General features: G+C 62.3%; 94 protein-coding genes, 2 tRNA genes and 1 pseudogene (2 of these 97 cut by a window edge). 49 read left to right on the top strand and 48 right to left on the bottom strand.

Features of this window, described 5'->3' with window-relative positions; translation table 11 throughout:
* The 3 genes from rcsF to cydD form a co-directional block, all read right to left on the bottom strand.
* A protein-coding gene (rcsF, locus tag ACPW75_RS13235) for an Rcs stress response system protein RcsF (RefSeq protein ID WP_010633326.1) crosses the window boundary here: on the bottom strand, positions 1-142 show its beginning. 230 nt of this gene lie to the left of the window's left edge; the window shows 142 of its 372 coding nt (coding positions 1-142); it begins with the start codon at positions 140-142; its stop codon lies beyond the left edge, outside the window.
* A gap of 253 nt (positions 143-395) precedes the next feature.
* Positions 396-2,141 carry a heme ABC transporter ATP-binding protein/permease CydC gene (cydC, locus tag ACPW75_RS13230; protein WP_077096374.1) on the bottom strand — a complete coding sequence of 582 codons (1,746 nt, stop codon included), beginning with the start codon at positions 2,139-2,141 and terminating at the stop codon, positions 396-398.
* A complete protein-coding gene (gene cydD / locus ACPW75_RS13225) occupies positions 2,134-3,903 on the bottom strand; it encodes a heme ABC transporter permease/ATP-binding protein CydD (protein WP_077096373.1) in 1,770 nt (589 codons plus the stop codon). The genes cydC and cydD overlap by 8 nt, the downstream gene beginning before the upstream one ends.
* A gap of 201 nt (positions 3,904-4,104) precedes the next feature.
* Here cydD and ACPW75_RS13220 point away from each other — a divergent pair.
* Positions 4,105-4,178: transfer RNA gene (locus ACPW75_RS13220), tRNA-Gly, on the top strand.
* A gap of 95 nt (positions 4,179-4,273) precedes the next feature.
* A tRNA-Gly gene (locus ACPW75_RS13215) sits at positions 4,274-4,348 on the top strand.
* A gap of 146 nt (positions 4,349-4,494) precedes the next feature.
* Here the strand turns inward: ACPW75_RS13215 and arcA are convergent.
* The gene (arcA, locus tag ACPW75_RS13210; protein WP_011706824.1) at positions 4,495-5,214 is read right to left on the bottom strand and encodes a two-component system response regulator ArcA; all 720 of its coding nucleotides are present in this window, start codon (positions 5,212-5,214) and stop codon (positions 4,495-4,497) included.
* Positions 5,215-5,590: 376 nt separating this feature from the next.
* On the opposite strand from arcA, the gene ACPW75_RS13205 reads away from it, so the two are divergent.
* Positions 5,591-6,007, top strand: a complete 417-nt coding sequence (locus tag ACPW75_RS13205; protein ID WP_077096372.1) for a DUF3293 domain-containing protein — start codon at positions 5,591-5,593, stop codon at positions 6,005-6,007.
* Positions 6,008-6,049: 42 nt separating this feature from the next.
* Positions 6,050-6,529: a putative 4-hydroxy-4-methyl-2-oxoglutarate aldolase gene (locus ACPW75_RS13200; RefSeq protein WP_011706822.1), complete on the top strand. Its 480-nt coding sequence runs from the start codon at positions 6,050-6,052 to the stop codon at positions 6,527-6,529.
* A gap of 5 nt (positions 6,530-6,534) precedes the next feature.
* On the opposite strand, the gene ACPW75_RS13195 is transcribed toward ACPW75_RS13200, so the two are convergent.
* Positions 6,535-7,011: a hypothetical protein gene (locus tag ACPW75_RS13195; protein WP_076360198.1), complete on the bottom strand. Its 477-nt coding sequence runs from the start codon at positions 7,009-7,011 to the stop codon at positions 6,535-6,537.
* 104 nt (positions 7,012-7,115) lie between these two features.
* Between ACPW75_RS13195 and ACPW75_RS13190 the strand changes: the two genes are divergently transcribed.
* A complete protein-coding gene (locus ACPW75_RS13190) occupies positions 7,116-8,318 on the top strand; it encodes an ISL3-like element ISAeme19 family transposase (protein ID WP_084865641.1) in 1,203 nt (400 codons plus the stop codon).
* A gap of 177 nt (positions 8,319-8,495) precedes the next feature.
* Positions 8,496-8,894: an META domain-containing protein gene (locus ACPW75_RS13185; RefSeq protein ID WP_024943684.1), complete on the top strand. Its 399-nt coding sequence runs from the start codon at positions 8,496-8,498 to the stop codon at positions 8,892-8,894.
* Positions 8,895-9,009: 115 nt separating this feature from the next.
* Here the strand turns inward: ACPW75_RS13185 and aceK are convergent, their stop codons facing one another.
* Entirely contained in the window at positions 9,010-10,737 is a 1,728-nt protein-coding gene (gene aceK / locus ACPW75_RS13180; RefSeq protein ID WP_024943685.1) for a bifunctional isocitrate dehydrogenase kinase/phosphatase, read from the bottom strand.
* Between the two features lie 195 nt (positions 10,738-10,932).
* Between aceK and ACPW75_RS13175 the strand changes: the two genes are divergently transcribed.
* The 7 genes and pseudogenes from ACPW75_RS13175 to ACPW75_RS13145 form a co-directional block, all read left to right on the top strand.
* A complete protein-coding gene (locus ACPW75_RS13175) occupies positions 10,933-11,625 on the top strand; it encodes a tRNA/rRNA methyltransferase (RefSeq protein ID WP_029304108.1) in 693 nt (230 codons plus the stop codon).
* Between the two features lie 260 nt (positions 11,626-11,885).
* Positions 11,886-14,345, top strand: coding sequence for a bifunctional aspartate kinase/homoserine dehydrogenase I (thrA, locus tag ACPW75_RS13170; RefSeq protein ID WP_077096371.1), 2,460 nt, complete (start codon positions 11,886-11,888; stop codon positions 14,343-14,345).
* Positions 14,346-14,347: 2 nt separating this feature from the next.
* Positions 14,348-15,328, top strand: a complete 981-nt coding sequence (gene thrB, locus ACPW75_RS13165; RefSeq protein ID WP_077096370.1) for a homoserine kinase — start codon at positions 14,348-14,350, stop codon at positions 15,326-15,328.
* A complete protein-coding gene (gene thrC, locus ACPW75_RS13160; protein WP_077096369.1) occupies positions 15,325-16,599 on the top strand; it encodes a threonine synthase in 1,275 nt (424 codons plus the stop codon). Before thrB ends, thrC begins: the two co-directional genes overlap by 4 nt.
* A gap of 92 nt (positions 16,600-16,691) precedes the next feature.
* Positions 16,692-17,117 (top strand): YybH family protein, encoded by a 426-nt coding sequence (locus ACPW75_RS13155; protein WP_077096368.1) that lies wholly within the window; start codon positions 16,692-16,694, stop codon positions 17,115-17,117.
* Positions 17,118-17,486: 369 nt separating this feature from the next.
* Positions 17,487-19,103, top strand: coding sequence for an ATP-binding cassette domain-containing protein (locus tag ACPW75_RS13150; RefSeq protein ID WP_077096367.1), 1,617 nt, complete (start codon positions 17,487-17,489; stop codon positions 19,101-19,103).
* Positions 19,104-19,340 (top strand): annotated as a pseudogene (locus ACPW75_RS13145) (threonine synthase); the annotation flags it as partial.
* A 259-nt stretch (positions 19,341-19,599) separates the two neighbouring features.
* Here ACPW75_RS13145 and ACPW75_RS13140 read toward each other — a convergent pair.
* Both ACPW75_RS13140 and ACPW75_RS13135 read right to left on the bottom strand, forming a co-directional pair.
* Entirely contained in the window at positions 19,600-20,568 is a 969-nt protein-coding gene (locus tag ACPW75_RS13140) for a hypothetical protein (protein WP_143238991.1), read from the bottom strand.
* Between the two features lie 2 nt (positions 20,569-20,570).
* The gene (locus tag ACPW75_RS13135; RefSeq protein WP_077096365.1) at positions 20,571-21,944 is read right to left on the bottom strand and encodes a DUF3696 domain-containing protein; all 1,374 of its coding nucleotides are present in this window, start codon (positions 21,942-21,944) and stop codon (positions 20,571-20,573) included.
* Between the two features lie 615 nt (positions 21,945-22,559).
* On the opposite strand from ACPW75_RS13135, the gene ACPW75_RS13130 reads away from it, so the two are divergent.
* The 3 genes from ACPW75_RS13130 (at position 22,560) to tsgA (ending at position 25,139) form a co-directional block, all read left to right on the top strand.
* Entirely contained in the window at positions 22,560-22,937 is a 378-nt protein-coding gene (locus ACPW75_RS13130; RefSeq protein ID WP_005350251.1) for a hypothetical protein, read from the top strand.
* A gap of 283 nt (positions 22,938-23,220) precedes the next feature.
* The gene (gene deoD, locus ACPW75_RS13125; protein WP_005303072.1) at positions 23,221-23,922 is read left to right on the top strand and encodes a purine-nucleoside phosphorylase; all 702 of its coding nucleotides are present in this window, start codon (positions 23,221-23,223) and stop codon (positions 23,920-23,922) included.
* Between the two features lie 53 nt (positions 23,923-23,975).
* Positions 23,976-25,139 (top strand): MFS transporter TsgA, encoded by a 1,164-nt coding sequence (gene tsgA / locus ACPW75_RS13120; protein ID WP_017786352.1) that lies wholly within the window; start codon positions 23,976-23,978, stop codon positions 25,137-25,139.
* Positions 25,140-25,217: 78 nt separating this feature from the next.
* On the opposite strand, the gene ACPW75_RS13115 is transcribed toward tsgA, so the two are convergent.
* The 5 genes from ACPW75_RS13115 to ACPW75_RS13095 all read right to left on the bottom strand — a co-directional run bounded on the left by ACPW75_RS13115 (position 25,218) and on the right by ACPW75_RS13095 (position 32,345).
* Complete coding sequence (locus tag ACPW75_RS13115) at positions 25,218-25,895, bottom strand: Crp/Fnr family transcriptional regulator (protein WP_077096364.1); 678 nt, start codon at positions 25,893-25,895, stop codon at positions 25,218-25,220.
* A 204-nt stretch (positions 25,896-26,099) separates the two neighbouring features.
* The gene (locus ACPW75_RS13110) at positions 26,100-29,381 is read right to left on the bottom strand and encodes a response regulator (RefSeq protein WP_077096363.1); all 3,282 of its coding nucleotides are present in this window, start codon (positions 29,379-29,381) and stop codon (positions 26,100-26,102) included.
* Between the two features lie 163 nt (positions 29,382-29,544).
* Positions 29,545-30,312 carry a DODA-type extradiol aromatic ring-opening family dioxygenase gene (locus tag ACPW75_RS13105; protein WP_077096362.1) on the bottom strand — a complete coding sequence of 256 codons (768 nt, stop codon included), beginning with the start codon at positions 30,310-30,312 and terminating at the stop codon, positions 29,545-29,547.
* Between the two features lie 244 nt (positions 30,313-30,556).
* Entirely contained in the window at positions 30,557-31,027 is a 471-nt protein-coding gene (locus ACPW75_RS13100) for an FKBP-type peptidyl-prolyl cis-trans isomerase (protein WP_044800446.1), read from the bottom strand.
* Between the two features lie 163 nt (positions 31,028-31,190).
* Entirely contained in the window at positions 31,191-32,345 is a 1,155-nt protein-coding gene (locus ACPW75_RS13095) for a sodium:phosphate symporter (protein ID WP_077096361.1), read from the bottom strand.
* A gap of 248 nt (positions 32,346-32,593) precedes the next feature.
* Between ACPW75_RS13095 and ACPW75_RS13090 the strand changes: the two genes are divergently transcribed.
* Positions 32,594-32,974 carry a hypothetical protein gene (locus ACPW75_RS13090; protein WP_179101427.1) on the top strand — a complete coding sequence of 127 codons (381 nt, stop codon included), beginning with the start codon at positions 32,594-32,596 and terminating at the stop codon, positions 32,972-32,974.
* A 98-nt stretch (positions 32,975-33,072) separates the two neighbouring features.
* Here the strand turns inward: ACPW75_RS13090 and ACPW75_RS13085 are convergent, their stop codons facing one another.
* The 6 genes from ACPW75_RS13085 to ACPW75_RS13060 all read right to left on the bottom strand — a co-directional run bounded on the left by ACPW75_RS13085 (position 33,073) and on the right by ACPW75_RS13060 (position 39,526).
* Positions 33,073-34,416, bottom strand: a complete 1,344-nt coding sequence (locus ACPW75_RS13085; RefSeq protein WP_077096359.1) for an APC family permease — start codon at positions 34,414-34,416, stop codon at positions 33,073-33,075.
* Positions 34,416-34,565: a hypothetical protein gene (locus tag ACPW75_RS13080; RefSeq protein ID WP_162847489.1), complete on the bottom strand. Its 150-nt coding sequence runs from the start codon at positions 34,563-34,565 to the stop codon at positions 34,416-34,418. Before ACPW75_RS13080 ends, ACPW75_RS13085 begins: the two co-directional genes overlap by 1 nt.
* A gap of 358 nt (positions 34,566-34,923) precedes the next feature.
* Positions 34,924-36,267, bottom strand: coding sequence for an APC family permease (locus ACPW75_RS13075; RefSeq protein WP_011706801.1), 1,344 nt, complete (start codon positions 36,265-36,267; stop codon positions 34,924-34,926).
* Positions 36,264-36,389, bottom strand: a complete 126-nt coding sequence (locus ACPW75_RS13070) for a hypothetical protein (RefSeq protein ID WP_254902341.1) — start codon at positions 36,387-36,389, stop codon at positions 36,264-36,266. Before ACPW75_RS13070 ends, ACPW75_RS13075 begins: the two co-directional genes overlap by 4 nt.
* A 235-nt stretch (positions 36,390-36,624) precedes the next feature.
* Complete coding sequence (gene gabT, locus ACPW75_RS13065) at positions 36,625-37,914, bottom strand: 4-aminobutyrate--2-oxoglutarate transaminase (protein ID WP_077096357.1); 1,290 nt, start codon at positions 37,912-37,914, stop codon at positions 36,625-36,627.
* A gap of 148 nt (positions 37,915-38,062) precedes the next feature.
* Entirely contained in the window at positions 38,063-39,526 is a 1,464-nt protein-coding gene (locus ACPW75_RS13060) for an NAD-dependent succinate-semialdehyde dehydrogenase (protein ID WP_077096356.1), read from the bottom strand.
* A 310-nt stretch (positions 39,527-39,836) separates the two neighbouring features.
* Here ACPW75_RS13060 and puuR point away from each other — a divergent pair, with 310 nt between their 5' ends.
* Positions 39,837-40,448, top strand: coding sequence for an HTH-type transcriptional regulator PuuR (gene puuR, locus ACPW75_RS13055; protein WP_011706798.1), 612 nt, complete (start codon positions 39,837-39,839; stop codon positions 40,446-40,448).
* A 51-nt stretch (positions 40,449-40,499) separates the two neighbouring features.
* Positions 40,500-41,777 (top strand): NAD(P)/FAD-dependent oxidoreductase, encoded by a 1,278-nt coding sequence (locus ACPW75_RS13050; protein WP_024945092.1) that lies wholly within the window; start codon positions 40,500-40,502, stop codon positions 41,775-41,777.
* 92 nt (positions 41,778-41,869) lie between these two features.
* Here ACPW75_RS13050 and ACPW75_RS13045 read toward each other — a convergent pair whose 3' ends face one another.
* Complete coding sequence (locus ACPW75_RS13045; protein ID WP_045789332.1) at positions 41,870-42,349, bottom strand: hypothetical protein; 480 nt, start codon at positions 42,347-42,349, stop codon at positions 41,870-41,872.
* Entirely contained in the window at positions 42,346-43,050 is a 705-nt protein-coding gene (locus ACPW75_RS13040; protein ID WP_425904314.1) for a winged helix-turn-helix domain-containing protein, read from the bottom strand. The genes ACPW75_RS13045 and ACPW75_RS13040 overlap by 4 nt, the downstream gene beginning before the upstream one ends.
* A 956-nt stretch (positions 43,051-44,006) precedes the next feature.
* On the opposite strand from ACPW75_RS13040, the gene ACPW75_RS13035 reads away from it, so the two are divergent.
* Positions 44,007-44,348, top strand: a complete 342-nt coding sequence (locus ACPW75_RS13035; RefSeq protein ID WP_011706795.1) for a DUF805 domain-containing protein — start codon at positions 44,007-44,009, stop codon at positions 44,346-44,348.
* 69 nt (positions 44,349-44,417) lie between these two features.
* Here the strand turns inward: ACPW75_RS13035 and ACPW75_RS13030 are convergent, their stop codons facing one another.
* Positions 44,418-44,918 (bottom strand): SRPBCC family protein, encoded by a 501-nt coding sequence (locus ACPW75_RS13030; RefSeq protein WP_011706794.1) that lies wholly within the window; start codon positions 44,916-44,918, stop codon positions 44,418-44,420.
* A 186-nt stretch (positions 44,919-45,104) separates the two neighbouring features.
* Between ACPW75_RS13030 and ACPW75_RS13025 the strand changes: the two genes are divergently transcribed.
* Both ACPW75_RS13025 and ACPW75_RS13020 read left to right on the top strand, forming a co-directional pair.
* Complete coding sequence (locus tag ACPW75_RS13025) at positions 45,105-45,527, top strand: GNAT family N-acetyltransferase (RefSeq protein ID WP_179101504.1); 423 nt, start codon at positions 45,105-45,107, stop codon at positions 45,525-45,527.
* 415 nt (positions 45,528-45,942) lie between these two features.
* Positions 45,943-46,353 (top strand): H-NS family nucleoid-associated regulatory protein, encoded by a 411-nt coding sequence (locus tag ACPW75_RS13020; protein ID WP_017410727.1) that lies wholly within the window; start codon positions 45,943-45,945, stop codon positions 46,351-46,353.
* A gap of 583 nt (positions 46,354-46,936) precedes the next feature.
* Here the strand turns inward: ACPW75_RS13020 and ACPW75_RS13015 are convergent.
* The 9 genes from ACPW75_RS13015 to nadK form a co-directional block, all read right to left on the bottom strand.
* Positions 46,937-48,043, bottom strand: coding sequence for a 3-deoxy-7-phosphoheptulonate synthase (locus ACPW75_RS13015; protein WP_179101505.1), 1,107 nt, complete (start codon positions 48,041-48,043; stop codon positions 46,937-46,939).
* A gap of 259 nt (positions 48,044-48,302) precedes the next feature.
* A complete protein-coding gene (locus tag ACPW75_RS13010) occupies positions 48,303-49,109 on the bottom strand; it encodes a siderophore-interacting protein (RefSeq protein WP_011706790.1) in 807 nt (268 codons plus the stop codon).
* Positions 49,110-49,279: 170 nt separating this feature from the next.
* Complete coding sequence (locus tag ACPW75_RS13005) at positions 49,280-50,653, bottom strand: efflux transporter outer membrane subunit (protein ID WP_077097627.1); 1,374 nt, start codon at positions 50,651-50,653, stop codon at positions 49,280-49,282.
* Positions 50,650-52,593: a MacB family efflux pump subunit gene (locus tag ACPW75_RS13000; protein ID WP_043159667.1), complete on the bottom strand. Its 1,944-nt coding sequence runs from the start codon at positions 52,591-52,593 to the stop codon at positions 50,650-50,652. Before ACPW75_RS13000 ends, ACPW75_RS13005 begins: the two co-directional genes overlap by 4 nt.
* Entirely contained in the window at positions 52,590-53,753 is a 1,164-nt protein-coding gene (macA, locus tag ACPW75_RS12995) for a macrolide transporter subunit MacA (protein ID WP_029304088.1), read from the bottom strand. Before macA ends, ACPW75_RS13000 begins: the two co-directional genes overlap by 4 nt.
* Before the next feature lie 215 nt (positions 53,754-53,968).
* Positions 53,969-54,409, bottom strand: coding sequence for a universal stress protein (locus tag ACPW75_RS12990; protein WP_011706786.1), 441 nt, complete (start codon positions 54,407-54,409; stop codon positions 53,969-53,971).
* Positions 54,410-54,769: 360 nt separating this feature from the next.
* Complete coding sequence (locus ACPW75_RS12985; RefSeq protein ID WP_077097629.1) at positions 54,770-55,663, bottom strand: DHHA2 domain-containing protein; 894 nt, start codon at positions 55,661-55,663, stop codon at positions 54,770-54,772.
* A 591-nt stretch (positions 55,664-56,254) separates the two neighbouring features.
* Positions 56,255-57,919, bottom strand: a complete 1,665-nt coding sequence (gene recN / locus ACPW75_RS12980) for a DNA repair protein RecN (protein ID WP_011706784.1) — start codon at positions 57,917-57,919, stop codon at positions 56,255-56,257.
* Positions 57,920-58,030: 111 nt separating this feature from the next.
* A complete protein-coding gene (nadK, locus tag ACPW75_RS12975; RefSeq protein WP_005303013.1) occupies positions 58,031-58,915 on the bottom strand; it encodes an NAD(+) kinase in 885 nt (294 codons plus the stop codon).
* A 269-nt stretch (positions 58,916-59,184) separates the two neighbouring features.
* Between nadK and grpE the strand changes: the two genes are divergently transcribed.
* The 8 genes from grpE (at position 59,185) to ACPW75_RS12935 (ending at position 69,990) form a co-directional block, all read left to right on the top strand.
* The gene (gene grpE, locus ACPW75_RS12970; RefSeq protein WP_011706782.1) at positions 59,185-59,760 is read left to right on the top strand and encodes a nucleotide exchange factor GrpE; all 576 of its coding nucleotides are present in this window, start codon (positions 59,185-59,187) and stop codon (positions 59,758-59,760) included.
* Between the two features lie 303 nt (positions 59,761-60,063).
* Positions 60,064-61,992, top strand: coding sequence for a molecular chaperone DnaK (gene dnaK / locus ACPW75_RS12965; RefSeq protein WP_077097633.1), 1,929 nt, complete (start codon positions 60,064-60,066; stop codon positions 61,990-61,992).
* 113 nt (positions 61,993-62,105) lie between these two features.
* Positions 62,106-63,248 carry a molecular chaperone DnaJ gene (gene dnaJ / locus ACPW75_RS12960; RefSeq protein WP_011706780.1) on the top strand — a complete coding sequence of 381 codons (1,143 nt, stop codon included), beginning with the start codon at positions 62,106-62,108 and terminating at the stop codon, positions 63,246-63,248.
* 263 nt (positions 63,249-63,511) lie between these two features.
* Positions 63,512-65,002 (top strand): carbohydrate porin, encoded by a 1,491-nt coding sequence (locus ACPW75_RS12955; RefSeq protein ID WP_077097635.1) that lies wholly within the window; start codon positions 63,512-63,514, stop codon positions 65,000-65,002.
* A gap of 115 nt (positions 65,003-65,117) precedes the next feature.
* The gene (locus ACPW75_RS12950; protein ID WP_270697379.1) at positions 65,118-66,074 is read left to right on the top strand and encodes an aminoimidazole riboside kinase; all 957 of its coding nucleotides are present in this window, start codon (positions 65,118-65,120) and stop codon (positions 66,072-66,074) included.
* 83 nt (positions 66,075-66,157) lie between these two features.
* A complete protein-coding gene (locus ACPW75_RS12945; RefSeq protein WP_077097174.1) occupies positions 66,158-67,522 on the top strand; it encodes a sucrose-specific PTS transporter subunit IIBC in 1,365 nt (454 codons plus the stop codon).
* Entirely contained in the window at positions 67,522-68,937 is a 1,416-nt protein-coding gene (locus ACPW75_RS12940; RefSeq protein ID WP_077097176.1) for a glycoside hydrolase family 32 protein, read from the top strand. The genes ACPW75_RS12945 and ACPW75_RS12940 overlap by 1 nt, the downstream gene beginning before the upstream one ends.
* A 27-nt stretch (positions 68,938-68,964) precedes the next feature.
* Positions 68,965-69,990: a substrate-binding domain-containing protein gene (locus tag ACPW75_RS12935; RefSeq protein WP_077097177.1), complete on the top strand. Its 1,026-nt coding sequence runs from the start codon at positions 68,965-68,967 to the stop codon at positions 69,988-69,990.
* Between the two features lie 76 nt (positions 69,991-70,066).
* Here ACPW75_RS12935 and ACPW75_RS12930 read toward each other — a convergent pair whose 3' ends face one another.
* The 3 genes from ACPW75_RS12930 to ACPW75_RS12920 form a co-directional block, all read right to left on the bottom strand.
* Positions 70,067-70,795, bottom strand: a complete 729-nt coding sequence (locus tag ACPW75_RS12930; RefSeq protein ID WP_024945078.1) for an MgtC/SapB family protein — start codon at positions 70,793-70,795, stop codon at positions 70,067-70,069.
* Between the two features lie 203 nt (positions 70,796-70,998).
* Positions 70,999-71,373: a hypothetical protein gene (locus tag ACPW75_RS12925; protein WP_270697373.1), complete on the bottom strand. Its 375-nt coding sequence runs from the start codon at positions 71,371-71,373 to the stop codon at positions 70,999-71,001.
* 416 nt (positions 71,374-71,789) lie between these two features.
* Complete coding sequence (locus tag ACPW75_RS12920; protein WP_039213421.1) at positions 71,790-71,975, bottom strand: YgaP family membrane protein; 186 nt, start codon at positions 71,973-71,975, stop codon at positions 71,790-71,792.
* Between the two features lie 88 nt (positions 71,976-72,063).
* Between ACPW75_RS12920 and ACPW75_RS12915 the strand changes: the two genes are divergently transcribed.
* The 5 genes from ACPW75_RS12915 to ACPW75_RS12895 are packed head-to-tail and all read left to right on the top strand — an operon-like array spanning position 72,064 to position 77,515.
* Positions 72,064-72,381: an ArsR/SmtB family transcription factor gene (locus ACPW75_RS12915; protein ID WP_077097182.1), complete on the top strand. Its 318-nt coding sequence runs from the start codon at positions 72,064-72,066 to the stop codon at positions 72,379-72,381.
* Positions 72,378-72,791, top strand: a complete 414-nt coding sequence (locus ACPW75_RS12910; RefSeq protein ID WP_162517969.1) for a YeeE/YedE family protein — start codon at positions 72,378-72,380, stop codon at positions 72,789-72,791. Before ACPW75_RS12915 ends, ACPW75_RS12910 begins: the two co-directional genes overlap by 4 nt.
* A 13-nt stretch (positions 72,792-72,804) precedes the next feature.
* On the top strand, positions 72,805-73,251 hold the full coding sequence (locus ACPW75_RS12905) for a YeeE/YedE family protein (protein WP_045789350.1): 447 nt from the start codon (positions 72,805-72,807) through the stop codon (positions 73,249-73,251).
* Between the two features lie 36 nt (positions 73,252-73,287).
* Positions 73,288-74,325: an efflux RND transporter periplasmic adaptor subunit gene (locus ACPW75_RS12900; protein ID WP_077097184.1), complete on the top strand. Its 1,038-nt coding sequence runs from the start codon at positions 73,288-73,290 to the stop codon at positions 74,323-74,325.
* A complete protein-coding gene (locus ACPW75_RS12895) occupies positions 74,318-77,515 on the top strand; it encodes an efflux RND transporter permease subunit (RefSeq protein WP_077097186.1) in 3,198 nt (1,065 codons plus the stop codon). The genes ACPW75_RS12900 and ACPW75_RS12895 overlap by 8 nt, the downstream gene beginning before the upstream one ends.
* 60 nt (positions 77,516-77,575) lie before the next feature.
* Here the strand turns inward: ACPW75_RS12895 and ACPW75_RS12890 are convergent, their stop codons facing one another.
* Positions 77,576-80,005 (bottom strand): diguanylate cyclase domain-containing protein, encoded by a 2,430-nt coding sequence (locus tag ACPW75_RS12890; protein ID WP_077097188.1) that lies wholly within the window; start codon positions 80,003-80,005, stop codon positions 77,576-77,578.
* A gap of 445 nt (positions 80,006-80,450) precedes the next feature.
* Here ACPW75_RS12890 and ACPW75_RS12885 point away from each other — a divergent pair, with 445 nt between their 5' ends.
* The 3 genes from ACPW75_RS12885 to ACPW75_RS12875 all read left to right on the top strand — a co-directional run bounded on the left by ACPW75_RS12885 (position 80,451) and on the right by ACPW75_RS12875 (position 84,367).
* Positions 80,451-81,467: a lipoate--protein ligase A gene (locus ACPW75_RS12885; RefSeq protein WP_077097190.1), complete on the top strand. Its 1,017-nt coding sequence runs from the start codon at positions 80,451-80,453 to the stop codon at positions 81,465-81,467.
* 188 nt (positions 81,468-81,655) lie between these two features.
* Entirely contained in the window at positions 81,656-83,350 is a 1,695-nt protein-coding gene (locus ACPW75_RS12880) for a pyridoxal phosphate-dependent decarboxylase family protein (RefSeq protein WP_425904313.1), read from the top strand.
* Between the two features lie 228 nt (positions 83,351-83,578).
* On the top strand, positions 83,579-84,367 hold the full coding sequence (locus ACPW75_RS12875; RefSeq protein ID WP_077097192.1) for a hypothetical protein: 789 nt from the start codon (positions 83,579-83,581) through the stop codon (positions 84,365-84,367).
* A 130-nt stretch (positions 84,368-84,497) separates the two neighbouring features.
* Here ACPW75_RS12875 and ACPW75_RS12870 read toward each other — a convergent pair whose 3' ends face one another.
* The 9 genes from ACPW75_RS12870 to ACPW75_RS12830 all read right to left on the bottom strand — a co-directional run bounded on the left by ACPW75_RS12870 (position 84,498) and on the right by ACPW75_RS12830 (position 98,808).
* A complete protein-coding gene (locus ACPW75_RS12870; RefSeq protein WP_179101476.1) occupies positions 84,498-84,860 on the bottom strand; it encodes a copper-binding protein in 363 nt (120 codons plus the stop codon).
* 58 nt (positions 84,861-84,918) lie between these two features.
* Entirely contained in the window at positions 84,919-88,047 is a 3,129-nt protein-coding gene (locus ACPW75_RS12865; protein WP_077097196.1) for an efflux RND transporter permease subunit, read from the bottom strand.
* A 73-nt stretch (positions 88,048-88,120) separates the two neighbouring features.
* Positions 88,121-89,638, bottom strand: a complete 1,518-nt coding sequence (locus tag ACPW75_RS12860; protein WP_179101477.1) for an efflux RND transporter periplasmic adaptor subunit — start codon at positions 89,636-89,638, stop codon at positions 88,121-88,123.
* Between the two features lie 283 nt (positions 89,639-89,921).
* Positions 89,922-90,359 carry a hypothetical protein gene (locus ACPW75_RS12855; RefSeq protein WP_024945065.1) on the bottom strand — a complete coding sequence of 146 codons (438 nt, stop codon included), beginning with the start codon at positions 90,357-90,359 and terminating at the stop codon, positions 89,922-89,924.
* A gap of 182 nt (positions 90,360-90,541) precedes the next feature.
* A complete protein-coding gene (locus tag ACPW75_RS12850; RefSeq protein ID WP_077097198.1) occupies positions 90,542-93,670 on the bottom strand; it encodes an efflux RND transporter permease subunit in 3,129 nt (1,042 codons plus the stop codon).
* A 9-nt stretch (positions 93,671-93,679) separates the two neighbouring features.
* Positions 93,680-94,879: an efflux RND transporter periplasmic adaptor subunit gene (locus ACPW75_RS12845; RefSeq protein WP_425904469.1), complete on the bottom strand. Its 1,200-nt coding sequence runs from the start codon at positions 94,877-94,879 to the stop codon at positions 93,680-93,682.
* Positions 94,880-95,217: 338 nt separating this feature from the next.
* On the bottom strand, positions 95,218-96,024 hold the full coding sequence (gene xthA, locus ACPW75_RS12840) for an exodeoxyribonuclease III (protein WP_044800416.1): 807 nt from the start codon (positions 96,022-96,024) through the stop codon (positions 95,218-95,220).
* Positions 96,025-96,144: 120 nt separating this feature from the next.
* Positions 96,145-97,107, bottom strand: coding sequence for an ion channel (locus ACPW75_RS12835; protein ID WP_113994562.1), 963 nt, complete (start codon positions 97,105-97,107; stop codon positions 96,145-96,147).
* Positions 97,108-97,161: 54 nt separating this feature from the next.
* A complete protein-coding gene (locus ACPW75_RS12830; RefSeq protein WP_024945060.1) occupies positions 97,162-98,808 on the bottom strand; it encodes a tetratricopeptide repeat-containing response regulator in 1,647 nt (548 codons plus the stop codon).
* A 324-nt stretch (positions 98,809-99,132) separates the two neighbouring features.
* On the opposite strand from ACPW75_RS12830, the gene ACPW75_RS12825 reads away from it, so the two are divergent.
* Entirely contained in the window at positions 99,133-100,338 is a 1,206-nt protein-coding gene (locus ACPW75_RS12825; RefSeq protein WP_113994563.1) for an MDR family MFS transporter, read from the top strand.
* Between the two features lie 146 nt (positions 100,339-100,484).
* Here ACPW75_RS12825 and ACPW75_RS12820 read toward each other — a convergent pair whose 3' ends face one another.
* Positions 100,485-101,525, bottom strand: a complete 1,041-nt coding sequence (locus tag ACPW75_RS12820; RefSeq protein ID WP_077097601.1) for an FAD:protein FMN transferase — start codon at positions 101,523-101,525, stop codon at positions 100,485-100,487.
* Between the two features lie 329 nt (positions 101,526-101,854).
* Between ACPW75_RS12820 and azu the strand changes: the two genes are divergently transcribed.
* Both azu and ACPW75_RS12810 read left to right on the top strand, forming a co-directional pair.
* Complete coding sequence (gene azu, locus ACPW75_RS12815) at positions 101,855-102,295, top strand: azurin (RefSeq protein ID WP_016351438.1); 441 nt, start codon at positions 101,855-101,857, stop codon at positions 102,293-102,295.
* 191 nt (positions 102,296-102,486) lie between these two features.
* Positions 102,487-102,690 (top strand): hypothetical protein, encoded by a 204-nt coding sequence (locus tag ACPW75_RS12810; protein WP_011706750.1) that lies wholly within the window; start codon positions 102,487-102,489, stop codon positions 102,688-102,690.
* Between the two features lie 25 nt (positions 102,691-102,715).
* Here the strand turns inward: ACPW75_RS12810 and ACPW75_RS12805 are convergent, their stop codons facing one another.
* Positions 102,716-103,273: a HutD family protein gene (locus ACPW75_RS12805; RefSeq protein WP_162498627.1), complete on the bottom strand. Its 558-nt coding sequence runs from the start codon at positions 103,271-103,273 to the stop codon at positions 102,716-102,718.
* A gap of 283 nt (positions 103,274-103,556) precedes the next feature.
* On the opposite strand from ACPW75_RS12805, the gene ACPW75_RS12800 reads away from it, so the two are divergent.
* Positions 103,557-104,525 (top strand): nucleoside hydrolase, encoded by a 969-nt coding sequence (locus ACPW75_RS12800; protein WP_077097605.1) that lies wholly within the window; start codon positions 103,557-103,559, stop codon positions 104,523-104,525.
* A gap of 121 nt (positions 104,526-104,646) precedes the next feature.
* Positions 104,647-104,982 (top strand): DUF3634 family protein, encoded by a 336-nt coding sequence (locus ACPW75_RS12795; protein WP_017410690.1) that lies wholly within the window; start codon positions 104,647-104,649, stop codon positions 104,980-104,982.
* A 62-nt stretch (positions 104,983-105,044) separates the two neighbouring features.
* On the opposite strand, the gene ACPW75_RS12790 is transcribed toward ACPW75_RS12795, so the two are convergent.
* Entirely contained in the window at positions 105,045-106,244 is a 1,200-nt protein-coding gene (locus tag ACPW75_RS12790) for a c-type cytochrome (RefSeq protein ID WP_077097607.1), read from the bottom strand.
* Entirely contained in the window at positions 106,241-108,166 is a 1,926-nt protein-coding gene (locus ACPW75_RS12785) for an NAD(P)-binding protein (protein WP_077097609.1), read from the bottom strand. The genes ACPW75_RS12790 and ACPW75_RS12785 overlap by 4 nt, the downstream gene beginning before the upstream one ends.
* Positions 108,167-108,775: 609 nt before the next feature.
* On the opposite strand from ACPW75_RS12785, the gene cyoA reads away from it, so the two are divergent.
* From cyoA to ACPW75_RS12755, 6 genes are all read left to right on the top strand, one after another.
* Positions 108,776-109,846: a cytochrome o ubiquinol oxidase subunit II gene (gene cyoA, locus ACPW75_RS12780; protein ID WP_081398611.1), complete on the top strand. Its 1,071-nt coding sequence runs from the start codon at positions 108,776-108,778 to the stop codon at positions 109,844-109,846.
* The gene (gene cyoB / locus ACPW75_RS12775; RefSeq protein ID WP_041217880.1) at positions 109,846-111,822 is read left to right on the top strand and encodes a cytochrome o ubiquinol oxidase subunit I; all 1,977 of its coding nucleotides are present in this window, start codon (positions 109,846-109,848) and stop codon (positions 111,820-111,822) included. The genes cyoA and cyoB overlap by 1 nt, the downstream gene beginning before the upstream one ends.
* A 4-nt stretch (positions 111,823-111,826) precedes the next feature.
* Positions 111,827-112,438, top strand: a complete 612-nt coding sequence (locus tag ACPW75_RS12770) for a cytochrome o ubiquinol oxidase subunit III (RefSeq protein WP_077097612.1) — start codon at positions 111,827-111,829, stop codon at positions 112,436-112,438.
* A complete protein-coding gene (locus tag ACPW75_RS12765; protein ID WP_005302933.1) occupies positions 112,438-112,767 on the top strand; it encodes a cytochrome o ubiquinol oxidase subunit IV in 330 nt (109 codons plus the stop codon). Before ACPW75_RS12770 ends, ACPW75_RS12765 begins: the two co-directional genes overlap by 1 nt.
* Before the next feature lie 11 nt (positions 112,768-112,778).
* A complete protein-coding gene (gene cyoE, locus ACPW75_RS12760) occupies positions 112,779-113,675 on the top strand; it encodes a heme o synthase (RefSeq protein WP_005302932.1) in 897 nt (298 codons plus the stop codon).
* Between the two features lie 166 nt (positions 113,676-113,841).
* Positions 113,842-114,591: the 5' portion of an MFS transporter gene (locus tag ACPW75_RS12755; RefSeq protein WP_113994564.1), read on the top strand. Its footprint extends 612 nt past the window's final position; the window shows 750 of its 1,362 coding nt (coding positions 1-750); it begins with the start codon at positions 113,842-113,844; its stop codon lies beyond the right edge, outside the window.

Here is a 114,591-nt window from a genome sequence, read left to right as displayed (position 1 = left end):
CGGCCAGCTGGCCCTGTTCATAGATCTGAACGCTGCCCGGCTTGAAGTACTCGTCGAAGTTCTCTTTGTCCAGATTGCTGTTGAAGGCAAAGTCGGCGCAGCCGGAGGCAATCAGGGGCATCATCAGGATCAGGCGTTTCATCGTCTCGTATCTTGTGTCGGTGATGAGGACAGTAGCAAGGCGCAGGCGCTCCATGTCGGCATCTTGTGGAATAACGAAGGAGCCATTATAGGGGCCAGTCGACGGTGTCGACCAGCCCCATTTTTAGCCGTATGGGCGGGGTGTGACCAGGATCCGGCCGTGTGTTGCCCGTGCAGCTGCACGCTGCCGGCAAAGATGACTGGCCCGGTGTCATGAGAGAGGGGCGCACCGGGCGCCCCTCTCTCGTTGCTCATCAGGCCGGTGCTAGCCGCTGATGCAGGCTGCGGTAGTAGTCGTCCGCCAGCAGCGTCTGATGGGGGGCGCAGAGGCGGATCTGCCCCTCTTCCATCAGGGCGATCCGGTCCATCTGCTCCAGCCCCAGCAAACGGTGGGAGATCAGCAGCAGGGTGCGATCCGCCCCCAGCTTGAACAGCAGATCCATGATCTCCCGCTCGGTCTGGCTGTCGAGCCCCTCGGTCGGCTCATCCAGCAGCCAGAGCGGCGCGTCGTGCAGCAAGGCGCGGGCGATGCCGATGCGGCGGCGCTCGCCACCGGAGAGCGGCCGACCGCCATCCCCCAGCCAGGCATCGAGCCCGCTGTCGCTGTGGCCGTTGTCATCTTCCAGCAGATTGGCAAGGCCGACCTGGGTCAGCACCTGCACCAGCTGCTCGTCACTGGCATGGGGGGCGGCCAGCTTGAGGTTGCCGCGCAGGGTATCAGCAAACAGGTGCACCCGCTGGCTCACCACCGAGAGGGAGGCGCGCAGCGCCCCTTCGCTGTAGTCGGTGAGCGGCTTGCCATCGAGCAGGATCTTGCCGGCCTGCGGGTTCCATTCGCGGGTCAGCAGTCCCATCAGGGTCGATTTGCCGCAGCCGGTCTGGCCCAGCAGCGCCAGTTTTTCACCGGCCTGCAACTGCAGGGTGCAGCCGCGCAGCACCGGCTGCGGGTTGCCTGGGTAGCTGAAGTAGAGGTCGCTTATCTGCAACGCCCCCTGTGGCGCGTGGCGCTGTTCGTGGCCCCACTCGGGGGCCTTGGCCTCCTGCAGGATCTCGTTGAGGCGGCGGGCCGAGGTGAGGCTGGTGGAGAGGTGCTGGAAGGCACCGGCCAGCGGCATCAGCGCCTCGAAGCTGGCCAGGGTGGCGAACACCATCAGCGCCGTGATGGGATCCGGCGCGGCGCCTGCTACCCCGTGACCGGCCAGCCACAGCATCAGGGTGAGGGTCCAGCCACTCAGCAGTTGCACCGAGCAGTTGGCCAGCCCGCTCACCCGGGCCATGCGGGCCTGGGCCTGGATCAGCGCCTGTTCGGCCTGCTGCAGCTCGTCACGCGCCCGGGGGGCGGCGGCAAACATCTGCAGCTCGGCCTGGCCATCCAGATAGTCCACCAGACGGGTACGCAGGTTGGACTTCTCGGCGATCAGCTGGCGACCGGGGTGGCGGCCGAGGAAGTAGAACACCAGCGGCAGGGCCAGCATGCCGAACAGCAGGATGGCGCCCAGTATCAGGGCCAGGTCGGCATCGAACAGCGAGAGGAAGAACACCAGACCGGCGCTGCTGAGCAGGGCCGCACCGATGGGAGTGACCAGCCGCAGGTAGACGTGGTCCATGGCGTCGATGTCGGCCACCAGCCGGTTGAGCAGATCCGCCTGGCGAAAGCCTGCCAGGGCGCCGGTGGAGAGTGGCGAGAGCTTTTGCCAGAACCAGACCCGCAACCGGGTCAGCACCCGGAAGGTGGCGTCGTGGCTCACCACCCGCTCACCCCAGCGGCCGGCGGTGCGGATGATGGAGAAGAAGCGTACCCCGCCAGCCGGCGTCATGTAGTTGAAGGTGTCGCGACTGGCGACCGCCATCCCCGCAACGGCGGCGGCGGAGAGGAACCAGCCGGAGAGCGACAGCAGTCCCATCCCGGCCACCAGGGTCACCAGGGCCAGCAGCAGGCCGAGGGAGAGGCTCAGCCAGTGCTGGCGATAGAGGCGCAGAAACGGCAAGAGATCAGTCATCGAGAGAACCCTCGTTACGTTGGGAGAGCAGGCGGGCGAACGGCCCCTGCGCGGTACTCAGTTGCTGGAAGCTGCCCTGCTCCACCAGCTTGCCACGCTCCAGCACCAGGATCTGGTCCATCTTGGTGAGCTGGTCGATGCGGTGGGTGATCATCAGCAGGGTTTGGCCTGCCGCGGCCTGTTCGAGCGTGGTCATGATGGCCCGCTCGGAGTGGCGATCCAGGCTGGCGGTCGGCTCGTCCAGCACCATCAGCTGGGTGGACTTGAGCAGGGTACGGGCCAGGGCGAGGCGCTGGGCCTGGCCGACCGAGAGGCCACCGGCCTGATCCCCCACCGCATAGTCGAGCCCTTTCTCCATGGCAAACTCCCACGCCTGAGCCCGTTTCAGGGCCTCCTCCAGTTCGCTGTCACTGGCGGAGGGGTTAGCCAGCAACAGGTTGTCGCGCAGCGAGGCGTGGAACAGCTGCGGGTTCTGGGAGAGCCAGCCCAGCTGGCGGCGCCACTGGCTCATGTCGAGGCTGGCCAGCTCCTGGCCGTTGACCTTGAGCTCGCCGCGATAGGGGGCAAAGCCGAGCAGGGCATTGACCAGCGAGCTCTTGCCGGCGCCGCTGATGCCGATGAGGGCGGTGCGCGAGCCGGACGCCAGGGTGAAGTCGATGGGGCCGACCAGCACCTTGCCCTCGGCGCTCAGCACTTCAAGGCTTTTGGCTTCTACCTTGATGGGGGCGTCGGCATGGAAGGGCGCATGGCCTGAGGCGGGTTCCGCCACCTCGGCTTCGAGAAACTCCAGCAGCTGTTCGGCGGCGCCGATGGCCTGCGCCTTGGCGTGGTAGTGGGCGCCGAGTTCGCGCAGCGGGGCATAGAACTCGGGGGCCAGAAACAGCACGAACAGGCCGGTAAACAGGGTAACTTTGCTGCCATAGTGGCCGAAGTTCAGGTGATCGATATAGGAGAAACCGAAGTAGACGGCCACCAGCGCCACCGAGAGGGCGGCGAAGAACTCCAGCACGGCGGTGCTGAGGAAGGCAAGGCGCAGCACCTCCATGGTGCGTTCGCGAAAATCTTCCGACGCATCGCGAATGGCATCCCCTTCCGCCTGGGTGCGCATGAAGAGCTGCAGGGTGCGCAGCCCCTTTAGGCGATCGAGGAAGTGGCCAGAGAGACGGGCCAACGCCTGGAAGTTGCGGCGGTTGGCATCGGCGGCGCCGACCCCCACCAGGATCATGAACAGCGGAATGAGCGGCGCCGTGCCCAGCAGGATCAGGCCGGCTGCCCAGTTGACCGGGAACACGGCGACCAGGATCACCACCGGAATAAACACGGCAATCGCCATCTGCGGCAGATAGCGGGAGAAGAAATCCTGCATGTTTTCAATCTGTTCCAGCAGCAGGCTGGCCCAGCTGCCGGCCGGTCGACGCTGGATGTAGGCCGGTCCCAAGCGGCCGAGGCGGGTGAGCACCAGCTCGCGGATGGCCTGGCGCACCGCGCTGCCGGCCTTGAAGCTGGCCACCTCGCGACCATAAGCCAGTGCGGCCTTGGTCAGGGTCACCAACAGCAGGGCGATGAAGAGGGGAATGGATTGCGCCGGCGTGGTGCCTTCGATGATGAAACCGTGCAGCAGGGTGGCCAGCAGCCAGGCCTGCGCCACCATCAGGATACCCTGACCCAGGCCAAAGCCGATGGAGAGGCCGATCCAGCGCCGGCCGTGGCTCGATTGATTGCGCAACCAGCCATAGAGTCGTTTTTGCGTTTTTTTATCCATTACCACCATCCTCGCGTCGAGTGGCGCAAGACTATCCTCGCCCCCCAGGCTTGGCAACCTTGTAAATTCCGGCTTGTGAAAACGGTTGATTGAAAAAGCGGCGCGCTGCTCATTAGTTGGTCGAACAGATTGATTTACGGTAAAAAACCGTATCGAGGTGATTGCGCTCGGCGGCAAAATGCATATAGTAGAGGCCCTGACGCGGGTGTAGTTCAATGGTAGAACGGTAGCTTCCCAAGCTGCATACGTGGGTTCGATTCCCATCACCCGCTCCAAATTCCAGATAATGGTCAAGGCCGTTGTCACCCCAGCCGAAACGGCTGTCTGTTGTGGGGTTTCCCCATCACACCAAGCAAGTTTTTGATGCCAGGCGGGCATCGTATAATGGCTATTACCTCAGCCTTCCAAGCTGATGATGCGGGTTCGATTCCCGCTGCCCGCTCCAGCCTTCATGCAAAAAGCCCACTCCTGCGAGTGGGCTTTTTGTTGTCTGTTTTTTGATGCCGGCGATAGTGTCAGCTCGGCCACCCTGAAAGGCACAGAAATGGAAAAGGCGCCAACGGCGCCTTTTCAACTCGGGAGGAGGGAGGATTACTCCTGCTCCAGCTCGCCGCAGAAGCGATAGCCTTCGCCGTGGATGGTGGCGATGATCTCCGGAGTGTCGTTGACGCTCTCGAAGTGCTTGCGGATACGGCGGATGGTGACATCCACGGTGCGGTCGTGGGGCTTGAGCTCACGGCCGGTCATCTTCTTGAGCAGCTCGGCACGGGTCTGGATCTGGCCCGGGTTTTCACAGAAGTGCAGCATGGCGCGGAACTCGGAGCGCGGCAGCTTGAACATGTCGCCAGCCGGGCTGACCAGGGCGCGGCTGTTGATGTCCAGTGCCCAGCCGTTGAACAGGTAACGCTCCACCAGCTTCTTCTCTTCGCCACCGGCGGCCACGTTCATGGTGCGGCTCAGCAGGTTGCGGGCACGGATGGTCAGCTCACGGGGGTTGAACGGCTTGGTGATGTAATCGTCGGCACCGATCTCCAGACCCAGGATCTTGTCCACTTCGTTGTCGCGACCGGTCAGGAACATCAGGGCGATGTTGTCGTCCTCACGCAGCTCGCGTGCCAGCAGCAGGCCATTCTTGCCCGGCAGGTTGATGTCCATGATCACCAGATTGATGGTGTGGGAAGTCAGAGCCTGATGCATCTCGTCGCCATTGTTGGCTTCGAGCACGATATAGCCCTCTGCCTCGAAGATGCTTTTCAGAGTATTGCGAGTGACCAGTTCGTCTTCGACGATCAGAATGTGTGGTGTTTGCATGAGTATTCCCAGATTCTTATCAGTTAGTTATCTAAATTTTAACACTCTTTGGCGTTACCCGACCGGTCCTGAAAATTTATTACGTCATCCTGGGTATGAATGTCAGGTCGGATTATCGCGAATTTGGCATCAGCGTTGGCAAACATCCCTGTGCCACACATAGGCTCTCAATAAGTCTGATCGAGAGAAGCCTGGAAAGGTAGTCCATTACAAAAGTGGCTGCATTTTATCAGTTAACAGGCGCATAACAACACTCTTTGCCGTCAGATAGCAACTTTTTAACTCTGGTTTGATATAGGTCAAACCCTGAGTTCACAGCATGATACTTGGGGTTGCCCCCATTTTCGCCCCTATAAAATGTAATGGAATGTAACATGTGGTTGACATGAATTTGTGGGAAAACTACAGAAAAATCTGCTTTATTGCACCCTTTTCGGCGCCGAAATGGCCTGCCTACGCCATTGTGACGGCCTGGAATCCTGCCAGTCGCCAGCTGGGAATGCGTCGCAATACCCGCCGTCAGTGGGCCCTGTGGCGGGCCATTGCGGCGGTTCCTCGCTGGCAGGTGATGGGGCCTTGTCGGGGCAGTTCGCTGGATGAAAGCTGGCAGGAGTCGTCGCTGCTGCTGGCCTCCACGCGCAGCGAGGCCATCCGGCTGGCGGCCCGCTTTAGCCAGAATGCCATCTACTGGGTGGAACAGGGGGAACTGTGGCTGCTGCCAGTGTTGCTGATGGGGGAGCCACACCATCTGGGCAGAATTGAATCCCACTGGATTGTCAGGGACTCTGCTTGATGAAAGAATGAGCGAATTCATGTCCATGGAAGGAGACTTATGATGCTGGATCTACTGCCCGATCTCTGTGACGAGTACGGCGATGCTCTGCAGGTGGCGGAGCCGCTGTTTCAAAATTTTGGTGGCAAGGCGCTGTTTCACGGCCAGGCGGTCACTCTCTCCTGCTATGAGGACAACAGCCTGGTGCGGGAGCTGGTCAACCGGCCCGGGCAGGGGCGGGTGATGGTGATCGATGGCGGTGGCTCCCTGCGCCGCGCCCTGCTCGGCGATCAGCTGGCGATCAAGGCGGCGGAGCAGGGCTGGGAAGGCATCGTGATCTACGGCGCCGTGCGCGACGTGGGCACGCTGGCGACACTGGCGCTGGGGGTCAAGGCATTGGCGCCCTGTCCGGTCAAAACCGAGAAGCGGGGACAAGGGGAACTGGATGCCGTGGTGTCGTTTGCCGGGGTGACCATACATCCGGGTGACTACGTCTACGCCGATCTCAACGGCGTGCTGGTGAGCGCCACCCGGCTGATCTGATCCCGCTAGAAGTTGAAGCCGACCCCGACGCTGAGGGATTGTTCGGTGCTAAAGGCGCTGACACCGTAATTGGCGGTGATGGCCAGTTGCGGGGTCAGCAGCAGGCTGGTGTTGAGCTCCAGCAGGGTGCTGGGTTTGTTCACTTCCAGCTGTTTGAGCTGGCTGCCGATGTTGAGCATGGGGGAGAGCTGATAGCGCACCCCCGAGCTCAGGTTGTAGCCCGATTGCTCGCTGCTGGGGCCGATGGCCGGGCCTGCTTCCATGTAGAGGCTGACGCCATCGTGCAGCGGATACTGATAGCCGGTATTGATGAGCCAGAGATCGAAACTGTCGTTGTGATGAGCCTGATTGTCGAGCAGCACGCCGGAGTAACTCTTGACGTAGAGCTGGCTGTTGGCGTCGTTCTTGAGGAAATCCCAGTCGGCGGCCTGGGCGGTAAGGCTGAGGCATGAGACGAGTGCGATGACGGATGATTTGACCATTCTTTTGGTTCTTCGCGGGATCTTGGGGAAGTGGAAGTTGACAGACAGGGTGCTGGTAAACTGGCTGTCTCCAAACACACCACCACCATCACCCTGCTGTCGCCGTGCATCATATTGATATTGCCTCCTTCTGGCCAGGTTATACCGTCATCGCCCAAGCGCTTTCTGCCAACCATCACACCCTGTTTACCCTTGAGCCTCGCGCCGACCTGTTGCCCCGTTGTCGCCGATGCCTGCAACCCACGCCATTGATCCACGACCAACGTATCCGCCGGGTGCGTGAGCGAGACCTATTTGACCGACAAGTCTGGTTACAACTGCCTGTTCGCCGCGTCGACTGTCTGCGCTGTGGTCGCGTCAGTGAACATATCGACTGGCTCCCCTCTGGCTCCCGCCTCACCCGGCGCATGCAGTGCTGGATTGAAGCGCTCGTTCAGTACCTCCCCATCCGCCATGTCAGCCAGCTCACCGGGGTCGGTTGGCACACCATCAAGGAGATCGACAAGCGCCGTTTGCAGACCAGTGTGGGCACCATCGAACTTGGGGAGGTGCGGCGGCTGGTGATGGATGAGTTTGCCCTGCACAAGGGACACCGCTATGCCACCGTGATCATGGATGCCGAGCGAACCCGCGTCCTGTGGGTGGGGCACGGCAACAGCCGGGCCGCTATCCGTCCCTTCTTCGAGCAGCTCGGCGAGCGATGCCAGCAGATTGAGGCGGTGGCGATGGACATGAACACGGCGTTCGACCTGGAGGTGAAGCAACACTGCCCGCAGGCGGAGGTGGTCTACGACCTGTTCCACGTGGTGGCTCGCTATGGCCGAGAGGTGGTGGACCGGGTGCGAGTGGAGCAGGCGAATGCACTGAAAAGCGATAAACCGGCGCGAAAAGTGGTCAAAAGTGCGCGTTGGTTGCTGCTACGTAATCGGGCGAAGCTGAGTGAAAAACAGGATGTGAAGTTGCAGGAGCTGTTGGCGGCGAATCAACCGCTGGCGATGGTGTACGTGCTGAAAGAGGCGTTGAAGGGCATCTGGTATGCGCCGAGCGTGTGGGAAGGATGGCGACGATGGCGGAGCTGGATGCGGCAGGTGAAGGAAAGCGGGCTAGCGCCGCTGCAACGATTTGGTCGAAATTTATCGAAATATATGCGGGGGATCCTGGCGAGTGCAAACTACCCGATGCACACGAGTGTGCTGGAAGGGGTGAACAACAAGATCAAAGTGATAAAGCGTATGGCATATGGATTTAGGGACTCAGAATACTTTTTTCTGAAAATCAAGGCGGCCTTCCCCGGAAAGCCGCGATGAACCATTCTTTTCCCCTCCCTGGGTCCGGAACAGGAATACAAGCATGGCACATGCCAGCTGGTAGTAAAGGGAACCCCGATCACAATAAAACAGTTTTGATTTGCTCCGCTCTCATGATACACAGGCCCCCATCACCATGTTTCTTCCCCTATTTTGCTGATATCAAGAGGTGAACCCATGAACAAAAAACTGACTCTGCTGGCCGTACTGGCCCTGGGAGGCTGCGCCATGGCAACTGGTTCCAAGCTGACTCAACTGCAAGCTTCCACCTGGCAACTGCAAGGGGCGAGCGGCGACACCTTTACCCTGCAAGTCGCCGGTGACAAGGTGGCGGGCAAGGGCGGCTGCAACCGCTATTTCGGCGCCATCACCCAGCAGGGTGACGGCGTGCTGGCGCTGGGCCCCATGGGTTCGACCCGCATGATGTGCATGGGCGATCTGGCCGGCAAGGAGATGCTCTATCTGCAAAAGCTGGAGAAAGTGGCGAGCTTCCAGATCAGCGGTCAGCAGCTGGTATTGAGCGACGCCAACAAGGCGGCGCTGCTCACCTTCGACGCCATGCCTGCCGCCAAGTAACTGACGGTTTTGTCAGGGGCTGTCGTAGCGCGAGCTGACGGCCCAACGCAAAAGGGACGCCACGGCGTCCCTTTTGCTATTTGCACTCCCTTTTGCAACTGGGCTCCCGGACAGGCTAGCCCCCCCGCTGAAACTTGAAGCGCTTCTTGCGCCGATAGGGATAGACATCCTCGAACACCCCCTCCTTGATGTTGCTTTGCAGCATCTTCCAGTAGTTGGCATCGAACAGCTCCTTGTGCAGCTGCATCATGATGTCGCGCACCTGGGGTTTTTGCAGCAAGAAGGTGGCGAATTCTTCGGGGAAGATGTCGTTGGGGGCCACCGAGTACCAGGGTTCGGCACTCCACTCATCCTCGGGATAGCGCGGCGGCGGGATCTGGCGGAAGTTGCACTCCGTCATGTAGCAGATCTCGTCGTAGTCGTAGAACACCACCCGACCGTGCCGGGTGACCCCGAAGTTCTTGAACAGCATGTCGCCCGGAAAGATGTTGGCCGCCGCCAGCTGCTTGATGGCATTGCCATACTCCTCCAGCGCGAGCCGGGTCTGCTGCTCGTCCGCCTTGTCCAGATAGAGGTTGAGCGGGATCATCTTGCGCTCGGTGTAGAGGTGCTTGATCACCAGCTTGTCGTCGGTGAGGGTCAGCGCCGAGGGGGCCACCGTCTTGAGCTCGGCCAACAGCTCCGGCGAGATGCGATCGAGAGGAAACTCGAAGTTGGTGAACTCCTGGGTATCGGCCATGCGACCCACCCGGTCGTGCTGCTTTACCAACCGGTACTTCGCCTTCACCTGCTCGTGGCTCACATCCTTGGGGGGCGTGAACTCGTCTTTGATCACCTTGAACACCACGTCATAGGAGGGGAGGGTAAACACGCTCATCACCATCCCCTTGATGCCGGGGGCGATGACGAACTGTTCCCGGCTCTGGGCCAGGTGCTGCTGATAGTGGCGATAGAGCTCGGTCTTGCCGTGCTTCTGGCAACCGATGGCGTTGTAGATCTCGTAATCCGGCTTGTGGGGCATGATCTGGCGCAGAAACAGCACGAACAGCGCCGGCACGGGGGCATAGACCATGAAGTAGGCACGGGCGAAGCCGAACACGATGGAGGCGAGCTCAGGCTCGAAGATGACGGTGTCCACATAGATGCTCTGGCCGGTGCTGAGCAGCGGCAGGATGAAGGGAAAAACCTGCCCCTTGACCCGGATCAGCCCCACCAGATAGGCCCCCTTGTTGCGGTAGAACACCTCCTTGAGCAGCTCGATGGCGAACGGCTCATCGTGCAGGATGGCCGGCCCGTTCTCGGCAAGATGGCGCTGGATGTCGACAATATCCCGCTGTTTGTCCTCATAGGGCAGGGTGAAGCTGTAATCCCCCAGTAGCTGGCTCAGGGTCTGTGGCAGGTGGGCGAGATCGGTGCGATAGATGCGCAGCAGGGCGCTCAGGTCGGGGTGCTCTCCCCGGCTGCGAAACGGGTGGATGTAGAGGTTCTCGTCGCGAATGTTGCGATGGCGGAAAATGCGGCGATAGACGGAGTTGAAGAAGGACTCCGCCACCTCGAAGTTCTCGCACTTGGGCAGCAGATCGCTGAACGCCCCCTTCACCTGCTTGAGCAGGGCCTGGCTCGGCAGGGTAGCCCCCATCATCTGCTTGATCAGTGCCGTGGTGGCGCCGACGTGGTGATCGTAGAGGCGAATGCGCTCGCGCCCGGCGAGCTGCACCCCAAGCCAGTCGCTGTTCTCGAAGCGACTCTTGCTGCCCTGGGTGATTTCGAGAAACCGGCTGTAAAACGACTCGAAGCGTTGCAGAATCGTCTCGGCGACGGCCTGTTCCAATGGCTGCTGCATCTCTCTCTTCCTTGTGATCTGTCGGGCCGATGGCGCCTGGGATTGGCTGCAATTTGTTCACATTCCCGGCCACTATGGCAACATTCAAACGTCTGTTCAAGTGGCAATTTTCGGGTGAAAACGGTAGATTGCGCCCCTGTTTTGCCGATGATCCGCTGCCGTTTGCGCGTTCGGCCCTGCCCAGGAGAAAACCCGATGAAACTCTATTTTGTGCTGGTGGCCCCCGCCCGCCCGGCCAACGTGGGCGCTGCCGCCCGCGCCATGAAAACCATGGGCTTTGATGCCATGCGACTGGTGGCAAGCCGGGTGCACGAAGAGGAGGAGGCGAGCTGGGTGGCCCACGGTGCGCAGGAGGTCCTGACCCAGGCCGAGGCGTTTGACACCCTGGAAGAGGCGCTGGCCGACATGGATCTGGTGGTGGCCACCACCGCCCGCCAGCGCGGCCGTTATCAGCACTACCTCACGCCGGCCGAGATCCGCGACCAGATCAAGGCCAAGCCGTCGCTGGACAAGGTCGCCATCGTGTTTGGCTGCGAGGAGTCGGGACTCTCCAACGAGCAGCTGGCCCAGGTCGACCTCATCAGCTATCTGCCGCTCAAGGTGAGCTACCCGTCCCTGAACCTGGGGCAGGCGATCATGCTGTACGCCTACGAGCTGAGCCAGTTGCTCGATGAGCCCGAGGTGCTAGCAGAAAATGTTGATAACGCCGGACAGGTTCGGGTGCTGAAAAGCAAAACAGCAGAAATTCTCGGTGAACTCGGAGTTTCACAGGATGAAAAACTACATCAATGGGTGATGGACCGAGTGCCCATGCTGCCGCAGCGGGATTTGAATATGCTCCACCTGCTCTGCAAAGACCTTGCCCGCAAACTTGGCAAAGAGGTTTAGGTTGACAGCGCTGCGCCCGGCGCGGTATTGCTAAAAGCCAGCTTCGTTCAAGAGTGTTCGTCATGCAGTTATTCACCAACGTCATCACCACCACCATTATTACCGGTACCACCACAGGTGGCACTGGGGCCGGTTGATGCGCTGACGAACAAGCACAGAAATCAGAAAAGGCCCGTACCCACCCAGTACGGGCCTTTTTGTTGGATGATTTTCAGAACCATTTTCGGGCAAATTTGCAAAGATCACAGGGAGAGAAAGCGATGAGAGTGTTGAAGTTTGGCGGGTCGTCACTGGCCGATGCAGAACGTTTTTTACGGGTCGCCGATATTGCGGTGAATACCCACGGCCAATCCCAGGTTGCCCTGGTGCTGTCGGCACCGGCCAAGGTGACCAACCACCTGGTGGCACTGGTAGAGCAGACCAGCCGCGGCATGGATGCCAGCAGCACCTTGTTCGAGATCAACGGTATCTTCTCCCGCCTGCTGGCCGGCTTGAAGGCAGCCTATCCGGCGCTGGATGACAAGGCGCTGCAGGCTCGCTTGACCAGCGAACTGGATCAGGTGGAGCGGCTGATGCAGGGCATCCGCCTGCTGGGGCTCTGCCCGGACAACGTGCAGGCCCGCATCCTGAGCCGGGGCGAGAACCTCTCCATCGCCTTCATGCATGATCTGCTGCGGGTGCGCGGCCTCGAGCTGGACGTCATAGTGCCGGAGCAACTGCTGGTGACCGACGGCGGTTATCTGGAGGCTCACGTCGACATCGAAGCCTCCCGCCTGCGTTTTGCCGCCAAGGGCCTGCGCTCCGATTGCCTCTACCTGATGCCGGGCTTCACCGGTGGCAGCGACAAGGGCGAGACCGTGCTGCTGGGTCGTAACGGGTCGGATTACAGCGCAGCCGTGCTGGCCGCCTGCGTCGATGCCGAGTGCTGCGAGATCTGGACCGACGTCGAGGGCTGCTACAACTGTGACCCGCGCCTGGTGCCGGACGCCTATCTGCTGAAAACCCTCTCCTACAAGGAGGCGATGGAGCTCTCGTATTTTGGCGCCAAGGTACTGCACCCGAAAACCATCGCGCCGGTGGCCCAGTTCCACATTCCCTGCCTCATCAAGAACAGCTTCAACCCGCAGGGGCCGGGCACCCTCATCGGTGTCGAGCAGGGGGATGACGACCTGAAGGTGAAGGCCATCTCGGATCTCTCCGGCATGTGCATGTTCAACGTCTCCGGCCCCGGCATGAAGGGCATGGTGGGCATGGCCGGCCGCATCTTCTCCGCCGTCTCCCGCGCCGGGGTCAGCATCGTCCTCATCACCCAGTCATCCTCCGAGTACAGCGTCAGCTTCTGTATCCACAGCTATGACTGCGACAAGACCCGCAAGGTGCTGGAGCGCGAGTTCGAGCTCGAATTCAAGAACCAGCTGCTGGATCCGCTGGAGATCATGCAGGATCTGGCGATCATCTCCCTGATCGGTGACGGCATGCGCACTTCCAAGGGGATGGCGGCCCGCTTCTTCACCTCGCTGGCGCAAGCCTCCATCAACATCGTCGCCATTGCCCAGGGTTCGAGCGAGCGCTCCATCTCTGCGGTGGTGCGGGATCGCAAGGTGGCGGAAGCCATCAAGGCCTGCCACCAGAACTTCTTCGGCAGCCAGCAGTTCATCGATCTCTTCGTGGTCGGTGTCGGCGGTGTCGGCGCGGCCCTGGTGGACCAGATTGCCCGCCAGCAGCCGGTATTGGCCGAGCAGGGCACAGGCCTGCGGGTGGTGGGCATCGCCAACAGCCGCCAGATGGCGGTCAACAAGGATGGGCTGAACCTCGCCAACTGGCGTGAACAGCTGGTGGAAGCCCGTGACAGCTTCAGCCTGGAAGCGGTACAAAAGCTGGTGGAAGAGAGCCACCTCATCAACCCGGTGATCGTCGATTGCACCTCCAGCGAGGCCATCGCCGTCCAGTACGCCGACTTCCTCGCCGCCGGTTTCCACGTGGTCACCCCGAACAAGAAGGCCAACACAGGGTCGCTCGATTACTACAAGGCGCTGCGCCGCACCGCCCGCCAGACCCGTCGCAAGTTCTTGTACGAGACCAACGTGGGCGCCGGCCTGCCGGTTATCGAGAACCTGCAGAACCTGATCAAGGCCGGCGACAAGCTGCGCGCCTTCGACGGCGTGCTGTCCGGTTCGCTCTCCTTTATCTTCGGCAAGCTGGATGAGGGGATGGCCTTCTCCGACGCCACCAAGATTGCCCGTGGCAACGGCTTCACCGAGCCGGATCCGCGCGACGATCTCAACGGCATGGACGTGGCTCGCAAGCTCCTGATCCTGGCTCGTGAGGCCGGCATGGCGCTGGAGCTCTCCGACGTGGAAGTGGAGCAGGCCCTGCCGCCCGGCTTTGATGTGAGTGGCGATGTGGAAGCCTTTATGGCCCGCCTGCCGGAGGCTGACGGCTGGTTCCGCGACCAGTTCGCGGCTGCCCAGCGTGACGGCAAGGTGCTGCGCTACGTGGGTTCCATCGAGGGTGGCAAGTGCAAGGTCGCCATCAAGGCGGTCGGTGCCGACGAGCCGCTGTTCAAGGTCAAAGACGGGGAGAACGCGCTCGCCTTCTTCTCTACCTACTACCAGCCGATCCCGCTGGTGCTGCGCGGCTATGGCGCCGGCACCGAAGTGACCGCCGCGGGCGTCTTTGCCGACGTGCTGCGTACCCAGAACTGGAAGCAGGAGTTGTAAGCATGAGTTCAGACATGTACCAGAGCAGCAGCGTGGTGGCCTATGCCCCCGCCTCCAGTGCCAACCTGAGCGTGGGATTCGATGTACTGGGGGCGGCGCTCGCCCCCGTAGATGGCTCTCTGCTCGGGGATCGCGTTCAGGTCAAGGCTGCCGATGTGCCGTTTGCCCTCTCCTCCGTGGGCCGCTACGCCCACAAGTTGCCGGCTGACCCGAAAAAGAACATCCTCCATGACTGCTGGCTCGCCTATGGCGAGGCGCTGGAGAAGCGCGGCCTTGCTCTCAAGCCGCTCGAGATGGTGCTGGAGAAAAACCTGCCGGTGGGCTCGGGCCTGGGTTCCAGCGCCTGCAGCGTGGTGGCGGCACTGGAAGGGCTCAACGCTTTTCACGGCGCGCCCCTCAATGAACACGACCTGCTGCTGCTGATGGGGGAGATGGAAGGCAAGATCTCCGGCTCCGTCCACTACGACAACGTCGCCCCCTGCTATCTGGGCGGCATGCAGCTGGTGCTGGAAGAGCACGGCGTCATCAGCCAGGGCATTCCGGTGTTTGAGCAGTGGTACTGGGTGGTCTGCTATCCGGGCACAGTGGTTTCGACCGCCGCCGCCCGCGCCATTTTGCCGGCCCAGTATCGCCGCCAGGATTGCCTCACCTATGGCCGCCGGCTGGCCGCCTTCGTGCATGCCAGCTACACCGGGCAGGAGGGGCTGGCGGCGAGCGTACTCAAAGACGTGATTGCCGAGCCCTACCGCGCGGCGCTCATTGAAGGTTTTGCCGAGGTGCGGACCCAGGCCGCCCAGAACGGGGCACTGGCCACCGGCATCTCGGGCTCGGGCCCCAGCGTGTTCGTGGTGATGAAGGATCTGGCCCAGGCCGAGCGGATGAAAGACTGGATGGACGCACATTTCGTGCAGAACGAAGATGGATTTGCCCGGGTTTGCAAACTCGACATGGCCGGGGCACGGGTAACAGGAAGCGAGCTATGAATCTTTACAATATCAAGGACAAGAGTGAACAGGTGAGCTTCGCCCAGGCGGTGCGTCAGGGTCTGGGCCGCGAACAGGGTCTGTTCTTCCCCGAGCGGCTCGAGCCGCTGGCCGATGTGGATGCTCTGCTGGATCTGCCGCTGGTGGAGCGCTCCGCCCGCATCCTCAGTCACCTGCTGGGGGACGAAGTGGCCGCGCCTCAGGTGCACGAGCTGGTGAAGGCTGCTTTCACCTTCCCGGCGCCGCTGGTGAAACTCAAAGATGGTACCTATGCCCTCGAGCTGTTCCACGGCCCGACTCTGGCGTTCAAGGACTTCGGCGGCCGCTTCATGGCTCAGTGCCTCGCGGCCTTTAGAACCAACGACAAGATCACCATCCTCACCGCCACCTCCGGCGACACCGGCGCCGCCGTGGCCCACGCCTTCTACGGGTTGGAGGGGATCGAGGTGGTGATCCTCTACCCCAAAGGCAAGATAAGCCCCTTGCAGGAGGCGCTGTTCTGCACCTTAGGGGGCAACATCCGCACCATCGCCATCGACGGCGACTTCGATGCCTGCCAGGCGCTGGTGAAGCAGTCCTTCGATGACGAGGCGCTGAAAAAGGCGATTGGCCTGAACTCCGCCAACTCCATCAACATCAGCCGCTTGCTGGCCCAGGTTTGCTACTACTTCGAGGCGCTGGCCCAGTTGCCCAAGGCGGATCGTGCCAAGGCGGTCATCAGCGTGCCGTCCGGTAACTTCGGCAACCTCACCGCAGGCCTTATCGCCAAGGCGCTGGGGCTGCCGGTGAAGCGTTTCATCGCCGCCACCAACGCGAACGATACCGTGCCGCGCTACCTCAAATCCGGTCAGTGGGAGCCGCAGCAGACGGTCGCGACCCTCTCCAACGCCATGGACGTGAGCCGCCCCAACAACTGGCCTCGGGTAGAGGAGCTGTGCCGCCGCAACGGCTGGGCGCTGGAAACCCTGGGCTCGGGCATGCGTGACGACGCTCAGACCCGCGATGCGCTCAAACGCCTGCACCAGTTGGATTACCTGTGCGAGCCCCACGGCGCCATCGCTTGGGATCTGCTGGGTGAGCAGCTAGGTGAGGACGAGGTAGGGGTGTTCCTCTGTACCGCCCATCCCGCCAAGTTCAAGGAGTCGGTGGACGAGATCCTGGGGCTGGACGTGCCGCTGCCCGGCCCGCTTGCCAAGCACGCCGTACTGCCGCTCTTGTCCCACAACCTGCCGGCGGAGTTTGCCCCGCTAAGAGCCTTCCTGCTCGGTTAAGTTGATTGCCAATCCCCCGAGCTCGGGGGATTTTTCTATCCGTTGCTTTTTATCCGTGACAGGGCGGGCAAGCCGCCCCATAAGGAGTGAAGATGAGTCAGCATCCCCTTCGTACTCTTATCGAGACCTGCGACGCCGCCATTTCCCGGCGCGATTTCGACGCCCTGATGGCCTTCTACGCCGAGGACGCCGCCCTGGTGGTCAAGCCCGGCATGGTGGTGCGCGGCATTCCCGCCATCCGCCGCGCCTTTACTGCCATCTCGGATTACTTTCAAGGGCAGCTCAAGGTGGAGCAGGGCGCCATGGAGGTGATCGAGGGGGCCGACAATGCGCTGGTGATCATGGAGACCCGGCTCAATTACCCCGATGGCCAGGGGGGCCTGACTGATGAAACCCGCCGCGCCACCTATGTGTTTCGCAAGGAGGCCGATGGGCAGTGGCGCTGCACCATAGACAACTCCTATGGCACTGCGTTGCTGGCAGCGGTGGGGGCCGACGTCCGGCCTTCTACTGATTAGATCCGTGGCAACTCATTTCGGACGGGATGTTTTTTATTTCCGATCATCCTGAATTGTGGCCCGATGAGCGCGATAGTCCTCGAACGGCTGGTTGCGATAACAGGATTGGCGGTCCGGTTAAGTGGTTGACCAACCAGCATACGTCGGGTTAGCCTCTTGGCTCTTCTGATATATGAGTACTTCCTCCGATGCGCATTTAACCTGTCCGCACCCCGCTTTTGATTCCTCTCCCGCCTGGGAGATCGGGTGCGTCTTACCGTGACAGGTTGATGCTGATTCCTTGTTTGTTTTCCCATTTGTGGACACGTGTCCCTGTCATTTGGCTTGGCTCTTGGCCTGCGGCTCCCGCATTGGCCCACAGGAGTTCAGATGACCCATATCGCATGTCATATCAACGCCTTGCAGTTGCCCTTCGGCGCCTGCACTGCGCCCCTTACCTTCACTTTGCCCGCTGCGGGCTGCACCCTGATCGGCCGCAACGGCATCGGCAAGAGCCTGCTGCTCGAACTACTGGCGGGCCAGCGCCGCGCGGCTTCTGGCAAGATCGAATGGTTGACCCCCATCAGCTGGTTGTCCCAGTTTGCGCTCGCTCAGGCTCATGACGGCGCAGCCAATGTGGCCGACCTTATCGGTTGGGGCGAGCCGCTGCGGGCCCTTGAGCGCATCGAGCAGGGGAGCTGCGCCCTGGACGATTTCGAGCGGCTGGCTGATCGCTGGAACCTGCGCAGCGATCTTGCCGACCTGCTGGCAGAGGCGGGCCTCAGACTCGATGCCCATGCCCCGGTCAGCACCCTGAGCGGCGGCCAGCTTACCCGTTTGCGCCTGCTGGCACTGTTTGCGAGGCCTGCTCACTTTCTGCTGCTCGATGAGCCGGACAACCACCTGGATGCCAGTGGTATTGCGTGGCTGAGCCAGCGATTGGCCAGCCACAGTGGTGGCTATCTGTTGGTAAGCCACGACCGGCGTCTGCTCAATCAGACCTGCCAGATTCTAGAGCTGGGCGAGCAGGGGCTGCAGAGCGCCAGCCTCTCGTTTGAGGCATTTCTGGCGCAGCAGGCCGAGCTGCAGGTTGCCCGCAGCGCACGGCTGGCGCAGGCGGAGCGCCGTGAAAAGGCGGCGGCACGCAGCGTGCAAAAGGTGCGTGAGCAGGCGGCCAGACGAGCCAGTCAGGGGCGGCGCGAGCGCGGCTCCCAGGCCAAGATCCTGCTCGATTTCAAAGCGGAACAGGCAGGCAAATCCCTTGGCAAGGTACTGGATCGCCACCAGCGGGGCCACAGTGCCCAGGTGGAGGCGCGCGCCGAGGCGGTAGCCGCGCTGGCGGCGGTGCAGCCGCTTGTCATGCAGTGGCCGGCGGAAAGCGATCGCAAGGGGGCGGCCCAGCCGCTGGTGATCACGGCGGCGCGCCACGGGCGCTGGCATGGTCAGCAGGTAGATCTGGTGCTGCAGCGGGGGGCTCGCTGTCTGTTGGCCGGTCGCAACGGTAGCGGCAAGTCGAGCCTGCTGCAGATGCTGCGCAGTGAGCTGGCGCCCGAGGCGGGCAGCTTTCGTATCAATGGCCGGATGGCGTGTCTTGATCAGGGGCTCAGCCTGATTGCGCGAGACCTCAGCCCGCTGGACAACCTGCTGGCAGCGGCGCCAACGCTCTGCGAGAGTGACGCAAGAACCCGACTGGCGGGTATCGCACTGCGCGGCGATCGCGCCCTGATGCCCTGTTATGGTCTGAGCGGCGGCGAGCGGCTAAAGCTGGGTCTGCTGATGGTGCTGGCGCAACGGCCCGACCTGTTGCTGCTGGACGAGCCGGACAACCATCTGGATCACCCCTCGCGCCAGCTGCTCATTCAGGTGCTGGCCGACTATCCGGGCTCCCTGCTGCTGGTCTCCCACGATCCCGACTTTGTGGCCGGGGTGGGGGTTGAAAGGGAGTATTGGTTGGATGGGGAGGAGGGTAACAGGTTCAGTACTCACTCCTCTTTGCAACAGAACTAGTTGTGTGAGCCGCACGTCGCCATTGCCTGGGATCTGCTGGGTGAACAGCTGGCTGATGACGAGGTGGGGGTGTTCCTCTGCACCGCCCATCCCGCCAAGTTCAAGGAGTCGGTGGACGAGATCCTTAATCTCGATGTGCCACTGCCCGGCCCGCTGGCCAAACACGCCGAACTGCCGCTGCTCTCCGTTAATTTGCCAGCGGAGTTTGCCCGGTTAAGGGCGTTTTTGGTTGAGTAAGACTGGTTAAGCAAGATAGCCGGGTGTTGAATGGCAGCCATAAAAAATCCCCCGATATCGGGGGATTTTTGTTTTTCTGGATTGGGAGAGGTGGCTCAAGTTCGAGCTGCTGTTTGCGTCCCACTCTTTCGAGTTTCTTACTGGGTTTTGGATTGAACGGCAATATTGATTGGATAGGAACTAAATTATGAGTCAGCTGTGGAATGTCTCGCTCAGAAAAGTAAGGTTTTCATATTATCCTCATAAGGCGGCTGGATTTCTAAGCATTATATCGCCACAATCTGTTCCCACTCATGCTAGATAAGGCTGAGTTAAATAAGTTCTCATGTGTATACCTATAAAAATCAAATGAACATGCACTTATTGGATAATCTCTAAAAATAGAAATTCCGGAACCTAGCCTAATAGTAAAAGCATCAAACTGGATATATCGATCATGAGCTTTTCTCATAAAGATTTCTTCAGCACATGAATTAATCTCAAGTAATGATATTGATTTCTTGTAAAATGCCTTTTTTGAAAGAGTGCGATCTATATAGGTAGTTATTGTATTATATATATCACTAAACTTACTCCCTCCAACTGAATATATGGTTATTGCGAATTTCCCATCACATTGGCTCAGAAGTTCAATGAATTTTTCTATGGCAGGCTTCTTATTTGGTAGGTCGCGTTCAAAGTTTTCAAACAAATATCTATCAATAATAGTTATTTTTTTTGTGTTTCTGGCTATTGGTGCAAATCTTTCGTTCCATACCACATTAATGTCATCTCCTTCTGGGATTCCTTGGTGGGATAAGGAGCGAGATTTTTCAAAATATTGTGACTCATTCAGGTTATTAATATTAACAATTTCCACAAATTCATTAACAGTATGTCTTCCATTATTTAGTTCTAATTTATTGAGCTCTAGTTGATTAATAACTATAGTTGGTATCATTAATGTTTTAAAATACTCCATACAGCCTTGGGCATCGGCAAAGCCTGATACAGGCTTATATTCTTTTAACATGTTTTTTTGTAGAAAATATGTGAATGCTGTTTTCCATTGAGCACTTAACTTAGGATCAATGTAGTCAAGCCATTCTTTGTATGATTCAATTTCTCCTTCCGGGGAAATTAAACACCCATAGTTTTGCCAAGTTTCAATTATAGAATGACTTACAATGGATACATTCAATGAATCACAGGTTAAAAAGGTATGGCTGAAATGAAAGTCATTTATCATGATTATTTACCAAATTGCTCAACCAATCGCTCTTCAAAGAATCCATCAGGCCAGTGGACAAGGAAATCTCCATCGCTGTCCATTTTTAACTCTGTGACTCTAGCTCCTGACTTATCACAGTTAACATAGGAAACAATAACTGACTCATTATTTATTTCATTGCTCTTATTTCTTATCCTTCGTTGAAGGCGAAGCAATAGTGCCTCACTGTGAGTCTCAATTATCCATTGATTTTTATTTTTTATTGATTCAATAAATAGATCTGCCAAATGAGCTTGTAATCGTGGATGTAGATGGATTTCGGGTTGTTCAACGCAAATGGTGGCGTTTTTATTTACTACCGATTCTATTATTATAGGTAAAACCTGTCCAATCCCAAAGCCTACATCAGCAGGGGTTACAATCGTTTCAGTCCGTCGATCAATCAGCTGTATTGATAGTATTCTGCCAGTGACAGAATTGCCTATTTCTTCGACACTTAACGTGTAAGGTATTTCAAACTTATCGAACCAGAAATTTATTTTTTCTATTAAATAACCATTGTCTGAACTTAATTTCAAAGCAATGTTTTTTTCTCCGTCATTAATACTGCTATAAAATCTTTTCGGGGGACTTCTTAGAGGACCCAGATATTTTATATCATCAAGTTTAAATTTACTCTCTGAAAATATCTGGCTAAATATATAGTTAAGGTGTTCTCCACCATCTTGGAAAATTGAATAAATTGGTAAGTTTATATCAGGAGATAGATTCAAATCCTCAGATAGAGCTCTTATTAGTTGGCTTTCTGATATGCTGCTATTAGTTTTGCTTATTCTAGAGTAAATGAATTTCCTTAATTTATCCTGACCATCGTTGTCGATGTAAAATGTAGATTCACGTTCTAAACCGAATCGCTTTTCCTTTCTGTTTTTTATGATGAAACTTACTAGTTCATGTTGACTTCGGTTCTGGCAACAAGAAAATGACAATGAACTCAAATAATCAATGCTGCGATTTTTATCCTCGTAAGAAGAGTAAGTTAAATCTAATTTTCTTATGTCATGATTTCCAAAGATGGGTTTATTAGATGTCTTTAAAATATGTTCTTGAGCATCGATTGTACTATTGTATTCAATGGTTACATGAATGTCTTTATCTAAATCATGTTTATGTACTACAGTGCTGTATGAACCTAGGTCAAAATTGTCACTTGAAAATACAGGGGCTGCATGTAAAGTTCTACTTTTTAATGTTTCTCTTGTTAGCATTAGCATCTGAATAATTGAGCTTTTACCTGAAGAGTTTGGTCCATAGAGTAGAGTTATTGGGGCCAGATTTATTTTCTGCTCATCTTTAAATGATTTGAAATTTTCTATAGTGATGCTTTTAAACATATTTAACGACCAAGGCTAAGTTATTGTATTTATAGATATAAATGGTTTTTTTGTACGAAATTTAAAATATTTATATTTAAATCTCATATGTTGGGCTTCGCAGCGCTCAGCGCCAACCTACGCACTGCATCAATCACTGTGCAAAACCCTACGCTACCGCCCGTGGATTACAGCTTCCAAAATGCTCCATTAACCAGCGGGGGGCAGTAGCCCATCGCAGCAATAGGCACCGGATGGCTATGATAAGCCAATCGAATCTGGTCGCACCAGTCAAAAAGTGACGTAACTATCAGAAAAATCGCCTTTTTTACGCTGTCTTAACAAATCGTACGGAGCGGGCACTGGATTCCCATGGCCCTTGATTTTATTGGGGTTGGTGGGTGTGGTGGGGAAGAGGGTGGCAGGCTTGCCACTGAGAAGGGGCTGGCGGGGGTTAATCCCGCGCGGGCAATCGGCGCTATAGTGCGGGCGACGGTTGCCCTGTGCCCGTCTCCCAGGGTGGCGAGGCGGGGGATCTGCGGCAACAATCAGCTGTTGCCATCACAGCCATTTGCAACACATCGTCATGCAAATATGACCATGCAAACACATCACTAGATAGAGAGGATATCTCCCATGAAGCGTACCATCCTGTTCGGCCTGCTCTGCGGCAGCGTGCTGCTGGCCAATCCGGTCTTTGCCAACGACGCAGCCCAGTTGCAGTGCGAGGCGCAGGCCGCAGCCAAAAAGCTTAACGGCGCCGCCAAGACCAGCTTTGTCGGCAAGTGCGTGAAAGATGCCGCTGGCGCCGCGAGCGGCGAGTGCGAGAAAGCCGCCGCGGACAAGAAGTTGGCCGGAGCGGCCAAGAACAGCTTTATCCAGAAGTGCGTGAAGACGGGCGCGGCGGTGGATCCGGCGGCCAAGTGCGAGAAGGCGGCGGCCGACAAGAAGCTGGCTGGCGCGGCCAAGAACAGCTTTGTCCAGAAGTGCGTGAAGGATAGCGCCGCCAAGTAAGGCATTTTCTCATCCGGTGTGTTTGCGGGGGGCCATCAGGCCCCCCGCGCTTTTTGGGGCGCTGGGGCGCTATTGCAGATCGAGTGACACGGCGCTTGCAGCAAGGGCAGGGCTGATTAAGAGCCAACAAGCGGCGGCGACGGGGGGGCTCGTGGGGTGGCCCCGGAGAAGTTGCCGGAACTGGGATCTCGATCGGGGCAACAGGACTTTTGTCCTGCAAGGGGCGAGGGGGCGGGGGCTAGGATGCCCTCATCCACACGAGTCAAACTGGAGCACAACAATAATGACCGCTCATATCAATGCCAACCCGGGCGATTTCGCCGAGACCGTCATCATGCCGGGGGACCCGCTGCGGGCTCGCTATATCGCCGAAACCTTTCTGACCGATGCGCGCGAGGTGACCAATGTGCGCAATATGCTGGGCTACACCGGCTACTACAACGGCCAGCGCATCTCGGTGATGGGCCACGGCATGGGGATCCCCTCCATGGTGCTCTACGCCCACGAGCTGGTGAACGACTTCGGGGTCAAGCGCATTATCCGCATCGGCAGTCTGGGGGCGACCCAGCGCCACGTGCAGATGCGTGACGTCATTCTGGCGCAGGCGGCGGGCACCGACTCCCCGACCAACGCCAAGCGCAGCGCCGGTTACCAGATGGCCACCTCGGCCGACTTCGCCCTGCTGCACAAGGCGTTTACCAAGGCGCAGGAGAAGGCGATTCCGGTCAAGGTGGGCAATATCTTCACCGGCGACCTCTATTACGATCCGGACGAAAACCTCATTCCGGCGCTGGAGAAGTTCGGCGTGCTCGGCATCGACATGGAGGTGGCCGGTCTCTACGGGCTGGCCCATCAGCAGGGGATCGAGGCGCTCGCCATCCTGACCGTCTCCGACCACTGCCTGACCGGTGAAGAGACCACAGCCGAAGAGCGGCAACTCTCCTTCAACCAGATGATCGAGCTGGCGCTGCACACCGCGCTGTAAGCGCCGCGGCCCGCCCAACCCTGCACGCACCCTGACCCCAAGAGAGATCCAATATGAACAATAAGCTCTCCCTCACTGCCATCAGCTTCCTGGCCAACTTCGTGATGGCCGGTTTTGCGACCCAGTTCGGCATGCTGATCGACCCCATCGCCGCCAAGTTCGGCGCCGACGTCAATCAGGTGGCCTCCATCTTCTCCCTGCTCAACGGCGGGGCGCTGGCGGGCACCATTGCCGCCTTCTTCCTCATCGAGAAGGTGGGCCTCAAGCGGATGACGCTGCTCTGCTACGGCCTGATCGCGCTGGCGGCGGCTTCGCTCCATCTGACCGGCTCGCTCTATGTGGTGATGGCGGCCATGACGGTAATTGGCCTGTGCGGCGGGGTGGGGCTCTGCATTGCAGGGACTCTGGTGGTGAGCGTCTGGCAGGCGCGGATGCAGAGCACCATGCTGGTGGTGCAGGATGCCACCTTCAACGTGGCCGGGGTGGTCTTTCCGCTTATCACCACCTACACCCTGACTCACGCCATGGCGTGGAGCTGGAGCTATCTGGCGGTGGGCGTGGTGGCGCTGGCGACCATGCTGGTGGCGGTGCTGACCAACTTCCGCAGTTGCGAGGCGGGCGGCGAGAGCGCTGGCAACGAGCACTCGGAGTGGAACCTCGGCATCATCAGCGGCGGGCTGGGGCTCTTTCTCGGCATGCTGGCGCTCTACACCTTCCTCACCTGGGCACCCATGTTCGTGAAGAACAAGTTCGGCATCCCCTTCGAGGAGGCGGGCAATATCATCACCCAGTACTGGACGGCGGCCCTGCTCGGCGCGCTGGTCTCCACCGCTATCGTGACCCGCATTGCGATCCGCACCTTCCTGTTGGTGATCATCACGCTGGCGATGGGGATGACGGCGCTCATCGTCACCACCGACAACCTGAGCCAGCTGCCTTACCTCACCTACGGTTACGGCTTTGTCTGCGCCGCCCTCTACAACGCCTTTATCGCCTACGGGGTGTCGTTTGTGCGCCAGGCATCGAGCAAGAACGTCTCCTACATCCTTATCAGCGGCAGCGCGGGGGCCATGTTCAGCCCGGCCATCAGCGCCCTGTTTGAGCAGGTGATCGGCCTGCAGGCGGTGATGTACGCCATCCCGCTTATCTATGGCGTGATCCTCGCCATGCTGGTAGCGTCGCTGCGCATGGCTCGGCCGCAGCCTTGTCTGGCCTGAGCGGGGGAGTAAACAGCAAGAGGGGCGGTATCGACCGCCCCTCTTTTTTGTCTTTAACCGGCAACTGATGCCTGCGACTTATGGCTGCTCCAGAAAGGCCTTGAGCCCCGCCAGATCGCGGATCCGCAACCCCTCCTCACCGCGCGCCACCAGTCCTTTATCCATCAGCTCTTTCACCGCCCGCCGGTAGACCCGGTCGGTCGTGCCGAAGCGTTCTGCCTCCTGATACCCCTTGCGAAAGCCGCTCACCGGGTTGTGGTGGCAGTGGCTGTGATAGAGGTCGAGGGCGATGTTGTAGCTGATGGGGTAGAGCATCCGGCAGGTGAAGATATCCACCGTGTCCTGATAGTCGATGGCAATGGCGGTGGCAAAGAAGAGCGCCACCTTGGGGTGGGCGACCAGCGCCTGCTCCAGCTGCTCGCCGTCGATGCGGGCCACTTCCAGCGGCTCCTCGGCGATGATGTCGAGCTGGCAGCGGTAGCCGGTGAAGAACTCCATCTCGCCAAAGAGCTGGTGGTCGCACTCCAGGGTGCCGAGCTGAAAGCGGCGGCCATTCATGGCGGTGTGGCCCATGGCGATGCGGCCGCTCTTGACCAGCACCAGATCCCGCAGCGGTTCGCCCTGGCGCATCAGGGGCTCCCCCTCGGGGATAAGACGCCGCTCCGTGATGCAGGAGCTGACCACCTGTTCGATGAGATCGTGGCCGGCTTGCCAGTGGGGCTGAAAGCGCCCCTTGAGAAGGGGTTTGAGTTGCATGGGGTTCCGGGTCATCGCCAAACACAAACGGCTATTACACACCCTGCCGCTGGCAGACTCCAGCCCGAAGGCGCTGAGGGCCGGTGTGAGCATGCGAGGGTGTGACGGAGATCGGGCTGGCAGGACTGGGGTGGACACGGATGGGGCGGACACGGCTGGAGCGGATACGGCGGGAGCACAGCCCGCGCCATCCGGCCCAGATAATCAGACCGGGCTTAGCGCGCTGGCACCGCTCTGCTCCAGGCTGGCGAGGGCCGTGCGCAGCCGGGCCAGGCCGATGGGCTTGTAGAGGCACTCGTCCATGCCGGCGGCCAGGCAGCGCTCCCGCTCGCGCGCGGTGGCGTGGGCGGTAAAGCCCCAGATGGGCAGGGTGTGGCCGCGGGCGCGCAGGCGGCGGGTCAGCTCGAAGCCATCCATCAGCGGCATCTGGCAGTCGGTGATGATGAGCTCGAAGTCCTGATTCTGGATGGCCCGCAGCGCCTCGGCGCCATTGCCGCGCACGCTCACCTCGTGGCCCAGGTGCTTGAGCTGCTGGCGCAGCAGCACCTGGTTGGCGTGGTTGTCATCCACCACCAGCACCCGTAACCGGCCGGCGGCGGCAGGGGGGGATGGCCGCTTGGGGGAGGGCACCATGGCCGACTCGGCATCGAGGGATGCAGGCAACGGCTCACACGCTGGCTTTGGCTCTAGCTCCGGCGCCAGCGGGGTGAGCGGCAGCCGGATCCTGAGCTCGGTACCGGCGCCAAGCTCGCTGCTGACCGCTATCTTGCCCCCCATCAGCTGGCACAGCATGCGGGCGATGTTGAGACCAAGACCGGTGCCGGCGAACTGGTAGGGGTCGTGGGCGCGGTAGAAGGGGTTGAACAGCCCGGGCAGCTTGTCGGGGGCGATGCCCACCCCGCTGTCGCGAATAAGCAGGTGCAGCTGGGGTTGCTCCGCGCTCCCCACTAGGTTGGCCTGCAGGCTCACTTCCCCCCGCTCGGTGAACTTGATGGCGTTGCCGAGCAGGTTGAAGACGATCTGGCGCAGGCGCGGCCCGTCGATCAGCACCCGCGGCAGGGGATCCAGCTCGACCCGGTAGTTGAGCCCCTTCTGCTCGGCCATGCCCGCAAAGGCACGGGCCACCGATTGCAGCAGCGGCGCCAGCTCGCACGGCTCGGGGGCCAGGGTCAGCTGGCCCGACTCGATGCTGGAGATGTCCAGCACGTCGCCGATGAGATCCAGCAGGCCGTTGGCGGATTCGGAGGCGATGCGCAGCTGCTCGCCGGTGTAGGGGGCGAGGGCGGGATCCTGGCTCGCCAGCTCCAGCATGCCGAGGATGGCGTTCATGGGGGTGCGGATCTCGTGGCTCATGGTGGCCAGAAAGTCGCTCTTGGCGCGGCTGGCGCGGTCGGCCTGCTCCTTGGCGCGGCGCAGCGCCTCCTCCATGGTCTTGCGCTCGGTGATGTCGATCCAGCCGTTGATCACCCCGCTGATGGCGCCGCGGTAGTCAAAGTAGGGCACCATCCAGTGGTAGACGAACTGGCGCGGGCCGCGCTGGCTGAAGATGCGATCCGACAGTATGGGGCTGCCGCTTTGCAGCACCTGCTGAAAATCCTGCTCCAGGGTGGTGATGGCCTCGGCACCCAGCAGCCCCTTGAGTCCCTCGGCAAACGAGGTGCCGAGCACCCGCTCGATGGGGGCGTTGAGGATGGCCAGGTACTTGCTGTTGCAGAGGATCACCTTGCCGCCCTTGTCGCGCACCACGATGGGGTGGGGCAGGCTCTCGCCGAGCGCCTCGATGAAGCGCACGTGCTCCTCCAGCTGGCGGCGGGAGGCCTGCTCCGAGCGGGCCAGCCGGTTGAGCATGCGGTTGCGATAGAGCAGCAGCAGGGCGACGGCGAACAGGCCGGCCAGCAGCAGGTAGAAGTAGGGGGCGTTGCGCTCCATGAAGGTGGGGGCCGGCAGTTTGCGGTTGCGCCACTGGTAGCTCATGGTGGCCAGCTCGTTGGGAGCGATGGAGAGGATGGTCTTGTCGATGACATCCATCAGCATCCGGTTGCCCGGCAGGCTGGCAAAACCCATCCGGATGGGGTGGTTGTCGGCGGGGCCGGCGATGCGGATCTGGCTGAGCCGGCCGCACTCCACCGCATGCTGGGCAAAGTAGAGCGGCACGATGGCGGCGTCGAGCCGGCCGTCGTCGACCGCTGCCATCGCCTCGTCGGCGCTCTCCAGATAGCTCACCCGGCTGTTGTCGAGCCGCCTGGCAATGGGGTTGTAGTGGGTGCTGCCCACCCGCTTGCCGGCGAGCTGTGCCAGATCGCCGCTCAAGGCATCCCCCTTGCGGGCCACCAGCACATAGATGTCGTCGGTGGCATAGGGCAGGGAGGGGCGCAGCCGGTAGCTCTCGGCCACCGGGCGGGAGATGGCGCCGATGAGATCCAGCTCGCCCCTGAGCAGGGCCTCGTTGCGCGCCAGCTCCGAACCATAACTGACGAACTCGAAGCGCAGGCCGGAGCGCCGGCTGATCTTCTCCAGCATCTCCACCGACATGCCGGTGAGCTGGTTGTCGTAGTCGCGCACCCCGTAGGGATAGAGATCGTCCATCAACCACACCCTGACTGGGCCGGCCGTCGCCAGCCAGGCGCGCTCCTCTGCGCTGTAGAGCTCGCTGGGGCGTTCGACGATGTCGCGGATGGGGCCGTTCCACTGGCTGAAGATGAGGCTGTGGGTAATGTCGCTCACCCCCGCCAGGGCGTGATTGAGCAGCGCCAGCAGCCGGGGGCTGTCGGCCGAGACCGCAAAGCGAAAGCCGTCTGCCGCGATGGCGGGTTGCGCCTGGCTGCGCTGCCGGATCTTGTCGAAGCGCTCGCTGTTGAGGTAGTGCAGGGAGTGGGGGTCGCTTAGCAGCAGCGGCTCGCGGCCGAAGAAGACCGCATCGAAGGCCGCCACGTTGGAGGGGTAGTTGACCAGCACCAGATCCGGGTAGTAGCGCTTGAAGGCGGCCTCGTCCACATAGCCCTGCACGGTGGCGACCCGCTGGCCCGGCAGCAGCAGCGGGCCCTGTTCGGCAGCGAGCGCCGAGAAGACGGGGGCACTGCTGAAATAGCGCTGGCTGAGGGCGATGCCCGCTTGGTCGGCGCCGCTCAGGCTGAGGTTGCCGAGATTGACGAGGTCAAGCCCCCCCGCCCGCAGCGCCGCCAGTGCACTGCGCTTGTCGTCGAACACCCGCAGCTCGACCGGCTTTTGCAGGGTCTTGGCGACGATGTCGAGATAGTCGGCGGAGATCCCCTCGAAGTGCTCGTCCGGCCCGGTCATGGCGAACGGGCGGTAGTCGTGGCGCAGCACACCGACGCGCAGCAGCTGGTGCCGGGCCAGCCACTGCTGTTCGGCTGCCTGCGTGGGGGCCGGGCTGCTCTGCAGGTAGTGACGGCTGTGCAGGGTGAGCGCCTGGGCGCAGAGGGGAAACAGCAGACAGAGCAGCAGCAGGGGTCGAATAAGGTTCATTGCCGGCTTGCGCCCCTCCCGCTGGTCAGATGGTGATCGAAAGCGGCGATTCTACCGAAGAGCGGCGGACAATGAACCTTTAATCAGCAGTTTGTCAGTGCCGGCGCCATAAAAAATGGCGGGAAGCGACCCGCCATCTTGCGCTGTCTGGCACTGCCAGGGCTCAACCGAAGCGGTAGGAGCCCATGTAGAGGCTGCCGCCATCCCAGCTGTCGTGCAGCTTGACGGGCTTGTCCTGGCCGGCGGCGCCGAGCGCCACGAACAGCGGACGCAGGTGATCGTCGTGGGGATGGGATTCCACCGCCCCCGGCGCCCGTGCCCGGTAATCTTCCAGCGCGGTCCGATCGCCTTCGCTCATGGTCAGCTCCAGCCAGTTGACGAAGCTGCGGGCCCAGCCCGGCACCGGCGAGTTTTCCGGCCCCAGCGCCCGCAGGTTGTGGGTGATGGCGCCGGAGGCCAGGATGCCGATCCCCTGGGCGCGCAGCTGCTGCAGCGCCTCCCCCAGTTGCCACAGCTGGTGCGGGGTGAAGCTGGCCGGGATGGAGAGCTGCACCAGCGGGACGCTGCTGGCGGGATCCATCAGCGAGAGCAGTGACCAGACCCCGTGATCCAGCTCGCGGCGCACCGGCTCGGCGGGCAGGCCCGCCAGCAGCAGCTGATCGCTCACCGCCTCCTGCAGCCAGAGCGGGCTGCTGGCCGGCCAGCGGATGTGGTAGAGCGGCTCGGGGAAGCCGTAGAAGTCGTACATCAAGGCCGGGTTGGGCTCGACGTTAATCTGCAGCTCGCTGCGGGTAAACCAGTGGGCCGAGATGACCACCAGCCCCTTCAGATCGCCAAGGCGCAGATTTTTGAGGAAATGGGTCGCCGGCTGGTCGCGCAGAACCAGATCCGGGGCGCCATGGGAGATGAACCAGACGGGGGCGATAGACATGACAGACTCCATATGCGTTGTGCCGGTGCGCGGCGCACCGAAAACCCTGGGTCAGGGCGACATGCCACTGACGATATGGTCATTATCTGCCCCGACAATGAAGTTAACAATCCAGCGAAATGAATAAGAACTGTTCACTATTGGTTGATAGTTATGGGTGGGAAGGAGGGGGGAACCAATAACAAGGCCGGCGCAATGGCCGGCCCTGGGGGATCAAACAGGCGACAGGCCTGCCATCAACAACTTACTGAATACCCAGCAGTTCCACGTCGAAGATCAGCACGGATCCCGGCGGAATTTTGCCGGCGGCGCGATCGCCGTAGGCCAGGTTGGCGGGGATGTAGAAGCGGGTCTTCTCCCCTTCCACCATCAGCTGCACCCCTTCGGTCCAGCCGGCGATCACCTGGTTGAGACCAAACTCGATGGGCTCGCCGCGGGCGACCGAGCTGTCGAAGACGGTACCATCCAGCAGCTTGCCTTCGTAGTGCACCTTCACCTTGCTGCTGGCGGTGGGGTGAACGGTGCCGGTGCCCGGGGTCAGCACTTCATACTGCAGGCCGGAGGCGGTGGTGGTCACCAGGGGTTTTTCCTTGTTGGCGGCGAGGAACTCGGCGCCCTTGCGCACGTTTTCCACGGCCTGCTTCTTGTTGTTGCTGCTCGAGTAGAAGTAGTAGGCGACGCCGGCAACCAGCAGCGCGATCAAAACGAATTTCATCGGGTATCCCTATGTCGTGAAATGCCGAGAGGGCAGTGAGAGCGGCATCTTATCCCAGCCGGGGGGCGAGGGCGAGCCGGCGGGCGGCAAGATGTGACTGGACGGGCAAAGCCAGAGTTAGAGCCAGAGCCGAGGGACGCAGCGCATCCCCCGGCCCCTGTCGTTACTTGGCGGCCACCATCATCAGGGCGGGCAGGGCGAAGAAGAGGCCCGCCACGTAACCGAGCGCCAGCAGCTTGTTCTCGCTGCCGACCCGGGCCAGCCCCTCGGCCGCCTTGACCGGCAGCTCGCGCAGGCAGGGCACTCCGTAGATGAGCACCACGGCGAACAGGTTGAACAGCACGTGCACCAGGGCGATGGTCAGCGCCAGCTTGGCACCGGCGCCGCTGATGGCGGTGGCGGCCAGCAGGGCGGTGATGGTGGTGCCGATGTTGGCGCCCAGGGTGAAAGGGTAGAGCTGACGGGTGCTGAACACGCCGCCGCCGGCCAGCGGGATCATCAGGCTGGTGGTGGTGGAAGAGGACTGCACCATCACGGTGACCAGGGTGCCGGAGGCGATGCCGGTCAGCGGGCCGCGGCCCAGCGCCCGGTGCAGCAGATCCCTGGCACGGCCCACCAGCACCCGTTGCAGCACCTTGCCGAGCCAGGTGACGCAGCCGAGGATCAGCAGGATGCCGATGCAGATGGTGGCGATGGCGGGCCCTTTGCCCGGCAGGAAGGCCACCAGGCCGTCGATGAAGGTGAGGGCCGGGGCGAGCAGCGGCTTCATGAAGTCCATCCCCTGCATCGACATGTCGGCGGAGCCCGCCAGCAGGTCGGCCAGCGCCTCGGCGCTCTTTTGCAGCAGGCCGAACATCAGTTCCAGCGGCAGGAAGATGAACACCGCCAGCAGGTTGAAGAAGTCGTGCACGGTGGCGGCGGCAAAGGCGCGGCGAAACTCGCCCCGATCCCGGATATGGCCGAGGGAGACGATGGTGTTGGTGATGGTGGTGCCAAGGTTGGCGCCCATCACCATGGGGATGGCCATGCCGATGGGCAGGCCGCCGGCCACCAGGCCGACGATGACCGAGGTCACCGTGCTGGAGGATTGCACCAGGGCGGTCGCCAGGATGCCGAGCAGCAGGGCGACGAAGGGGTTGCTGGCGAAGGCGAAGATCTGGGCCGCGCCCTCGGCGCCGCCGGAGAAGCCCTTGAAGCCGTGGGAGACGGCGCCGACGGCAACCAGGATCAGGTAGATCAGAGTGATGACAGCGAGCCAGTTGAACAGTGGGCCGGTACGACGGGTCTGCTGTTGTGCGAAAGATGGGGTGCTGTGCATGAAGCCTCTTGGGACAGTCTGCGTGAAAATGGACGGGCGCATTAGACCAAGGCTCCATGACAGAAATATGACAAAGTGACACTTTTGTGATGCTTTGATGACATGGACGGCGGGGTCCATTGGACAGGAGGTGTCGGAGCTGGCCGGGATCCCGGCCGGTTTGGCCACAGATCCCCCGCGCGGCTTGCAGCCGGGAGCCAGGGCGCTATGCTGCCCCCTTTCCTTCCCTCAACGAGAGTGATGTTGTTATGCGTGCATGGGTGCTGTGTCTGTCCCTGGGTCTGCTGTCTGCCGGTGTGCAGGCGAGCGTGTTCAAATCCGAGTGCAACCTCGACAAGGCGGTGAAGAACGAGGCGCTCAATGCGACCCTGGGGGTCAAGGGCAACTGCGACACCGACAAGCTGGTGCGCCAGCAGAAAGAGAAGGCCAAGGCCGAGGTGAAGAAGAACACCCAGGACGTGCTGGACCAGAAAACTGCCGGCCTCAAAGAGGGCAAGAGCCAGCTGCAGGGGACCCAGCAGAAGGTCAATCAGGCCGGCCAGCAGCTCAAGCAGACCCAGCAGGATGTGAAGGCGGTGGCCAAGGATCCGCTCAAGGCGGCCGCCACTGCGGTGATCAATCAGGGCTGATCAGCCTGCCTGCTTTGGGTGGGGCCGCGAGCGCGGCGTGCACAGCAAGAAGGGGAGCCATGGCTCCCCTTCTGCATTTGTGCGTCTGCTCGTCGCCCTTACTGGGTGTCGGCCGCCTCTTCGTACTGACGGAAGGGGATGCGGAACACCGCGAGGCGCAGGAACAGGTAGGTGACGCCAAGGCCGGCCCAGATCAGGCCCAGCTCCAGCGAGCTCTGCTCCAGGTTGATCCAGAGCGCGCCTATGGTGGCGGCGCCCAGCAGCGGCAGCACCAGGAACAGCAGGTGCTCCTTGAGGCTCTTGTTGCGCTTCTCGCGCACCCAGAACTGGCCGATGACCGACAGGTTGACGAAGGTGAAGGCCACCAGGGCACCGAAGTTCACCAGCGCCAGCGCCATGTCCAGATCGAACGACACCGCGGAGAGCGCCAGGGCGCCCACCATCAGCACGTTGATGGCCGGGGTGCGGAATTTCGGGTGGATGTAGCCGAACACCCGCTCCGGGATCATCCGATCGCGCCCCATCACGTAGAGGATGCGCGATACGCCGGCGTGGGCGGCCATGCCGGAGGCCAGCACCGCCACCGTGGTGCACACCAGCACCACGCTCTGGAACAGGGTGCCGCCGACGTAGAGGGCGATCTCCGGGAGCACGGCGTCCGGCTCCTTGAAGCGGGCCAGATCCGGGAAGTAGAGCTGCAGGAAGTAGGAGACGGCCACGAAGATGATGCCGCCGATCAGCGCGGTCAGCACGATGGCGCGCGGGATCACCTTGCCGGCGTTGGGGGTCTCTTCGGAGAGCGAGCTCAAGCCATCGAAGCCCAGGAACGAGAAGCAGAGGATGGTGGCGCCGGTAAACAGCGGCACCATGCCGGCCGACTCGAAGTGGAACGGCCGGCTGCTCAGCAGGGTCGCCGCCCCTTCACCGTGATAGATGCCCCAGCCCATCAGGCCGAGGAAGACGGTGATGATGGCGAGCTGGATGAAGACGATGACGCCGTTGAAGTTGGCCACCAGGTTGATGCCGCGCAGGTTGAGGAAGGTCATCACGGTCACCAGACCGAAGATGAAGATCCAGGGCTCGACGCCGGGGAACATGGCGGTCAGGTAGATCTTGGCCAGCAGGATGTTGATCATCGGCATGAACATGTAGTCGAGCAGGGAGGACCAGCCGACCATGAAACCGATGTAGGGGGTGAACACCTTCTGGGCATAGGTATAAGCCGAGCCCGCGGAGGGGAAGCGGCGCACCAGATGGCCGTAGCTGAAGGCGGTCAGCAGGATGCCGCCGAGCGCCAGCAGATAGGCGGTGGCGACGCGGCCTTCGGTAATGTCACCGACGATGGCAAAGGTATCGAATACCGCCATGGGTGTGAGGTAAGCCAGACCCATCACCACTACCTGGAAGAGGGTGAGCGTCTTGAGCAGCTTGGCACCGGCCATCACGCTTTCTCCTCTGCGATCGCCAGGTTGGCGAAGGGGGACGGGATCAGGGACGCAGCGCGTCGCTGGACACAGGGGACGCCGGTCTGCGGCACAGACGGGTGGCGTACGCCGGCGGGCACCGGCAGGAAAGCAGTGAAATGCCCCATGTTTTTCCTCACAACGTCGGGAGATTGCCTGGCAATCTCGATATCAATTCCGGTACAAAGTCCGGCCTCTTGGTGAATGTGGTTTTCCCCTAAAAAACGAAGAACCGATGCTGCAAAAAACATCGGCTCTCAGGGGCGGCGTATTGTGCCCTCAGGGGGGGGAGGACACAAGCAAAAAAGCCCCGGTCGGGGGATTTTGTTGACCTGGGTCAGGTCGGGCTGCGGCACCGGGCTGGCAGCCAGTGTTGACGGGGGCTGCAGCGACGCAGGTCACGCGCGAAAAAGGCTGTTGCGCAGGGCTGACAGGGGTAAAAAAAAAGCGCCCGCAGAGGGCGGGCGCTATGAACACAAAGAAGGCTTAAGAGGCGTCGGTTTCGGGCCGGCGAAGCTGGACCCGGAACACGGTGAGCCGCAGCAGCAGATAGAGGGCGCCGAGGGCGGCCCAGATCAGCCCCAGTTCGAAGGAGGCCGGCTCCAGATTGAGCCAGAGCACGCCGATGCAGGCGGCCCCGCACAGGGGCAGCAGCAGGAACACCAGATGGTCCCGCAGCGTCTTGTTGTGACCGAGCTTGACGTAGAAGTGGGCGATCACCGCTAGGTTGACGAAGGTGAAGGCGACCAGGGCGCCGAAGTTGATCAGCGCCAGCGCCATCTCCAGGTCGAACGACACCGCCGAGAGGGCCAGTACCCCCACCAGCAGCACGTTCAGGGCCGGGGTCTGCCAGGTCGGGTGAACGTAGGCGAAGAAGCGGCTCGGCAGGGCGCGATCCCGCCCCATCACGTAGAGCAGGCGCGACACGCCGGCGTGGGAGGCGAGCCCGGAGGCCAGCACCGCCACCGTGGTGCAGACCAGCACCACCGCCTGGAACAGCTTGCCACCCACATAGAGGGCGATCTCCGGCAGCACCGCATCCGGCTGCTGGAAGCGGGAGATGTCCGGGAAGAACAGCTGCAGGAAGTAGGAGACGGAGATGAACAGCACGCCGCCGATCAGCGCCGTCAGCACGATGGCGCGGGGGATCACCCGGGAGGCGTCCGGGGTCTCTTCGCTCAATGTGGTGATGGCGTCAAAGCCGAGGAACGACAGGCAGAGAATGGAGGCACCGGTCAGCAGAGGGGCCACATTCATGTGCTCGGAGAAGAAGGGACGGCTGCTCGCCACCGTGCCGAGCCCCTCGCCATGGTAGACACCCCAGGCGATGAGGCCGATGAAGACGGCGATGATGCTGAACTGCATGATGACGATCAGGCTGTTGAAGTTGGCCACCAGCTTGATGCCGCGCAGGTTGAGCAGGGTCATGACGGTGGCCAGACCGAGGATGTAGGTCCAGGGTTCCACGCTCGGGAACAGGGCCTCCATGTAGATCTTGGCCAGCAACATGTTGATCATCGGCATGAACATGTAGTCGAGCAGAGAGACCCAGCCCACCATGAAACCCACGTAAGGGTGAAACACCTTCTGGGCATAGGTATAGGCGGAGCCTGCCGAGGGAAATTTGCGTACCAGGTGACCGTAGCTCATGGCGGTGAACAGCATGCCGATGAGGGCGAACAGGTAGGCGGTGGGCACATGCCCTTCGGTGATCTCGGTGACGATGCCGAAGGTGTCGAACACGGCCATGGGGGTCAGGTAAGCCAGCCCCATGATGACCACGTGCCACAGTTTGAGGCTTTTTTTCAGGCCGACGGGTTGGGCATTCATTGTGCTTTCCCCTCAATCCGGGCCGAAGGGATCAGGCTGACGGTATCAACCTGGGCATAGGGGGCGCCAGAGACGCGGCGCAGACCGGCGTGGGCCGGCAGGAAAGCAGTGAAATACCCCATGGTGTTCCTCACTAGAGAAGCGGGTGTCGTGAGATGGCAATCCATCTCGCTATCATTTCCGGTCGGTTCCGGCCTCGTTGTGGATTTGTTTGCCGCAAAAAAAGAACCTGACTCAGCAAGTGGTCGGTCCTTTATTGCGGCGGCGCATTGTGCATTCGTGTTGCCCCCTTGACAAGCATATCAAGGGGGCAAAAACGCATTTTTTTGCACTGATGAGCGGATGTTGCGGTTCTGATCAGCCCTGGGCTGCCAGCAGGGCCTGCTCGAGCAGATCCAGCCCCTCGTCGACGAGGGCCGGCGAGGCCGTTAGCGGCGCCAGGAAGCGGATGACGTTGGCACGCACACCGCAGGCCAGCAGCACCAGCCCACGCTTGCCCGCCTCGGCCACCAGCCGCTTGGTGAGGTCGGCATCCGGTCTGGCCGCATCGCGCTGCTTGACCAGCTCCATGGCCACCATGGCGCCGGGGCCGCGGATGTCACCGATGCAGTCAAAGCGCTCCGCCAGCTGCTGCAGGCGGGCCTTGATCTGCTCGCCCTGAGCCTGGGCCCGTTGGTTGAGCTGCTCCTCTTCAATCACCTCCAGCACCGCCAGGGCGGCGGCGCAGGCGATGGGGGAGCCGGCATAGGTACCGCCCAGACCACCCGGCTTGGCGGCGTTCATCACCTCCGCCTTGCCCACCACGGCGGAGAGCGGGAAGCCGCCAGCCAGGCTCTTGGCCAGGGTCATGATGTCCGGCTCGATGCCGGCATATTCGGTGGCGAAGGTCTTGCCGGTGCGACAGAAACCGCTCTGGATCTCGTCGCAGATGAGCAGGATGCCGTGCTGATCGCACAGCTGGCGCAGGCGCTGCATGAAGCTGGCGGAGGCGGGGTAGAAGCCCCCTTCTCCCTGCACCGGCTCGATGATGATGGCGGCGACCCGGGTCGGCTCGATATCCGCGCTGAAGCAGAGATCCAGCGCGGCCAGCGCATCGGCCTCGCTCACCCCCAGGTAGTCGCTCGGGAAGGGCAGGTGATAGACCTCTCCCGGGAAGGGGCCGAAGCCGGTCTTGTAGGGCACCACCTTGCCGGTGAGCGCCATCCCCATCATGGTGCGGCCGTGAAAGCCCCCCTTGAAGGCGATGGTGCCGCTGCGGCCGGTGTGGGCGCGGGCGATCTTGATGGCGTTCTCCACCGCCTCGGCGCCGGTGGAGAGAAACAGGGTGCGCTTCGGGGTGGGACCGGGTACCAGGGCATTCAACTTTTCCGCCAGCTCGATATAGCCGGGGTAGGGGGTGACCTGGAAACAGGTGTGGCTGAATTTTTCCAGCTGTGCGCGTACCGCCGCCACCACTTTCGGGTGGTTGTGGCCGGTGTTGAGCACGGCGATGCCGGAAGCAAAATCGATGTAGCGGTTGCCCTCCACATCCCACAGCTCGGCGTTTTGCGCCCGCTCGATAAACACTGGCAGCAGGGTGCCGACGCCATTGACCACGGCCGCTTCGCGGCGCGCTTGCCACGCCTTGTTTGATGCTGACTGACTCATCTTTCCTCCCTGAGGGGCCGGGGGCCCCTGTCTCAATGTGGCGAGGCCCCTTGGGAGCACTCACTTCGTCCTTGTGAACTGATATGGCTGCGCCGGCGGGTGGCGGGCCCCTGTTGCAGGCCCGGCCGCCGGCGCAAGATGTGGCTGCCTAGCGGATGCCGCCGAAGCAGAGGTATTTGGTCTCGAGGTACTCCTCCAGCCCCTCGGCCGCCCCTTCACGGCCGAGGCCCGACTCCTTGATACCGCCAAAGGGGGCCAATTCGGTCGAGATGATCCCCTCGTTGATGCCGACCATGCCGTATTCGAGCTGCTCGGCCACCCGCCAGACGCGGGCGATGTCGCGGCCATAGAAGTAGGCGGCCAGACCATAGGGGGTGTCGTTGGCCAGGGCGATGGCCTCGGCTTCGGTCTCGAAGCGCACCAAGGGCGCCACCGGGCCGAAGATCTCCTCCTGCAGGATGGGGTTGGTTTTATCGACCTTGCCCAGAATGGTGGGCTGGTAGAAGAGCGGGCCGGCGGGGTGGGCTTCGCCCCCCAGCAGCAGCTCGGCGCCGGCGGCGGTGGCCTGTTTGACCAGCTCGGCCACCTTGCTGGCGGCGGCCGGGTTGATGAGCGGGCCTATCTGGGTGCCCTCGTTCATGCCGTCGCCCACCTTGAAGGCCTTGACTGCGGCGGTGAGCTTCTCGGCGAAGGCGTCGTAGATGCCGGCTTGCACCAGGATGCGGTTGGCACAGACGCAGGTCTGGCCGGCGTTGCGGTATTTGGAGGCGAGCGCGCCGGCGATGGCGGCGTCGAGATCGGCGTCGTCAAACACGATGAAGGGGGCGTTGCCACCAAGCTCCAGCGACAGCTTCTTCATGGTGTCGGCGCACTGGCGCATCAACAGCTTGCCGATGCGGGTGGAGCCGGTGAAGGAGAGCTTGCGCACCGTCTTGTTGTTGCACAGCTCGTTGCCCACCGCCGCAGCCTGATGGCTGGTGACGATGTTGATGACCCCGGCCGGGATGCCCGCCTGCTCTGCCAGCGCCGCCAGCGCCAGGGCACACAGCGGCGTCTCGGCGGCCGGCTTGATGACGATGGTGCAACCGGCGGCCAGCGCCGGGCCCGCCTTGCGGGTGATCATGGCGATGGGGAAGTTCCAGGGGGTGATGGCGGCGACCACCCCGACCGGCTGCTTGATGGTGGCCAGCCGGCGATCGCTGGAGAAACCCGGAATGGTGCGGCCGTAGGCGCGTTTGCCCTCTTCCGCGAACCACTGGATGAAGCTGGCGCCATAGGCCACTTCCCCCTTGGCCTCGGCCAGCGGCTTGCCCTGCTCGCAGGTCATGATGCGGGCCAGCTCCTCCTGGTTGGCCATGATGAGCTCGAACCAGGCGTAGAGCCGGTTGCTGCGCTCCTTGGCGGTGAGCGCGGCCCAGCCGGGCTGGGCTGCGTGGGCGGCGGCGATGGCGCGGCGGGTGTCGCCTTCGTCCATGTCGGGCACTTGGGTAATGACCTGACCGGTGGCCGGGTTGTGCACCTCGAACCGGCGTCCGCCGCCGGCTTCACACCAGCGGCCATCTATATAGGCAAGGGATTTGATCAGGGAGAGTGCGGGTTGTGATGCTGACATAGATAGCAAGCCTCGATTGTGGGTCAGGGGGCCGGCTCATCCTGTGCCGCCACCGTATAGAATAATAAGCACAGGAAGACCATAAATTGAGCTGAAATGTTTTTCAAGTGTTAAATATATTTGAGTAAACTGTGTCTTGCATGCTAGAAATGGAGCTGTTGGAGCGATTTTACCGGTTTTTGCGGTGCAGGGTGTGCAAAATAATGAACGGTATGCACTGTGCAGGATAACAAACAGGCCGGTTGGATTGACTCGCTATTTTAACCGGGTGCCCAGCTGGCACCTGACAGGCACACAGGGAGGTGGCCGAATGCAGCAACCACAGGGCGAGACGCGCTGGCAGTCCATGACCGACAACCCCATGACGGACAAGGGCGTGGCGCAGAGCATGGGCGAGCGTCTGGCGGCGACCCGCCGGCGGCTCGGGCTCTCCCAGCGACGGGTCGCCGAGCTGAGCGGGCTGACCCATGGCGCCATCTGCATGATAGAGCAGGACAAGGTGAGCCCCTCGGTGGCCTCTTTGCAAAAACTGCTCAGTGTCTATGAGCTGCCGCTGTCGCGCTTCTTCGCGGAAGAGGAGGGCGGTACGCCGAGCGTGGTGATCAAGGCCGAGCAGCTGATCGAGCTGGGCAGCCAGGGGGTCTCGATGAAGCTGGTGCACAACGGCAACAACCGCCGCCAGCTCGGCTTCATGCTGGAGACTTACGCCCCCGGTACCGACACCGGCGGCCAGGTCACGCATCTGGGGGAGGAGGTGGGCACCGTGCTGGAGGGATCTGTGATCCTGACGGTGGCGGGCCAGGCCTATCCACTCAGCGCCGGGGACAGCTACGTGATCGACACGGGCGAGCCCCACAGTTTCAGCAATCCGTCGGGGCAGGTCTGCCGCATCGTCAGCGCCCACACCCCGGCCAACTTCTAGTGCCGAGACATCGTCTCGTTTGGGAAAAGAACCGGTAAGGAAACAGGGATCATGACCGAACATGTAAACAGTTACTACGCAGCCAGTGCCAACAAACACGCGCCCTATCCGACGTTGACCGAACAGCTGGAGTGCGACGTCTGTGTCATCGGGGCGGGTTATACCGGCCTCTCCAGCGCGCTGCACCTGGTGGAAAAGGGCTATTCGGTAGTGGTGCTGGAGGCGGCCCGGGTGGGCTTTGGCGCCAGCGGTCGCAACGGCGGCCAGATCGTCAACTCCTACAGCCGTGACATCGACACCATAGAAGCGAACTGCCCACCAGATCAGGCCAGGCTGCTCGGTTCCATGCTGTTTGAGGGGGGCCAGATCATCCGCGAGCGGATCAAGCGCTACAACATCCAGTGTGATCTGCAGGAGGGCGGTGTCTTTGCCGCCGAGACCGAGAAGCAGTTGCACGAGCTCAAGGCGCAGCAGGCGCGCTGGGAGAAGTGGGGCAACGACAAGCTGGAGCTGCTCGATGCCGACGGCGTGCGCGAGGTGGTGGCGAGCGATCGCTACGTCGGTGCCCTGCTCGACAAGAGCGGCGGCCACATCCACCCTCTCAACCTGGCGCTGGGGGAGGCGGAAGCCATCCGCTTGCAGGGGGGCAAGATCTTCGAGCAGTCTGCCGTCATCAGCATCACCCCGGGCACGCCTGCGCTGGTCAAGACCGCCAAGGGGGCGGTGAAGGCGCGCTTCGTGGTGGTGGCCGGCAACGCCTATCTCGGCAATCTGGTGCCTGAGCTGGCCGGCAAGAGCATGCCCTGCGGCACCCAGGTGATCGCCACCGAGGTGCTGGGGGAGGAGCGGGCCCGCTCGCTGCTGCCGCAAAACTACTGCCTGGAAGATTGCAACTACTTGCTCGACTACTACCGTACCTCCGGTGATCACCGGCTGATCTATGGCGGTGGCGTGGTCTATGGGGCGCGGGATCCGGCGGACATCGAGCGGCTGATCATCCCCAAGATGCTGAAAACCTTCCCGCAACTGGCGGACGTCAAGGTGGAGTACACCTGGACCGGCAACTTCCTGCTCACCCTGTCGCGTCTGCCGCAGTTTGGCCGTATCGGCTCCAACATCTACTACATGCAGGGCTACAGCGGCCATGGCGTCACCTGTACCCATCTGGCGGGCAAGCTGCTCTCCGAGGTGTTGAGCGGTCAGGCGGAGCGCTTCGATGCATTCGCCAAGTTGCCCCATTACCCCTTTCCGGGTGGCCGCCTGTTCCGCATCCCCTTCACCGCCGCCGGCGCCGCCTGGTATACCTTGCGCGATCGACTGGGGGTGTGATTGCCAGGCAGTCCATAGCAACAAGGCCACCCCTGGGTGGCCTTGTTGTTTTGCGGCTAAGTCGCCTGTGAGCACAGGCTGCGAGTCAGTGGTTACTGCGCCCGCAGCGGGGTGGCCGGCCAGAACCTGTGGTAGAAGTCGAGCCAGCCCTCAAAGTGACCCTGCAATAGCTCGGGGTGGGGCGAGTGCTGGAAGATAGCGATCTGCTCTGGCGTGATCATCTGCCAACCGTAGTTGAGAGGCATGCTGAAGGTGCCCTCCACCTGATTGATGTCGCTCAGCGCCGATTGCTTGTCGGGTCGCTCGATGAGGGTGCGATCCGTCACCAGGAAGATGAGCTGGTTGCCGAGCACCGCCTGATAGGCGCTCACCATCCACTTCGCCTTGGTGTAGCGGTCGCGTTCGATGACGGTGAACTTCCCCGCCCGGCAGACGGCGTAGTAATCCGCCTCCTTGGAGGAGAGATGCATCTCGTAGTTGCAGCCCAGGCTGTTGATGAGCACCAGGCCCGCCAGCACCATGCCGGTGGCGCTGAGCCCGAAGAGCAGGCGGATCAGAGCGGCGCGTCTCATGGCTTCTTCTCCTCGAATTTGGCCTGATCTTCCCCGACCATCAGCCAGATCTCGCCGGCAGCCGGAGTGGGCAGACGGGATGCCGCTTTCTGGGTTCGGCAGAGCGTGCCCTGACCGACCGGTTCGCAGCGCACCGAGACCCAGGTCGCGCTCAGGTAGAGACCGGTGAGCAGCAGCAAGGCGAGAAACAGCCCCATCACCCCGAGCAGCAGACGTTGTTGCCAGCGTGGCAAAGGGATGGGCCCGGTATCCCGGGAAGCGGCAACGGGCTCGGTGGCGACAGGCTCGCCCGCCTCCGGCAAGAGCGCTGGGTCGGCAGCAGGTTCGCTCAGGGGGGGCGTGCTGGCTGTGGGGATGGGCTGCATGGCGGCGGGCGACAACATCAACAGATAGCCCTGGCGGGGCAAGGTGCGGATCACCGCCTCCTGCTCCGGGGTATCCAGATAGCGGCGCAAGTTGGCAATGGCCACGGGCAGGGAGCTGGCGCTCACCGGTCGTCCGTCCCAACCGATGGTGAGCAGGGTCTCCTTGCTGTGCAGGCTGCCGGCATGGGTCAGGAAGAAGTACAGCAGTCGTGCCTCCGCAGCAGACACACGCACGCTGGTTAGGTTCCCATCCTGGGAGCGGGTCAGGGTGAGCTGTTTCGAATCCAGAACAAAGCGACCGAAGGCATGCAGGTGAGGGGCGTGATCCGGATCCATGGCGCGGTGATCGTCTCGCAGATGATGTTGCTTATTAATAGGTAGAGAGTGAAATCTGACGGGGGCGCCCCCCCTTGTCAAGGGATAGATGGGAGCAGCAGAGGCTGGCTCCCCACGAGTGTGAAAGGCAAGGGGCGGGCACTGGATGAACAAGCGCTCGCCCCGTGGCAGGATGGTGCTGCTCAATGGACTACATACATGCCGAACAAGGTGCCAGCACCACTGAAGTGACACGCGAAGAAGGTGTCAGACGGTAAAAAAGGCGTGCTTGCCATGCTCGTTTTGCCAACCATCGACCAGCTGAAATACATATTCAGCCAGTGTGGCAGTAGCTTCACTTCCCTGTTCACTATTTAATTTATTGCGATTGAAAGAATTGTTGCTGTCATCATTTATCTTATTTTTATGATAATGGTCAGCGTACTATTCGAGGGCGGCAGCAGCCCCAAATCAGTGGCTCCAACAAGAGCATGATGGGTTTTTATATTCTGGTGGCGGGTGCTGGGAAGGCTTGATGAGATCATCAATGCCAAGCATGTTCGCATATTTAAATCCTGTGAACCAGGAGGGGTTATAACCTGATGTTGTGGCCTGCAGAGTAACTGGCCGGTCCAGTTGGGGCCAACGAGAGAACATTGTTAAAAACTATTAAAATGCATAAAATCAAGTGGTTATATGCATACCGCTCCATTGCAGTACCAAGTCTGGCGGTGCTGCCGTGTCAGGCGCTGCTGGCCAGCCGGCTGCGGGCAGTGGAGGGCTGGTGCAGTATTGGTAACCAGTGTGCAATGCGAGGTTGCCCGTTAATAGTTTTTAATAATGTTTATTGTATTGCCGGATAGCAGCTCATCAATATATTTTCAAGTGACTCGCTTTGACTAGAATATTGAACAATAACTGTAAGAGAAGATTACCCTTCAACCCATCAGCTATCTGGCAATGCCAAGAGGTAAATTATGAACTGGTATTTCAATGCGTTTAAAAACTATTTCAATTTCAGCGGGCGGGCATCCCGCCAAGAATATTTCATGTTCCTGCTGATCAATACCGTGATATGCGTTGCCCTGTCGCTGGCGTTCAACGCTCCTGAGCAGCTCAATTATCCCTTGGGTGTATATGGCTTGCTGACGCTGATCCCGACCGTGGCGCTGGGGGTACGCCGCTTGCACGACACCAATCGCACCGGCTGGTATCTGCTGGTGGGGGCCATTCCGGTGCTGGGTTTCCTGATCCTGCTCTTCTTCAAGCTGCAAAAAGGCTCGACTCTGCCCAACCGCTACGGTGCCGCCCTGTTGTGAGCCCGTCTGCACCAACCTTGCATAAAGAAGAACACCGCCAGTTGGCGGTGTTCTTCTTTATATGGGCTCTTATTGAGCCAGGGATTTCAGTTGCTGCTTGTCCGGCGGGTTGTTCCAGTCGATGGGGCCGTGGGTAAAGCGGTATTGCAGGCGCGGCAGGCTGGTTTCCAGCCACTCTTCGCGAAAATAGGCGTAGCCCTGATCCCAGTCCGGGTCGTTGGCCCAGCCGGTTTGCAGAAAGTAGAGCCGGGTGCCCTGGCCTTCCGGAACGAACCGCAGGCTGACCTGGGTTTTTTGCAGGCGGATGTGGGGCAGGGAGGGCGGGAAATTCCAGCTGAAGCTGAGCAGGTCGTGGGGCATGACGGCCATCACCCGGCAACCTTCGCTGCCACGTTCACCCAGCGGGGCATCGGGTCTGAAATAGATTTCGAAGGGACCATTCGGTTCGGGCACCATCAGGCACTCCGGTGCAAGAAAACTGCGCAGGCCACTCTCGGTTGTCCAGGCGCGCCAGACATCGTCGATATGGGCCGGAACAAAGATGTTGCCTTCTATCTGCTTGTTATCCATAAATCAGCGAGCCTCAAACCATCCATACATGGGACTCAGGCAGTATAGTCCCATGGCTCATGAAATGGACAGAGGTGTGTCACACCCCTGCCATCGCCGGGAGACTATTATGCCCGTGCGATTTGACATGGTGCCTGTGTTCCATTGAGAGTGGGGTCAGGCAGTCACAATGACAAGGACGCTTTGATGATCAGAGTCATGCAAGAGACGGATATTCCCCAGCTGGCGCAGCTGTTTCTCAAAGGGCGGCGGCAGACGTTTCACTGGGTCGATCCCGCTCATTTTAGGCTGGAAGATTTTGACGAGCAGACCCGGGGCGAGCAGATCTGGGTGGCCGAGCAGGGGGGAGCGCCTTGCGGGTTTGTCTCCATCTGGGGAGATGAAAGCTTCGTTCACCACCTGTATATCTCGGCCGACTGGCATGGGCAGGGGGTGGGGCGGGCCCTGCTGAGTCACGGGTTGGCCTCTTTTCAAAAGCCTGCCTCACTCAAGGTGGCGACCCACAACACGGCGGCGCTGGCCTTTTATCATCGACTGGGGTGGCAGAATACGGCAGAAACCGGCCACTGCGAGATTACCGGCCCCTGGCGGCGGTTGATCCTGGAATAGGGCGCCAGCGCCCTGCGACTGATCAGATCATGGTTGCAGAGCTGCATTGCCGGCAGCAACGAGCGGATGCTGCCGGTAATATATAGTGTCAATCGTCTACCTTGAGTCTCATGTGGGTGAGTCAGGTTTTAACAACCGTGGCCAATTGTAAAATAGCGGTCGCAACTGTGATGGAAAATATAACGGGGTACATCTGCGCTATTTGCCATACCAGGTATGGGGAATTGCATGGCAAAAGATGAGCTGGTGTGACGTAATGGGGAATGGCTGAATAAAGTCAGCGGTATATTCAGCCGCTCTTTTTTGTTAAGAAAGTGACAGCGGCTATAAAATCATTATGTTGTCATCAAACAGCCGTGCTATTCTCAAGCTGTGTTATCCCTGTGACAAACAAAAATAATTCTGTGAGGAAGTAATGAACGAGTTTCTGAAAGTTCTGCTGAACATTCGCAGCCTGCGCGCTGCCATCCGTGAATTGCCGTTTGAACAGCTGCAAGAAGCAAAAGAAAAGTTCGAGCTGGTATATAACGAGCGTGCCGAGTCTGTTGAACAAGAGCGTGCCGAACAGGAAGAGCGTCAGCGCAAGCTGAGCGAGTTCACTGAAATGCTGCAGCAGGCCGGTATCGACCCCCGTGAGCTGCTGAACAGCGCCGCCGCCCCGGCTGCCGCTGCTGGTGCGACCAAGAGCAAGCGCGCCCCGCGTCCTGCCAAGTACAAGTACCAGGAAGATGGCCAGGAGAAAACCTGGACCGGTCAGGGCCGCATGCCGAAAGCCATTGCCGAACAAGTGGCACTGGGCAAGGATCTGAATGATTTCCTGATCTGATCCACGGGATCAGTCATGAATGATGCCGCCCATGAGGCGGCATTATTATTTGTGCTCACCAAAAATATCTTCTGTCAATTCCCCAACTTCCCTGATACGACACTTATTGTGTCGCATTCAGACCGTCACTTTGCACGTCGATTGGTCGCCCCATGATGGGATGATTAATTGCAGATGGTCGTACCGATGGCTCCCTGTGCGCGCTTTAGTTGTCATCGTGATCATCGGAATGTCAGCCATATCTGGACTCATATAGCCCGTCAGGTATTAGCTGGCTGACGATGTGGCAATGGGAAACGCACTAAGTCAGTCGCAAGGCGCGCCTCATTTTTGTTCCGCAACCCGCCGAGTTTTACGGCGTGGTTATCTTCTCTGACTGGGGGGAACTGCTTGTCTGTGGCCTGCAGTGGGTAATACCTGAGCCAACATATTATTAATTCCAGCCGGATCCAAATGTCAGCGTACTTTGCATGGAAAAAGAGTGAGCTGGTCATTTAATCGGTAGACCAGAGCGGTCGACAGGGCAGGAATATCGGCAAAATAATAAGGCTCCCGTTGTGGGAGCCTTATTGCTGATGGTCGTTCAACTGGCCAGCTGGGCATGCCAGCGGGCGATGTCCGGTTGTGTCCGACCAGGGTGCTGGCGCCGTGTCTCGACGGCCTCTGCCAGCATGGCGAGCAGGGTCTGGGTATCGTCCCAGCACAGGCAGGCGTCGGTGACTGACTGTCCATACACCAGCTCGGTCAGCGGCGCCGGTTTCTGGCTGCCTCCCTGCAGGAAGCTCTCGACCATGACGGCGGCGATGGCATCGCTGCCTTCCCCCAGCTGGCGGCAGAGCTCTCCTGCCACCCGGATCTGGTTCTTGTGCAGCTTCTGGCTGTTGCCGTGGCTGCAATCCACCATCAGTCGGGGCGTGAGCCCCTGCCGTGCCAGCCGCTCGGCCGCCTCTTCCACGTCGCTCTGGTGATAATTGGGGCGGGTACCGCCGCGCAAGATGATGTGGCCAGCCGGGTTGCCCTCACTCTTGATCACCACCATGCCGCCCTGGCTGCCGGGGGTGGTAAACAGGTGGGAGGCTTCGCTGGCCTGGATGGCATCGATGGCCACCCGGATGTTGCCATCGGTACCGTTCTTGAAGCCGATGGGGCAGGGCAGGGCCGAAGCCAGCTGCCGGTGCACCTGTGACTCCGTGGTACGGGCGCCGATCGCTCCCCAGCTGATGAGATCGGCCAGGTAGAGGAAGCTGGTGGTGTCGAGAAACTCGGTGGCGGTGGCCAGCCCCAGCCGGTTGATGTCGAGCAGCAGCTGGCGTGCCAGTTGCAGGCCATGGCCTATGTCGTTGCTGCCGTCCAGATGAGGATCGAACACCAGCCCCTTCCAGCCCACCGTGGTGCGGGGCTTCTCGAAATAGGTGCGCATCACTATCTGCAGCCGATCCCGATAGTCGTGGGCCAGCACTGCCAGCCGCCGGGCGTAATCGAGGGCGGCGAGGGGATCGTGAATGGAGCAGGGACCGATGACCACCAGCAGGCGATCGTCTTCCCCGCTCAGGATCTGGCGAACCTGCTGACGGTGCTGATCGATCCGGGTTGCCAGGTCGGCGGGACAGGGGTGAAGTGCCAACAGGTCGGCAGGAGTGGGGAGAGCCTCCACCGCGAAGGCGCGCATTACCGAGTTCAAGACTGCCATCTGGATTACCTTGCTGTGCAAATGGAGTGAATGACGTGCACTCCACACCGGGACCCGGACGAGGGAGCTGCAATGGGGCGTCATCACTTGTTATTGTTGAGAGTGATTATCATTATCTTGTTGTCGGCCGCAAATGCAAGCACAACCGAGCGGCATACCAGAATGGGGGGGAGAGCAGGCGGGTGGCATTGCACCAATGGCAATCAAGCCCATGGCCGGTAGACCATGAGCTTGATATTTCAGGGGAAAATCAGCTGATTCAGCTGTCCATCACGTCGTGACGCGCATGGTGATAGGCCTCTTCATCCTTGCCATGGCGCCAGTAGGGCACGGCGTAGACCCGGGTGCGATCCACCTCGAGCGTGCGCCGTACGTGGCGGCGCATGGGGACCACCAATCCCTCTTCCCCGCCGAACCAGAAGTAGCTCTGTTGCTCTTCCAGCGGCAGAGAGGTGAAGTACTCCACCAGCGGCGCCGTCTCTTCAGGGGAGCCGACAAACCAGCGCAGGGTCACCCCGGCGGGCAGCGACAGATCCTGCACATCTTCCTGATAGGGCACCAGCAGGGCGATGTGGCCACGGGCATCGGCGGGCATCACCTCGGCCATGGCGCTGATGGCGGGCAGGGCGGTGAGATCCCCCACCATGTAGTAGTGGCTGGCAGGCTGCAGCATGGGGTCCGGACCACCTGGGCCCGAGATGGCCAGCAGGTCGCCTGGCTTGACCTCGTTGGCAAAGCGGCTGGCGGGGCCGCCATCGCCGTGCAGGGCGAAGTCGATATCCAGCTCCAGCGCCTCGCGGCGAAATGCGCGAATGGTGAAGGTACGCATGATGGGGCGCTGGCTCGGATCTTCCCAGCGCGGCCCCTGCGGGGTGGGGGTGGGCAGTACGGCATGGGCCTGGCCCGGCTGGGGCAGCATGATCTTGATATGGGCGCCGCCACAGGTGAAGGGGTAGTCAGCGAGCTCCGGGCTGGTCAGGCAGATCCGGCGCAGGTGCGGGCTCACATCCTGAATGTGCTTGACCGTGAGCAGACGGGGACGATTGACCGGGGCGGACTGGGACATGGGCATACTCCTGACTGATAATGGCGCCCATTTTTCATTAAATGAAAATTATTATCAATTGCTTTGTGCGCCAGCGGTCAGACCCTGGTCGAGGGGAAAAGGCGCACAAGGGGAGAAGTAAGGGGATGCCTCATGCCCTCGCGCGGTGCGAGGGCATGAGACAAGGCGGGTCAGCTGCGATCGCTCCCCCCCAGTGCCTTGTAGATCCTGGCCATGGTGTTGAGCTGCTCCTTCTGCTGGCCGAGCAGGGCGAGCTCGGCATCCCACAACCGGTTCTGCTCATCCAGCCAGGGCTGTACCCCGGTGGCGCCAGCCTGGTAGCGGGCTCTGGCCAGCCGCTCCGCCTCCTTGGCAAAGTCCAGCTGTTCGGCCTGGTAGCTCAGGCGCTGCTCGCCGTGGTGGCGGGCGGCCAGACCATCTTCCACCTCCACCAGTGCGCTGTAGAGCTGCTTGCGAAACTCCGCTTCGGCTATCTGGTAATCGAGCCTGGAGCCCGCGATGGCGAGCCGGGTCTTGTTGTACTCGAGGAAGGGCAGCGCCAGCGTGGCGCCCAGGGTACCCACCGGGTTTTGCAGCACCTGGGTCAGGGTATCCGAGCTGCTGCTGGCCCCGCCGGTCAGGCTCAGGGTGGGGTAGAAACCGGTGCGGATCTCGTCCCCTTTCGCCAGGGTCTTGCGCAGGCGCAGCTCGGCGGCGCGCACGTCGGGGCGCCGCGCCAGCACATCGGCCGGAATGCCGACCGCCAGCGTGGGGATGGGGGCCGTCGGCAGCGCCTTGGGTTCGAATGCCAGCGGGCCGCTGCTGCGACCGAGCAACAGCCGCAGGGCATTGCGGGCCTGCTCCTGCTGCATCAGGAGCGAGCTGAGCTCCGCCTGCTTGCCGGCTTTCTGCTGGCTGGCCTGCACCAGGTCGAGCCGGGTCACGGCGCCGGCCCGGTACTTGGCCTGGGTCAGCTGCTCGGCGCGCTCATAGTTGGCGAGCTGTTGCTGGCCGAGGGTGATGGCCGAGCCGAGATAGGCCAGCTGCCAGTACTGCTCCAGCGCCTTGCCGATCAGCATCAGGCGGGTGGCCGCCAGATCCTGGGCGGAGGCCTCGGCCTCCCAGCTCGCCTGATCCCGTACCGAGGCGAGCCGGCCCCACAGATCCACCTCGTAGCCGAGGGTCAGGGAGGGGCCCATGCTGCCGCTGGCCTTGCCGCTGTTCAGATCCTTGGTGCCATTGCCGCCGATGCCGGCATTGACCGAGGGGGTGAGGTTGGTGTCGGCCAGATCGGCGCCGAGCAGGGCACTGCGCAGGCGCAGGCCGGCTACCTGCATGTCCGGGTTGGCGGCCAGCACGGCCTCGATCAGCCGATCCAGCTCGGGGTCGTGGAAGCCTTGCCACCAGGGTCCGGCCTGCTGCCGGGTGAGGCCGTCGTCCGGCTGTTGCCAGTGGTCGACCAGCGCCAGCTCTTGCCGCTGATAGCTGCTCTGCTGGCTGCAGGCGCCGAGACCGAACGCCAGGGTGAGGCAGAGCCCCAGTTTGGATAAGTGGTACATCGTCATTCCCTCGCCAGCGCCTCGACCGGGTCGAGCCGGGCAGCATTGCGGGCGGGCAGATAGCCAAACAGGATCCCGATGAGCGAGGAACAGCCAAACGCCATCAGGATGGAAAAGAGCGAGAAGTGCATCTGGATGCTCTCTACGAACAGGGAGAAGAGCAGGCCGATGAAGAGGGAGACGCCGACCCCGAGCATGCCGCCCAGCAGGCTCACCATCACCGCTTCGATCAAAAATTGCTGCAGTATGTCCGACTGGCGGGCGCCGACCGCGATGCGAATGCCGATCTCGCGGGTACGCTCCACCACCGACACCAGCATGATGTTCATCACCCCGACGCCGCCGACGATGAGGGAGATCACCGCGATGGCGGAGACCAGCAGCGTCATGGTGGCGGTGGTCTTCTCCACCGACTTGATGATGCTGTCGCTGCTGAAGGTGAAGAAGTCCTTCACCCCGTGGCGCTGGGTCAGCAGCTCGATGGCGGCCTGCTCGGCCAGCGCCGGTTGCACCCCGTCCTTGACCCGGATGGTGAGCTGGCTGAAGTGGTTCTGGGAGATGAGGCGACTCATCACGGCGCTGTAGGGCAGCCAGACGTTCACCGACTGGCTGCTGCGGCCAAACCCGGTCTCCTCTTCCACCACACCGATGATGCGCACCGGCAGGGTGCCGACCAGCACCACCTGGCCGACGGGATCCTGCTTGCCGAGCAGGCTCTCGATGGTCTTGCCGTCCACCACCGCCACCGCCGCCCGGTTCTGAATGTCGCGCTCGTCGAACAACCGGCCGTTGGTGAGCTTCATCCCCTTGACCCGGAAGAAGTCGTTGCCGACCCCCACTATGCTGCCGCTGCTGGTCTTGTTGCGATAACGCAGTTGGCCGGGAGCGGCTATCTGGGGACTGGCCCCTTCCAGGTAGGGCTGACCGAGCAGGGCGTCGAGATCCCGCTTGTTGAGGGTCTGGATGCTGGCCGCCTTCTCATCCCCCCAATCCTTGCCGGGGAAGATGTCGATGGTGTTGGTGCCCATGGCGTTGATCTGATCGATCACCTTGGCGCGGGCCCCCTGACCGAGCGCCACCACGCTCACCACGGCGGCGATGCCGATGATGATGCCAAGCATGGTGAGGAAGGTGCGCATGCGGTGGGCCAGCATGGCGTGCAGCGCCATGCGCGCCGCTTCCCGGTAGCGATCCCAGTCGTGGCCTGCCCCTTCCTTGCCGGCAGGGGCGGCGGTCGGGGTCACGGGGACGGCCGCCGGCTTGCGGCCGCTGTCCTCCTGCACCCGGCCATCTTTCAGGGTGATGATCCGGTCGGCGTGGCTGGCCACCTCCATGTCGTGGGTCACCAGTATGATGGTGTGGCCCTGGGCGTGGAGCTCCTTGAGAATGGCCATCACCTCCTTGCCGCTCTGGCTGTCGAGGGCCCCGGTCGGTTCGTCCGCCAGGATCACCTCGCCGCCGTTGGCCAGCGCCCGGGCGATACTGACCCGCTGCTGCTGGCCACCGGAGAGCTGGCTCGGGGTGTGATGGCTGCGATCGCTGAGCCCCAGCCGGGTGAGCAGCGTCTGGGAGCGGGCCTGGCGCTCGGCCCGCGGCGTACCGGCATAGACGGCCGGGATCTCCACGTTGGCGGCGGCATTGAGGTGCGGCAGCAGGTGGTAGCGCTGAAAGATGAAGCCGAAGTGGTGGCAGCGCAGCCGGGCGAGGGAGAGGGCATCCAGGGTGGCGGTATCCTGGCCGCGAAACAGGTACTGGCCGCTGCTCGGCCGATCGAGGCAGCCCAGCAGGTTCATCAGGGTCGACTTGCCGGAGCCGGAGGCGCCGACAATGGCGATCATCTCCCCCGCCTCGATGGTGAGGTCGAGCGGATGGAGCACGGTCACTTCCTGCTCCCCGCTCTGGTAGCGGCGCTCGATCCCCTTGAGCTGGATCAGCGGCTCGCTCACAGCATGATCTCCACGTCATTGTTGCTGGCTGGCTTGCCCTGACCCAGGGTGACCTTCTCCTGTTCGCTCAGGCCGCTGACCACTTCGATCTTGATGTCGTCCTTCATGCCGGTCTTGATGCGGCGGGTCTCCTTCTGATCGTCCTCCTTGAGCAGGGTGACCTCGTACTCGTTTTCACCGAGCTTCTTGCCAAGGGCGGTCTGCGGAATGGTCAGCACCTGCTTGCGCTCGCCGAGCACTATGGTGACCTGGGTGGTCATGGCGACCCGCAGGGTGTGATCCGGGTTTGGCACGTCGAACAGGGCGTAGTAGTAGACGGCGGCGTTGCTGGTGGCCGTGGTGCTGGTGGCCTGTTCGTTGATGTTGGTGGGGGCCAGCTCGACGGTGCGCAGGGTGCCGTGGTAGCGGGTATCCGGGTCTCCCATCAGGGTGAAGTAGACCGGCATGCCGGCCTTGACCCGGGTGACGTCCGCTTCCGAGATCTGCGCCTTGACCGTCATGGTCTCCAGGTTGGCGAGCTTGAGCAGGGTCGGCACCGTCTGGCTGGCGGCCAGGGTCTGCCCCTGACGTGTCACAATGCTGACGACGGTGCCATCCATGGGGGCCTGAATGCGGTTGTAGCCGAGCTCGGTCTTGGTGCGCTCCACCTTGATCTGGGCATTCTCGACCTCGGCCTGGGCACTTTGCAGCTCGGCCCTGGTCACGGCCAGGAGGGCTTCGGCGCTCTCCAGATCGGCGCGCGAGCTCGCCTCCTGCCTGAACATCTGCTGCTGACGGCGCCAGCTCAGCTCGTTCTGCTTGAGCTGGGCCTGCTTGATCTTGAGCTGGGCGCGGCGACTGGCGAGATCCGCCTCGGCGGTCTTGAGGTTGTTCTGGGCGATGAGCGGGTCTATCTCGGCCAGCAAATCCCCCTGCTTGACCTTCTGGCCCGCCTCCACCGCGAGATAGGTGACCTGGCCGGAGACCTGGGCACCGACGTCCACCTGCTCGATGGCCTGCAGTACCCCGCTGGCCAGCACGGTCTGCTCCACATCCTGACGGGTCACTTGGGCGGTCAGCACCGGCTCGGGCGTCTTGCTCGGCCAGATCAGCCAGCCGATGGCGAGCAAGAGGACGAGGGCGAGCAGGGCAATTTTTCTCTGCTGGGGAGTTATGTTCATGTTTCACCTGAAAGAAGCGAACGAAGGCGTGCAAGGGCAATATCCTGCAGCAAACGAGGCTTAAAAAACAGCGATGAATATGTAAGGAAACATGTAGATAGCCTTGTCATTAGGCCGGGGCTATGAGGAGGACAAGCAGGGGATGGCGGGGTAAGAAGGACCCCGAAAGGGAGCTGGCAACAGGGTGCCCACCTCACGGGTGGGCACCCCGGTCATCAACCGACGGCTTTGAGCTGCTCGCTGTAGGGCTCGTGGCAGATCTGGATGTCGATCGGCAGCTTGTAGATGAGCAGGCGGGCCAGGGAGCCTTCCATCCAGTGGTGGCGGCTGCCGACCAGCAGCAGATCGGTCGGGTTGGCGGCCAGCCAGCGTTTCAGGTCGGGCACCACGTCATCGACCACCAGACACTGGTAATCCACCGGGTGCTGCAGGGTGGTGATGAGCTCGCTGATGATGGCCTTGGCATCCAGCGTGCCCTGAGCGCTGCGCTCCTCTTCCGACAGCGACAGGCTCTTGCGGCGCATCTTGCTGCTGTGGGTCAGGTGCAACAGGGTCAGCTCGCCCCCCATGGCTTGTGCCAATTGACTCGCTTTGGCCAGCGTCTCCTGCTCGTAATCCTTGCCTTCCAGCAACAGCACAATATTGGTTGAGGTCATAAGCAGTTCTCCCTTGGCATGGCGCGGGTCACCCGGGACAAACGACCTGTCCCATACCACTGTGTGCCCGCTATGTGTCGCATAGCACGAACCTGGCTCTCTGTGCGGCAGGCGTCACCTCGTGTCGGTGATGCATCGCCAGGCCATGTTCGTTTACATCATCATAACAGATTGAGTTGAATGGAAAATGAAGGAAAACCGGGTTTTGGCGGGAAAATGGGGTACGAGGCGGTAAAAGTGTGAGCAAAGCATGAGTTGCCTGGTCGGAAAGCACCGTGAATGGGCCGGTGAGGCAGGTGGTGAGGGGGTTGAAAAGAGGAGTGGGCGGCGAGTCGGCAGAGGCCGACCCGCCGCCTGGGGTCAGATCTGCTCGCCGGAGAGATAGCGGGTCAGCCAGGGCAGCCCCTCCTTCTTGCGGCTGACGGCGCCAACCAGATGCGTCGGCTGCTCGGGCAGAATACCGTTGCTGGCGAAGTAGAGCTGGCTGCCCCCCTGGGCGAGATCGGTCAGCATCAACACATAGGCATCCAGCTCGTCCTGCATCAGCCGCTCTTGCATGGCTTGTTCCAGCTCGGCCTGGCGGCTGTGCAGCTGGGCGGGATCCATCACGCAGATCTGGCTGACATAGAGCTGGTAGCCGGCGATCTGGTAGGCCTTCTCGTCGGCGGCCAGCAGCTCGGTCATGGGGGCGTCACCGAGCTGGGTGCGGCGTTCCAGCAGGGTCTGGGCAAAGGGTTCCAGCGCCAGTTCGGCCAGCGGCAGCAGGGCATGGACGGCGGCGCGGTCGCGGGCCGTGGTGGTGGGCGAGGTGAGGCTGAAGGTATCGCTGATGATGGCCCCCAGCAGCAGGCGAGCCTGGGCGCGGGAGAGGGTGTCATAGCCCATCAGCTCCAGCAGCACGGTGGCGCTGCACCCGACGGCCCGGATCCAGGCATCGAGCGGGCCCCGGGTGATGAGGGTACCGATGCGATGGTGATCGATGAGGCCCTGCACGTCCGCCTCAGCCAGCCCTTCTGGGCCCTGCTCCAGCTCGCTGAAATCCACCAGGAACACCTCCTTGTTGGCCACGCTGCCCTGCAGCAGAGGCGGGGCGGCAACGCCGGCGGTTTCCAGAATGAAGCGGGTTTCCGCAATGGGCTCACCGAGGGCATAGGCCTGGGCCGCCCGGCCCTGACGATTGAGCCAGTCGGCGGCAACCAGAGCGGTACAGATACTGTCGCTGTCGGGATTCTTGTGACCAAACACGTGGAGCATGGTGCCATTCCTGCGGTTGATGACGTACCTGAGGCAAGATCAGGTATGCGGGGCAAATGGGAAAACAGGGGGCTGGCCCCCGCTCTGGTTTCACTCTATGCGCCGTCCCCGCTCATGGCAACCGGCGCAGGCCGCTCTGCGGCGGGTGAAATCCTGTGGTCAAAGGGGGGCCCACTCCTGCTGCTGAATTGTCTGGGGGCAGGACAGGGAGACAGACCAGGGTAGCAGATTAGGACTGGAAGGGAGGCAAGCCTGGACAGGGAGACAAGCGGGAGGAGATAGCCGCGTGGCAAGCGCCGGCGGGCTCGCTAATCGCCGCAAGGTTCATGCCGCAGGAGTTGGAGAGGCGAAGGCGGACAAGCAAAGGGGTGAGGCCGTGGCATCGGGTTGGTTAGTGGCAAAGATGTTCCAACCCGGTTAGGCAGGCCCTGCCGTGCAAAGCACCAGGGGTGACCCTTCAGGATGCGGCAACGGCAGCATGGTGATGATGCACCAGTTGCTCAGCCGCAAACCGCCGTCACCAGCAGGCGGGGTGACGCGGGGTCCCTGATCCTCACCGTGGGCCCCGCGTGCAGATGGCTGGCCTTTGTCTCAGCAGGCCAGCAGTTCGCGGGCGTTGGCCAGGGTATTGTCGGTGATCTGGTCTCCCCCCAGCAGGCGGGCCAGCTCGTTGAGACGGGCCCCTTGATCCAGCGCCTGCATCTGGGTTTCCGTGGTCTTGCCGTCGGTGTGCTTGCTGACCACCATGTGCTGATGGCCCTTGCCTGCCACCTGTGGCAGGTGGGTGACCACCATCACCTGGGTGGATTCACCCAGCTGGCGCAGCAGGCGCCCCACCACGGCGGCAGTCGGGCCGCTGATCCCCACGTCCACCTCGTCGAAGATCAGGGTGGGGGTGGAGACCTTGCGGGCGCTGATGACCACGATGGCCAGGCTGATGCGCGACAGCTCACCGCCGGAGGCCACCTTGCCGAGCGGCTGGATGGGCTGGCCCGGGTTGGTGGTGACCATGAACTCCACCCGATCGATGCCAAGGGGCGAGAGGCTGCTCTGGGCATCGGGGCGTACCTCGATGGCGAAGCGGCCATCCGGCATCGCCAGCTCGTGCATGCTGGCACTCACCTTGGCGCCGAGCTCCTCGGCGTAGCGCTGGCGACTCTGGCTCAGGGCCTCTGCGGCTTGCACAAAGGCCAGGCGGGCCTCGGCCAGCTCGTCTTCCATCCCCTCCAGGCGCTCCTCGTCGGAGTTGAGGCGGGCCAGATCTGCGGCCAGCTCCTGGTGGTGCAGGGCCAGCTCGGCCGGTTTGACGTGGTGCTTGCGGGCCAGATTGATGGCCTTGGAGAGGCGGGCTTCCAGCTCGTTGAAACGCTCGGGATCCAGCTCCAGCCTGTCCAGATAATTGCGCAGCTCGCTGTGGCTCTCCTGCACCCCGATCAGCGCCTCGTTAAGCATGCCGAGCACGTCGCCTAGCCGGCTATCCATGGCGACCAGGCTCTCGGCCCGATCGACGACGGTCTGCAGCAGGCCGGCGATGGTGGTCTCTTCGTTGTCATAGAGCAGGTCGAGACAGGCGCCGCACTCCTGCATCAGTTCGGTGCCGTTGGCCAGGCGCTGGTGCTCCTCTTCAATCTCTTCAAACTCCCCCGGCTGCAGGGCGAACTCGTCCAGCTCCTGCACCTGATATTCGATGAGCTGGCGACGGGCCTCCCGCTGCTGCTGCTCGGCCTTGAGCCGGTTGAGTTCGTTCTGCAGCTGGCGCCACTGCTGGTAGTGGCGACGCACCTCATCGAGCAGCAGATGGTGGCCGGCGTAGCCATCGAGCAGGGCGAGCTGGTAGTCGGGTTTGAGCAACATCTGGTGGGCATGCTGGCCATGGACGTTGACCAGCAGCTGACCCAGGTTCTTGAGCTGGGTGAGGGGGACGGGCACGCCGTTGATGTAGCTGCGTGAGCGCCCCTCGGCGGAGATGACCCGCCGCACGATACACTCTCCTTCGTTTTCCAGCTCGTTGGTGGCAAGCCAGGCGCGGGCGGCCGGGTTGCCGTCCAGCAGGAAGCGGGCGCTGACCTCGCTCTTGTCGCTGTCCGGTCGTACCATGCCGGCCTCGGCCCGTTCCCCCAGGCACAGGCCCAGGGCGTCGATGGCGATGGATTTACCGGCCCCGGTCTCACCCGTGATGCAGGTCATGCCCGGTTGCAGATCGAGTTCGAGAAACTTGACGATGGCGAAGTTGTTGACGGTCAGCTGGGTCAGCATGGTCTCATCCTGTATGGGCCAACATTACTGTGTATGCATCCAGTATATACTGGTTTTCCATACAGTAAAGAGTCGACCTGCGACAGGATGTGCAGGAACGTCAAGCGTGGGTCAGAACAGCTTGCTGCCCCAGCCGAGCTTGTTGCGCAGCACGTGGAAGTAGCTGTAGTCGAGCGGATGCACCAGATGCAGCTTGTGGCTGCTCTTCTTGATGAGGATCTCGTCCCCCGGGTGGACCGCCAGGGTCACCTGACCGTCGCAGCTCACCTGCATGGCGTCGTCCTGATTGTCCGGTGAGACCAGCAGCCGCACTTCGCTGTCGGCGTCCAGCACAATGGGACGGCTGCTCAGGGTGTGCGGGAACATGGGCACCAGCGTGATGGCATTGAGCTTGGGGGTGAGGATGGCGCCCCCCGCCGACAATGAGTAGGCGGTGGAGCCGGTGGGGGTGGCCACTATGATGCCGTCCGAGCGCTGGCTGTACATGAAGCTGCCATCGATGTAGACCTCGAACTCGATCATGTGGGCAATCTTGCCCGGGTGCAGCACCGCCTCGTTGACCGCCAGATTGTTGGACTTGCGCTCGCCGTGGCGATAGACCGCCGCCTCCAGCAGGAAGCGGTGCTCGCTCTTGTAGTGGCCGCACAGCACCTGCTCCAGCGGCAGCAGGTAATCCTGCGGCGAGAGATCGGTGAGAAAACCGAGATTGCCCCGGTTCACCCCGATCACCGCCACGTCGAAGCGCGACAGTACCCGTGCGGCCCCCAGCATGTTGCCGTCACCGCCGACCACGATGGCGAGATCCGCCTGCTGGCCCAGCTGCACCAGGTCCATCACGTTCTCGTCCATGATGCCGAGGGCATGGGCCACCCGGCTCTCCACCAGGACCCGAAAACCGCGGGTGGTCAGGTATTGATGCAGGCCGGTCAGGGTCTGGTTGGCCCCTTCGTGGTGGGGTTTGCCAATCAGGGCGATGGTTTTGAACGGAGAATCCATAGTCTGTCGGGTCTGGGATGAGTATTGGGGGGAGTATACCGCGCTTTGGGGGGGATTTGTCTGCCACCGGCTGGTCCGGCCGCAGCGGATGCCGGGAAAAAGCCCCAAATTGTCCGCCACCGCACGCTCTTGGCGATAATGGCGCCCTTTTCCCCTTGAAAGCCGGGGATCCATCCCCATAATAGCGCCAACATAGTCGGCCCATTGCCGTCCGGTCGCTCAACCGGGTGGTCGGGCCCTCAATAAGTAACCCCGGAATTGGAGATGTCATGAACCACGAAGAACAAAAGGTTGAAGCGATGGAGCAAGTGGAAGCCCAGCCAGTCGAGCCGACCGATGTAGACAGTGAAGTGACAGCCGAGCAGGCCCGCATTGCCGAGCTTGAGGCACAACTGGATGCCGCCCAGCAAGCCTCCCTCGAGGAGCGCGAGCGTGCCATTCGTGCCGTCGCCGAGATGGAAAACCTGCGTCGCCGTGCGGCCCAGGACGTGGAGAAGGCCCACAAGTTCGCGCTGGAGAAGTTCGCCGCCGAGCTGCTGCCGGTACTGGACAACCTGGAGCGTGCCATCGAGCTGGCCGACAAGGAAAACGAGGCGCTCAAGCCGATGATTGAAGGGGTCGAGCTGACCCTGAAGTCCATGCAGAGCTCGGTCGGCAAGTTCGGCCTCAATCCGCTGGACCCGCTCAATCAGCCGTTCGACCCCAATGCCCATCAGGCGATGAGCATGATCGAAAACGCCGAGCTTGCCCCCAACACCGTCATTGCGGTGATGCAGAAGGGTTACGAGCTCAACGGCCGCGTCATTCGTCCGGCCATGGTGATGGTTTCCAAGGCCCCGGCCTGAGCCCCATCGCTGTGCTGAGCCCGCCGCTCGGCGGGCTTTTTATTGGCAAGTGCCCCGGCCGCGTGGTTGCCGGGGGCACAGATGGCCGGTCTTCATCCTGCCAATGGCAATGAATGAAGGCAGGTTTTTTCAGGGCGGGGCTTGAAGCGGCGGCTTGCGACCCCATATAGGATGCAAGGCCACGGCGGCACAAAAAATTTGATGCCGGGAGCTTGAAAGCCAGATTGGCAGCCCCCACCTAGCCGTTAACGCATTAAGGCGAGCCCCTCGCCAGTTTATTCAAAGTATTTGGAGATTCGTCAAATGGGTAAAATCATCGGTATTGACCTGGGTACTACCAACTCCTGCGTCGCTATTCTGGATGGCGACCATGCTCGCGTGATCGAGAACGCGGAAGGCGACCGTACTACTCCGTCCATCATTGCCTATGCCGATGACGGCGAAATCCTGGTTGGTCAGCCGGCCAAGCGCCAAGCCATCACCAACCCGAAGAACACGCTGTTCGCCATCAAGCGTCTGATCGGCCGTCGTTTCGAAGATGACGAAGTACAGCGCGATCTGGAGATCATGCCGTACACCATCGCCAAGGCTGACAACGGTGACGCCTGGGTAGAAGTCAAAGGCAAGAAAATGGCACCGCCGCAGATCTCTGCCGAAGTGCTGAAGAAAATGAAGAAGACCGCCGAAGATTATCTGGGCGAGCCGGTGACCGAAGCCGTCATCACAGTGCCGGCCTACTTCAACGACGCCCAGCGTCAGGCTACCAAGGATGCCGGTCGCATCGCCGGTCTGGATGTAAAACGCATCATCAACGAACCGACTGCAGCGGCTTTCGCCTACGGCGTGAACAAGGTCAAGGGCGAGCGCAAGGTTGCCGTCTATGACCTGGGTGGCGGTACTTTCGACATCTCCATCATCGAGATCGACGAAGTCGAAGGCGAGACCACCTTCGAAGTACTGGCGACCAACGGTAACACCCACCTGGGTGGTGAAGACTTCGACAACCGCGTCATCAACTACCTGGTTGAAGAGTTCAAGCGTGAGCAGGGCATCGACCTGCGCAAGGATCAGCTGGCCCTGCAACGTCTGAAAGACGCAGCCGAGAAAGCCAAGATCGAGCTCTCTTCCGCCCAGCAGACCGACGTCAACCTGCCGTACATCACTGCAGATGCCACCGGTCCGAAGCACATGAACATCAAGGTGACCCGCGCCAAGCTGGAATCCCTGGTGGAAGACATGGTGAAAGACTCCCTGGAGCCGGTCCGTGTCGCTCTGAAAGACTCCGGTCTGGCCGTTGGCGAGATCGACGACGTCATCCTGGTAGGCGGTCAGACCCGCATGCCGATGGTGCAGAAGGCCGTTGCCGACTTCTTCGGCAAAGAGCCGCGCAAAGACGTCAACCCGGACGAAGCCGTGGCCATGGGTGCTGCCATCCAGGGTGCCGTACTGTCCGGTGACAAGACCGACGTACTGCTGCTGGACGTGACCCCGCTCTCCCTGGGTATCGAAACCATGGGTAGCGTGATGACTGCGTTGATCGAGAAGAACACCACCATTCCGACCAAGAAGTCCCAGGTGTTCTCCACTGCCGAAGACAACCAGTCTGCCGTGACCATTCACGTGCTGCAGGGTGAGCGCAAGCGCGCCAGCGACAACAAGTCTCTGGGCCAGTTCAACCTGGAAGGCATCCGTCCGGCACCGCGCGGTCTGCCGCAGATCGAAGTGACCTTCGACATCGACGCCAACGGTATCCTGCACGTCTCCGCCAAAGACAAGGAGACCAACAAGGAGCAGAAGATCACCATCCAGGCCTCCTCTGGTCTGTCTGATGACGAGATCGAACGCATGGTACGCGAAGCCGAAGCCAACGCGGCCGAGGACAAGAAGTTCGAAGAGCTGGTACAGACCCGCAACCAGGCTGATGGTCTGGTCCACTCTGTCCGCAAGCAGATCACCGAAGCCGGTGAAGCCCTGCCTGCCGACGACAAGACCAAGATCGAAGCTGCGCTGAGCGAGCTGGAAAGCGCCATCAAGGGTGACGACAAGGCTGCCATCGAAGCCAAACAGCAGGCTCTGCTGGAAGCGTCCCAGAAGCTGATGGAAATTGCCCAGCAGCAGGCTCAGGCGCAAGGTGCCGCCGGTGCTGATGCCGGTCAGTCCTCTTCTTCCGCCAAGGCTGACGACGACGTGGTCGACGCCGAGTTCGAAGAAGTGAAAGACGACAAGAAGTAAGCCCGACCCAGATGGGCGAAGCAGGCTTCGCCCATCGGCTTAGTCAATGAATTTACGGGCGTTGGGTGACCAACGCCCGTCTGCGTAACTGCTGATATAGCAACAGGATAAGTATGTCGAAGCGCGATTTCTACGAAGTGCTCGGGGTATCCAAGGATGCCGACGAACGCGAGATCAAGAAGGCGTACAAGCGTCTGGCCATGAAGTATCACCCTGACCGCAATCAGGGCGATGCCGGGGCCGAAGAGAAGTTCAAAGAGGTCAAGGAAGCTTACGAGATCCTGACCGATGCCAATCTGCGTGCCCGCTATGACCAGTACGGTCACGCCGGCGTGGATCAGAGCCAGGGTGGCGGTGGCCACGGCGGCTTTGGCGGCGGCGCCGATTTCGGCGACATCTTCGGCGACGTGTTTGGCGATATTTTTGGTGGCAGCCGTGGCGGCGGCCGTCGTGGCCCGGCCCGTGGCTCCGACCTGCGCTACACCATGGAGCTGACGCTGGAAGAGGCGGTACGCGGGGTCTCCAAGGAGATCAAGGTGCCGACCCTGGTCCACTGTGAAGTCTGTAACGGCTCCGGTGCCCACACCGGCAGCTCGGCCCAGACCTGCCCTACCTGCCACGGCTCCGGCCAGGTGCAGATGCGTCAGGGCTTCTTCGCGGTGCAGCAGGCGTGCCCGCACTGCCACGGTCGCGGCAAGATCATCAAGGATCCGTGCCGCAAGTGCCATGGCGAGGGTCGCTACCAGAAGACCAAGACTCTGTCGGTCAAGATCCCGGCTGGTGTCGACACCGGCGATCGCATCCGTCTCTCCGGCGAAGGGGAAGCGGGGGAAGCCGGCGCACCAGCGGGCGATCTGTACGTACAGGTGCACGTCAAGGAGCACGAGATCTTCGTGCGTGACGGCAACAACCTCTACTGCGAAGTGCCCATCAGCTTTACCGCGGCAGCACTGGGTGGCGAGATCGAAGTGCCGACCCTGGATGGCCGGGTCAAGCTCAAGGTCACCCCGGAAACCCAGACCGGCAAGATGTTCCGCATGCGGGGCAAGGGCGTGAAGTCCGTGCGCTCCGGCCAGGTGGGGGATCTGATGTGCAAGGTGGTGGTGGAGACCCCGGTCAAGCTGACCGAGTCCCAGAAAGAGCTGCTGCGCCAGCTGGACGAGTCCTTCAGCGGCGCCGCCGCCAAGACCCACAAGCCGAAATCGGAAGGCTTCTTCGAAGGGGTGAAACGCTTCTTCGACGATCTGACCAGCTGATTTTCGCGACCCAGATATAAAGAGCCGGCCCTGTGCCGGCTCTTTTTTTGCCTCTGTTTTAGCAAGATCCCCGCTTATTGAGTGGATCCCGATGAGGGATCTTCCTCACAACTTCCGCCAATTCCTGCTGTACGAATGTTATCCCGCTCACACTGTAGCTGAAACGGTTTAGCTGACGTATTGAGTTAGCTAAACTGGTTTAGCTATGCTCTCGTCGTCGATAACAACAGGCCCGACCGGGCAACAGATGACAGGTGAGGACGATGACGATGTGCAAGAACAAGTTGGCGCTGGCGGTAGCGCTGGGATTGGGGATGAGCAGCCCGCTGTGGGCGGCGGAGGGCGGTATCGAGGCCCGTCTGGCGGCGCTGGAGGCGCGGGTGCAGGCAGCCGAGGCGCGCGCCACCGCCGCCGAAGCGCGGGCCGATGAGGCCCAGAGCAAGGCAAACGAAGCCCGCGAAACGGCCGTGGTGGCCAAGGCCCAGAGCGAGAAGGTGGACAAGCAGACCGCCGGGGCCCAGGGCTTCGAGTTCCACGGCTATGCCCGCTCGGGCCTCTTGGTCAACGGCAATGGCAACGGGGGCCGCGGCGGCCCCTACATCACCCCGGCCGGCTCGGTGGGCGGCGCCGTGGGTCGCCTTGGCAACGAGGATGACACCTACATGGAGGCCAATCTGCTGAAGACCCAGACCTTCGCCGATGGCAGCTGGGCCCGCTACAAGCTGATGCTGGCAGACGGGGTGGAGACCAGCAACGACTGGACCGCCAGCGATTCGAGCCTCAACACCCGTCAGGTCTTTGCCGAGATCGGCAATCTGGCGAGCTTCGACGGCCCCTTCAAGAATGCGGTGCTGTGGGCGGGCAAGCGCTTTGACCGGGACAACTTCGACATCCACTGGCTCGACTCGGACGTGGTGTTCCTGGCCGGTACCGGCGGCGGTGTCTACGACGTGCAGCTGGCCGACAGCTGGAAGGCCAACTTCTCTCTCTATGGGCGCGACTACGGCGACATCAGCGCCAGCGGCCTCTCCGACATCGAGAGCTACATCCTCACCATGAACAACCGCGTTGGCAACTGGCAGTGGATGGTGAACGGCCTCTCTGCCAAGGACAACGAGACCCGCATCAACGATGGCGGCGCCGGCAGTGAAGCGGCGAACAAGGGGGCGCACACCCTGCTGGCCTACCACGCCGACAGCTTCTTTGGCATCAACCCCGGCTTCTCCAAGGCGGCCGTGCTGTATGGTCATGGCCTGGGTGCCGAACTCAAGGGGCTGGGCTCCGACAGCGAGCTGCTGCCGGACGCCGATGCGGTGCGGGTCGCCGTGTTTGGTGCCACCGATCTTGCCCCGCGCTGGCGTATCGCCCCGGCCCTGCTGGCCGAGCAGAGCAAGGATCGCTACGTGAAGGGGGACGAATACCGCTGGGTGACCCTCAATGGCCGGCTGGCCCAGGTGCTGAGCCAGAACGTCGAGCTGGTCTACGAGGCCACCTGGCAGTACATGGACCTGGATCCCAAGGGCTACAAGGGTCGCCAGGCGGTGAGCGGCGACTTCACCAAGCTCACCTTCGCCCCCACCTTCAAGGCGCAGACCGCCGGTTTCTTCGAGCGGCCCGAGCTGCGGGTATTCGCCACCTGGATGGACTGGTCTTCCGAGCTCGACCACTACGCCAGTAACGATGCCATGGGCCAGAGCAACTTCACCGCCGGCGGTGAGTGGAACTTTGGCGTGCAGATGGAAACCTGGTTCTAGTTCGTTATCCCGATCACAAAAATGGCAGCTGGTGCCGGGATCTGTTGGTTAGCTAAAACGGTTTAGCTGATAATGCCAGCTAACAGAACAGAGTCCGGGTTTGGCAGTCGATCCGATGCAGCAGTGGAGTAGCAAGGTGACGAATCGTGTGTGGGTAATGGGGGATGCGGTGGTGGACTTGATCCCGGAAGGGGAGAGGCACTACCTCCAGTGTCCGGGTGGTGCGCCTGCCAATGTGGCGGTCGGTGTGGCTCGGCTTGGTGGCGATGCGGCCTTTATCGGCCGGGTCGGCGGTGATCCGTTTGGCCGCTTTATGGCCGACACCCTGAGCGGGGAGGGGGTGGATATCGCTGCGCTGCGGCTCGATCCTGACCATCGCACCTCTACCGTGCTGGTGGCACTGGATGAAGAGGGGGAGCGCAGCTTCACCTTCATGGTGCGTCCCAGCGCCGACCAGTTCCTCACCCCGAATGAGTTGCCCCGCTTCGACGCCGGTCAGTGGCTGCTGACCTGCTCCATCGCGCTCGCCAACGAACCGGTGCGCACCAGTTGCCTGCAGGCCATGGCGGCCATCAAGGCGGCCGGGGGGCGGGTCTGCTTCGACCCCAACCTGAGGCCCGAGGTGTGGGGCAACCCGGCCGAGATGCTGCCGCTGGTGCGCGAAGCCATCGCGCGGGCGGACGTGGTCAAGCTGTCGGTGGAGGAGCTGCAACTGCTGAGCGGTCTGGATGATCTGGCGGCGGGGCTCGCCACCATGGCGGGGCCGGCGCTGGTGCTGGTGACCCGGGGGGCGGCTGGCGTGGTGGCCCGTCTGGGTGGCGAGCAGCTGGAGTGGGTAGGGCCGAAAGTGACCCCGCTCGACACCACGGGGGCGGGAGACGCCTTCGTCGCTGGTCTGCTGGCGGCCTTGGCTGGGCGTTCGTCGCTGCCGACGCTGGCCGAGCTGCCCGCTATCCTGGCGCAGGCCCACGGCTGCGGGGCGCTTGCCACCACCGCCAAGGGGGCGATGACGGCGCTGCCGACCTGCTCCGAACTGGATGAATTTTTGCGATCAGGCGCAGACGGCTGTTGAGCTGCGGCTAGAAGCCCGGCTCGACAGCCCCTACTCTCATGTGACAAGGGCCCGCCAGCGCGGCGGGTCATAAGAGGAAGAATATGAATATCAGTGCGATAGCCAAGGATCTGGTGCCCCTGCTCGGGGGCAGGGAGAACATCGTCAGCGCCGCCCACTGCGCCACCCGGCTGCGGCTGGTGCTGGCGGACGACAGCAAGGTGAACAAGGCCGCCATCGACAAGCTGGAGGGGGTCAAGGGGTGCTTCAGCAACGCGGGCCAGATCCAGGTGATCTTCGGCACCGGCCTGGTCAACAAGGTCTATGCGGAGTTCGTGGCGCTGACCGGGACCGGCACCGCCAGCAAGGCGGAGCTGACCGACATGGCGACGGCCAAGCTCAATGTGGCCCAGCGGCTGGCGCGGACCCTCTCCAATATCTTCGTGCCGATCATTCCGGCCATCGTCGCCTCGGGCCTGCTGATGGGGCTGCTCGGCATGGTGCGCACCTATGGCTGGGTCAACGCCGACAGTGCCCTGTTCGTCATGCTCGACATGTTCAGCTCGGCAGCCTTCATCATTTTGCCGATCCTCATCGGCTTTACGGCGGCGCGGGAGTTTGGCGGCAATCCCTATCTGGGTGCGACCCTCGGCGGCATTCTTACCCACCCGGCGCTGACCAACGCCTGGGGGGTGGCCGGTGGCTTCAAGACCATGGACTTCTTCGGGCTGGACGTGGCCATGATCGGCTACCAGGGAACCGTCTTCCCAGTGCTGTTGGCGGTCTGGTTCATGTCGCACCTGGAGAAGCAGCTGCGCAAGCGCATCCCCGATGCACTCGATCTCATCCTCACCCCGTTTTTGACCGTCATCATCACCGGCTTCGTGGCGCTGCTCTTCATCGGCCCCGCCGGGCGGGTGCTGGGGGATGGCATCTCGTTCGGCCTGAGCGCCCTCTATGAGCAGGCCGGCTGGCTGGCGGGGCTGGTGTTCGGCGGCACTTACTCGCTTATCGTCATCACCGGCATCCACCACAGCTTCCACGCCATCGAGGCAGGGCTGCTGGCCAATCCGCAGATCGGCGTCAACTTCCTGCTGCCCATCTGGGCCATGGCCAACGTGGCCCAGGGCGGGGCTTGCCTCGCGGTCTACTTCAAGACTCGGGATGTGAAGATCAAGGCCATCACGGTGCCGGCGGCCATGTCCTGCCTGCTCGGCATCACCGAAGCGGCGATCTTCGGGGTCAACCTGCGCTACATCAAACCCTTCCTGGCCGGCCTGTTTGGCGGGGCTTGCGGCGGCGCCTACGCGGTGGCGGCCAAGGTGGGCATGACGGCGGTGGGGCTGACCGGTATTCCCGGCATGGCCATTGTCCAGCCCATGAGCCTCATCCACTACATCGTCGGGCTGGTGATCGCCTTTGGCGCCGCCTTCGCCGCCTCCTACCTGCTCAAGTACAAGGTGGAGTGATGAAGGAAAGCGATCTTCTCAACCAGATTGTCCGGTCGTTGCTGGCCGGACAGCTCAAGGCGGCGGCCGATCCCCATCGGCCGCGCTGGCACCTGGCAGCCCCGGTGGGGCTGCTCAACGATCCCAACGGCTTTATCGAGCACGGCGGGCGCTACCACCTCTTCTATCAGTGGAACCCGCTCGGTTGCGAGCACCGCAACAAAAGCTGGGGTCATGTCACCTCCACCGATCTGCTGCACTGGCAGCACGAACCAGTGGCGCTGCTGCCCACCGAGACCTATGAGAGCCACGGCTGCTACTCGGGCTCGGCGGTGAGCGATGAGCAGGGGCGCCTGACCCTCATCTACACCGGCAACGTCAAATACCCGGACGGCAGCCGTACCGCCTATCAGTGTCTGGCCCGTGCCGACGATGAGGGGGGCTTTGCCAAGCTGGGGCATGTGCTGGAATTGCCTGAAGGCTACAGCGGCCATGTGCGCGACCCCAAGGTGTGGCACGACGGCCGGCAGTGGCTGATGGTGCTGGGGGCCCGCACCCTGGATGACAAGGGCGAAGTGCTGCTCTATCGCGGCGACGCGCTGGATGCCTGGACGCTGGTGGGCCCCATCGCCGGCAGTGGGCGCGGAGGGCTCGATGAGTTTGGTTACATGTGGGAGTGTCCGGACCTCTTCCCCCTGGCAGATCGTCATGTGCTGATCAGCTGTCCGCAGGGGATTGCCCCCCGGGGAGAGGATTATCGCAACCTCTACCAGTGCGGCTGGCTGGCGGGTGACTTCGACGGCGAGCGCTTCGCCCACGGGGCTTTCCACGAGTTGGACCGGGGCTTCGAGTTCTATGCGCCGCAGACCACTCAGGACAACCAGGGGCGGCGCTTGCTGTTCGGCTGGCTGGGACTGCCCGAAGAGAACGAGATGAGTCAGCCCACCATTCCCTATGGCTGGCTGCACCAGATGAGCTGCCCGCGGGAGCTGTTCTGGCAAGGCGACTGGCTCAGCCAGCGGCCGGTGGCTGAGCTGGCGGCACTGAAGGGGGAGCAGACCCGCTTTGAGGGGGAGCTCGGTGAGTTTCCGGGGCTGGCCATCGATTCGGCCTGGCTCGATCTGGCGCTGTGCGGCGAGGGGAGCCTCTGGTTTGGCGCCGTGGCCGAGCTGTGCTGGCGGCCGGGGCGCCTGGTGCTGCGCCGCCTGAACTGGCAGAGCGGAGAGTGGGAGGAGCGATGCTGCCCCTGGCAGGGCGGCAGCATCACCGTCTTGTGCGATCGATCCAGCCTCGAGTGTTTCGTCGATGGCGGCCGCCATACCCTGTCGGCGCGCTACTTCCCGGGACCGGGGCCGCAGCTTGCGCCGGGCAAACCGGTCGCGGGCGGCAAAATTTGCCTCGATCACTGGCCGCTGGCGGCCTGCCTAGTACAATAGCCCGGTGTCAGTTTGCCGGGAGGCCAGGTGGAGAAGAAGAAACGGATCACAATTGCTCAGATAGCCGAGTTGGTGGGGGTGTCCAAGGCGACCGCCAGTCTGGTGCTCAACGGCAAGAGTGCGGAGTACCGCATCGCCGACGACACCCGCAAGCGGATCCAGGCGGTGGCGGACGAGTGCCACTACCAGCCGAGCTTTCATGCCCGCGCTCTGCGCGAGACCCGCAGTTACACCTGGGGGCTGGTGATCCCCGACCTTACCAACTTCGGCTTTGCCAGTATCGCCCGCGCCCTCGAGGCGCACTGCCGGGAGACCGGGATCCAGCTGCTCATCGCCTGCTCCGAGGATGACCCCACCCTGGAGCAGCGGGTGGTGGACAACCTCATCAGCCGCCAGGTGGACGGGTTGATTGTCGCCTCCAGCGGCCATAGCGACGATATCTATGCCCGCATTCACGACCGCCTGCCGGTGGTGCAGCTCGACCGTCACATCGGCGAGTCGCGTCTGCCCATGGTGATCTCCGATGCCTGCAAGGCCACCGCCGAGCTGGTGCAGGAGATGGCCGGCCAGTGCGGCGAGGAGATCTACTACTTCGGCGGCCTGCTGGATCTCTCCCCCAGCCGCCACCGGCTGGCGGGCTATCAGCTGGGGCTGCACCGCGCCGGGCTGGAGGCGGACCCGACCCGGGTGCGCCACCGCGACTACCAGCCAAGCTCGGGCTATCAGTTGATGGCCGAGCTGGTGGCCGAGCTCGGTGCGCCGCCCAAGGGGCTCTTCACTGCCTCCTTCACCCTGCTGGAGGGGGTGCTGCGCTACCTCAACGAGGCGGGGCTGATGGAGACGGGCATGCGGCTGTGCACCTTCGACGATCACGACCTGCTCGACTGCATCCCCATGCACATCGACTCGGTGGCCCAAGATTGCCCGGCCCTGGCTCGGGCGACCTTCGAACTGATGCAAAAGCTTATTGCGGGCAACCCGCCGCCCCAGACAGCTCAGGTGATCAATCCGCGTATTCGCTGGCGCAGTCAGCGGGCTGCCCGGGTCGCCTGATCTCCCCGCATGCTGAAAAGCAAAAGCCCCGCCGGCAATGGCGGGGCTTTTGCTTTTTCAATGGCAGAGTCTGGTGTCAGTCGGTGGTACTGGCGCGCCAGAACACCTGCTTGATGTGGGGGTGGATGCCGAGCTTCACCATCAGGGCGTCGAGCTCGTCGCCATCGATGGAGGTGGCCAGCAGCACCGCCGAAATTTCCAGATCCCGCTCGCCGAAGGGCTCGATGTCGAGTTCGCTCAAGGGATAGTTGGCCTGCTCCAGCATCTCTTCCAGCCAGTGCAGCACCTCCTTCTGGTACTCGCGCTGGGTGAGGGCGGTGACCCGGTAGGTCACCTCGGTGTCGGTGTTGTCCACCGGACGGCGGTTGATCTGGTTGACCAGCGGGCGCAGCAGGGTGTTGGCGGCCAGCACGAACAAGGCGCCGAGGATCGCCTCCATGGCCAGTCCGGCCCCGCTGGCGGCGCCAACCGCCGCCACGCCCCACAGGGTGGCCGCGGTGTTGATGCCGCGGATGTTGCCGGACTCGCGCATTATGACGCCGGCGCCGAGAAAGCCGATACCGGAGACGATGTAGGCCACCACGTGCACCACCCCATAGGTACCGCCGTGCAGGTCATAGATGCGCTGGGCCAGGTTGACGAACAGGGCCGCGCCCACCGCCACCAGCACGTTGGTGCGCAGGCCCGCGGTGCGCTGGCGATACTGGCGCTCCAGCCCCACCAGGCTGCCCAGCACGAAGGCCAGCAGCAGGCTGGCCAGGGTGTCGAGCAGAGAGATCATGTCGAATTGCTGCCACATTCTCATGGCGTACTCCTTCTGTTGCCGATGGCCTTTCTGAAGGCGGGCGAGGGGACGGTCCCCCCGCCAACGGCCCCGTGCGTGCAGGCCATGAATTGACGAAAAACACGCACGAGGCGCCCGGCCCGTCCATCCAGGATGGCGGGCAGGGCGGTGAAACGGATTGAAAGGGGCCAGCATGGCTGGCCCCGGATATCAGTCGTGCACGATCAATTGAGCACGAGTTCGGGGTCGCGGCGGGGATGCAGCTCCCAGCGAACCGGGTGATGTACCCCCACCTGATGCACGAACTGCACCAGATAGCGACGCTGGGGCGGGGTGCAGTGCAGGTTGAGCACCAGCTCCCGCCCGCCGCTGCGGCCGGGTCGCAGGGACTGCAGGGGTTGCAGGCCCGCCGGCTGCAGGGTGTGGTTCACCAGATCCAGCACCTGCTCCATGTCGGCCCGATCCTCGCAACGGATCTGCAGCCGGTAGTGGTGCTGGCGCCGTTTGCCGCGCAACCAGAGCGGCAGCAAGCCGCGGCCCAGTCTGCTCAGCAGGGGGTGAGCCCGGTTGGATACGGACAAAGTTGAAATAAAACGCATAGCAGCCTCCTTGTGGGAAGCAGAAACTATGCAGGCAAGGTGTCATGGCAAAGCCAGGTCACCTGACGTCAAGTGTAAAAAAGAGAAGAGGGGAGTGGATTTCCGCTTCTCGCAGGGCTGCGAGCATGCGGCAGAGGAAGACCTGCGGCTAGCTCGCGACCCGGGTACCGACGACGAGGGTCGGTCTACAACTGTCACTTGATGAGTTGCCCACTGATGGTCTCCGCTGTTGATTGACGGCCTGATGGTACTCATCCAGAGCGGTGAGGTAAAGCCTCATCACCCTTTCAGCAACATTTAGATACAAGTTTGTCAATAATCGGGGTCGGCTGGCTACCGCCAGGACGATGAAAGCGCGGTGAGCACCCTCACCGCCCTCGTTCCACCTTCTGCTCTCCCCCTCGTTACCCGTCACGCTATTTCAGCCCCAGCCGCTTGAGGAGCATCGCGGCCGGACAGAAACCGGTGAAGGCGCTCTGGATCAGATTGACCCCGACAAAGACGCTCAGCCAGACAAAGCCAGGGTGTACCCAGGCGGTGAGCAGCAGCGAGAGCAGCAACATGCAGCCCGCGACGACTCTGACTCCGTTATCTACCGTCATGACCTTCTCCCTATTTAATTTAGACATTGCTAATTTAGTGTCGCTTTATACAATAGAACTAAATATCAACAATTGCTAATTTACTCCCATGAGCCAATTCAACGAAATGAACAGACACGCGACAGCCGCCGCCTCCCTGCTCAAGGCGCTGGCTCATCCCGAGCGGCTGCTGGTGCTCTGCCAGCTGGTGGAGGGGGAGAAGGGGGTCGGGGAGTTGCTGGCCCACAGCCAGCTCGGCCAATCCGCCTTCTCCCAGCAACTGTCGGTATTGAAGCGCCAGGGCCTTATCCGCTCGCGCAAGGTCTCCCAGCAGATCTACTACTCGCTGGTGAGCGAGGCGGCCGTCGATGTGCTGGCGGCGCTGCAAACCCATTTTTGTCACTCAGAAAATAAGGAATCTCGATGATGGAAAGCCAATGGTTGCTCTCTCTGGGCGGCGGCATGCTGGTGGGGCTCGCGGCCCTGATCCTGATGTTGTTCAACGGCCGGGTGGCCGGGATCAGCGGCATTCTGGCCGGTGCGCTGCAACACAGGGCGCCCTGGCGGCTGCTCTTCTTGCTGGGATTGGGGGCGGGGGCCTGGCTGGCGCTGAGCCTGGGTTGGGCCAGCATGCCGGCATTCAGCACGCTGCCCGGCTGGCCGCTGGTGCTGCTGGCCGGGCTGCTGGTCGGCATCGGCACCCGCCTTGGCAATGGTTGCACCAGCGGCCACGGCATCTGCGGCATGGGGCGTCTCTCCCTGCGCTCCATCGTCGCCACTCTCACCTTTATGGCGGCCGGCTTCATCACCGTCTTTCTCACCCACCACGTTTTATAACAGGTTGATCATCATGGCATTGTTGACAAGTTTGCTCGCGGGTCTGCTGTTTGGTCTGGGTCTTGCCATCTCCGGCATGATAGATCCGGCCCGGGTCATCGGGTTTCTCGACCTGGCGGGTCACTGGGATCCCAGTCTGGCGTTCGTCATGGGCGGGGCACTGCTGGCGTTCATGCCGGGTTACTTCCTGCTGGTCAAACCGCTCAAGCGCAGCCTGCTGGGGGAACCCATGGCCAGCGTACCGGCCCCCAAACTGGACCGCCGCCTCATCGGGGGTTCGGCCCTGTTCGGCATTGGCTGGGGGCTGGCGGGGATCTGCCCGGGGCCAGGCTTGAGTCTCATTTCCAGCGGCCAGCCCATGGTACTGTTGTTTGTCGCTGCCATGGTGGCCGGGATTTTGCTTGTTGATCGGGTTTGGGTGAAGGTGCGGGAGAAGCGCTGCCACCCCCGCTCGGCCTGAACGGATTGCCCCTGCTGTCGGGGAAGGAGGAATATCATGGAACAGATCCGCGTGCTGGGGGCCACCATGCTGGCCATGACCTCCGCTCTTGTCTCTCCGATGACATGGTCTGCCGAGGCGACTGGTGATGCGACCCTGACCCTGGTTCCCCGTCAGGTGACCGACTGGCTTACCCTGGATGGCACCGTCAGTGCCATCCATCAGGGGACGGTGGCGGCCCAGACCAGCGGCCGGGTCTCCCGCATGCTGGTGGATGTGAACGATGAAGTCGTCGCCGGGCAGCCCCTGCTGGAGATCAGCGGCAAGGAGCAGTTTGCCGCCGTCACGGGTGCCCAGGCGCGACTGGCGCGGGCACAGGCCCAGCAGGTGGAGGCAGAGCGCCAGCTTGCCCGCTTTCAGGCGCTGATCGCCAAAGGGGTGATCACCCGCGCCCAGCTCGACAATGCCCAGGCGACCGATCGCGCCGCTCGCGCCGAGGTAAACGCTGCCGACGCAGCCCTCACTCAGGCCCGCGAGGCCTACGGCTATACCCGCATTCTGGCCCCCTACGCCGGGGTGGTGACCAAGCGGCTGGTGGAGTTGGGGGAGACGGTGGCACCCGGCACGCCGCTGCTCTCCGGCTTTTCCCTTGATGCGCTGCGGGTGGAGGTAGATCTGCCCCAATCTGCGCTCGCACTCGCCAGTCAGCCAGCGGATGTGCAGGTGCTGCTGCCGGATGGCAACACCGTTACCCCCCTCAAACTGACCCGCTTCAACTATGCCGACAGCCAGAGCCATGCCTTCAGGCTGCGCCTCGACCTGCCACCGCAAACCGCGGGTGTGCTGCCCGGCATGTGGCTCAAGGTGCAGCTCAAGCAGGGTGAGCGTCAGCAGTTGCAGGTGCCGGAGCAGGCCCTGCTCAGGCAGGGTGAGTTCAGCGGTCTCTACCTCAAACAGGGGGATGGCTGGGCGCTGACGCCGGTGCGGGTGGGTCACTGTCAGGGGGCGCAGTGCGACATTCTGGCGGGTGTCCAGAGTGGCGATCAGGTAGCGGCGGATGGCTGGGCTCGCCAGCAGGCGGTGGCCCATGAGTAGCGAGCTGAACGGCAACAAGGAGAGGATGGGGCCTGCCGGTCGGCTGGCGGCGCTGTTTCAGGGCTCGGCCATCACCCCGCTGCTGGCGCTGGTGGGGCTGCTGCTCGGTCTGTTTGCGGTGCTGGTGACCCCCAAGGAGGAGGAGCCGCAGATCGATGTCACCTTCGCCGATGTCTATATCCCCTTCCCGGGCGCCACGCCGGCAGAGGTGGAGTCTCTCGTCACCACCCCTGCCGAGCAGGTGGTCTCCCAGATCAAGGGGGTCGATACCCTCTACTCGTTCTCTCGCCCCGATGGCGCCCTGCTGGTGGTGGTGTTCAAGGTAGGGGTGAGCCGCGAACAGGCCATCGTCGATCTCAACAACCAGCTCGACTCCAACCGCGATTGGCTGCCACAGGGGATCGGGGTCGGCCAGCCACTGGTAAAACCCCGGGGGATCGACGATGTCCCCATCGTCAGTCTGACGCTCTGGAGCAAGGAGTGGCAAAAGCAACTGGGCGCCGCCGAGCTGACCCGGGTTGCCCACGAGCTGGAGACCGAGTTCAAGCGACTGCCCGGTACCCGCGACATCTATAGCCTGGGCAGCCAGCGTGCCGTGCTGCGGGTGATGCCGGATCCGGCGGCCCTCAGCGCCCACGGCATCAGCTGGGGCGAGCTGAGCCAGCGGCTTGCCGCCGCCAATCAGGTGGGTAGCGAGCAGGCCGTGGTGCAGGACAACCGGGAGATCAAGGTGCAGGTGGGGCAGTTCCTGCAAAGTGAACAAGAAGCCCGCGAGCTGGTGGTGGGGCTGCAGGGGGACAAGCCGGTCTATCTCGGTGATGTGGCGAGCGTGTCGCTTGGGGAGGAGACCCCGGTGCAGCGCAGCTGGATGGGGCAGGGGCAAGCCAGTTATCCGGCGGTGACCCTGGCCATCGGCAAGCAGCCCGGCCAGAACGCGGTCGAGGTGGCCAAGCGGGTTGAGGCGCGGGTCGAGAGCCTCAAGAATCGACTCATTCCTGCTGGGGTCGAGGTGACGGTGACCCGTGACTACGGCGTTACCGCCGAGACCAAATCCAACACCCTGATCGGCAAGCTGATTTTTGCCACCACGGCGGTGCTGCTGCTGGTGCTGGTGAGCATGGGCTGGCGCGAGGCGCTGGTAGTGGGCGTTGCCATCGTCATCACCCTGGCGCTGACCCTGTTTGCCAGCTGGGCGTGGGGTTTTACCCTCAACCGGGTGTCGTTGTTTGCGCTGATCTTCTCCATCGGCATTCTGGTGGATGACGCCATCGTGGTGGTGGAGAACATCCACCGCCATCGCGGACTGGGCAAGGGAGCCCTCAATGATCTTATTCCGGGAGCGGTGGACGAGGTAGGCGGGCCGACCATACTGGCGACCCTGACGGTGATCGCGGCCCTGCTGCCGATGGCCTTTGTCAGCGGCCTGATGGGCCCCTACATGAGCCCCATCCCCATCAATGCCAGCATGGGGATGCTGATCTCCCTGCTGGTGGCCTTTATCTTTTCCCCCTGGCTGGCGAGCCACCTGCTCAAGAAGGAGGGACATGTTGCCCACGGTGAGGCCAAGGCCGGCCTCTTTCAGCGGCTGATGACCCCTTTCCTGATGGGCGCTGGCGCCAGGAGAGCGAGACACAAGCTCTGGCTGGCCATCCTGCTGCTGGTCGCGGGCGCCGCCGCCATGCCCATGGTGCAGTGGGTAGTGCTCAAGATGCTCCCCTTCGACAACAAGTCGGAATTCCAGCTGGTGCTCGACATGCCGGAGGGGGCGACCCTGGAGCAGACCGAGCGCACCCTGCTGGCGGTCGGGCGGGAGCTTGCCAAGGTGCCCGAGGTGAAGGATTACCAGATCTACGCCGGCACCGCGGCCCCCATCAACTTCAACGGGCTGGTGCGTCACTACTTCATTCGCAGCGGCGCCAATGTGGGGGATATTCAGGTCAATCTGGTGGACAAGCATGAGCGCCATCGCAGCAGCCACCAGATTGCCCAGTCGGTGTGGGCGCCGCTGCAGGCCATCGCCAGTGCGGCAGGGGGCAACCTGAAAGTGGTGGAGGTGCCGCCCGGCCCGCCGGTCTGGTCACCCATCGTTGCGGAAGTGTATGGCCCGACTCAGGCCGCCCGTGAGGCAGCCGCTCGCGCCGTACAGGCCCGCTTTGTGGCCACCGAGGATCTGGTGGATGTGGATATCTATCTGACCGACCCACAACCCAAGTGGCGGCTGGTGGTGGACCGCAGCAAGGCGGCCCGCTTCGGGGTCGATCTCGGGGAGCTGGTGAACACCCTCAATGGCGGGGTGGGCTATCAGGATGCCAGCTGGCTGCAGGGGCACGGCGCCAAGTATCCGGTGCCAGTGCGCATCGAACTGGCCCCCGGCGACAAGCGGGATCTGGCGGGCGTGCTGGCCCTCAAGGTGCGCAGCCAGAGCGGCCAGCTCATCCGGGTGTCCGAGCTGGTGAGCCGCCGTGACGAGCTGGCCCCCGGCTATATCATGCACAAGAACATGCAGCCCATGGTGATGGTGGTGGCCGACATGGGCGGCCATACCGACAGCCCGCTCTACGGCATGTTTAGCGCTGGCGCCGATATCGAGCTGCCCCAGTATTACGTACAGCAGCCCGACAAGCTGGGAGAGGTGGCGCTGTTGTGGGACGGGGAGTGGAAAATCACCTATGAGACCTTCCGCGACATGGGGCTAGCCTACGGGGTGGGGATGATCCTCATCTACCTGCTGGTGGTGGCCCAGTTCCGCTCCTATCTGGTGCCGCTCATCATCATGGCGTCCATTCCGCTCACCCTCATCGGGGTGATGCCGGGCCACGCCCTGCTGGGGGCCCAGTTTACCGCCACCTCGATGATCGGGATGATCGCGCTCGCCGGGATCATCGTACGCAACAGCATCCTGCTGGTGGACTTTATTGAGCAGCAGCGGGCGAGCGGCGTGGTGTTCGAACAGGCGGTGATCGAAGCGGCACAGGTGCGGGCCAAACCCATCCTGCTGACCGCGCTGGCGGCCATGATCGGGGCCCTGTTCATCCTCGATGATCCCATCTTCAACGGGCTGGCCATCAGCCTGATTTTCGGGATCCTGGTCTCCACCCTGCTCACCCTGGTGGTGATCCCGCTGCTCTACTACAGCCTGATGTCGCGCCCTGGGGTCGCGATCGCGGCAGACCAGCCGGGCACACAATGACAGAAGGGCCACCTCGGTGGCCCTTCTCGTTTCACTCGTTCAGGTGGCTGGGGCGCTGGGTCAGCGTCCTTTCATCAGCGGGAAGTAGCGCCGATCGGCCTGGCTCATGTGGCCGACAACCAGCTCCTGAATGATGAAGTTGAGCAACTCGTCGTTGCCCAAGGTGCCCGCCCTGGCGGCGGTCATCAGCTGGCTGGCTTTTTGCAGCAACAGCTGGTGGTCTTGCTGGTGGCTGGCCAGCTCCGGGTAGCCGAGTTCGGCCAGCATCTGCTCTTCAAAGGCGAAGTGGTGGCGGGCCACGTCGAACAGGCTCTCCATGCACTCCAGGAACAGGGCCGGGTGCTCCTGGTGATCCTTCATGTGTTCCAGCAGCCGGTTGGTCAGCACGAACAGCTGACGATGCTCGGCATCGATGCGGGGATGGCCGCATTCGTGGCTGCTCTGCCACACCAGCGAGCCCTGCTCCGGATCGAGCCCGGCGGTGAACAGACAGACCCGGCCCCGCCCTCTGCCCTTGGCCTGGTACATGGCCTGATCGGCGTGGTGCATCAGGGTCTTGGGGTCGGTACCGTGCTCCGGATAGAGGGCCACCCCTATGCTGCTGGAGATGCGCAGCTCCTGCTCCTCGTCGATGCGAAACGGATGGCGCAGGCTCTGGTGCAGATGGTCGGCCACCGCCAGCGCCTCGTCCCCGGTGTCGGGCAGCAGGATCACGAATTCGTCCCCTCCCAGCCGTGCCACCAGATCCCGCTCCCGCACGCAGTGGCGCATCCGTTCCGCCACCATGTTGAGCAGCACGTCGCCGGTCTCGTGGCCGAAGGTGTCGTTGATCGGCTTGAAGTGGTCGAGATCGATGAACAGCAGAGCCAGCTGCGCTTCGCTCTCCATGGCCTCCTTCAACCGTTGCTGCAGCAGCCGGCGGTTGGGCAGGTTGGTGAGGGGATAATAGAAGGCGAGCCGGCGCATCATCTCCTCGCGGGCGGCCCGCTCGGTGATGTCGCGGGTCACCCCCAGAATCGCCTCCGGCTCCCCCTGCTCGTTGCCGTGCAGGGTGGTGACCGTTTCGGTGGCCACCAGATGTCCCTCTTTGTGACGCAGCTGGGTACGAATGACGCAGCGGGTCTGCTCGTGGTCGCCGCGTTGCCAGGCGGCGAGGGAACCGCTCAGCTCGGCGCGCAGCTGTTTTCTGGATGTTTCCGGAATAAGCTGCCTGATGGGGAGGGTCAGCACGTCGATCGCCTCGTAACCGCTGAGCGGCAGAATGGCAGGGCTGACGTAGCGAAAGCGCAGGGTGGCGGTGTCCATGGTCCAGATGACGTCAGCGCTGTTCTCCGCCACGAAGCGGTAGTGCTGCTCGCTCTGGGCCAGCTCGCGGGTGAGCCGCTGGCGGTCGCGCGCCTCCTGGCGCAGGCGCAGGTAGAGGTAGCAGAAGATGCCGAGCAGGGTCAGCAGGGAGAAGGTCACCAGCATGGCCACCGCCACGCTCTTGTCGAGCAGCTGGCGCTGCTGGCGGATCCGCTCCCGATCCGGGTTGTAGAGGAAGTGCTCGAGGTCTGGCAGGGCCGAGAGCAGGCCAGCTTCGAGGTAACTTCTGGCGATCTGCTGCCAGCGCTCCGGCTGCATGTAGCCGGGCTCGACCAGATCTGGCTGCATCAGCTCCCGGGTGGCACTGGCTTCGAACTCCAGCTGCTCGCGGCCATAACCGCTTGGGTACTGTTCCATGATCCAGTTGATCATCTCGGCCGGGTTTTCCATGGCATAGCGCCACCCCTTGAGGCTCGCCTGCTGAAAGGCGTAGACCCGCTCCGGCCGGTTGTTCAGCTCGCGCTCCGAGGTGAACAGGTTGTCACCGTAGAAATCGAAGTCGATGCTGCGGGGGGAGAACACCCGATAGGGGATCCCCATCCGGGCCAGATAGAAGGGCTCGGTGGTGCTGTAGGCACTGATGGCGTCCACCTGGCCGGCGAGCAGCGCCTTCAGCCCCTGTTCATAGGGCAGCTTGCTCCAGCTGCCCGGCGGGGCATGGCGATTGAGGTAGATCTGCAGCTCCTGGGAGCCGGGCTCCAGCATCAGCCGTTTGCCTGCCAGATCCGCCGGTTGGCGAATGTCGGGCCGCTCCAGGGTGAGCAGCACCAGCGGGGAATGCTGCAGCATGGAAGCCAGCACCACGACCGGCTGGCCACTGGCGCGCGCCAGCAGCAGATCGCTGCCGCTGACCCCGTACTGGGCATTGCCCGACATCACCTCGTTGACCACATTGGTGCCGGTGACGGCGGGTCGCAAGGTGACATCCAGCCCGGCATCTCGATAGAAGCCTCTGGCCTGGGCCGCGTAATAACCGGCAAACTGGAACTGATGTTGCCAGGGCAGTTGCACCACTATCTTGTCCACCGCCTTGGATGGCAGGGAGAAAAGGGTGCAAAACATCGCTGAACCAAGCATGGGCAGATACCGGAGCAGGCGATGAAGGGAGGAATTTACGACACTCATACTCATTCCTCTCGGGAGACGGGGGTCAGTCCTAGAGTCAAACAATTCCTTGTTGCCCGCAAGGGGGCGAAAGGGCGCTGGAATGGGGGATGTGTGACAGAAAAAAAGATTTCTGTGTCACTCATCACATTTGGCTTTCCTGCTCGGTATTTTTGGCAATTATGCGAATAATTACGGAGCCATATGACCAATAAAAACGGTCGCATTTTAATCGTATTTGCCAGCCGTTTACCTCAATATCAGTGAGTGATTACTTAATTTTCAGCGCAATGCGTCAGCCTGTGTCGCCGTATCAACGGATACATTTATGTTGCTGTCAGATTGTGTCGATCTTTCATTTGTTGCGTTATCAGTCAGTAACGAGCCGAAACAGGCAGAAGGGGGGCCGGATCCTGTCGACCCCGGTGTTATGATAGCGACTCTTCCATCCCGATGAGGCCTTCTCATGTCCCGATTGAGTTTGTTGCTGTCCGACTCTCACGACCCCCTGTTCAACCTGGCGGTGGAGGAGTGCATCTTCCGCCAGATGGATCCGAACCAGCGGGTGCTGTTCCTGTGGCGCAACGCCAATACCGTGGTGATCGGCCGGGCCCAGAATCCCTGGAAGGAGTGCAACACCCGCCGCATGGAGGAGGACGGGGTTACCCTGGCCAGGCGCAGCAGCGGCGGCGGCGCCGTGTTTCACGACCTTGGCAACAGCTGCTTCACCTTCATGGCGGGCAAGCCGGAGTATGACAAGAGCATCTCCACCGCCATCGTGCTGGACGCGCTCACGCGGCTCGGGGTCGAGGCTTTCGCCTCCGGGCGCAACGATCTGCTGGTGGCGACTCAGGACGGGGAGCGCAAGGTGTCGGGCTCGGCCTATCGGGAGACCCATGATCGCGGCTTTCACCACGGCACCCTGCTGCTGGACGCCGACCTCGGCCGGCTCGCCAACTACCTCAATCCCGACCCCAAGAAGCTGGCGGCCAAGGGCATCAGCTCGGTGCGCAGCCGGGTGGCCAACCTCTGCGAGCTGCTGCCGGGCATCGATCACCAACAGGTGAGCGAGGCGCTGCAGGAGGCCTTCTTCAGCCACTACGGCGAACGGGTGCAGCCCGAGCATATCTCTCCCGAGCAGATGCCCGATCTGCCCGGCTTTGCCGACACCTTCGCCCGCCAGCACAGCTGGGAGTGGAACTTCGGCCATGCCCCCGCCTTTAGCCATCAGCTGGACGAGCGCTTCGGCTGGGGCGGGGTGGAGCTGCATTTTGACGTGGAGAAAGGGGTGATCGGGCGGGCGCAGATCTTCAGCGACAGCCTGGATCCGGCACCGCTCGATGCGCTGGCCGCGCGGCTGCCCGGCACGGCCTACCGCGCCGATGCCCTCGACGACCTGCTGCGCCAGTGGCGCAGCGAGTTTGCGGCCCGGGAGACCGAGCTGGAGGAGCTCTCTCGCTGGTTGCTGGCGGCGCTGCGCTGACGCTTTTCTCGCCGATGGGGCGGGTGGATCACAAAATCAAAAGAGGCGCCCGAAAGGCGCCTTTTTGCCAGCCGCCGTCCGCCCTCATGCATGACAAAAAGTAGGGGAGGCCATTAGATATTGTCGCTGTTTCAAACGGCGACCCGGGGGTATAAGGACTGCACATTTGCTGTACTAATGGTATAAAAATGAGTGACTTGGTCTATTTGAAAGATGAAGGCGTCAACGCCATCCACCCCGAATTCGAACGTCGTTTTGCCACAGTCAAAGCCAACTTCTTCTCGCGCCACCCCGATCTCTGGCCGGTCTTCCGTGAACCCGGTTTTGCCACCCTCAACGAGTTTCGCGCCCGCGGTCTGGCCCCGGCGGCGCGGCTCAATGCCTGGCCTGATGGCCGCGCCCGCCTCGCCGACTTGTGCGAGACCATGCCGGTGCCGGCCACCATGCGCACCCCGGGCGAGCCCATGGCCGAGCTGCTGTTTGCCGGCGCCCTGTCCAAAGACTGGGAGAACCCCTCCAGCGTCGAGAACGTCATCACCATGTCGGCGGATCCCGCCATCTACGGCGCCCAGATGGGGATCCTCGCCAACCCCAATCTGGTCTACTCCGAGTATGCCGGGGTGGCCGAGGAGCTGGAGAAGAAGGTGGTGCGCCAGATAGCGCTGCTGGCGGGTTACGATCCGGCCCGCGCCACCGGCATCTTCACCCAGGGGGGGACCTTCTGTAACCTCTATGGCTACCTGCTCGGCATCCGCAAGAGCCTGCCGGAGGCCAAGCACAAGGGGCTCGGCCACTATCAGGATTACCGCATCATCAACTCCCAGGGCGGCCACTACTCCAACATCACCAACCTCTCCCTGCTCGGGGTCGACATCGAGAACAAGACCATCCGCATCCAGGTCGGCGAGAACAACGACATCGATCTCGACCACCTGGAACGTACCCTGACCGCCTGCTTCGCTCTCAAGCACGTGGTGCCCACCATCATGCTCACCATGGGTACTACCGATACCTTCGGGGTGGACCAGGTGAAACCCGTGGTCGAGCTGCGGGATCGGCTCTGCGAGCGGTTCGAGGTGGCGGTCAAGCCGCACATCCACGTGGATGCCGCCATCGGCTGGTCGATGATCTTCTTCCTGGACTACGACTTTGCCGCCAACCCGCTGGCCATCAACAGCGCCACCCTGGCGGGGATCGAGCGCAACGTGAGCCGCTTTGCCGAGCTCAAATACGCCGACTCCTTCACCGTCGACTTCCAGAAGTGGGGCTATGTGCCCTATACCTCCAGCCTGGTGATGATCAAGGAGCAGGATGACCTCAAGGCGATGGAGAACGACCCGGAGAACTTCTCCTATTTTGAGCGGGACATTCAGGGCCAGACCCACCTGCAGTCCACCATCGAGTGCTCCCGCGGGGCGAGCGGCCTGTTCGGTGCCTATGCGGCGCTCAACTACCTGGGGGTGGAGGGCTATCGCACCGTGCTGGCCCACTGCCTGCAAAACGCCAACTACTTCCGTTTCCGGTTAAGCCAGCTCGGCAACGTCAAGCTGGTGGCCCAAGAGAACCAGGGGCCGAGCGTGGGCTTCAAGATCTACAACCCCGAGTGGGTGCAGGACCCCGACGCCGAGTTCGCCTTCGAGCTGGCGCGCAGCCCGGATGCGGCCTACAAGGCGCGCTTGCAGCGCAACACCGACTACCACCGCAGCCTGTTTACCGGGCGCGGCAAGGTGGGGCTCTACACCAACTGGGTGGAGGCCATCGCTCACTCCGACTATGACGCTCGCGGCAAGTACTCCTACATCGCCGGGGAGAAGGCGGTCTTCATGAACCCGGCCTGCGGCCGCGAACAGATCGACGCCTTTATCGACCATATCCGCGGCTGATGGTGCGGCAGTGACGGGGCGCAGGCGGGTTTCCCCCTGCTCCCTGTTTTTCTGATACGCCAAGCAATTGAATCAAAAGGGCTTGCTTGCGAATGGCCCGGGAAGTGTGAGGTGCTGCACGTTGCGCCCCTCTGCCTCCCTTTCTGACTTTTATCCCCCTGTTTTTTCCGTACGGTATGGACTCCAACGGGTTGATTTTCTGCCCTGGACATCAACAAAGGAGTCGTTATGGACAAGCACAGACGCAGAGTCACCCTGGGGCTGTTGAGTACCCCCCTGGTCGCCACCCTCGCCGGCTGCAACAGCAGCAATGACAGCCAGGGGAGTGCGGGGGATTTTCGCACCACCCTGACCGACCGCTTGAGCGCCGAGCTGCACGACGAGCAGACGGCCCGCCAGCTGGCCCCCTTCATCGAGGAGGCCTGCTTCAACATGACCCCGTCCCGGGTCGCCATCGACCAGGCCCACTGCGTCATCGCCTTTGCCTTTGGCAACCGCCCCAACGCCTCGGGCAACCCGGATGAACTGGCCGAGCCCGGCCCCATGAACGAGGCGCTGGCCGCCTGCTGCGCGGCCCTCTATCGGCAAAAGCCGGTGCCCATGTATGTGCAGTGGGAGATCGCCCGCTTCCTCGACTCGGCCCGCTATCCCGATATCCCGGCCCGGGATGTCATCTCCATCGAGCCTTACTGGGATGATGAGGGCAAGCTGGTCTACCTCAGCACGGACGGGGTGGTGGAGGCCATCGTCAGGGATTACGCCGGTGGAGAGGCTGCCGCCCTCGGCACGGCGGCCGTCATCGGTCACCGCGACCACGTCAAACGCTGCATCATCACCTGCCGTGCCCGCAAGGTGACGAGCCATGCCCCGGAGGGGATCGAACTACCCGTCTGGTATGACGAGCAATCCGATCAACCCTGGACCCGTCGCCGCGACCTCTATGTATTGCAGGACATGTCTGTTCAGTTGCTCGGGATAGCTCAGGCGAATATCGCTCAGGCTTATCCGAACGGCTGAGGAGGCCGCTCGGCGGATAGTGCAGTAGCGGATAGTGCAGTAGCGGATGGTGCAGTAGATGGCGCAGTAGATGGCGCAGTAAAAGAAAACGGCGGGATGATCCCGCCGTCTTTTATTGCAATGACTCCGCTTACTGTTTCTGGATGGCGGTCACGGTGAGCTTGCCGGCCGGGTTCTCGGCGTGAAAGCGCACCGCATCCCCCACTTTCAGATCTTTGAGCAGGGCCGGATCGGCCACCCGAAAGACCATGGTCATGGCGGGCATCTTGAGGTTGTCGATCGCCTCGTGCTTGATGCCGACCTTGCCGTTGGCCGCGTCGATGCGGCTGATGACCCCCTGGGTCATCGCCATCTCGCCCATCTCGTTCATGCCTTCCATCTGGCTCATCTGGCCCATGTCGTGGCCGGCATGGTTCATCATCTCCTCGGCCAGCAGGCTGGTGTGGGTGGCAAGGCCAAGCAGCAGGGTCAGGGTCAGCGTCTTGTAGTTCATGGTGTTTCCTCGTCGTTGATTCAGATTCTTGGTTGTCAAAAAGGGCGCTGCCACCGGGTTAGCCGGCGGGTTGGTGCTCGGCCGCGCCCAGGTGCCGGCTACGCCACAGGTAGTAGGCGGCGGGCAGCACCAGCAGGGTCAGTACCAGCGCACTCACCATGCCGCCGATCATGGGGGCGGCGATGCGCTGCATCACCTCGGAGCCGGTACCGTGGCTCCACATGATGGGCAAGAGGCCGGCGATGATGGTGACCACCGTCATCATCTTGGGGCGCAGGCGCAGGGCGGCGCCGTGGATCACCGCCCGGTGCAGGCCCGCCTGGTCCGGCTTGCCGCTGGCCACGAGGTCATCCCAGGCGTGGTTGAGGTAGACCAGCATCAGGACGCCGGTCTCCACCGCCACCCCGGCCAGGGCGATAAAGCCCACCCCGACTGCCACCGAGAGGTTGAAGTCGAGCAGCCAGAGGGTCCAGATCCCGCCCACCACCGCCAGCGGCAGGGTGGTGAGAATGAGCAGCACCTCCTGGAAGCGGCGAAACGCCAGATAGAGCAGCAGCACGATGATGGCGACCGTGAGCGGCACCACGTAGGCGAGGCGCGCCTTGGCCCGCTCCATGTATTCGAACTGACCGGACCAGGTGAGGGCGTAGCCCGCCGGCAGCACCAGCTGCTTGTCCACCTCGGCCTTGGCCTCTGCCACGAAAGAGCCGATGTCGCGGCCGCGAATGTCGACGTAGACCCAGCCGTTGAGGCGCGCGTTTTCACTGCGCAGCATGGGCGCCTCGTCGCTGATGTAGACCCGAGCCACGTCCGCCAGCGCGATGCGCGCACCGCTCGGAGTCACCACCGGCAGCAGCTCGAGGCTCGCCACCGAATCGCGATAGCTCTGGGGATAGCGCAGGTTGATGGGGTAGCGCTCGCGCCCCTCGATGGTCTGGCCCACCTCCATGCCGCCCACCGCGGTGGCGAGCACCGCCTGTACGTCGGCAATGTTGAGGCCGTAGCGGGCCGCTTTTAGCCGGTCGATATCCACCTTCACGTAGCGGCCACCGGCGACCCGCTCGGCGTAGACCGATGAGGCGCCCTCCACCTTGCCGACGATCTGTTCCAGCTGCTGGCCGAGCTGCTGGATCACCTTGAGGTCCGGCCCCGCAATCTTGATGCCGACCGGGGTCTTGATGCCGGTGGCCAGCATGTCGATGCGGGTCTTGATGGGAGGCACCCAGGCGTTGGTGAGGCCGGGGAAGCGGATGAGGGAATCGAGCTCTTCTTTCAGCTTTTCCGGGGTCATGCCGGGGCGCCACTGGTCGCGGGGCTTGAGCTGGATGCTGGTCTCCATCATTACCAGATCGGCGGGGTCGGTGGCCGATTCGGCGCGCCCCGCCTTGCCGAACACGTTCTGCACCTCGGGCACGGTACGAATGAGCTTGTCGGTCTGCTGCAAAATCTCCCGTGCCTTGCCCACCGAGATATTGGCTGCTGTGGTGGGCATGTACATGATGTCCCCTTCATCCAGCGGCGGTATGAACTCGGAGCCCAGGTATTTGAGCGGCCAGAAGCCCGCCACCGTCACCACGGCGGCGATGGCCAGGGTGGTTTTCGGACGGGCCAGCACGGCTTTGAGCAGTGGCACATAGCCCTGGCTTAGCCAGCGGTTGAGCGGATTGGCCTGCTCCGCCAGCACCTTGCCACGAATGAAGTAACCCATGATCACCGGCACCAGCGTGATGGCGAGCCCGGCCGCCGCCGCCATGGCGTAGGTCTTGGTGTAGGCGAGGGGATGGAACATCCGCCCCTCCTGCGCCTCCAGCGCGAACACCGGCAGGAAGCTGATGGTGATGATCAGCAGGGAGAAGAAGATGGCGGGCCCCACTTCTATGCTCGCCTCGGTGATGATGCGCCAGCGGTTCTTGTCGGTGAGCGCCTCCCGTTCCATGTGCTTGTGGACGTTCTCGATCATCACGATGGCACCGTCCACCATGGCGCCGATGGCGATGGCGATGCCCCCCAGCGACATGATGTTGGCGTTGATCCCCTGCAGGTGCATGACGATAAAGGCGGTCAAAATCGCAATAGGGAGGGAGATGACCACCACCAGCGATGAGCGCAGGTGGAACAGGAAGGCGAGGCAGACCAGTACCACCACCGCGAACTCCTCCACCAGCTTGCCGGAGAGGTTGTCGATGGCGCGCTGGATAAGGTCGGAGCGATCGTAGACGGTGACGACCTCGACCCCCTCCGGCAGGCTGCTTTTCAGCTGGGCCAGCCGCGCCTTGACCCCGTCGATGGTGTGCTGGGCATTCTCGCCATAGCGCATGACGATGATGCCGCCCACCACTTCTCCCTCGCCGTTGAGCTCGGCCAGACCGCGCCGGCTCTGGGGCCCGGTGACCACATCCGCCACGTCACCCAGCAGCAGCGGGGCGCCGCGCACAGTGGTACCGAGCGGGATCTGCTTCAGATCCTCGACGCTTTTCAGATAGCCGTTGGAGCGCACCATGTACTCCGCTTCCGCCATCTCGATGACGGAGGCGCCGGTCTCCTGATTGCCCTGCTTGATGGCGGTCTCGATCAGGGAGAGCGGGATGCCGTAGGCGCGCAGCTTGTCCGGGTCGACCCGCACCTGATACTGGCGCACCATGCCGCCCACGGTGGCAACCTCGGAGACCCCCTCCACCGTCTGCAACTCGTACTTGAGGAACCAGTTTTGCAGCGAGGTGAGCTGGCTGAGGTCGTGCTTGCCAGTTCTGTCCACCAGCGCGTACTGATAGACCCAGCCCACCCCGGTGGCATCGGGGCCGAGCTGGGGACGGGCGGAGGCGGGCAGGTTGGGGGCCACCTGACTCAAATACTCCAGCACCCGGGCGCGAGCCCAGTAGAGATCGGTGTTGTCGTCAAACAGTACATAGACGAAGGAGTCGCCGAAGAAGGAGTAGCCGCGCACCGTGGTGGCCCCCGGCACCGCCAGCATGGCGGTGGTGAGCGGATAGGTCACCTGATCCTCCACCACCTGGGGCGCTTGGCCCGGGTAGGCCGTCTTGATGATCACCTGGACGTCGGAGAGATCCGGCAGGGCGTCCACCGGGGTCTGCTTGACCGACCAGAGCCCCCAGGCGGTGAGCATGACGGTCAGTAGCAGCACCAGAAAGCGGTTGCCCACGGACCAGCGAATAATCGAAGGGATCATGATCTGGCTCCTTGCTCATGTTGCGCAGAGAGCGGGGCTTGGTTGTCGGCAAGGTAGCAAATGATGGCAGGGATCATGACTTGGCTCCCATATCGTGCTGGCTATGGTCCATGCCTTCCATCTTCTCCATCTCATCTGCCGCAGGCTTGGCGTCGCCGTCAGTAGCGGGTGCCTGCTCCTGATGGATACTGGTGATGCGGTACTCATCCCCCTCCTGCATCACCTGCAGATGCAGGGTTTGCCCCTCGGTCAGCTTGCTGATGTCCACACCGTCGGCGACGGTGAACTCCATCTCCATGGCGGGCCACTGCCACTCGGGGATGGGCTGGTGGGAGACCATCAGGGTGCGGTTGGCCAGATCGATGCTTTCAACCTCGCCCTGGGTCCACACCTGGGCAGGGCGCACCGCCGTCATGCGCTGGAAGTCCGAATCGATGGCCGATTCGGAGTCGAGCAGGAACTGGGCCGAGCTGACGATACTGTCCCCCGCTTCGACCCCTGCCTTGATGGCGACCTTGTCGCCAAACTGGGGGCCCAGGGTGACGGCGACCGATTTGAAGCTGCCATCCCCCAGCGCCAGCACCAGCCTGTCCTGGCTGCCGGTGCGGATCACCGCTTCGCTCGGTACCACCAACCGGGGTTCGCCCTGCCCGGTGCGAATGCTCACCTTGGCGAACATATTGGGTTTCAGAAACTCGTCCGGGTTGGCAAAGCGCAGCCGCACCTTGAGGGTGCGGGTGGCGGCATCCAGGGTCGGGTAGAGGTAATCGACCCGGCCCTGCCAGTGGCGGCCGGGGGCATAGTCCAGGGCCATGGTGACCGGATCGCCCACCTTCAGCTGGGCCGCCTGGCGCTCGAACACCTCGGCACTCACCCACACCTGCTTGAGGGTGCTGATGTTAAAGAGCGCCGCGGCGGGCTCCACATACTGGCCTTCGCGCACTTTCAGCTCGGAGACATAGCCGCTGCTGGGGGCATAGATGCGCACCGTCTCCTGCACCTGACGGGTGCGTTTGAGGGCCGCTATCTGATCCGCCGGCACCTGCAGGGACTTGAGCTTGCCCTCGGCGGCGCGCAGCAGCAGGGGGTTGGCGGTGTTGAGGGCGAGCAGGTACTCGTGCTGGGCGTTGACCAGATCCGGGGCGTAGAGCTCGTAGATCAGGCTGCCTTTGCTCACTTGCTGCCCCTCGCTCTTGATGGCGAGGGTGCGGATCCAGCCTGCCATGCGGGCGTTGACCGCCTCCAGCCGGTCCTCGTCATAGCCAACGTAGCCCACCGTCTCGATCTGCTGGTGGATGGGGAGCGTCTCCACCTTGGCGAGCCGCACCCCCAGGTTCTGCTGGATCTCGGGGTTGATGGTGACGGTGCCCGGCGAGCCGCCCTGTTTTTCCTCATAGACGGGGATAAAGTCCATCCCCATGTTGTCCTTGGCCGGAGCATCGCGCTTGTCGCGCGGATCCATGGGGTTGACCCAGTAGAGGGGCGTCTTCTCCTTGGCAGTGGGGCCAGCAGTGGTCTGTTTGGCGGCCCAGTAGCCGCCACCGGCGCCGAGGGCCAGCAGCAGGGCGGACATCAACAACGTCTTGTTCATGACAAGCCTCCGGCGCGCGGGAGGCGAACGGAGGGCTGGCACGGCTGCACGCAGGCAGACCGGGTAACGGGGGTGGATGACATGGTATCTCTTCTCTTCTGTCAGGCCGCCGGAGTGGTGGTATGTGCGGGCAGGGCATCACCACGAGGCGGCAAACGGGGCGCAGCTGTGTCAGCGCGCACGGCTCCCTGCGAGCGGGCCGGTTTGACCAAGGCGCAGGGTCAGGCAAGGCGGCAGAAAACAGGCAAGCCGAGGCTTGCCGCTGCCGCGAGAGAAGATCTTTCTAGTGGCGCAGCACCGACAACATCAGGTGTCGGCGCGGCCAGGAGGGAGGGTGGGTGCCGCGGGATCGCAGGAAGGGATCCCGCAACCAGTTGTCCAGCACGCTGCTCGCCGTCCCGAGGGGCAGCAGCAACAGCGGCAGAGCGAGCAAGGTCAGCAGGGCTGCCAGCAGCGGCAGGCCGGGAGTGCCGGTCGAGGTGAGCCCGCCGTGCATCTGGCACTCCTGGCTGGCAGCATCTTGCGCTCCCGCATCCGGGCTTGCCCCGTGGCAGGAGAGCCCCTGCATGGCGCTGTCGCTCATGGCCTGATTGCCGTGAGTCATGGCGGCGTTGAGGGCATCCACCCCGTGCCAGCCGATGCAGAGGGTGAGATTGCAGACGAGCATCAGCCCCAGCAGCAGCCGGGCAATGCGTTCGATGGGCAATCTCGCTACGAGCATGGGGAAAATCCTGACAATGACTGGGGGCACTGTAAACCTTACCTTGAGAGCAAGGTCAAGATATGTGGGCCACAGGATACCGGCCGCGTGATCCCGCTCGCGGCTCGGGCCCGGCTGCGAGGTGTTGTCCCCTCTGGCGGATAAAAAAAAGCCCCCGCATGGCGGGGGCTGTGACTCACGACTTACGATTTGGGTTGCGCCGTCTTGCCGCTGGCGCGTTCCGAGCGCCGCATGATGAGGCGGAAGAACAGCGGGATGAAGAAGATGGCGATGAAGGTCGCCGCCAGCATGCCGCCGATGACCGGCCAGCCGAGGGCATGGCGGCTCGCCGCCCCGGCGCCGCTGGAGGTGACCAGCGGCACACAGCCGAGGATGAAGGCGAGCGAGGTCATGACGATGGGGCGAAAACGCAGCCGCGCAGCCTCCAGCGCCGACTCGATGAGACTCATTCCCTCCTCGTGCTTCATCACCGCGAACTCCACGATCAGGATGGCGTTCTTGGCCGCCAGGCCCACCAGGGTCACCAACCCTATCTGGAAGTAGACGTTGTTGGTCAGACCCACCAGCCAGGTGGCTAGCAGGGCGCCGAACAGGGCGAACGGGACGGCGGTGATCACCGCAAACGGCAGGCTCCAGCGTTCGTACTGGGCCGCCAGGATGAGGAAGATCATCACGATGCCGAAGCCGAACGCGGTGCCCGCACTGCCAGCGGCCGCTTTTTCCTGATAGGCGGAGCCGGTCCACTCCAGCTTGGCGTCGTTGCCGAGGGACTCGTCGGCCACGGCTTCCAGCGCGGCGATGGCCTGGCCGGAGCTGTAGCCCGGCGCCGGCTGCGCCATGATCTTGGCCGCCTGGAAGATGTTGAAGCGCTCCACCAGTTCGGGGCCGGTGGCATCACGCACCGTCACCAGGCTGCTGAGCGGGATCATCTCCCCCTTGTCGGAGCGCACATAGACGTTGCGGATGTCGCTCTTCTTGGCGCGGTAGTCCGCCTCGGACTGCAACTGCACCCGATAGGTGCGGCCGAACTGGTTGAAGTCGTTGACATAGACCTGGCCGAAGGTGGCCTGCATGGTGTCGAACACGGCGTTGATGGGCAGCCCCAGTGCCTTGGCCTTCTCGCGATCCAGATCGAGATAGACCTGGGGCACGTTGGCGCGGTAGGTGCTGGTCACGCTGGCGAACTCGGGGCGCTGCTTGGCCGCCTCGAGGAAGCGCTGCACCTCGGCCGAGAAGGACTGGGCATTGCCGGTGCTGCGGTTCTGCAGGTAGGCCTCCAGCCCGCCGGTGGTGGACATGCCGGTGATGGGGGGCGGGTTGAAGGAGGCGACGAAGCCGTCCGCCAGCCCCATCAGGCTCATGCCCTGGAAGGTCTTGGCCAGGGAGAAGGAGTCCTGCCCGGCACCTTGCCGCTCGCTCCAGTCCTTGAGGGTGATGAAGCTGATGCCGCTGTTGCTGATGATGGCGTTGGAGAGGATGTCAAAGCCCGAGAAGGTGATGACGTCCTTCACGTTGGGGTTGGCCATCGCCATCTGGTCGAAGTCGTTCGCCACCGCCTGGGTGCGGGTGAGGGAGGCCGCATCCGGCAGCATGACGGCGGAGAGCAGGTAGCCCTGGTCTTCGTTCGGCACCAGCTCGCCCGGTACCTTCATCAGCAGGCCGTAGATGGAGACCAGGATGAAGGCGATGATGGTGAACGCCACCCCGACCCGGCGGTTGAGGAAGGCGACACCGCGCACGTAACGGCGGGTGAGGCCGTCGAAGGCGTTGTTGAACCAGACGAAGAAGCGGGCCGGCTTGTGGTGGCCCTCTTTGAGCAACACGGCACAAAGGGCCGGCGACAGGGTCAGCGCCACCAGACCTGAGATGGCCACCGACACCGCCACCGTGATGGCGAACTGCTTGTACATGACCCCGGTCATGCCGCCCATGAAGGCGACCGGCAGGAACACGGCGCACAGCACCAGCACGATGGCGACCACCGGGCCGGAGACCTCCTGCATGGCTAGGATGGCCGCCTCTTTGGGCGAGCACTTCTTCTCCTGCATGATCCGCTCGACGTTCTCCAGCACCACGATGGCGTCATCCACCACGATACCGATGGCGAGCACCATGCCGAACAGGGTCAGCAGGTTGATGGAGAAGCCCAGCACCAGCATGCCGGCGAAGGTCCCGATGAGCGACACCGGCACCGCGATACAGGGGATCAGGGTGGCGCGGAAGTTCTGCAGGAACAGGTAGACCACCACGAACACCAGCACGATCGCCTCGAACAGGGTGTGTACCACCTCCTCGATGGAGATCTTCACGAACTCGGTGGTGTCGTAGGGGATCTGGTACTCGATGTCCTGCGGGAAGCGCTCCTTGAGGCGCAGCATGGTGGCGTGTACCTGATCGGCCACCGCCACGGCGTTGGCGCCCGGTTGCAGATAGGTGGCGATACCGATGGCCGGCTTGCCGTTGGCCTTGGCCAGCAGGTCGTAGTCCTTGCCGCCGAGCTCTACCCTGGCCACGTCCTTGACCCGGATCTTCGAGCCGTCCGGCATGGAGCGGATGATGATGTTCTGGAACTCGCGCACATCCTCCAGCCGTCCCTTGGTCTGCACCGTGTAGGTGAAGTCGATGGGGGCCGTGGTGGGCTGGGCGCCTATCTTGCCCGCCGCGAACTGGGTGTTCTGCTCGCGGATGGCGCCGATCACGTCGCTCGGGGTGAGTTCAAGCTGGGCCAGTCGATCCGGCCGCAGCCAGATGCGCATGGCGTAGTCGGTGCCGCCGAACAGGGTGGTGTCACCGACCCCGGGAATGCGCTTGAGCTCGTCGATGATGTTGAGCAGGGCGTAGTTCGACAGGTAGGTGGTATCGAAGGTGCCGTTAGGCGATTGCAGGGTGACCACCTGCAGGATCGAGGTCGATTTCTTCTTGACCGTCACCCCCTGCTTCTTCACCTCTTCCGGCAGCTGGGCCATGGCGGCCGAGACCCGGTTGTTGACGTTGATGGTGGCCTGATCCGGATCGGTGCCGATCTCGAAGTAGACGTTGAGGTTCATCTGGCCGTTGGAGGCCGAACCCGACTGCATGTAGAGCATCCGCTCCACGCCGTTGATCTGCTGCTCGAGCGGCGCGGCCACCGTCTGGGAGATCACCTCGGGGGTGGCGCCCGGATAGAAGGCGGTGACCGACACCACCGGCGGGGTGATCTGCGGGTACTGCTCGATGGGCAGCGATCGCATCGCCGCCAACCCGCCCAGCACTATGATGATCGAAATCACGCTGGCGAAGATGGGGCGTTCGATGAAGAACTTGGAAAACATACGAACTCCTTACTTGGCCGCGTTCTGGCCGACCATCTTGCCGGTGATCGCCTTCATCTCGGAGGCCGTGACGGGCTTGACCACGGCGCCGGGACGGGCCTTCATCAGCCCCTCGACGATGTAGCGCTCACCGGGCTCGAGGCCGCTGTCGATCAGTACGCCGCTGTCGACCACGGAACCCAGCTTGACCGGGCGGGGCACTACCTTGTTCTCTTTGTCCACCACCATCACCATGCGGTCGGCCTGGGACTGGACGATGGCGCGCGGCGGCACCAAGATGGCATTTTTGCGGGTGCCCAGATCGATGGTCATGCGCACGAACTGGCCTGGCAGCAGCACGCCGTCCTTGTTGTCGAAGATGGCGCGGGCCCGGATGGTGCCGGTTTGCGGGTCGACCCGGCTGTCGGAGAAGTTGAGCTTGCCTGCCTCAGGGTAGACGGAGCCGTCCGCCAGCCGGATGTGGGTGCGCCAGTTGGTGGCATCCTTGGCCTCAATCAATCCCTTTTTCACCGAGTTCTCGAAGTTGAGGCGATCCTGCTCCGAGTAGGAGAAGTTGACGTAGAGGGGATCGAACTGGGTGATGGTGGTGAGCAGGCCGTTTTCGCCGCTGGTGGAGATGAGGCTGCCCTCGGACTGGGAGCTCTTGCTCGCCATGCCGTTGATGGGGGCGGTGACCTGGGTGTAGCTGAGGTTGAGCTCGGCCTCTTTCACCTTGGCCTGGGCGGCCTGATGGCTGGCGATGGCCGCCTCGTAGTTGGCGATGGTGTCGTCATAGTCCTTGCGGCTCACCACCTGGCGCTTGAACAGCGGGATGATGCGATCACGGTCGGCGCGGGCCTTGTTGAGGCGGGCCTGCTCCTGGGCCAGGGTGCCCTTGGCCTGCTCCAGCGCCACCTTGTAGGGCTCGGGGTCGATCAGGAACAGCGCCTGACCGGCGGTGACCGGCTGCCCCTCGATGTAGGTGCGCTTGAGCAGGATGCCGCTCACCCGGGAACGCACGTCAATTTCGCGAAAGCCGGCGGTCTCGCCCACCATTTCGGTGGTCATCGGCACGTCGGTCAGCTTGACCTCGGCCACCACCACGGGCATCGGCGGCAGTGCCTGGGCTCCGGTGGCCGGTTCATCACCACAGGCGGTCAGTGCGCTGGCCAGTGCCAGGGCGATACAGCCGCGCTTGAACATCTCTTCCCTGACGTATTGCACCTTCATCATCACACTCCTGTGGGATGGTGCGCGATTGCCGCGCCCAGCCTTTTTCTTCATGAACATGGTTAACTGCATGGTTACAAATTTAACTCATTGGATTACTGACAGTTTTCTAATGATAGAGCACGAATATTGAACCCAGGCTGCTCGACACTGAAAGTTGTCGGTGTCGATCGCGCAGTTGCGGAGGGGGCCGCGACAATTTGTGTCAGTCTGGCAGACCCTGCATCGTGACCTTGCTGGGGAGCTGGAGACCCGGAGGGAATTATAAGAAGGAAAAAGCGGGGGAAGTGGGGGCTTGGTCACAGAGGGGGCTTCAGATGCCCCCTCTGTTGCCGTTATCAGGCGAAGCAGGCCCAGATGGGGGCGTGATCCGAAGGCTTGTCGATGCCGCGCAGCTCATAGTCGATGCCGGTCTCGGTCACGGTGTCCTTGAGGGCGTCGGAGGCCATGATGAGGTCGATACGCAGGCCACGGTTCTCGTCAAAGCCCCTGGAGCGGTAGTCAAACCAGGAGAAGCGCTCGCACTCGGTGGGGTTGGCGGCGCGGAAGGTGTCGGTCAGGCCAAACCCTTTCAGCCGCTCCATCCACTCCCGTTCGATGGGCAGGAAGGAGCATTTGCCATCCCGCAGCCAGCGCTTGCGGTTCGCCTCGCCGATGCCGATGTCGAGATCGGTGGGGGAGATATTCATATCCCCGATCAGCACCAGCTGGTCATCCGGCGTGTGGTTGGTCTCCAGATAGTGCTGCAGATCCTCGTAGAACTTCTGCTTGGCCGGGAACTTGGTCTCGTGATCCTGACTTTCACCCTGCGGGAAGTAGCCGTTCATCACCTTGATGAGGGAGCCGTCTTCGCGCTCGAAGGTGGCCATGATCATCCTGCGCTGGGCCTCTTCATCGTCGGTGGGGAAGCCTTTCTCCACCTTGACCGGCTTCTGCTTGCTCATGATGGCCACCCCGTAGTGGGCCTTCTGGCCGTGAAACTCTACGTGATAGCCCATGGCCTCCACGTCGGCCAGCGGGAAGGCCTCGTCGTGTACCTTGATCTCCTGCAGGCCGATCACATCCGGCTGATGCTTGTCGATGATGGCTTGCAACTGGTGCAGGCGGGCGCGCAGGCCATTGATATTGAAAGAGATGATCTTCATGTCCGGGATGCTCATGTCATTTTTATAAGTGGCTATTGGACTAGGAATCCGCCGTGGATGCAAGTGAAGGCGAGGAGCCACATCCGGGGCGGGCCGCCCGCCGCAGCGGGCTCAGCGGGCTCAGCGGGTCATCTTCTTGACAAACACCACCACAAACAGCGCCAGCGTGAAGCTGCCGGTGAAGGCCTCGAAGGCGGCGAAGAGCCGTGAGAGGCCGATGGGGGTGAAGTCGCCATAGCCCAGGGTGGTGAAGGTCACCACGCTGTAGTAGAGGCATTCGAGCAGGAAGATGGCGTTCTGCTGAAAAGGGGCGCCGGGCCGGTAGATGAGGTGGTTGCCGTTGAAGCTCAGGCCAAAGAAGAAGTAGAAGATGCTGCAGATGAAGATGAGCAGCAGGGAGAAGAGCACCACCCGCATGGGGGCCTCGCCGTAGCCGCAGAACAGATCGACGATCCAGGAGGTGAAGCGCTGGGTCGACCAGAACGGCAGCTGCAGCCGGCGCATGGTGAGCTCCTGCTGGATGTAGCGGCCGGACATGGTGAAGATGCCCTGCGCCTCTGAGGCCTTGCGCAGATCCCGGTAGGTCTCTTCGGCTTCCTTCAGCCAGATACGGGCCTGCACCGGGTCGCGCTCCTTGCGGCCGCGCCGCTCCTGCATCAGCCGCTTGCCGGTATCCAGGTTGTCGAGGCGAGTGTTGTGCCAGCGAATGCCGAGCAGGTTGACGTCGTCGAGGGTGGCGCAGTGCAGGTTCGCTTCGCTGAGATCCGCCTTCATCAGGCTGCCGCCCTTGATGCGAATGCCGTAGAGGTGGGCCCCCTGCAGATTGGCACGGTAGAGGTTGCACTGCTCCAGCAGGAACCCCTGCGGGGCCCCTTTTTTCACCAGGTTGAGGCCCGTCAGATTGGCGCGGGCCAGTTGCAGGCCGTGACACAGCCCGCCCTGCTGGATGTAGTGCTCCAGCTCGCGGGCGGTGTGGGGATCCTGATGATTGGCGTGGGGATCGTGCCAGCGGCACAGATCATGGTCCCCCGCCTCTTCGCTGCAGTGGCGACCGTCCGCCACCAGATATCGACACATGGCCATCGCCACTCTCCTCCCTTTGCCGAGTCAGTATCAGCATAGGCGAGCGGGCCCTGGTCAGCTGAGCTGGGTAAACTCCTGACGCAGCTTGCGAAAACGATCCTGCTGGGCCGGATTGAGGGGGATGCCGTCCAGCACCTCCAGGGTCTCCTTGCACTCGGCGCCAAACTCCGGGCTCTTGCGATTTTTCTGCATCAGCTGCAGCAGCACCTGGATTTTGTTGAGGGCGGCGCCGGTATTGGCCGGGGCCCGGCGCAGCGCCTCGCGAAAGTGGCCGAGCGCCTGCTCCAGCTCGCCGCTCTGATAGGCCTTGATACCCAGTTCGTTGAGCTGTTGGTAGCGCTGGCGACGCTCAAGCACCGTCTTGTCGTCGCGGGTGGCCTGGATGCAGGTGGTGAGCAGCCGATCCTCGTCTTCGGCCAGCAACGCTTGCAGGCTCTCGGCATATTCGAATTCGCCGAGCTGATAGAGGGCGAGGATGGTCTCGCCCAGCAGGCTGGGGGGCATGGTGGCCGGCTGATCGAGCCAGTTCTGGTTGGCGCGATAGAGCATCTTCTTGCCCTTGAGCAGCTCGCCGAGGGCGATCTGTACCCGGGCCTGGCAGATCTGCTCGAACACCGGGTAGTTGAACTCCGACATCATCAGCGAATCGCGGATGCGCGACAGGGCCGAGTTGACCTGCTTTTGCAGGTTGGCGATGTGGTAGATGTCGTTGCTGTTGAGGGCGTAGAGGGTCAGCGACTGGATATAGGCCCCCAGGTAGTGGGGGGTGCGATGGATGGAGTTGCGCGACAGGTCGATCAGCGACAGCAACACGTCCTTGGCCTGGGCGTAGTCATGACGCAGCAGGCACACCTCCGCCAGCCGGCGGGAGAGCTGCACCGACTGGGGCGAGATGTCGACCGCCCGCTTGAGCTCCTGCTGGGCCTGTTCGTCGTTGCCGAGCGCGAGCTGGGACTCTGCCAGCCAGAGGTGGGCCTCCACCATCAGCGGGGTGTTCTTGAGGGTGGCCTGCAGGTGGCTCACCGCCTCTTCGTTCAGCCCCAGGGTGTGGCACGCCTTGCCGAGAGTTAGTCGGGCCCAGCTGTTCTCCTGGCCAGCCAGCAGCTGGCGCATCAGGCTGCGGGCCTCCTTGGCCTGGCCCAGCTTGAGCTGGGTGTCGGCCTGCAGACAGCGGCAGAAGTTGGCAAAGCGCGGCACCGCGTCGGCCCGCTCGGCGCAGGCGGCGAGCAGGGTGGGCAGATCCTCTTTGGCAAGGGCGCTGAACACGCTCTCCAGCGCCTGACGGCGGGCGAGGGCACGTTTGAGGCGAAACGAAAACTGCTCCTGGGAGAAGGGCTTCATCAGGTATTCGTCGGGCTCGGCCTCCAGCGCGCTCAGCACCATGGCGCGGGAGCTGTCGCCGCTCACCATGATCACCACGCTCTGGGGCGGAATGAGCTTCTGATCCCGCAGGCTCTCCAGCAGCTGGCGGCCGTTCTCGCCGACCCCCAGCTCGTAATCGAGCAGGTAGATGTCAAAAGTCTCTTTCTGGCAGCGCCGTCTCGCCTCTTCGGCCGAGTTGGCATAGGTGATGCGGCTGATGCCGATGTTGATCAGCATCGCCTTCATCATCACCTGAAAGGAGCGCTGTTCGTTGACCAGCAGGATGCGCTTCGGTTTGGGTGGGGCTTTTTTCTCTGGCTCGGATTCCGGTGTCTGCATCTGTCTGGTCAGGGCGCTACGGGCGGATAACAGAAGTGTGCCACCAAAGCGCGCAGACAGGCAATTGAACATGGGGCGCTGCCGCGGTTTTTCCGCCAAGCCCCGTCATTCATGGCTTCTGCCGGACCAAATAGGGGGGACTAGGGGGATGGCCGGCGGCGCATGCCAGCCTTGCCTGGATGGTGAAGTCGCCCACCGATGGCCGCTGAGCTCGTCCCTTGGGGCGGTTTTTTTCCGGACGGGGATTGTGCGCTCAGGTGTCTTTTGATACCACTGAATGCTTTCCCCTGCGGATCAGCTGCCATTGCGCGACAAGGAGTTCCCATGCGCCTGCCCCCCTTTCCTCCGCTGGTCTGGATCGTGATCCTGGGCACCTTCATGGTGCGCACCAGTTTCTTCATGGTCTGGCCCTTTCTCTCGATCCTGCTCTACCGGGAGTATGATCTCTCGGCGTCCGGCATCGGGATGCTGCTGGGCGGCGCGGCCGTGCTCTCCTGCCTCATCGGCTTCTACGTCGGCTGGCTCTCCGACCGGCTTGGCCGGCGCACCATACTGCTGCTCGGCTGCTCCCTGTCGTGCGGCGCCTACCTGCTGCTAGGGTTTGGCCACTCCCTCTGGCTCATCGCCCTCGGGGTGTTTGGCTCGGGTCTCTCCTACGCCTTCATCGACACGCCGGGCAAGGCGCTGATGGGGGATCTGTTGCCCGAGAAGGCGCAGCGGGAGCTGGCTCAGCACCTGCGCTACTTCCTGCTCAACGTGGGGGCGGGGGTGGGGCCCCTCATCGGCGTCATGGTGGGGCTCGGCGCGCGCCAGGAGACCTTCGTGGTGACGGCCGCCAGCTATGGCCTGCTCGGCATCGCCTTCCTGCTCGGTTTTCGCCGCGAGTGCGCTGGCCGGCCGGATGCGGGCCTCACCCTGGGGGCCATGCTCAGGGTGGTGGGGCGGGATCGGGCCTTCATGCTGTTCATCCTCGCCAACCTGCTGATGATGCTGGTCTACGCCCAGGTGGAGTCGCCGCTGATCCAGTACCTGACCCGCGCCGGCGCCCCCGAGGTGGAGACCCTGGTGGCCCTGCTGGTGGCCACCAATGCACTGACCATCATCACCCTGCAGTTTCCGCTGTTGCACCTGACCCGGCGCTGGCGGGTGAGCCTGCGGCTGCAGTTCTCCATCCTGCTGATGGCGTCCGCCCAGGTGCTGTTCGCCCTGTCGAGTCCGGCCCTGCTGTGGCCCTGGCTGGTGGCGGTGTTCTTGCTGAGCGTGGGGGAGGCGGTGCTGTTCCCGCTCTTCAACGTGCTGATCGACGAGATGGCACCGGCCCACCTCAAGGGGAGCTACTTTGGGGCCAGCGCGCTGGCCGGGCTCGGCTGGGCGCTCTCGCCTCTGGTGGGGGGCTGGCTGTTGCAGATGTGGGGCGGCCCGGCCCTGTTCGCCGTGATGACCGCGATTTGCGTGCTGGTGTTTCTCCTCTATGGGGCGGGCAACCGGGTGGCGCGCCCGTCTGCCGACTCGGCCGGCTGTGGGGAGTAGCATAAAAGCATCCGGTCGGTGGTCACTGGCCTGATGCCAAGCCACCGGTGGCCCCGGCGCATTCCATCGACTAGCGCCGACGTGAAGACAACAAGGCCCCGCAGTGCGGGGCCTCTTTTTATGACGGCTGGTTTATAGCTGCTGATTTATGGTTTTTTGGCCACCAGGTAGGGGGCGAACTGGGGAGTATGGCTGGCGGCGAAGCCCTGCTCGGTCTTGACGATGAGATAGACCGCGAGACCGTGCGCTTTGGCAAAGGCCATCGCCTGCTCCGGCCCCATCACCATGAGGGCGGTGTCGAGGGCGTCGGCCTCGAGCGCGGTCGGGGTGATGACGCTGGCGGAGACCAGCTTGTGGGTGATGGGCTGGCCGGTGGCGGGGTCGATGATGTGGGAGTAGCGCTTGCCGTCGAGCTCGTAGTAGTTGCGATAGCTGCCGGCGGTGCTGAGGGCCATGCCGTTGGGGATCACCACGTCCGAGAAGGCGCCGGGCTGGTCGGACGGCTCGACGATGGCCACCCGCCATGGCTTGCCCTTGGCGTTGTTGCCCTTGCTGCGCACGGCGCCGGCCACCTCGATGAGGTAGTTGTGCACCCCTTTTTGCTCCAGCAGGCTGGCAATTTCGTCAGAGGCCGCTCCCTCGCCCAGGGTGGAGAGATCGAGGTAGAGATCGGGGATGCGCTTGCCGAGCAGGAAATGATCTCCCTCGGGCACCAATGTCAGCCGGTCGATGCCCACTTTGTGGCGGGCATTGGCAATCTGCTCGGGGCTGGGCCGTTTGACGGGCCGCTTGTCCGGCCCGAATCCCCACAGGTTGACCAGCGGGCCCACGGTGACGTCGAGCTTGCCTGAGGTGAGATGGCCGGCGTCGATTCCCTGCTGCACGATGTTGGCCATGGTGGCGGGAATGGCCATGGGCGGCTGGCCGCTGCCCTGATTGAAGCGGGAGATGAGGGAGTTCGGGTCGTAGGTGGAGATCTCGTAATTCATCCGCACCAGCAGGGCATCGACCTCTTGCTGCAGCGCCGGCTCGCCGCCCGGGAAGGGGTCGCTCAGGGTCACCGCGTAAAAGGTGCCCATGGTCTTGCCCTGAATGCGGGTCTGGGTCGGGGCCGGTTGACAGGCGGTCAGCATCAGCAGCAGGGTTAACAACAGGCCACGGTGGGCCGGGCGAGCAAGAAGCGGCATGACGGATCTCTTTGGCTGAAACGGATGGCACGGGACGCAAGCGTGCCGGGGTCGCCAGCTTAGCCAAGGGGGCGGCGGCGGGCGAGCCGTGGCTGGACAAAAGTGCAGGGGATAATTAAACAAAGAGTGGTTAGTGGGCGGCGCGGCCGGTTCGGCCAGACAAAAAATGGGGGCAATCTGGTGACCTGACCCGCAGCTTTGCGCTAAAGACATAGCCGAATGACGACAGTTGAGTAGAATAAGGTCGATTTTGACAGCATGTTTGCCAGCCATGGTGCGAGCCCGCAGGCAATTGTGTTGCCATCTATTGCCAATCAAAGGAGAGGATGATGAAAAAGGCGATTACCCTGCTGTTTCTGAGCACCCTGGCGGCCCCGGCTCTGGCCGATGAGTGCGCGTTGGTCATCGAAGGCAATGATGCCATGCAGTACAACCTCAAGGAGATGAGCGTCCCGGCCACCTGCAAAGAGGTCACCGTGACCCTGAACCATACCGGCAAGATGCCGGTGACCGCCATGGGCCACAACTGGGCGCTGGCCAACACCGCCGACTATCAGGCCGTGGCTACCGCGGGCATGAGCGCCGGTGCCGACAACAACTACCTGCCCAAGGATGACCCGCGCGTGCTGGCCCACACCAAACTGGTGGGCGGCGGCGAAAGCACCAGCGTCACCTTCAAGACCGACGGCCTGGCCGGCAAAGATCTCACCTTCTTCTGCTCCTTCCCCGGCCACTTCGCCATGATGAAGGGCACCTTCAAGGTCGGCTAAACACCGCTTGTCGACCCAGAAGCCGGGCACTGCCCGGCTTTTTTGTGCCCGCTTGTGGCGTCGGTTGGATGTCAGTGCGGGCACTATCGCGCGCCGTTTTATGATCCGGCGCCGGGTGAACGGAGGAGTGAGCGGGTAAAATAGGCGCCTTTCGGGCCTGCTGGGCCCGCTCGAGAGGAAGCAAGGTCGTCATGAAAGCCATGAAATGGGTGATCAGCGGTTGCCTGCTGCTGGTATGCGCCATCGCGCTGGCAGCGGAGCCGCCGGTCAAGAAGAGCAGAAACGGCATCTGCCATCCCCAGGGCGGCACCTATTACAGCCGCACCAAGCACTACACCCCCTACGACTCCATGCAGGCCTGTCTCGACAGCGGCGGGCGGGCGCCCAAACGCTGACCGGGGTCAGGCCTGCTCCTGCCGCCTATTTGGACAGCAGGGTAAAGAAGGCGATGGCGCTCTTCTTCTGGCAGTCGAAGTGGATGCTCTGCTCGCCGCTGATCAGCAGGGTCTCGTTGACCGCCATGGGATAGCCCGCCGCCGTGAGCTGGCCACTCAACAGGTAACAGAGATAGGTCTTGTCCGCTTCCAGGGTGAGGGTGAGCGGGAAGGGCAGGTTGAGCACCCGCACGTTGGCGCTGAGGCGGGCCGGATCATAGATGAGCCCCAGATCCGTCACCTCTTTTTTCAGCAGTTCGCAGTGGGTGTCGTCATCCCCGCTGAAGTGGGCCGCCTCGAAGGTGGCGTAGGGATGGCCGTTGAGCACGAAGCCGGCCCCGCTGATGGGTAGCAGGATGCGCTGATAGCCGGGAAATTTCGAGAAGGGGCCGGCCCCCTTGATGGGCGCCGAGCTCAGCCGGTAGGCAAAATCGAGCCTGTCGAGGCTGGTGCCGGCAGGGGAGATGAGGATCTGGGCTGTGGTGCCCTGCTTGTTTTTCCAGGGCATCTTCAGCTGGTCGGACTCTTTTATCAGGGTGATCAATGGCGCCTCGGCAGGTGGTGAGCGGGGTGAATCATGTGGCCCAGTGATACCACCCCGCCCGCCGCTCCACAAGGTTGCCGCCGTCCCCGGCCATCCACTTGCCCACTATTTCGCCGGCGCCACCCACTTCACCCCTACTTGTCCCCTGCCGCGTCATCATCCCTGTATGAAATGCCGCCACTTGGGCAAGGCGGGCAAGGGCAAAGCCTCAGGCTGTGATCCCGGCGCTGTTAAAGCGGCGGCGGCTCGCTACACTGGCTGCTCTGTTGCCCAAGGAGGCCCCATGACTCACAAGATCATTCTGGATACCGATCCCGGTATCGATGACGCCATGGCAATTCTGTTTGCCGAAGCCCATCCCGCCATCGAGCTGCTCGCCATCACCACCGTATTTGGCAATGCTACCATCGAGAACGGTACCCACAACGCCCTCTGGCTCAAGCAGCAATACGGCATGAAGGCGGACGTGGCGCAGGGAGCGGCCGCTCCGCTGCGGCGCGAGCCGGTGGGCCCGACGACCGTGGTGCACGGGCCGAGCGGGTTTGGGGATGTGACGGCGGGGGAGGTGACCCTCGCGCCGGATCCCCGGCCGGCCTGGCAGTATATCGTCGAGGCGGTGAAGGCCGCCCCCGGCGAGATCTCCCTGGTCACCATAGGCCCGCTCACCAACCTGGCGCTGGCGCTGCAAGAGGCCCCCGAGATCACCGGCCTGGTGAAGCAGGTGGTGGTGATGGGAGGCGCCTTTGGCGTCAACGGTCATCGCGGCAACGTGACTCCCTATGCCGAGGCCAACATCCACGATGATCCGGATGCTGCCGACCGGGTGTTCACCGCCGACTGGCCGGTGGTGATCATCGGGCTGGACGTGACCCAGCAGAGTTTCTTCAGCAGCGCCTATCTCGACGCGCTGCGCGACGACGCGGGCGAACCGGGGCGCTTCCTGTGGGATGTCAGCCGCTTCTATCTGCGCTTCTATTCGGAGCGGATCGGGCTCGACGGCTGCCACGTGCACGATCCGTCCGCCATCGCCTACGTGATCGATCCGACCTTGTTCACCCTGCGCGAGGGGCCGGTGCGGGTCATCAACGAGGGGCCCGCCATCGGTCACACCCTGCAGAAATTTGACGGCAAGTCCCATCCCCACGACGGCTGGGCCGATTATCGTGCCCAGCAGGTCGGGGTGGCGGTGCGGGATCAGGCACTGCTGGCGCTCTATCGGGAGACGCTGGTGGCCTGGGGTCGCAGCCGCTAGCGGGCTCGGCGAGCAGGGTGGCCTGCGGCCGGGATTGAGGCGCGGCTGTGATCCGCGCCAAACAATCGGGGGCCAGTTGCGGCTTATACTGGCAGCAACCGTGTGAAGAAGGAGAAACAGGATGGCCTGGTTGTCGTTGCTGGTGGCGATCGCCCTCATCTGGTGGTTGATGAAGCTGGGGCGTGGCGCCCTGTTCGAGATCCGGCTTGCGCCAGGCAAGGTGCAGGTCAAGCGGGGCAAGGTGTCGCCTGCGTTCATCGAGCAGGCCAGGCAGATCCTGCGCCACGAGACGGTGCGCGGGCGCATCCTGGGTCAGCGGGATGGTGATGGGGTCAAGCTGGTCTTCTCCCGCTCCATTCCCGAGCCGGTGGCCCAGCGCTTTCGCAATATCTTCCCCTATGGCGATTACCGGTTGGGGGCGGTGCCGCTCTCCGGCTCCAAACCACGCAAGGGGTGAGTCGTCACTCACATAGCAAACGGGCCTCCACTGGAGGCCCGTTTCGTTATGGTCGGCGCAAGTTATTGGTGCAGGGCGCGCTGGGCCTTGACCGTCTCCGGCTTGATGGCCACCCCTTCATTGCCCCAGGAGGCGCGCAGGGTGTTGACCAGCTCGGCGATCTGCTGATCGTTGAGGGTCCAGCCGTAACCCGGCATGTGGTAGCCGATGTTGCCCTGGGTGACCGGGGTCTCGGCGCCGTGCAGCAGCACGTTGAGCAGGCTGCTCGGGTCCTCGGCCAGCACGGTCTGGTTGCCCACCAGCGAGGGGATCACGTGGTCATTGCCCTGGCCATTGACTCCGTGGCAGGTGGAGCAGTACATGGCGTAGTCCGCCTTGCCGCCGGCGCTGGCGTAGGCCCGGTTGCCCTTGCTGGCCACCGCGTCGTCGCCGAGTTCGGTCAGGTAGGTGGCGATGCTGGCCAGATCTGCGTCACTGAAGTACTGGCTGCTGTGCGTGATCACTTCCGCCATGGGGCCGCTGACGGCCTGATGCTGGCTGCGGCCGGTTTTCAGCAGGTCGATCAGCGCCTGCTTGTCGTAGCGGGTGCCGCGAATGTTGGGGGCATACCAGCCATCCAGGGTGGCGCCGCTCAGATAGAGGGGATCCGCCTCGGTCAGGGCTTTTTCCTGCATGCCGAGCCCGCGTGGGGTGTGGCAGCTGCCGCAGTGGCCCGCCCCCTGCACCAGATAGGCACCGCGATTCCACTCCTCGCTCTTGCCGGGCACCGGGGTAAAGCGACTGTCATCGTGATAGACCCAGTTCCAGCCGTTGAGCGGCCAGCGCATGTTGAGCGGCCAGGGGATGTCGCTCTCCTTGTTGGCAACAGCCTGCGGCTGCACATCCTGCATCAGGTAGTGATAGAGGGCGGTGAGATCCTCATCGCTCATCTTGGCGTAGGCGGTGTAGGGCATGGCCGGGTAGAGGGGATCGCCGCTGCGGGTGATCCCTTCGCGCATCACCTTGATGAACTCGGGCAGGCTGTAGTTGCCGATGCCGTGGGTCTTGTCGGGGGTGATGTTGGTGGCATAGACGGTGCCGATGGGGGTGGGGAAGCCCTTGCCGCCGGCCAGCGGCTTGCTCGCCTCGCTGGTGTGGCAGGCGGCGCAGTCCCCCAGCTTGGCCACGTATTCGCCGGCCGACATGGCAGGCGCAGCCTGCAGGGTGAAGGCGGGCAGGGCCAGCAGCACGGCGCTGGCTGTCAGGGTCAGGGAACGGATCATTTGGCACCTCCCTTGTGCATGGCAACCAGCTCGTTGACGGCGCGCCAGGCCTGATCGATGGCGGAGTGGGCGTAGGGGCTCCAGTCCGAGTCGGAGTTGGCGATGGTGATGTTGCCGACCGGCTGGCGGCCCAGCTCGATCCACTTGTCGCATTGCTCCTCGTCATCGAACAGGGTGTTGGTGATGTAGGAGTAGCCGTGGGACCAGCGGTTGACCGTGATGGCGAGGATATCCTGCTCATGGTTGAAACCGGCGCCACCCAGCATTCCCTGCAACTGTTCGCGGATCATCTGCTCGTGCTGCTCGAACGGCATGCCGAGGATCATGGCGCGCCCCTTGCGGGACTGCTCGCGGGCCGACAGACCGCTGCCCGGCAGGGTCGGCACGTAGACCATGTGCAGGCACATGGGTTGGTCCGGGTTCTTGGGATGCTCGTAGCCGCCGAGGTTGACCGGGTAGTCGAGCTTGACCCGGCTGTAGGGGGCGGCGGGGGAGTAGACCTCGTGCACCCCCAGCTTGACGAAGGACTGCCAGTTCTTGATCACCACCTTGGTGTAGACCAGCGGCGCCTTGACGTTCTGGCGCAGCGCCTCCTTCTGGGGCTCCGCCATCTCGGGCACCATGTAGGGGATCATCATGTTGTAGCCGGCCATGATGGACTGCTTGGCCCGCACCCGGTGCAGTTTCCCCTCCTTGATGTAAGTGACATCCACTCCCTGTTTGCCGTCTTTGAGCGGCACGTTTTTGGCCTGCAGTGCCGTGCTGCCAAGGCGCAGCTGCACCTTGTGCTCGGGCAGGTCGAGCTTGCTGTAGTCAAACTTGGCCAGCACCACGTCCTGCATGGTGTGGCCGGGGGCCACCTGCGGGATGAGCTTGCGCACCATCAAGCGGGTCAGGCCGGCGTTGCCGTCCGGGAAGTGGAAGATGTAGGGATCGTCCAGCTCCGCCTGCTCTTCGGCATCGAGCGGGGTCAGGTTCATGCCACCGAAACCGGGCAGGGCGCACAGGCGTGCATCGGCGCAGGCGGTGGCGTCGATGCCGACCGCCTGGAAGTCGTTGGTGCGTTGCTGGAAGTAGGTAATGGCCCGCTCGCTCAGGCCCACCTTGTCGCGCAGGAAGGTGGTGTAGCTGTTGCGGGTCATCCAGAGATCTTTTTCCGCCTGGGTCATGCCGCTCAGGTAGTCGGTCTTCTCCTCGTGTAGCGCCAGCAGGGCCGCCTTGTCGGCATCATCGAGCGGGAAGTCGCCGATAAACTCTGCCAGCGGCCGGCCGTTCAGGCGATCGCGCGGGATGTCGTCGGCCACGTTGTGGCCCGGGTCACCGCTCACCACCTTGTTGACGCCAAAGTGCTTCTCGTCGAAGTAGACGCCGCGGCTCAGCCCCAGATCCGGGTAGAAGGTCTGCTGGAAGCCTTTGGCCAGCTCGTCGATGTTGACCTCGAGTGCCTTGAGCAGCCCCAGTGCCACCGGACTGTAGACAGAGCGCGGCGATTGCAGGGATTCGCTGCCACCGTAACCCAGCCGCAGGCCGTCCGGGGTGGTGAACTCGTTGCGCTTGGCATGGCCACCGAAGTCGTCGTGGTTGTCGAGCAGCAGGATCTTTTTGTCCGCGCCGAGCAGTTGCTGATAGAAGCAGGCCGCCGCCAGACCGCTGATGCCGGCGCCGACGATCACCAGGTCGTATTCGCCCTCGAGGGGAATGTTGGCGAAGTCATACTGTTTGCCGTCGCGGGCGATGCTGTGGGCCGGTTCGAAGGAGCCCGGGTGGTTGCCGCGCAGCCCGGTGAGGGCGGGCGGGTAGACCAGCGTTTTTTCAGCCAGCGCCGTGCCGCCTTCGGCCGCTTGCAGCAGCTTGATGGGGGCAACCCCGGCCGCAATGGTAATGGCGACGCCGTTGAGAAAGTCTCTGCGTGTGATGCTCATGGCAATCCCTGTGTATGAAGAGTCGAGTGAGAAATGGGATAAGGTTGAATTCGTGACTGGCGAGTAACGAAGGGGCGCAACCTACCGCCATATCCGGATGGAGTCCATGTGTTTGATAATAACTTATTAAACAAAATGATGGACCCTGTGATCGACCAGGTCGCATGAGACGTATGTGGTGTGCATGTTTGCGGGTAAAGCCGTACCAATCTCATGGAATTAATTGAAATTTAATTTGATTAATTATGGTTAATTTCGAGTCCCTTGGTTGTTCTGCCTTGAGCGACCAAATGTGCACGAATTTCAGCCCGGAATTTCGTCGGCTAGCCACAAAGGGGTGTCATTTGTCCTTGTTAAGTAAAGGGATAAATCACGGAGTGTCTGTTTAATAAACAGATACAGGGTGAAATGGCACCAGCTGGCGATGAAAGGGGGTCGAGGCGGTTTTGATAATTTTCATGACGTCAAGGCATTAACATGCAACACACAGAAATCGCAATCCACACACAAGTGAAAGATTAATTTTTCATGTTGTTCACATCCCCCCCGGGTGAAATAGAATGCTGCGTTTTTCTTACAACTTTAGCCCTGCGAAGATGAGGACATTGCATGAGACCTTTTGATGTAAAGAGGGGCTTGGGCGCTTTGCTGTTGCTCGCGACTGCCGGCTTGCTGAGCGGCTGCGACATGGCTCTGATGAGCCCCAAGGGACAAGTTGGTCTGGAGCAGAAGTCACTGATACTGACCGCACTCGGCTTGATGCTGATTGTGGTGGTGCCGGTGATCGTGATGGCGGTGGCGTTCGCTTACAAATACCGAGCGTCCAACACCAAGGCCACCTATGCACCGGACTGGGCCCACTCCAACAAGATTGAAGCGGTCGTCTGGACCGTACCTGTCATCATTATCGCCATCCTGGCGGTGATCACCTGGAAAACCTCCCATTCTCTGGATCCCTACAAACCGTTGGAATCCGAGGTGAAACCGATCCAGGTCGATGTCATCTCCCTTGACTGGAAATGGTTGTTTGTCTATCCGGAACTGGGCATCGCCTCGGTCAACGAGCTGGCATTCCCGGTCAACACCCCGGTCAATTTCCGGGTGACTTCCGACACCGTGATGAACTCCTTCTTCATTCCCCAGCTGGGCGGCCAGATCTACGCCATGGCGGGCATGCAGACCAAACTGCACCTGATCGCCAACGAGGCAGGCCAGTACAAGGGCATCTCGGGTGGCTACAGCGGCGCCGGTTTCTCAGGCATGAAGTTCAACGCCATTGCGACGCAGGATCAAGCCGGTTTCGACGCCTGGGTTGCCAAGGTGAAGGCCTCCTCCAAGGCGCTCAACACCATGGATGAGTTCAATGCCCTGGCCAAGAAGAGCGAAAACCACCCGGTGGAGTATTTCGCCAGCGCCGATCCCAAGCTGTTCGTCAACATCATCAACAAGTTCATGGGTGACATGAAGCACGGCGAGCACGCCGCCATGCAACACGGCGAAAAGCAGGCCGCGATGTCCCATGACGAGTCCATGAGCCACGAGGGGATGGAGCATGACGCCTCCATGAACCACGCAGACATGGCGCACGGCGACGCCATGCACCATGAGGCCCAGGGCGAGCAGATGGACCACGCCGGCCACATGCCGGCCGACAAGACTGTGAAAGCGGGTACTAACTGATGTTTGGAAAATTAACACTCGACGCTATTCCGTACCATGAACCCATCATCATGGTCACGATAGCCGGTATCATTCTGGGGGGCCTGGCCGTCGCCGGGCTCATCACCTATTTCGGCAAGTGGCAATATCTGTGGAAAGAGTGGCTCACCTCGGTGGACCACAAACGCCTCGGTATCATGTATCTCATCCTCGGCATGGTGATGCTGCTGCGCGGCTTTGCCGATGCAGTGATGATGCGTACCCAGCAGGTCATGGCCTCGGCTGGCGGCGAGGGCATACTGCCACCGCACCACTACGACCAGATCTTCACCGCCCACGGCGTCATCATGATCTTCTTCGTGGCCATGCCGCTGGTGATCGGTCTGATGAACATAGTGGTGCCGCTGCAGATCGGTGCCCGTGACGTCGCCTTCCCCTTCTTGAACAACCTGAGCTTCTGGTTCACCGCCGCGGCCGTGGTGCTGATCAACGTCTCCCTCGGGGTTGGTGAATTCGCCCAGACCGGCTGGCTGGCCTATCCGCCCTTGTCGGGGCTGGAGTTCAGTCCGGGGGTCGGGGTCGATTACTGGATCTGGAGTCTGCAGATCTCGGGTCTGGGGACCCTGCTGACCGGGGTGAACTTCTTCGCCACCATCATCAAGATGCGCGCCCCTGGCATGACCATGATGCGCCTGCCGGTGTTCACCTGGACCGCCCTGTGCGCCAACGTGCTGATCATCGCCTCTTTCCCGATCCTGACCGTCACCATCGCCCTGCTCACCGCAGACCGTTACCTGGGTACCCATTTCTTTACCAATGACATGGGTGGCAACATGATGATGTACATCAACCTGATCTGGGCCTGGGGTCACCCCGAGGTGTACATCCTGGTACTGCCGGTCTTCGGGATCTTCTCCGAAGTGGTGGCGACCTTCTGCAAGAAGAAGCTGTTCGGTTACACCTCGCTGGTGTGGGCGACCATCGCCATTACCGTGCTCTCCTTCATCGTCTGGCTGCACCACTTCTTTACCATGGGGTCGGGCGCCAACGTGAATGCCTTCTTCGGCATCACCACCATGATCATCTCCATCCCGACCGGGGTGAAGATCTTCAACTGGCTGTTCACCATGTACCGCGGTCGCATCGAGTTCACCTCACCCATGCTGTGGACCGTCGGTTTCATCATCACCTTCACCGTGGGTGGCATGACCGGGGTACTGCTCTCAGTGCCGGCCGCCAACTTCGTGCTGCACAACAGCCTGTTCTTGATCGCCCACTTCCACAACGTCATCATCGGCGGCGTGGTGTTCGGTTGCTTCGCCGGTATCACCTACTGGTTCCCCAAGGCGTTCGGCTTCAAGCTGGATGACACCTGGGGCAAGCGTGCCTTCTGGTGCTGGATCACCGGCTTCTTCGTCGCTTTCATGCCGCTCTACGTACTGGGCTTCATGGGCATGACCCGTCGCGTCAGCCAGAACATCGATCCCGAGTTCCACGGCTGGCTGGTGGTGGCTGCCTGCGGCGCCGGCCTGATTGCGCTGGGCGTACTGTGCCAGGTGATCCAGATCGTGGTCAGCATCCGCGACCGCGAGAAGAACCGCGACCTGACCGGCGATCCCTGGGGCGGTCGTACCCTGGAGTGGTCCACTTCCTCGCCGCCCCCCTTCTACAACTTCGCCATCGAGCCGAAGATCAAGGGACTGGATGCGTTCTGGGAAGCCAAGCAGGACGGTTCCGCTTATCAGCAGCCCAAGCACTATGACCCGATCCACATGCCGAAAAACTCCGGTGCCGGCGTCATCATCGCCGCCTTCAGCGTGGTGTTCGGCTTTGCCATGATCTGGCACATCTGGTGGATGGCCATCGCCGGCTTCGTCGGCATGATCGCCACCTGGATCATCCACAGCTTCAACGATGACGTGGACTACTACGTGCAGGTTGACGAGATCGAGCGGATCGAGCGTCAGCATTTTGAAAATATCAACAAGGTGGCTTAATTCCATGGCGACTGACGTTCTACATCACACCCAGGGTGCCCATGAGGATGGGCACCATGATGCCGGTGCCAACAAGGTATTCGGCTTCTGGATCTACCTGATGAGTGACTGCATCCTGTTCGCGACCCTGTTCGCGACCTATGCGGTCCTGGTCAACGGCACTGCCGGCGGTCCGAGCGGCAAGGACATCTTCGAATTGCCGTTCGTGTTTGCCGAAACCATGCTGCTGCTGCTGAGCTCCATCACCTTCGGCTTCGGCATGCTGGCCATGAACAAGAACAAGGTAGCGGCGGTCAACACCTGGCTGTTCATCACCTTCCTGTTCGGCGCCGGCTTCATCGCGATGGAGATCTATGAATTCCATCACCTGATTGCCGAGGGCTACGGTCCGGATCGCAGTGGCTTCCTCTCTGCCTTCTTCACCCTGGTGGGCACCCACGGTATCCACGTGACCAGCGGCCTTGTCTGGATCATCGTGCTGATGGTGCTGGTCGCCAAGAAGGGGCTGACCGATCGCAACCGTACTCGTCTGATGTGCCTGAGCCTGTTCTGGCACTTCCTCGACGTAGTGTGGATCTGCGTCTTCACCGTGGTCTATCTGATGGGGGTCATGTAATGAGCCATTCCGTTGACAATCACGGCGCCAGCCACGGCAGCGCCAAGAGCTACCTGATCGGCTTCGTGCTGTCCCTGATCCTGACTGCGGTGCCGTTCTGGATGGTGATGGACGGCTCCGCTTCCCACACCACTGTGCTGGCCACCGTGGTCGGCATGGCGGTGGTGCAGATCTTCGTGCACCTGGTCTACTTCCTGCACATGAACACCTCGTCCGAGGAGCGCTGGAACCTGGTGGCACTGATCTTTACCGTGCTCATCATCGCCATCGTGGTCGTGGGTTCCCTGTGGATCATGTACAACCTCAACATCAACATGATGGTTCACTGAGCAGGTTGGCAATGATGATGAAGCAATACCTGCAAGTGACCAAGCCGGGCATCATCTTCGGTAACCTCATCTCGGTTATCGGAGGATTCCTGCTGGCCTCCAAGGGGAGCCTGGATGTGCCCCTGTTCATTCTGACCATGGCTGGTGTATCACTGGTGGTCGCCTCCGGTTGCGTGTTCAACAACTACATCGACCGGGACATCGACTGCATCATGGAGCGCACCAAGAACCGTGCTCTGGTGAAGGGTCTGATCGCCCCCGGCGTATCGCTCTGGTACGCCACCGCGCTCGGCATTGCGGGCATTGCACTGCTCTACTTTGCGGCCAATCCGTTGGCCGCCCTGCTGGCGGTGCTGGGCTTCATTGTCTATGTGGGGGTCTACAGCCTCTACATGAAGCGTCACTCGGTCTACGGCACCCTGGTCGGCAGCCTCTCCGGCGCCGCGCCGCCGGTCATCGGCTACTGCGCGGTGAGCGGTCAGTTCGACTCGGGGGCACTGATCCTGCTGGCGATCTTCAGCCTGTGGCAGATGCCGCACTCCTATGCGATCGCCATTTTCCGCTTCAAGGATTACCAGGCGGCCAACATCCCGGTGTTGCCGGTGGTGAAGGGGATCCCGGTGGCCAAGCTCCACATCACCCTCTACATCCTGGCCTTCATGGTGCCGACCCTGATGCTGTTCCTCGGCGGTTACGCCGGCTACAAGTATCTGGTGGTGGCTACCGCGGTCAGCGTCTGGTGGCTGGGGATGGCGCTGTCTGGCTACAAGGCGGCGGTGGATGACTCCCTCTGGGCACGCAAGCTGTTCATGTTCTCCATCGTCACCATCACCTGCCTCAGCGTGATGATGTCGGTGGACTTCCAGCCGGAGGCCGAGCCTGCGGTGCTGGTGAGCATGCTGCCCTGATAGTGTGAGTTGTGCCCCTAAATGCATGAAATCCAGAGCCGGGAACCTTCCCGGCTCTGTTATTATGGGGCCGCCCCGTCGGGCACTTTTCCCCTCTGTCGGGTGTGGCATGGCGCGTGTCGGCCACCCCTTGAGTCTTCCTTTTCCCTGACCTATCGAGGCCATCATGAATGATTTCACCATGACGAGGGGCGAGCGCCGTGCCACCTGGGCGCTCGGTTCCGTCTTCTCGCTGCGCATGCTCGGCATGTTTATGGTGCTGCCGGTGCTGACCACCTACGGCATGTCGCTGGCGGGGGCCTCCGAGGCGCTCATCGGCCTGGCCATCGGCATCTACGGCATGACCCAGGCGCTGTTCCAGATCCCGTTCGGCCTGCTCTCCGACAAGGTGGGCCGCAAGCCTCTTATCGTCGGCGGCCTGCTGATGTTTGCCCTCGGCAGCGTGATCGCGGCGCTGACCCACTCCATCTGGGGCGTGATCCTCGGCCGTGCCCTGCAGGGGAGCGGCGCCATCTCCGCTGCCGTGATGGCGCTCTTGTCGGATCTCACCCGCGAGCAGAACCGCACCAAGGCGATGGCCTTCATCGGGGTGAGCTTTGGCATCACCTTCGCCATCGCCATGGTGACCGGCCCCCTGATCACCCATGCGCTGGGGCTCTCCGGCCTGTTCTGGCTGATCGCGCTGCTGGCGCTGGGAGGCATCGCCGTCACTCTCTGGCTGGTGCCGACCCCGAGCGGCCACCTGCTCAACCGCGAGTCCGGCATGGTGAAGGGGGGAATGCGCACCGTACTGACCAACCCGCGCCTGCTCAAGCTCAACTTCGGCATCCTCTGCGTGCACACCCTGCTGATGTCGAGCTTCGTGGCGCTGCCACCGCTGCTGGAGCGCGCCGGCTTGCCCCGTGACAGCCAGTGG

The sequence above is a fragment of the Aeromonas sp. FL131 genome, from assembly GCF_049860615.1.
Lineage (GTDB): Bacteria > Pseudomonadota > Gammaproteobacteria > Enterobacterales > Aeromonadaceae > Aeromonas > Aeromonas hydrophila.
Note: the sequence above shows the minus strand (reverse complement) of the source record. Positions and strands in the feature narration are given on the sequence as shown.

What these genes read in the sequence shown, in the direction of transcription:
- ACPW75_RS12985 (WP_077097629.1), bottom strand. Translation starts at nt 55,663, where the DNA reads ATGCTCCACGTGTTTGGTCACAAGAATCCCGACAGCGACAGTATCTGT.
- cyoA (WP_081398611.1), top strand. Translation starts at nt 108,776, where the DNA reads ATGAGACCTTTTGATGTAAAGAGGGGCTTGGGCGCTTTGCTGTTGCTC.
- ACPW75_RS13155 (WP_077096368.1), top strand. Translation starts at nt 16,692, where the DNA reads ATGAGTCAGCATCCCCTTCGTACTCTTATCGAGACCTGCGACGCCGCC.
- xthA (WP_044800416.1), bottom strand. Translation starts at nt 96,024, where the DNA reads ATGAAGATCATCTCTTTCAATATCAATGGCCTGCGCGCCCGCCTGCAC.
- ACPW75_RS12790 (WP_077097607.1), bottom strand. Translation starts at nt 106,244, where the DNA reads ATGATCCGTTCCCTGACCCTGACAGCCAGCGCCGTGCTGCTGGCCCTG.
- cydC (WP_077096374.1), bottom strand. Translation starts at nt 2,141, where the DNA reads ATGACTGATCTCTTGCCGTTTCTGCGCCTCTATCGCCAGCACTGGCTG.
- ACPW75_RS13135 (WP_077096365.1), bottom strand. Translation starts at nt 21,944, where the DNA reads ATGTTTAAAAGCATCACTATAGAAAATTTCAAATCATTTAAAGATGAG.
- recN (WP_011706784.1), bottom strand. Translation starts at nt 57,919, where the DNA reads ATGCTGACCCAGCTGACCGTCAACAACTTCGCCATCGTCAAGTTTCTC.
- ACPW75_RS12920 (WP_039213421.1), bottom strand. Translation starts at nt 71,975, where the DNA reads ATGACGGTAGATAACGGAGTCAGAGTCGTCGCGGGCTGCATGTTGCTG.
- ACPW75_RS13040 (WP_425904314.1), bottom strand. Translation starts at nt 43,050, where the DNA reads ATGGATCCGGATCACGCCCCTCACCTGCATGCCTTCGGTCGCTTTGTT.
- ACPW75_RS13030 (WP_011706794.1), bottom strand. Translation starts at nt 44,918, where the DNA reads ATGGATAACAAGCAGATAGAAGGCAACATCTTTGTTCCGGCCCATATC.
- ACPW75_RS12795 (WP_017410690.1), top strand. Translation starts at nt 104,647, where the DNA reads ATGGCCTGGTTGTCGTTGCTGGTGGCGATCGCCCTCATCTGGTGGTTG.
- ACPW75_RS13080 (WP_162847489.1), bottom strand. Translation starts at nt 34,565, where the DNA reads ATGGGGCATTTCACTGCTTTCCTGCCGGTGCCCGCCGGCGTACGCCAC.
- ACPW75_RS12925 (WP_270697373.1), bottom strand. Translation starts at nt 71,373, where the DNA reads ATGCGTTTTATTTCAACTTTGTCCGTATCCAACCGGGCTCACCCCCTG.
- ACPW75_RS13150 (WP_077096367.1), top strand. Translation starts at nt 17,487, where the DNA reads ATGACCCATATCGCATGTCATATCAACGCCTTGCAGTTGCCCTTCGGC.
- ACPW75_RS12855 (WP_024945065.1), bottom strand. Translation starts at nt 90,359, where the DNA reads ATGCTCGTAGCGAGATTGCCCATCGAACGCATTGCCCGGCTGCTGCTG.
- ACPW75_RS13050 (WP_024945092.1), top strand. Translation starts at nt 40,500, where the DNA reads ATGACCGAACATGTAAACAGTTACTACGCAGCCAGTGCCAACAAACAC.
- ACPW75_RS13020 (WP_017410727.1), top strand. Translation starts at nt 45,943, where the DNA reads ATGAACGAGTTTCTGAAAGTTCTGCTGAACATTCGCAGCCTGCGCGCT.
- ACPW75_RS13175 (WP_029304108.1), top strand. Translation starts at nt 10,933, where the DNA reads ATGAAACTCTATTTTGTGCTGGTGGCCCCCGCCCGCCCGGCCAACGTG.
- dnaK (WP_077097633.1), top strand. Translation starts at nt 60,064, where the DNA reads ATGGGTAAAATCATCGGTATTGACCTGGGTACTACCAACTCCTGCGTC.
- tsgA (WP_017786352.1), top strand. Translation starts at nt 23,976, where the DNA reads ATGAACAATAAGCTCTCCCTCACTGCCATCAGCTTCCTGGCCAACTTC.
- ACPW75_RS12850 (WP_077097198.1), bottom strand. Translation starts at nt 93,670, where the DNA reads ATGTTTTCCAAGTTCTTCATCGAACGCCCCATCTTCGCCAGCGTGATT.
- ACPW75_RS13095 (WP_077096361.1), bottom strand. Translation starts at nt 32,345, where the DNA reads ATGCACAGCACCCCATCTTTCGCACAACAGCAGACCCGTCGTACCGGC.
- ACPW75_RS13115 (WP_077096364.1), bottom strand. Translation starts at nt 25,895, where the DNA reads ATGCAACTCAAACCCCTTCTCAAGGGGCGCTTTCAGCCCCACTGGCAA.
- ACPW75_RS13010 (WP_011706790.1), bottom strand. Translation starts at nt 49,109, where the DNA reads ATGTCCCAGTCCGCCCCGGTCAATCGTCCCCGTCTGCTCACGGTCAAG.
- ACPW75_RS12880 (WP_425904313.1), top strand. Translation starts at nt 81,656, where the DNA reads ATGAGTGACTTGGTCTATTTGAAAGATGAAGGCGTCAACGCCATCCAC.
- arcA (WP_011706824.1), bottom strand. Translation starts at nt 5,214, where the DNA reads ATGCAAACACCACACATTCTGATCGTCGAAGACGAACTGGTCACTCGC.
- ACPW75_RS12865 (WP_077097196.1), bottom strand. Translation starts at nt 88,047, where the DNA reads ATGATCCCTTCGATTATTCGCTGGTCCGTGGGCAACCGCTTTCTGGTG.
- ACPW75_RS12835 (WP_113994562.1), bottom strand. Translation starts at nt 97,107, where the DNA reads ATGGCCATGTGTCGATATCTGGTGGCGGACGGTCGCCACTGCAGCGAA.
- cydD (WP_077096373.1), bottom strand. Translation starts at nt 3,903, where the DNA reads ATGGATAAAAAAACGCAAAAACGACTCTATGGCTGGTTGCGCAATCAA.
- ACPW75_RS12860 (WP_179101477.1), bottom strand. Translation starts at nt 89,638, where the DNA reads ATGAACAAGACGTTGTTGATGTCCGCCCTGCTGCTGGCCCTCGGCGCC.
- ACPW75_RS12785 (WP_077097609.1), bottom strand. Translation starts at nt 108,166, where the DNA reads ATGAGCATCACACGCAGAGACTTTCTCAACGGCGTCGCCATTACCATT.
- puuR (WP_011706798.1), top strand. Translation starts at nt 39,837, where the DNA reads ATGCAGCAACCACAGGGCGAGACGCGCTGGCAGTCCATGACCGACAAC.
- ACPW75_RS13005 (WP_077097627.1), bottom strand. Translation starts at nt 50,653, where the DNA reads ATGACGATGTACCACTTATCCAAACTGGGGCTCTGCCTCACCCTGGCG.
- ACPW75_RS13130 (WP_005350251.1), top strand. Translation starts at nt 22,560, where the DNA reads ATGAAGCGTACCATCCTGTTCGGCCTGCTCTGCGGCAGCGTGCTGCTG.
- ACPW75_RS13015 (WP_179101505.1), bottom strand. Translation starts at nt 48,043, where the DNA reads ATGGCAGTCTTGAACTCGGTAATGCGCGCCTTCGCGGTGGAGGCTCTC.
- ACPW75_RS12885 (WP_077097190.1), top strand. Translation starts at nt 80,451, where the DNA reads ATGTCCCGATTGAGTTTGTTGCTGTCCGACTCTCACGACCCCCTGTTC.
- ACPW75_RS12990 (WP_011706786.1), bottom strand. Translation starts at nt 54,409, where the DNA reads ATGACCTCAACCAATATTGTGCTGTTGCTGGAAGGCAAGGATTACGAG.
- gabT (WP_077096357.1), bottom strand. Translation starts at nt 37,914, where the DNA reads ATGAGTCAGTCAGCATCAAACAAGGCGTGGCAAGCGCGCCGCGAAGCG.
- ACPW75_RS12905 (WP_045789350.1), top strand. Translation starts at nt 72,805, where the DNA reads ATGGCATTGTTGACAAGTTTGCTCGCGGGTCTGCTGTTTGGTCTGGGT.
- azu (WP_016351438.1), top strand. Translation starts at nt 101,855, where the DNA reads ATGAAAAAGGCGATTACCCTGCTGTTTCTGAGCACCCTGGCGGCCCCG.
- ACPW75_RS12915 (WP_077097182.1), top strand. Translation starts at nt 72,064, where the DNA reads ATGAGCCAATTCAACGAAATGAACAGACACGCGACAGCCGCCGCCTCC.
- nadK (WP_005303013.1), bottom strand. Translation starts at nt 58,915, where the DNA reads ATGGATTCTCCGTTCAAAACCATCGCCCTGATTGGCAAACCCCACCAC.
- ACPW75_RS13185 (WP_024943684.1), top strand. Translation starts at nt 8,496, where the DNA reads ATGAACAAAAAACTGACTCTGCTGGCCGTACTGGCCCTGGGAGGCTGC.
- cyoE (WP_005302932.1), top strand. Translation starts at nt 112,779, where the DNA reads ATGATGATGAAGCAATACCTGCAAGTGACCAAGCCGGGCATCATCTTC.
- ACPW75_RS12870 (WP_179101476.1), bottom strand. Translation starts at nt 84,860, where the DNA reads ATGAACTACAAGACGCTGACCCTGACCCTGCTGCTTGGCCTTGCCACC.
- ACPW75_RS13070 (WP_254902341.1), bottom strand. Translation starts at nt 36,389, where the DNA reads ATGGGGTATTTCACTGCTTTCCTGCCGGCCCACGCCGGTCTGCGCCGC.
- thrB (WP_077096370.1), top strand. Translation starts at nt 14,348, where the DNA reads ATGAGTTCAGACATGTACCAGAGCAGCAGCGTGGTGGCCTATGCCCCC.
- ACPW75_RS12900 (WP_077097184.1), top strand. Translation starts at nt 73,288, where the DNA reads ATGGAACAGATCCGCGTGCTGGGGGCCACCATGCTGGCCATGACCTCC.
- aceK (WP_024943685.1), bottom strand. Translation starts at nt 10,737, where the DNA reads ATGCAGCAGCCATTGGAACAGGCCGTCGCCGAGACGATTCTGCAACGC.
- ACPW75_RS13110 (WP_077096363.1), bottom strand. Translation starts at nt 29,381, where the DNA reads ATGAACCTTATTCGACCCCTGCTGCTGCTCTGTCTGCTGTTTCCCCTC.
- ACPW75_RS13075 (WP_011706801.1), bottom strand. Translation starts at nt 36,267, where the DNA reads ATGAATGCCCAACCCGTCGGCCTGAAAAAAAGCCTCAAACTGTGGCAC.
- grpE (WP_011706782.1), top strand. Translation starts at nt 59,185, where the DNA reads ATGAACCACGAAGAACAAAAGGTTGAAGCGATGGAGCAAGTGGAAGCC.
- ACPW75_RS12875 (WP_077097192.1), top strand. Translation starts at nt 83,579, where the DNA reads ATGGACAAGCACAGACGCAGAGTCACCCTGGGGCTGTTGAGTACCCCC.
- thrC (WP_077096369.1), top strand. Translation starts at nt 15,325, where the DNA reads ATGAATCTTTACAATATCAAGGACAAGAGTGAACAGGTGAGCTTCGCC.
- ACPW75_RS12890 (WP_077097188.1), bottom strand. Translation starts at nt 80,005, where the DNA reads ATGAGTGTCGTAAATTCCTCCCTTCATCGCCTGCTCCGGTATCTGCCC.
- deoD (WP_005303072.1), top strand. Translation starts at nt 23,221, where the DNA reads ATGACCGCTCATATCAATGCCAACCCGGGCGATTTCGCCGAGACCGTC.
- ACPW75_RS12955 (WP_077097635.1), top strand. Translation starts at nt 63,512, where the DNA reads ATGACGATGTGCAAGAACAAGTTGGCGCTGGCGGTAGCGCTGGGATTG.
- ACPW75_RS12770 (WP_077097612.1), top strand. Translation starts at nt 111,827, where the DNA reads ATGGCGACTGACGTTCTACATCACACCCAGGGTGCCCATGAGGATGGG.
- ACPW75_RS13140 (WP_143238991.1), bottom strand. Translation starts at nt 20,568, where the DNA reads ATGATAAATGACTTTCATTTCAGCCATACCTTTTTAACCTGTGATTCA.
- ACPW75_RS13200 (WP_011706822.1), top strand. Translation starts at nt 6,050, where the DNA reads ATGCTGGATCTACTGCCCGATCTCTGTGACGAGTACGGCGATGCTCTG.
- ACPW75_RS12930 (WP_024945078.1), bottom strand. Translation starts at nt 70,795, where the DNA reads ATGAGAATGTGGCAGCAATTCGACATGATCTCTCTGCTCGACACCCTG.
- ACPW75_RS12825 (WP_113994563.1), top strand. Translation starts at nt 99,133, where the DNA reads ATGCGCCTGCCCCCCTTTCCTCCGCTGGTCTGGATCGTGATCCTGGGC.
- cyoB (WP_041217880.1), top strand. Translation starts at nt 109,846, where the DNA reads ATGTTTGGAAAATTAACACTCGACGCTATTCCGTACCATGAACCCATC.
- ACPW75_RS13090 (WP_179101427.1), top strand. Translation starts at nt 32,594, where the DNA reads ATGCGTGCATGGGTGCTGTGTCTGTCCCTGGGTCTGCTGTCTGCCGGT.
- ACPW75_RS12765 (WP_005302933.1), top strand. Translation starts at nt 112,438, where the DNA reads ATGAGCCATTCCGTTGACAATCACGGCGCCAGCCACGGCAGCGCCAAG.
- ACPW75_RS12810 (WP_011706750.1), top strand. Translation starts at nt 102,487, where the DNA reads ATGAAAGCCATGAAATGGGTGATCAGCGGTTGCCTGCTGCTGGTATGC.
- ACPW75_RS13085 (WP_077096359.1), bottom strand. Translation starts at nt 34,416, where the DNA reads ATGGCCGGTGCCAAGCTGCTCAAGACGCTCACCCTCTTCCAGGTAGTG.
- ACPW75_RS13060 (WP_077096356.1), bottom strand. Translation starts at nt 39,526, where the DNA reads ATGTCAGCATCACAACCCGCACTCTCCCTGATCAAATCCCTTGCCTAT.
- ACPW75_RS13195 (WP_076360198.1), bottom strand. Translation starts at nt 7,011, where the DNA reads ATGGTCAAATCATCCGTCATCGCACTCGTCTCATGCCTCAGCCTTACC.
- ACPW75_RS12910 (WP_162517969.1), top strand. Translation starts at nt 72,378, where the DNA reads ATGATGGAAAGCCAATGGTTGCTCTCTCTGGGCGGCGGCATGCTGGTG.
- thrA (WP_077096371.1), top strand. Translation starts at nt 11,886, where the DNA reads ATGAGAGTGTTGAAGTTTGGCGGGTCGTCACTGGCCGATGCAGAACGT.
- ACPW75_RS12895 (WP_077097186.1), top strand. Translation starts at nt 74,318, where the DNA reads ATGAGTAGCGAGCTGAACGGCAACAAGGAGAGGATGGGGCCTGCCGGT.
- macA (WP_029304088.1), bottom strand. Translation starts at nt 53,753, where the DNA reads ATGAACATAACTCCCCAGCAGAGAAAAATTGCCCTGCTCGCCCTCGTC.
- ACPW75_RS13100 (WP_044800446.1), bottom strand. Translation starts at nt 31,027, where the DNA reads ATGAAATTCGTTTTGATCGCGCTGCTGGTTGCCGGCGTCGCCTACTAC.
- ACPW75_RS12845 (WP_425904469.1), bottom strand. Translation starts at nt 94,879, where the DNA reads ATGAAGGTGCAATACGTCAGGGAAGAGATGTTCAAGCGCGGCTGTATC.
- ACPW75_RS12945 (WP_077097174.1), top strand. Translation starts at nt 66,158, where the DNA reads ATGAATATCAGTGCGATAGCCAAGGATCTGGTGCCCCTGCTCGGGGGC.
- ACPW75_RS13025 (WP_179101504.1), top strand. Translation starts at nt 45,105, where the DNA reads ATGATCAGAGTCATGCAAGAGACGGATATTCCCCAGCTGGCGCAGCTG.
- ACPW75_RS12830 (WP_024945060.1), bottom strand. Translation starts at nt 98,808, where the DNA reads ATGCAGACACCGGAATCCGAGCCAGAGAAAAAAGCCCCACCCAAACCG.
- ACPW75_RS12820 (WP_077097601.1), bottom strand. Translation starts at nt 101,525, where the DNA reads ATGCCGCTTCTTGCTCGCCCGGCCCACCGTGGCCTGTTGTTAACCCTG.
- ACPW75_RS13105 (WP_077096362.1), bottom strand. Translation starts at nt 30,312, where the DNA reads ATGTCTATCGCCCCCGTCTGGTTCATCTCCCATGGCGCCCCGGATCTG.
- ACPW75_RS13045 (WP_045789332.1), bottom strand. Translation starts at nt 42,349, where the DNA reads ATGAGACGCGCCGCTCTGATCCGCCTGCTCTTCGGGCTCAGCGCCACC.
- ACPW75_RS13035 (WP_011706795.1), top strand. Translation starts at nt 44,007, where the DNA reads ATGAACTGGTATTTCAATGCGTTTAAAAACTATTTCAATTTCAGCGGG.
- ACPW75_RS12950 (WP_270697379.1), top strand. Translation starts at nt 65,118, where the DNA reads ATGCAGCAGTGGAGTAGCAAGGTGACGAATCGTGTGTGGGTAATGGGG.
- ACPW75_RS12940 (WP_077097176.1), top strand. Translation starts at nt 67,522, where the DNA reads ATGAAGGAAAGCGATCTTCTCAACCAGATTGTCCGGTCGTTGCTGGCC.
- dnaJ (WP_011706780.1), top strand. Translation starts at nt 62,106, where the DNA reads ATGTCGAAGCGCGATTTCTACGAAGTGCTCGGGGTATCCAAGGATGCC.
- ACPW75_RS12800 (WP_077097605.1), top strand. Translation starts at nt 103,557, where the DNA reads ATGACTCACAAGATCATTCTGGATACCGATCCCGGTATCGATGACGCC.